Source organism: Pigmentiphaga litoralis (assembly GCF_013408655.1).
Lineage (GTDB): Bacteria > Pseudomonadota > Gammaproteobacteria > Burkholderiales > Burkholderiaceae_B > Pigmentiphaga > Pigmentiphaga litoralis_A.
In genome coordinates this window covers 1,830,103-1,943,469 of sequence record NZ_JACCBP010000001.1, presented here as the reverse complement: position 1 = coordinate 1,943,469, position 113,367 = coordinate 1,830,103, and the positions used below count along the sequence as shown (strand labels likewise).

Here is a 113,367-nt window from a genome sequence, read left to right as displayed (position 1 = left end):
CAGCCACGCGGCGTGGGTGCGCAGGCCCTGCGCCATCGCGCGCAGGGCGGCGGCCTTGGCGGCGCCGTCGGCACGGGCCAGGGCGCGCGCGGCACGGCGAGCCTGCTCGCCGACGCGCTGAAGGGTGTCGTTCAAATCATTCGATTGCATGGTGAAAAAAAACGCCGGGTAGGGTGTTACGCAGCCACGCGCAGGGCCAGCCGCGTGACTTCGTGCCAGGGGTCGGACAGCCGTCCGGGAACCCGCAGGCCCTTGATGATCTTGTCCACATCGTGCGCGTGGCGCACCGCCGCCGGCCAGGCCTGCGCCGGCACGCGCCGCAGCGCCTGGTTGGCCAGCTGTTCGTGGGTGCCGTAAAAGCGCAACGTGCGCATCAGCGCCGGCACGCTCTGGCCTTGCTGCCCCGCCTGGGCCAGCCGCGCCAGCAAGCGGATTTCTTCGCCCACGGCCCACAGCACCAGCGGCAGGGCTTCGCCTTCGGCCCGCAGGCCTTCCAGCATGCGCACCACGCGGCGCGCGTCGCCGGCCAGCATGGCGTCGCGCAGCTTGAAGACATCGTAGCGGGCCACGTTCATGACCGCGTCCTGCACGTCGTCCAGGGTCAGATCGCCTTCGGGATACAGCAGGCCGAGCTTCAGGATTTCCTGGTGCGCCGCCAGCAGGTTGCCTTCCACCCGGTCGGCCAGCCATTGCAGCACATCGGGCCGCGCCCGCTGCTTCTGCCGGCCCAGCCGTTCGCCGATCCAGCCGGGCAGAGCAGGGCGCTCGATGGTCGGCACATCGATCACGACACCGTGGGTGGTCAGCGCCGTGAACCAGGCCGAGGCCTTGGTGGTGCGATCCAGCTTGGGCAGCATGACCACGGTGACGCAATCGCCTTTCTGCGACGGCGCCTGCTTGGCCAGCCGCGCGATCACGTCGCCGCCCGTTTTACCGGGCTTGCCAGTCGGAATCTTGAGCTCCAGCAGCCGGCGGTCCCCGAACAGCGAAATCGACTGGCTGGCGCTGAGCAGGGTGTTCCAGTCGCTGCGGGCATCGGCCACGACGGTGTCGCGCTCGGTATAGCCCGCCGTGCGCGACGCCTGGCGCAGCAGGTCGCCGGCTTCGATCACCAGCAACGGTTCGTCACCCGTGACGGTGTACAGCGCTTCGAGCGACTGGCCGGCCCGTTCAAGATGCGCGGGCAGCTGCTCGGGCCGCAAGCTCATGCCCATGGCGAGGCCTCCGCGCAGGCAAGCCTGGAGGCGCCCTGACGCTGGCCGACGACCCGATGCTGCAGCATCTGCACGCTCAGACGGGCTCCACCGCGGCCATGCGGCGCAGCAGCTGCTGGATGACTTCCATCTGCATGTCGCGATACAGCAGGTTCGCTTCCGACTCTTTGGCGAGCGTGGCCGCGTCGTTGAAGGTCAGGTCGCGCTTGAGCATGATGGTGGTGGGCTGGATGAATTCGTAGCCCTTGCCATTGTGCAGACGGAACGTGAACAGATACCGCAGTTCGAATTCGCGGACACGGCCCGACGCGTCGAGCGACAGCACGCTGCGTTCGCGCGTGTCGGACAGCACCTGCAACTGCGCTTCGGCCGCCTTGGGGTCTTCAACGATCTGCGTGCTGGTGGTGGTGCGCACGTAGCGGCGCAACTGCGCGCCGAGTTCGGACGTGTCTTCAAGGTTGACGTACAGCGTCTTGAACGGCAGGTCGGCCGTGCCACGCAGCGCGAAGCCGCAGCCGCCCAGCAACGCCATCACGCCCACGGCGCCCAGCGCCTGCAGCGCGCGCCGCCGGCCCGGGGCAATGCCTGCGGTCAAAAAGCCGGAGTCCTGCAAGGTCGAGCGACTGTCCATCATCCCACCACGTTCACGAGTTTGCCCGGCACGACGATAACCCGCTTTGGCGCGCGGCCTTCAAGGAATCGGGTCACCGCTTCATGGGTGACGGCCAGCGCTTCGATCGCGGCCTTGTCAGCGGCGCTTGGCACGCTCAAGGAACCGCGCAACTTGCCATTGACCTGCAGCATCAGTTCGACTTCGTCGGTCACCAGCGCCGCTTCGTCCACCTGCGGCCAGGCCGCGTCGAGCAGGTCGCCGCGGGTGTCGGCAAATCCCAGGTCGCGCCAGGCGTGCCAGGTCAGGTGCGGCACGATGGGGTAGAGCACCGACAGCAGGATCTGCAGGCCTTCGGCCAGCGCCGCGTCGCCATACTTGCCGTCCACCTTGGCGTCGTCCAGGGTGTTCAGCAGCTTCATGCCGGCCGACACCACGGTGTTGTACTGAATGCGCTGGTAGTCGTAGTCGGCCTGCTTGAGCAGCGCGTGCACGTCGCGGCGCAGCGACTTGACGGCGTTGTCGGCAGGCGACCAATCGCTGATGGCGCCGGCGGCCTGCGCGGCGGCCACTCGGCCCGCGTTGGCATGGCAGAACGACCACAGGCGCTTCAGGAAACGGTGCGAACCATCCACCCCCGCGCCCGACCATTCCAGGGTCTGCTCGGGCGGGCTGGCGAACATCACGAACAGGCGCGCGGTGTCGGCGCCCTGGGTGTCGATCAGCGATTGCGGATCGACACCGTTGTTCTTGGACTTGGACATCGTGCCCACGCCGCCGTATTCCACGGCCGACCCGTCTTTTTTCAGCGTTGCGCCGACGATCGCACCCTTGGCGTCGTACACGTTCTCGACCTCTTCGGGCCAGAAGTATTCGATGCCGCCGGTCGCGCCCTTGCGCGAGTAGATGTGGTTCAGCACCATGCCCTGCGTCAGCAATTTGACGAAGGGCTCGTCGAACTTGACCAGGCCTAGGTCACGCATGACTTTGGTCCAGAAACGCGCGTACAGCAGATGCAGCACGGCGTGTTCGATGCCGCCGATGTACTGGTCCATCGGCATCCAGTAATCGTTGCGTTCGTCCACCATCGCGCTGTCGTTGCCCGGCGACGTATAACGCATGAAATACCACGACGAGTCCACGAAGGTGTCCATCGTGTCGGTTTCACGGCGCGCCGGCTTGCCGCAGGTGGGGCAGTCGACGTTCAGGAATTCTTCGCACTTGGCCAGCGGGTTGCCGCTGCCGTCGGGAATCAGGTGCTCGGGCAGGATCACCGGCAAGTCCTTTTCGGGCACCGGCACGGTGCCGCAGGTCTCGCAGTGGATGATCGGGATCGGCGTGCCCCAGTAACGCTGGCGCGACACGCCCCAGTCCCGCAAGCGGAAGGTGGTGCGCTTTTCGCCCAGGCCCTTGGCCGACAGGTCGGCGGCCACGGCGTCGACCGCGTGCACGTAGTCCAGCCCGTTGTACTTGCCCGAGTTGATGGTGCGGATGACGTTTTTATCGCCATACCATTCCTGCCATGCGTCGGTCGAATAGTCCTTGCCTTCAGCCGCCACCACCTGCGCGATCGGCAGGTTGTATTTCTTGGCAAACAGGAAGTCGCGTTCGTCGTGTGCGGGCACGCCCATCACGGCGCCGTCGCCATAGCTCATGAGCACATAGTTGCCGACCCACACGTCGATCGGCTGGCCGGTCAGGGGGTGGTTGACGGTCAGGCCGGTGGGCAGGCCTTCTTTTTCGCGCGTGGCCATTTCGGCTTCGGTCACGCCGCCCTGGCGGCAGGCTTCGATAAAGGCCTGCAGTTCCGGGTTGTTGCGCGCGGCGTGCGTGGCCAGCGGATGTTCGGGCGCCACGGCGCAGAAGGTCACGCCCATGATCGTGTCGGCGCGTGTCGTGAACACGTACAGGCGGCCGTCCTGGATCAGCTGTCCGGATTCGTCGCGGATGTCGTGCGTAAACGCAAAGCGGGTGCCTTCGCTCTTGCCGATCCAGTGTTCCTGCATCAGGCGGACGCGCTCGGGCCAGCCGGTCAGGTTGTCACGCACCTGGGACAACAGTTCCTCGGCGTAGTCGGTAATGCGCAGGTAGTAGCCCGGGATCTCGCGCTTTTCGACCAGCGCGCCCGACCGCCAGCCGCGGCCATCGATCACCTGTTCGTTGGCCAGCACCGTCTGGTCCACCGGATCCCAGTTGACCGTTTGCGTCTTGCGGTAGGCAATGCCCTTTTCCAGCATCTTCAGGAACAGCCACTGGTTCCACTTGTAGTACTTGGGGTCGCAGGCCGCCATTTCGCGCGACCAGTCGATGCCCAGCCCCATCGCCTTCATCTGCTTCTTCATGTAGGCGATGTTGTCGTAGGTCCATTGGGCCGGCGGCACGCGCGACTTCATGGCGGCATTTTCGGCGGGCATGCCAAACGCGTCCCAGCCCATGGGCATGAGGACGTTGTAGCCCTTCATGCGCAGCTGCCGGTACATGGCGTCGTTGATGGTGTAGTTGCGCACATGGCCCATGTGCAGCTTGCCGCTGGGGTAGGGCAGCATCGAGCAGGCGTAGAACTTGGGCTTTTCCGTCCCGTCGGGCAGCGTCGCGTGTTCGATGGCCAGGTAGGCGTTGGTCGCTTCCCAGTGGCGTTGAGCGGCGGTTTCGACTTCGGTAGGGGCGTAGCGTTCCTGCATGGTGTCCGGGGGCCTGAAAAGAGGGGCGCTGAAATAGCGGCGACCGACGCGGCGGTGATCGCTCGCGTCTGGCTCAACCCGGCATTATAGAAGGTAGGACGCCGTCGCGGACAAATTGACGGCGTGGAGCCCCCCGGCGGTCAACAGGACCGGCGCAGCGTCTCGGAAGGCGACTCGCCAAAGCGCTGCTGGTAGGCCTGCGCAAAGCGGCCCAGATGCAGGAATCCGCAGTCCAGCGCAATGGCCGACACGCTGCTGCCGGCCGGGGCGCGGCGCAGCAGGTCGCGGGCCTGGCCCAGGCGCACGTCGCGCAGGTACTGCATCGGCGTGATGTCGCGAAAGCGCCGAAAGCCCGCCAGCAGGGTGCGCACGGGCACGTCGGCCGCCGCGGCGATGTCTTCCAGGCGGATGGCGTCGCTCGCGCGTTCTTCAATGAAGGATTCGGCCTTGCGCACGCAGCGCGGCGCAATGGTGGGGGTGACAAGATCGGCTTCGTCGGACCAGCGCTGTCCCGTGGTCAGCAGGCAGATCAGCAGGCGTTCGAGTTCGACCGCGATCTTGGGATTCTGCATGGCGCACTGGAGCAGTTCCGGCGACGTCGCCATGGCGCGCAGCTGGGCCAGCCAGGGCTGGAGCGCGGCGCTGTCCAGATCCAGTTCGCGGTCGAACACCAGGCGGTTTGCGCCGGTGTGCGCGGCCACGGTGGCGCGGTCGATGCGCAGCATGAACTGCTCGCAATCGGCCGACAGCATGGCCGCAAAGGGGCGCTCGGGCGAACAGATCATGCCGCGCGCCTGGTTGACCGCCACGGCCTGGCCGTCGACGTGGGCGTCGGCATGGCCGGTCAGACAGAACATCAACAGGTAGTAGTCGTCCAGGTGGCCCGTATCCACCTGCATGGCGGCGCCGAAATTGAGCGCCCCCATGCCGATCCCGCCCACGCGAACGAAGTCCATATGCGACCGGACGCTGCCGCTGGCGCCGGGCACCAGGCGATGCGGCTGCATGACGCGCGATACCTGGTCGCGGGTCCGGTCCAGGTCGTCGGACTCGAACAGTCGGGCCTGACGCAGGGCAATCGGTTCGAAACGCTTGGCAGAAATCATACGGTGTCCATCGGCAGCAGGCGTTAAAGCAGGGGAGCTGAACACAAAGCAAGAATTGCGCCATTTGGCACAACCGTTGCTTGCGTCGGATACGTGGAAACCTGCGAGAAATGGCTAGGGGTGAGGCCATACTGCCAGAAACGGCTAGAGCCGCAATAGGTAGCTGCCCACAATGACCTCAATACGGTTTTTTGATATTCGCGGAGGTTCATATGGACGCAGTACAGGAAACAGGCCAATCGGCCGCTACCGAACACCCCATGCTGCGCTTTCCGCACGCTGATGGTGCGGCAGTGCCCTATAAGGTGTTCAGTTCTCAGGAAGTCTACGAACAGGAACAGGAAAAGATCTTTCGCGGTCCGACCTGGAGCTTCCTGGCGCTCGAAGCCGAAATCCCGAATCCCAACGACTTCAAGAGCACCTTCATTGGCGATACGCCGGTGGTGGTGACCCGTACCGCCGAAGGCGAGCTGGCCGCCTGGGTCAACCGCTGCGCGCACCGCGGCGCGATCGTCTGCCGCAAGTCGCGGGGCAATGCGTCCAGCCATTCCTGTGTCTATCACCAGTGGAGCTACGACACCAAGGGCAACCTGGAAGGCGTGCCGTTCCGCCGCGGACAGAAGGGTGGCAGCCCCGGCATGCCGGCTGACTTCAACCCGAAAGACCACGCGATGCGCCAGCTGCGCGTCGAGAGCTACAAGGGCTTGGTGTTTGCCACGTTCAGCCCGATCGTCGAGCCGCTGGCCGACTACATCGGTCCGGAAATGCGCCCATTCGTGGACCGCGTGTTCCACAAGCCGGTCGAATACCTGGGCTGCACGCGCCAGTATTCCAAGTCGAACTGGAAGCTGTACCTGGAAAACGTGAAGGATCCCTATCACGCCAGCCTGCTGCACCTGTTCCACACCACCTTCAACATCTTCCGCGTGGGGATGAAGGCGCGCACGATCCCCGACGCCAAGTCCGGGCTGCACAGCGTGATCACCGCGACCAAGACCGAAGACGACACGTCGTCGGCCTACAAGACGCAGGCCATCCGTTCGTTCGATGAAGGTTTCGCGCTGGAAGACGACTCGGTGCTGGGCATGATCTCGGAATTTGACGAGGACATGACCAACCACATCCAGCCGATCTTTCCGCAACTGGTGATCCAGCAGATCCACAACACGCTGGTCGCCCGCCAGCTGCTGCCCAAGGGGCCGGACAACTTCGAGCTGATCTTCCACTTCTTTGGCTACACCGACGACACGCCGGAAATGCGCGCGCTGCGGATCAAGCAGGCCAACCTGGTGGGCCCGGCCGGCTACATCTCGATGGAAGACACCGAAGCCACTGAGCTGGTCCAGCGCGGCACCGTGCGTGATGGCGACGCCACGTCGCTGATCGCCATGGCGCGCGACAAGCCGGAGCTGCAGGACACCATGGTGACCGAAAGCCTGATCCGCCGTTTCTGGGTGGGTTACCAGAAGCTGATGGGCTATTGATTAAAGACAGGTGAGAACGATGGAAAAAATGCTGTTGTGGTTCGAGATGCACAGTCTGCAGGAACGGTACGTGAGCGTGCTCGATAACGACCAGTTGGAAGAGTGGCCCACGCTGTTCGTGGAAGACTGCTTCTACGAAATCATTCCGAAAGAAAACGCCGACATGGGACTGAAGATCGGCGTGATCTATTGCGACAGCCAGCGCATGCTGCGCGACCGCGTGCTGTCGCTGCGCCACGCCAACATCTACGAAGAACACACCTACCGCCACATGACGTCGGGCATGCAGATCACGCAGATCGATGCCGACACGGTCGAGACGACATCGAACTATGTCGTGGTGCAGACGCGCGGCAATGGCGAGTCCTTCGTGTATCAGGCTGGCGTCTACAAGGACGTCGTGGTGCGCACCGGCGAAGGCTGGAAATACAAGCGCAAGAGCGCGGTGTTCGACACGTCGCGCGTGCAGACCCTGCTCGCCACGCCCATCTGATCGTTGACGGAATCCACCATGTCTGAAGAGCTTTCCCAAGACGCGCCCGAATGGTTCGACATTGGCGCGCCCGCCGATTTCGATGATGGCGAGGTCGCCCCGGTCGTTGCCGACGGCATCGAGATCGCCGTGTTCCGTATCGGAGAGGACCTGTTTGCCTTGCGCGACAAGTGCACGCACGGCCGCACCAAGCTGTCCGACGGCTTCATTGAAGATGACTGTATCGAGTGCCCCTTGCACCAGGGCAAGTTTGCGATCCGCACCGGCGAGCCCATGAGCGAACCGGTGACCAAGGCTGTCAAGGTATTCCCTGTCCGGGTGGTCGACGGCCGGGTGCAGGTCAGTACGGCAGCCTGATTTCGTCCTTTTTTGCAGTCCCCATCCTTTCGGAGCACCCGCAATGTTCGAACACGCACTAGTCATGAAGCGTCTGGCCCTTGCTTGCGCGACCCTCGGCCTGGTCACGGCTGCCGCTGCCGCTTCGGCCGCGCCGATCAAGGTCGGCCTGGCGATCGACATCTCCGGCCCGTTCGCCGCCGCGGGCGCCGATCAGCGCGACGGCTTCAACCTGGCGATTGAAATGCTGGGCAACAAGCTCGGCGGCCAGCCTGCCGAGTTCCTGCAGACCGACATGGCAGGCAACCCCGACCAGGCCCGCCAGTTGGTGGAACGCTGGATCCAGCGCGACAAGATCGACCTGTTCAGCGGCCCGACCGGATCGAACGTGGCGCTGGCCGTCGGCCCTGCGCTGTTTGCTGCCAAGGTGCCCTACATTTCTAGCAACCCCGGCCCCAGCCAATATGCCGGCGCGCAGTGCAACGCCTACTTCTTCGGCACCTACCAGAACGACACCGTGCACGAATCCGCGGGCAAGTTCGCGTCCGACAAGAACTACAAGAAGACCGTGCTGATCGCGCCGAACTACCCGGCCGGCAAGGACGGCCTGACCGGTTTCAAGCGCCGCTACACGGGTAACGTAGCCGACGAGATCTACACCAAGCTGGGCCAGCTGGATTATTCGGCCGAACTGGCGCAACTGCGTTCGGCCAAGCCCGACTCGCTGTACTTCTTCCTGCCGGGCGCGATGGGCATCAACTTCATCAAGCAATTCGTGGCGGCCGGCCTGTCGAAAGACATCACGCTGATCGCGCCGGCGTTTTCGGGTGACGAAGACATCATCCAGGCCGTGGGCGAGCCGATGCTGGGCCTGTTCAACACCGCGATCTGGTCGCATGACCTGGATATCCCGGCGAGCAAGACCTTCGTGGCCAAGTTCCGCGAAAAGTACAAGCGCTATCCGTCGCTGTACGCCGCGCAGGCCTTTGACGTGATCATGGGCATGGACGGCGCGGTGCGTGACGTGGGCGGCAAGGTGGCGGATCGTCCGGCCCTGGTCAAGGCGATCAAGGCGGCCAACTACTCGTCGATCCGGGGCAAGTACACCTACGGCAACAACCACTATCCGATCCAGGACTATTACGTCCGCCTGATCGGCAAGGATGCGCAAGGCGTCATCACCAACAAGACGCTGGGCAAGGTCCTTGAGAAGTATCAGGACTCGTATCACGACGCCTGCAAGATGATGTAAAGGTCGTTCCGACGAGGGGTGTTGCCTGGGGCGCTGCGGCGCCCGCGGCGGCATCCTTCTTCGTTCGTAGGGCTGCTTCAATCCGGGATACAGAACAATATGGATTCGATATTTGTCATTGAGCAATTGCTCAACGGCCTGGGGTACGGCTTCATGCTGTTCCTGCTCGCGGCCGGCCTGACGCTGGTGTTCGGCATCATGGACACCATGAACCTGGCGCACGGCTCGCTGTTCATGGCGGGCGGCTATGTGGCCGCCACGGTCCACACCCAGACCAACAGTTTCATTGCCGCGGTGCTGGCCGCCGTGGCCGTCACCATGCTGGTCGCGCTGCTGCTCGAACTGTTCCTGGTGCGCCGCCTGTATGGCCGCGACCACCTGGCGCAAGTCATGGCGACCTTTGGCGTGATCCTGATTGCCGACGACGTGGTCAAGGCCATCTGGGGTCCATCGCCCCTCATGGCGCCGACACCCGCCGGCCTGACCAATCCGGTGCAGATCCTGCCCGACCTGCCGTATCCGTCCTACCGCCTGGTGATCCTGGGCGCGGGCCTGGCCATTGCGCTGGGCCTGTACCTGCTGGTCAACCACACCCGTGTCGGCATGCTGGTGCGCGCCGGCGCATCGAACCGCAAGATGGCGGAATTGATGGGCGTGCGGGTGCGCGGCATCTTTACCTGGGTGTTCCTGCTGGGCGCGGCGCTGGCCGCCGTGGCCGGTGCGCTGATGGGGCCGATTTCGGCGGTCGAGATCGGCATGGGTGAAGCCATCCTAATTCCCGCCCTGGTGGTGATCGTGATCGGCGGCATCGGGTCGATCCGCGGCGTGTTCATCGCGAGCATGCTGGTGGGCCTGGTCGACATTGCCGGCCGTGCCTTCCTGCCGCCCATGCTGCGCGCCACCCTGCCACCCAGCATCGCCGCCGACCTGGCGCCCGCGCTGACCGGCATCGCGATCTACGCGCTGATGGCAGGCGTGCTGGCGTTCAAGCCGGCCGGCCTCTTTCCTGCCCGAGCCTGAGGAGCATCATGTCTACTGTCATTCCTCCCGTGGGCACGCCCGCGGCGGCCACACCGGCTGCCACGCCGCGCGCCGCCCATGCGGCGCCCCGCGACACCCGTCCGGTCATGTCGCGCCTGCTCAAGATCGGTCCATGGCTGCTGCTGGCCCTGCTGATCGCCTTGCCCTGGATCGCCCCGGCGCTGGGCCAGGACTATTACGTCGGCTTCGTGCGCCGCGCGTTGATCTTCATGCTGGCCGTGGCGGGCCTGAACTTCATTCTTGGCTATGGCGGCATGGTCGCGCTGGGCCAGGCCGGGTTCATCGGCGTGGGTGCCTACACCCTGGTCGCCATGTCCGATGCCGGATTCACGTCGGCGTGGGCCATGTGGGGCGCGGCCGCGGTGGTGGCCGGCCTGGTGTCGGCGGTGGTCGGACTGGTGTCGCTGCGCACGCGCGGCGCCTACTTCATCATGATCACGCTCGCCTTCGCGCAGATGATCTATTACGTGTCGGTCTCGGTCAACGCCTACGGCGGCGATGACGGCTACAACCTGCCGCAACGGCCGGCCCTGGGTTTCGGACTGGACAGTGCCAACGATGCCACGCTGTACTGGGTGGTGCTGGCGATCGTCGCCATCCTGTTCGTGGGACTGAACCGGATGACACGGTCGCGCTTCGGCCATGCCCTGGTCGGCACGCGCGACAACGAAACGCGCATGCTGGCCCTGGGCTACCCGGTGTTCGCGATCCAGCTGGTGGCCTTCGTGATTGCCGGCGCACTGGCGGGTCTGGCCGGCGCGCTGCTGGTCACGCACAACAGCTTCGTCAGCCCATCGGTGATCAACTGGACGCAATCGGCCACCATGATCGTGATGGTGCTGCTGGGTGGCGTCGGCCGCCGCTGGGGCGGTCCGATCGGCGCGGGCGTGTGGATCGCGCTGGAAGAGCTGTTCCGCGGCTATACCGAATACTGGCACTGGCCGCTGGGCGCCTTGCTGATCTTCCTGGTGTTCTTCGCGCCGCGCGGCATTGCCGCCCTGGCCGACGTGCGGGCCAAACGGTCGTTCACACGCGACACGCCGGTTTCCCCTGCGGCTTCTTCCGCGGCTTCTTCCGCGGCTTCCCCCAAGGTGACGTCATGAGCCTTTTCCAAGCACAGGGCCTGGTCAAACGGTTTGGCGGTCTGACGGCTACCGATCACGTCGATCTCGACGTCGGCCTGAACGAAGTCCACGCGCTTATCGGTCCGAACGGCGCCGGCAAGTCGACGCTGGTCAACCTGATCTCAGGCCTGCTGCCGGTCGATGCGGGCCGCCTGGAGCTGGACGGCGTGGATCTGACGCGCCTGCGTTCCAATCAGCGCGTCAAGGCTGGCCTGTCGCGCTGCTTTCAGGTCACCAGCATTTTCCGGGATGCCTCGGTGCGCGACAACCTGCTGCTGGCCGCGCAGGCGCATAGCGGCACCAGCTTCCGCTTCATGGGCAACCGGGAGCACGACCACCAACTGCTCGACACCGCCATGGCCCTGGCCGAACGGGTCGGCCTGCAGCACGAGTTCGACCACATTGCCGGCGCCTTGCCGCACGGCGGGCAGCGCAAGCTGGATGTCGCGCTGGCCCTGGCCGCACGGCCCAAACTGCTGCTGCTGGATGAGCCCATGGCCGGCATGGGGCAAGACGAATCCGCCCGCATGATCGAACTGATCCGCAGCCTGCGTACCGACATGGCCATCTTGCTGATCGAACACGACATGGATGCCGTGTTCCAGCTGGCCGACCGCGTCACGGTGCTGGTCTACGGCAAGGTGCTGACGTCGGGCACGGCCGCCGCCATCAAATCCAATCCCGAAGTCCAACGGGTCTACCTGGGCACGGAGACACACGCATGAGCGCCCCCGCATTGTTGTCCTGCCGCGGCCTGGAAGCCGGCTACGGCGCCAGCCAGGTGCTGTTCGGCATCGATTTCGATATCCGCGAAGGCGAGGTCGTGACCCTGCTCGGCCGCAACGGCATGGGCAAGAGCACCACGATCAAGACCCTGGTCGGCTCGCTGGCCCCGCAGGGCGGCGATATCCACTTCACCGGCAAATCCACGCTGGGCATGCGCCCCGACGCCATCGCGCGCCTGGGCATGGCCATCGTGCCCGAAGGCCGCCAGTGCTTCCCGAACCTGAGCGTGCGCGAACACCTGGTGGCCTTTGCCGACAACCGCAACGGCCGCAAGGACGAATGGACGCTGGACCGCATCTACGGCCTGTTTCCGCGGCTGAAGGAACGCGCCCAGAACCTGGGCAACCAGCTGTCGGGTGGCGAGCAGCAGATGCTGGCGATCGGCCGGGCGCTGTCCACCAATCCGCGCCTGCTGATCCTGGATGAGGCGACCGAAGGCCTGGCGCCGGTCATCCGCGATGAAATCTGGCGTTGCCTGACCCAATTGAAGGCCGCTGGCCAGACGACGCTGATCGTCGACAAGTACGTGGAACGGCTGGTGGAGTTTGCCGACCGCCATGTGATCCTGGAACGCGGCAACGTGGTGTGGACCGGGTCGTCACCCGACCTGGCCGCCGACCGCAGCCTGTGGACGCGCTACATGGGGGTCTGAGCCCCTGGGCTGAGGACATGGGTGGCCTGCCCGGGGGTTGTCGCGGCGGAGCAGGGGTGGGGTAAGTGCTAGACTGCCTGCCGCTATTCCGTTTTGTGAAAGACCGCCAATGTCCTTGCTCGACAACCTCAATCCCCCCCAGCTTGCCGCCGTTACCCTTGAGCCTCGCCACGCCCTGGTGCTGGCCGGGGCAGGCAGCGGCAAGACGCGTGTATTGACGACGCGCATGGCCTGGCTCATCCAGACGGGGCAGGTAAGCCCGCACGGCCTGATGGCGGTCACCTTCACCAACAAGGCGGCCCGCGAGATGCTGACGCGGATGACGTCCATGCTGCCCATCAACACGCGCGGCATGTGGATCGGCACCTTCCACGGGCTGTGCAACCGCATGCTGCGGGCGCATCACCGCGATGCCGGCCTGCCGCAAACCTTCCAGATCCTGGATACCGCCGACCAGCTGTCGTCGATCAAGCGGATGTTGAAGGGCGCCGGCATCGATGACGAAAAATTCCCGCCGCGCCAGGTGCAGCAGTTCATCAACGGGTCCAAGGAAGAGGGCCTGCGCCACACCGACGTCGAAGCCAACGACAACTTTAACCGCCAGCTGGTCGAGCTGTATGGCATGTACGACGCCCAGTGCCAGCGCGAAGGGGTGGTCGACTTTTCGGAATTGCTGCTGCGCAGCTATGAATTGCTGTCGCGCAACGCGCCGATCCGCGAGCACTACCAGCACCGTTTCCGCCACATCCTGGTCGACGAGTTCCAGGATACGAACCGCCTGCAGTACCGCTGGCTGAAATTGCTGGCGGGCGGGGGCGGCGCCGTCTTTGCCGTGGGCGACGACGACCAGTCCATCTATGCCTTCCGCGGCGCGAACGTCGGCAATATGGCCGAGTTCGAACGCGACTTCGCGGCTGACCAGGTGATCCGTCTGGAACAGAACTACCGTTCCTACGGCCACATCCTGGACGCGGCCAACATGCTGATCCGGAACAATTCCGGCCGGCTCGGCAAGAACCTGTGGACCGATCGCGGCCATGGCGAGCCGATCCGCGTGTATGAAGCCATGTCGGACCAGCAGGAAGCGCAATGGGTGGTCGAAGAAATCCGCTCGCTGGTCAACGATGGGCGCCTGCGTAGCCAGATCGCCATCCTGTACCGCAGCAACGCCCAGTCGCGCGTGCTGGAACATGCGCTGTTCTCGGCGCAGGTGCCCTACAAGGTGTACGGCGGCCTGCGATTCTTTGAACGCCAGGAAATCAAGCACGCGCTGGCCTATCTGCGCCTGATGGAAAATCCGCACGAAGACACGGCCTGGATGCGCGTCGTGAATTTCCCGACGCGCGGCATTGGCGCGCGCACGCTGGAACAGCAGGCCGACATCGCCCGCACTCACGCCATCAGCCTGTATTCGGCCGTGGGACACGTGGCAGGGCGGGGCGGCAACAACCTGGCCCAGTTTGCGTCGCTGGTCGATCGCATGCGCTTTGAAACCCAAAATCTGCCGCTGCACGAAATCGTCGAACACGTGATCGAGGCCAGCGGCCTGATCGCGCACTACCAGACCGAAAAGGAAGGCACCGAGCGCATCGAGAACTTGCGCGAACTGGTGAACGCGGCGGCGGCGTTTGCGTCCGAAGACGGCTATGCCGCCGATGACGCGGGCGCCCTGGCGACGACCCTGCCCGAGACCGGACAGGTGCTGCCATCACCGCTGGCCGCCTTCCTGTCGCACGCCGCACTTGAAGCCGGCGACAACCAGGCCAGCCTGGGCCAGGACGCCGTGCAGCTGATGACCGTGCATGCCGCCAAGGGGCTTGAGTTTGAGGCGGTCTTCATTTCGGGCATGGAAGAAGGCCTGTTCCCGCACGAGAACAGCATCCTCGAGCCCGCCGGACTGGAAGAGGAACGCCGCCTGATGTATGTGGCGATCACGCGCGCACGCGAACGGCTGTACATGAGCTTTTCGCAGACCCGCATGCTGCATGGCCAGACGCGCTACCACATGCGGTCGCGCTTCCTGACCGAAGTGCCGGAAGAATCCCTGAAGTGGCTCACGCCCAAGATGGGGCTGGCCAAGGGCATGGATACGGCGCCGGCCTGGGGAAGGTCGTCGGCCTGGATCGATAGTGAATCGGCCGATGGCGTCAGCATGGGCCGCAGCCGGGGCAAGGACGTGCACGGCTATGTCGGCGCGGCCGAGACGTATTCCAGCCGACGCACGGCGCAGGCAGGCGTCGAGGTCAACGGAAAGACGTTCATGGTGGGACAAAGCGTGGCGCATCCCCGCTTTGGGGAAGGGGTGATCGTTCATCTGCAAGGCGCCGGGCAGGACGCCCAGGTGCAGATCAACTTCAGTGGGTCGGGCACCAAGACCCTGGCGCTCGGCGTGGCCAAGCTGGATCCGATCTGATGGCCGGGTGAACCCAGCGCGGCGGCCGTCGCGGCGGTTGGCGTGCCGGGAACAGCATCCCGGTGTCGGCCAACGCGCGTCTGGCTGCGCACGCTAACGATTCAGCAACTGCGGTCGGGCACGTGTTGACAACAAAACAGCACGGCACGACAGGGACTCAGGCAGGCGAACCTGCCCCGCACGCTTAACGGCGCGGAGGACGTGGCGTGCTCGGGGGACCCGAACGCTCGTCTTTGTGGCGGAAGCTGATGCGTCCCTTGGTCAGGTCGTAGGGCGACAATTCCATCGTCACCTTGTCGCCGGCCAGGATACGGATCCGGTGCTTGCGCATCTTGCCCGACGCGTAGGCCGCGACTTCCATGCCGTTTTCCAGGGTGACCCGGAAGCTGGTGGACGGAAGCACTTCGGCGACGACGCCTTCCATTTCAATAAGGTCTTCTTTAGCCATATGTGATTCTCCGATGCATCGCCAGGATGCAAGAAATTACGCGTGAGCTCCACGATAGGAACCCGACACGATCGACGCTATCCGACGCCATCGGCACCCAACAAGAGGCGAAGCATGGGGAGCGCGAGCGGTATGCTCTAAGAGTACTGCGGAAGCTTTGTCGCGGAAACGACAAATGGGGCAACAAAGTTGCCCCATCGCCAAAAAACCCCGGTAGGGGCTTTCTGCAATAGAAATTACAGAGGCTGGATATTGGAAGCCTGACGACCCTTCGGGCCGGTGGTCACTTGAAAGCTGACCTTCTGGTTTTCTTGGAGGGACTTGAAGCCTTCCGTGCGGATTTCCGAGAAGTGTGCAAACAGATCGTCGCCGCCTGCATCAGCCGTGATAAAACCAAAGCCCTTGGCGTCGTTAAACCATTTGACGGTACCGGTTTCCATTATTTCTAATCCTTAATACATTGTGGGGTTACTGCTCTTGAATGCAAGACCATCAAGGGTAGAGACAATGGACAACCTAAGCATTACCTGAGGCCAGTAGCGGGGGAATGAACACAAGGGAATGATCACCGGGTTCAATCAGCCAGCCACTGCAGGCTCACCAATTTGTACAGCAACTCGTAACTTGAAAATCGTGCGCTATCTTTATACGGGTTATTTGGACTCAGGTCAAATCATTTGCTGCGCTTCAGGCGTATCCGGCTCGCCGAACACGCTTTCGTAGGCCGGGTAGAAGCTGCAGTACAGCACCGCCGCCGCAAAGAAGTTCAGCGGCATCTGCACCAGCCCCGCCACGCCTTCCGGCAGGCCGATGCCTTCGAGCAGGCTGCCCAGCAGTTCCAGGCCCGCCACCGCGCCGAACCAGACCAGTCCATAAACGATGAACGCGCCCTTGTTGCGCCAGCAGGCCACGGCCGAAAAGAACAGTGCCTTGCGCAGGCTCAGGTTATGCCAGGCGACCAGCACTGGCGCATGCCAGAACATGGCGGCCACGCTCACATAGAAGATGGCGAACAGGATGATCGGCGTGCGCATGGCGACCAGGACTGGCGACAGGTCGTCGTCGGTCACGCCCTGCAACGCGTCTCGCAGGGTGTCCATGAAGGGCAGGAAGGCGACCATGCCCGCCAGCATCACGATCACCACATACACGGCGCCCATGCCGAACAGGCGCTTGGCCAGGCCCGGTGTTTTCAGGATCAGGAACAGGCGCAGCGGCATGACCGCCTTGCCGGCCAGGATCTGGCGGCAGGCCACCAGCGTCATCACGGTCACCACCGGCATCAGCGTCACGAAGAGCAGCGGACCGATCGGCGGGATCATGGTGGCCACCAGAACCAGGAAACCGATGGTCAGGGCCCACGTGAACATGGCGATGGGCTGGCGCTTGAACAGGCCGAATCCGTCACGGACCCAGTGCCAGCCGGCGCTCATGGGCAAGGAAGCGGCTTGCATCACGCGTCCCCTTTCGTGCGGGAAGGCATGGCGGCAAAAACGAATGTCATCAAGGCAGGACCAGGGGAGTGTGCGCGCGGCGCAGCCGCAGGACGCGCTCGAAATGGGTGGGATCGTGCGGCGTCAGGGTCTGGGCCGGACGGGGCAGATAGAAGTCGAACAGCCGGGACATCCAGAAGCGCAGCGCCGCGGCGCGCAGCATCAGGGGCCAGGCGGCGCGTTCGGCGTCGGTAAAGGGGCGTTCGGCGGCATAGGCGGTCAGGAAGGCGTCGGCCAGGTCGGCGCGGATCTCGCCGGTGGCGTGGTCGATCGACCAGTCGTTGATGCAGACCGCCACGTCGAACAGCCAGGTGTCGCAGCCGGCAAAGTAGAAGTCGATGAAGCCGCCCAGTTCGGGCGCATCGGGCGTGCCGGCAAACAGGACGTTGTCGCGGAACAGGTCGCAGTGGGCCGGGCCGGAGGGCAGGGCACGCTGCGCGTCGGTCGCCGCTGCGGCGACCTGCGCGGCCACTTCGTCGCGCAGCATGTCGGCCGCGTCGGCCGGAAGGTGGGGCGCCACGACCGGCGCCGTCTTTGCCCACCATTCCACGCCCAGCAGGTTGGGCTGGTTGACCGCGAAATCCTGGCCGGCCAGGTGCATGCGCGCCAGGGTGCCGCCCACCAGGGCGTTATGCACGGCGCCCGGCTGCATCTGGCACTGTCCCGGCAGCCGCGTCACGATCGCGCTGGGCTTGCCGTGCAGTTCGGTGATGCGCGCGCCGTCGTGCGTCGCTTGCGGGTGGGGCACCGGCACCTGATGTTCGGCCAGGTGGCTCATCAGGTCGATGTAGAAGGGCAGCTGCGCGTGGGTCAGCCGCTCGAACAGCGTCAGGACGTATTCGCCCGTGGTCGTCGACAGGAAATAGTTGGTATTTTCGATGCCGGAAGAGATGCCGCGCAGGGAACGAAGCTCGCCAAGCGAAAAGCGCTGGAGCAACGAACGGGCGTCAGCCTCATCGACGGGGGTGAAGACGGCCATGGATAACTTGTGAAGGAGGTCGGAATGCGGTGCTTGGCAGCATTCTAGCCGCAACCCTTCGGGCGACATGTGGCGGGCGCGCCGCGACGCACTAATAAAGGGAGCGGGAGCACGCGGATCGTGCGGTCGCGGGCGGCGGTGGTGCGCGCTGGCGTGGCCCGGATGCGTGGCGCCAGGACACGCGAAATTTGGCATGGATCGTGCTCGATGCATCTTGCCGCGGGCAGCCCTCGACGCAGGGCTGGCGGGGGATCAGGCCGTTCGGCCGACTCGCGGCGCATCTTCAAGGACTTCCATGACTGTGAGCATCAAGCTGCGGCCGCTGGGCGTGTTTGCCAGCAGCACGATCGTGTGCGCCATTCTTGCCTCGTGCGGCGGCAGTGACCAGGACACCGTGATCCGGCTCAATCCGAACCGTGCCCCGTTCCCGCTGGTCGAGGCGACCATCGCCGGCATGCATGCCGCCATGAAGCAGGGGCAGCTGTCGTGCCGCGACGTGGTGCAGGGCTACATAGCCCGCATCAACGCCTATGACAAGGAACCCAGCGCCGCCTTTCCGGCCAGCCCCGCGCTGCGCAGCGTGATCGCGATCAATCCGAACGCGCTGGCCGAGGCCGACAAGCTCGACGCCGCCTTCTTTGGCACGCAGAACTTTACCGGGCCGATGCATTGCGTCCCGGTGCTGGCGAAAGACAACTTCGACACGTTTGACATGAAGACGACGGCCGGTTCGCTGGCCCTGGCCAACAATCAGCCGCCCGACGACGCCTACACGATCCGCAAGATCCGTGCGGCCGGCGCCATCATCCTGGGCAAGGCCAACCTGGACGAATACGCCTTTGGTTTTGTCGGCCGGTCAGCCGTCGGCGGGCAGGCCAAGAATGCGTACGACCCGACCAAGGGTCCGGGCGGATCGTCCTCGGGCACGGGCACGTCAATCGCCGCCAACTTTGCCATGGTCGGGCTGGGTACCGACACTGGCGGATCGGTGCGGGTGCCGTCGGCACTCGAAGCCCTGGTCGGCATCCGCCCCAGCCTGCGCCTGGTCAGCCAGGATGGCATCGTGCCCCTGGCGCACGCGCAGGACACGGCCGGCCCCATGTGCCGGACGGTGGAAGACTGCGCCGTGCTGCTCGACGCCATGGTGGGGTTCGATCCTTCCACTGGCAGCGGCCAGCGCGCCGCCAAGATCTATAACGCGCCGCTGTTCCCGAATGCCGGCGCCTATGCGGCCGCCACCAAGGTGCCGACCACCTACACCACGTCCTTGCGGGCCGACGGCCTGCGCGGCGCGCGGATCGGCGTGGTGCGCAGCATGTTCCCGGCCGCCACCGCGGCCAATCAGCCGTTCCTGGATGCGCTGAACACGGCCCTGACCGAAATGGCAGCGGCCGGCGCGGTGCTGCAGGACATCGATATCGACGACCGCACCACGGTGCTGGGCTACCCCAGCCTGTCGGGCTATGAGTTCAGGGACAATCTGACCGAGTACCTGCTGTCGTGGCCCTCGACAGGGGACGGGCACCCGCGTTCGTATGACGAGGTCTCGACCCTCTTGTCGACGCTGGAACCGACGTTCGTCAACAGCTTCGAAGGCTATCGCGCCAATGGCACCAACAAGGAAAGCAAGCCGGCCTACCTGACCTACACCAGTGGCGAGCGCGACAACGTCGTCATCACCCGGGTGACCAAGGCGCTGGGCAACAACGGCGGCACGCCCTTCGATGTGCTGGTGTATCCGGTGCTGCAGGGGCTGAACACTGCCGTGGGCAGCTCGCCCAACTCGGGCAGCAACAACCGGCTGAGCCCGTACAGCGGCTTTCCGGCCATGACCATCGTGGCGGGTTTTGCCACGCCCGTGGGCGCGACCACCCCGGCCCAGCCGGTCGGCCTGGAAATGCTGGCGCGGGAATTCGACGAGCCCACCCTGTTCAAGATCGGCTACGGCTGGCAGCAGACGGCCAAGAAGCGCCGTCCGCCCACCACCGCGCCGGAACTGATGGCGGCGCCGCAGGGCTGAGCGCGGGCGTTTTGAAAGCCGGGGCTTACAGGTTGAGCAGTCGTTCGCGTTCGCCGGGCGACTGCGTGAAGCCTTCGGCCTGGTAGAAATCGAAAATGGCATCGACGATCTCTTGCGGATCGTCGATGACCTGCAGCAGATCCGGATCCCCCACCGACACCAGCTTTTGCGCCAGCGGCTGCGCGCGGATCCAGTCCAGCAGGCCGGCCCAGAATTCGCTGCCCACCAGAATGATGGGCATGCGGCGGCTTTGCGTGGTCTGCACCAGGGTCAGCGCTTCAAACAGCTCGTCCAGCGTGCCAAATCCCCCCGGCAACACCACATAGGCCGACGCGTACTTCACGAACGCCACCTTGCGCGGGAAGAAGTGCCGGAACGACAGGCTGATGTTCTGCCAGGGGTTGTGGTTCTGTTCGAAGGGCAGTTCGATATTCAGGCCGACGCTGGGGCTGGCGCCTTCGTACGCGCCCTTGTTGGCCGCTTCCATGATGCCGGGGCCGCCACCCGAAATGACGGAAAAGCCGGCATCGGACAACAGCCGCGCGATCTTCTCGGTCTTTTCGTACAGCGGGGAATCGCTCTTGATCCGGGCACTGCCGAAGATGCTCACCGCGGGGCGGATCTGGGCCAGTCGTTCAGACGCCTCGAAGAACTCTGACATAATCCCCAGCAGATGCCACGACTCCCGCGCCTTGGTTGCCGTGGCGCGTTCAGCGTTCACGACATCGCGCAACCCCGGTATCCGCCGTGTGTTCTTTGCCTCGACCCGCGGGTCTTTGGTGTCTGGACTTTCTTCGCTAGTTTGAATTTCTGTGTGTTTGATCATGATCAAGACGTTGCTGTTGGTCGACGGTTCGAGTTACTTGTACCGCGCGTTTCATGCCCTTCCCGACTTGCGCAACGCGCAGGGCGAGCCGACCGGCGCCCTGTATGGCGTGCTCAATATGTTGCGTCGAGCGTTGAACGATCATAAGGCAGACTATATCGCCTGCATTTTCGACGCCAAGGGCAAAACCTTCCGCGACGATATGTATCCGGAGTACAAGGCGACGCGCGCGTCCATGCCCGACGACCTTGCCAAGCAGGTCGAACCCATCGTGCTGTCCGTGCGCGCCATGGGCTGGCCGGTCATCTCGATCGAAGGCGTCGAAGCCGACGACGTGATCGGCACCCTGACCACGATGGCGGCCAAGCAGGGCGTCAAGTCCATCGTGTCCACCGGCGACAAGGACATGGCCCAGCTGGTGAACGACCACGTCACCCTGGTCAACACCATGAGCGCCGAAACGCTGGACATCAACGGCGTGATCGCCAAGTTCGGCGTGCCGCCCGAACGCATCGTGGACTACCTGATGCTGATCGGCGATACGGTCGACAACGTACCCGGCGTGGAAAAGGTCGGCCCCAAGACCGCCGCCAAGTGGATCACGCAGTACGGATCGCTGGATGAACTGATCCGCCAGGCCGACACCGTGAAGGGCGTGGCCGGCAACAATCTGCGCGCGGCCATCCCGAACTTCGAACTGACCCGCAAGCTGATTACGATCCGCACCGACTGCGATCTGGCCAAGGAAATTCCGGATCTCGAATCGCTGCGTCCGCGCCCGATCGAACGCGACACGCTCGAAACCCTGTACGAACGCTACGGTTTCCGCACCTGGGTGCGCGAGATCACGGGTGACGCGCAGCGGGTGCCGGAAGGCGACTCGCGCGTGCAGACCGATCTGCCGGCCGCGCCCGAGACGGTCGAGTACGACACCGTCATGGACTGGCCGACCTTCGACAAATGGCTGGCGCGTATCGAGGCGGCCGAGCTGGTCGCCCTGGACACCGAAACCAATTCGCTGGTGGAAATGCAGGCGCGGCTGGTCGGCATTTCGATCGCCACGGCGCCGGGCCTGGCCTGCTACATCCCGGTTGCGCACCGTTACGGCGGCGTGCCCGACCAGTTGCCACTGGACGAGGTGCTGGCGCGGCTCAAGCCCTGGCTGGAAAATGCCGACGCGCCCAAACTTCTGCACAACGCCAAGTACGACACCCACGTGTTCGCCAACGCGGGCGTGAGCCTGCGCGGCGTCAAGCACGACACCATGCTGCAGGCCTATGTACTGGAATCGCACCGCGGGGTTGGCCTGGCCGACCTGGCGCAGCGCTGGCTGGGCCGCAGCGGGGTGCAATATGAAGAGCTGTGTGGCAAGGGCGCCAAGCAGATCTGCTTTGACGAAGTGGCGATCGACGCAGCCTCGCACTATGCGGCCGAAGATGCCGACTTCACCCTGCAGCTTCATAACGTCCTGTTCCCCAAGATCGAGGCCGACGACAAGCTCAAGACGGTGTACGCGATCGAAATGCCCGTGTCGCGCGTGCTGACCGTGATCGAGCGCAACGGCGTCAGCATCGACAGCGACGAGCTGGCGCGGCAAAGCCATGTGATCGGCCAGGAATTGATGACGCTGGAACAGCGCGCCTATGAACTGGCGGGCCAACCGTTCAACCTGAACTCACCGAAACAATTGGGTGAGATCCTGTTCGACAAGCTGAAGCTGCCGGTGGTGAAAAAGACGGCAAGCGGCGCGCCGTCGACCGACGAAGACGTGCTGTCCAAGCTGGCCGAAGACTTTCCGCTGCCCAAGGCGCTGCTGACCTATCGCAGCCTGTCCAAGCTCAAGGGCACCTATACCGACAAGCTGCCCAAGATGGTCAACCCGTCCACGCGCCGGGTGCACACCCGCTACGCGCAGGCCGCGGTCGTGACCGGGCGTCTGGCGTCCAGCGACCCCAATCTGCAGAACATTCCGGTGCGCACGGTAGAAGGGCGCCGGGTGCGCGAGGCGTTTGTGGCGGACGAGGGCAACGTGATCGTGTCGGCCGACTATTCGCAGATCGAGCTGCGCATCATGGCGCACATTTCGGGCGACGAAAGCCTGCTCAAGGCGTTCGCGGCCGGTGAGGATATTCACCGCGCGACGGCGTCCGAGATTTTTTCCGCCAAGCTGGACGAGGTCAGTTCCGAGCAGCGGCGCTACGCCAAGGTGATCAACTTCGGCCTGATCTACGGCATGAGTGCGTTCGGTCTGGCGGCCAACCTGGGCATCGAACGCGACGCGGCCAAGCACTACATTGACCGCTACTTCACCCGCTATCCGGGCGTGGCGCGGTATATGGAAGAAACCCGCGCGCGGGCGCATGAACGGGGTTATGTCGAAACCGTGTTCGGCCGGCGCCTGTGGCTGCCCGAGATCAATGGCGGCAGCGGCCCACGCCGCCAGGCCGCCGAACGCGCGGCCATCAACGCGCCGATGCAGGGCACGGCGGCGGATCTGATCAAGCTGGCCATGGTGGCGGTGCAGGACTGGCTGGACGAAGCGGGCATGCGATCGCGCATCGTCATGCAGGTGCACGACGAATTGGTTGTCGAAGTGCCCGAGACCGAAGTCGATGTGATGCGTGAGCGGCTGCCAGCCCTGATGTGCGGCGTGGCCGAACTGAAGGTGCCGCTGCTGGCCGAAACCGGTGTCGGAAAGAACTGGGAGCAGGCGCACTGATCGTGCGCCGGTCCTGAGGCATCAGGCGGCGCGGCACGGTCTGCGTCGCGCCTGCGCTACCTTCAGCTGTTACGCTTCTTAAGCCTCGATGGGCAGCACGTGAATGCGCACGTCGCCCAATTCGACGATCTGATCCGCCCGGATCTTGCAGGTCTTGCGCAGCTCGACCTGTCCGTCGACCTTGACCAGACCATCGGCCACCATCGCCTTGCCCATCCCTCCGGAATCGGCCACGCCCGTGGCTTTGAGCAGATCACAGAGGGGAATGAACTCCCGGGTCAGGGTGAATTGAAGCTGTTGCATGGTCGGGATCTTAGGTTGGACACAAGGCGCCATTATGAGGCCAGTGGCCGCACCGCTGTTGCGGCGGTGGCGGTCGACGGCCCTCACGTGGCGCGATGCCGCGTCACCGCTTGTTGCGATCGCTCTCCCTTTGCATTGAGCGCAATCACCGCGTGCGTGCTGGCGACTGATAGATTGAGGACGTGTCGGGAGACACCTTCATCTATCAGTTGAACAGGAGGGATGCCGGATGGCCTACCAACGCAACGATGCAAAAAAATTACTGACTGCGCCCGAGCTGGCGCTGTTTGACGCCGGCCGCAGCGGCGAGATCAAGAACCACAGCAAATCCGCGCTGCGCGGTCACCTCGAACGCGCCCGCAAACTGCGCGACAAGTACCGCGATCTGTACCGCCGCCAGCGTGTGGCGCTGCGCGGATCGACCGGGGCGAAGTCCGGCGCGCAGGGCGAGGGCAACGAGCGCACGCGTATGAAGGAAGAGATGCTTGCCGAGGCCGTGACGCGTTTCGAAGCGCGCCTGACGCAGATCGAGGCCGCGGAAGATCGCGAGCACGCCGCAGCCGAGAGGGCAGCGAGCAAGTCGGCGGCCAAGTCGTCCAGCCGGACGGCAGTCGCGAAAAAGGCGGCTGGGAAGTCGGCTGCGAAGAAGTCGGCGGGTACGAAGACGGCAGGCAAGACCGCGGGCAAGACTGCAGGTACGAAGACGGCAGTCAAGACCGCGGGCAAGACCGCCGGCACGAAGACTGCAGGTACGAAGACGGCAGGTACGAAGACGGCAGGCACCAAGTCCGCTGGCAAGAAATCCGCAGGCAAGACCGCGGCCAAGAAGTCTTCCGCTGCAACGTCGGCGGCGGACGCACCGGCGAGCCGCACGGCCGCCAGGAAGAGCAGCAAGACCGCTGCCAAAAAATCTTCGGTATCCAAGTCGTCTTCGGCAGCATCGACGACCGGGTCGTCTGCATCCGCTGCGAAGAAATCTTCGGCTAAGAAGTCTTCGGCCAACAAGTCTTCCGCCACGAAGTCTTCCGCCAAGACGTCGTCGGCCAACAAGTCTGCATCCAAGTCCGCCGGCAAGCCTGCAACCAAGTCTGCATCCAAGTCCGCCGGCGAGACTGCGACCAAGTCCGCATCCAAGTCCGCCGGCAAGACTGCGACCAAGTCCTCAAGCAAGTCCGCCAGCAAGTCCGCGTCCACCGGCGCGGCTGGCAAGACGGCCAGCGCACGCAAGGGCGGCAACCGGTCTTCCAAGACGTCCCGCAGCCCGACCGATGAAGCCGCAGCCAATCTGCCGGACCTGCCCGACATCCTGAAATCCAGCCTGCAAGGGGGGCAGGATTCAGCAGGTACGACCGGCGCCGCCGCCAAGACGGCGCCAGCCAAACGCAGCAGCGCAAGAAAAGCCCCGGCCAAAAAGCGGGGGTCGGCGGCGGCAGGGGGCGCGGCTGGCGGGACCTCGAACGCATCGCCAGCGGCTGACGGTGGCAACCCGGCAGGCGATGCATCGCCGGCCGGGGGTGGCGACACTGGCGGCAGCAGCAGTGGCAATGGCGGCAACGGCGCCACAGGTCCGGACACCCTGACGGGCGCGCCCAGCCAGAACCTCCTGGCCTGAGGCACTCCGAAGGAAGCAGGCGTCAGGGCCTGATGCTCTGCTTCCTTCGGTCCAGCTCCCAGGTAGCGGTAAACTCGCTGTCTGTCCTACAGCCGCCGCCTGCCCCTGATAATGAGAACCCGCATTCTGACCGGCGTCACCACGACCGGCATTCCTCACCTTGGCAACTATGTGGGCGCGATCCGCCCGGCGATCGAGGCCAGCAGGGCGCCCGACGCCGATGCCTTCCTGTTTCTTGCCGACTATCACGCGCTGATCAAGTGCGGCGAACCCGAACGCTTGCAGTCTTCGCGCCTGGCCATTGCCGCCACGTGGCTGGCGGCGGGGCTGGATCCCGAGCGCGTCACGTTCTATCGCCAGTCCGACATTCCCGAGATTTCGGAACTGTGCTGGCTGCTGACCTGCGTCACAGCCAAGGGCCTGATGAACCGGGCGCATGCCTACAAGGCGTCGGTGGACCAGAACGTGGCCGACAATCTGGAGCCGGATGCAGGCATCACCATGGGGCTGTTTTCCTACCCCGTGCTGATGGCGGCGGACATTCTGATGTTCAACGCGCACAAGGTGCCGGTGGGCCGCGACCAGATCCAGCACATTGAAATGGCGCGCGACATCGCCCAGCGTTTCAGCCATCTGTATGGCAATGGCCGCGAACTGTTCACGTTGCCCGAAGCGCTGATCGAAGATTCGGTGGCGACGCTGCCGGGCCTGGACGGCCGCAAAATGTCCAAGAGCTATAACAACACCATTCCCTTGTTTGAAGGCGGCCGCAAGCTGCTCAAGGACACGATCGGCAAGGTGGTGACCGACTCGCGTCTGCCGGGCGAGCCCAAGGATGCAGAGACCAGCCAGCTTTACACGATCTACCGCGCGTTTGCGTCCGACGACGAAGCGGCGGCGTTTCGCCAGCAACTGGAAGGCGGCATGGGCTGGGGCGACGCCAAGGCCGCGCTGTTCGAACGGCTGGAACGCGACATTGCGCCGATGCGCGAGCGTTACGAGTCGCTGATCGCGCGTCCGGACGATATCGACGACATCCTGTTGGCGGGCGCTCGCAAGGCGCGTGAGCTGGCGCGTCCGACCATGGCCCTGCTGCGCGACGCCGTCGGGCTCGGCTCGATGCGTGCCGGCGGCGGCGCTGCCGCCAAGGCCGGCAAGAAAAAGGCCGCCAAGCAGGCCCGGTTCGTCAGCTTCCGCGAAACGGATGGCACTTTCCGCTTCCGTTTCGTGGCTGCGGATGGCGAGGCGCTGCTGCTGTCGGACACCTATGCCGACGCGCAAACGGCGGGTGCCGCGATCAAGCATCTGCAGGCCCAACCCGACCTGGCCGAAAACTTGCTGCTGGATGAACTGGGCTACACGGTCAGCCTGGACGGCCATGTGGTCGCCCGCGGCGGTCCGTTCGCCACCGCGCAAGTCCGTGACGCCTCGCGCGACAAGCTGCTGGCGGAACTGCGGGGCCTGGCCGCGTCAGCCTGACGCCTGCGGGTTAGCCGGCGGGTTCGCCTGCGGGTTCGCTTGTTGCAGCGGCTGAACCCGCCGACGGCATGGCGCTGGCGAACCCCAGTCCTGCTTTAACGTTTCGACCCCCGACGCCGGGATGTCTTCCGGCGCCGATCGTCTCATCTTTTTTGCCCAGGAAAGCCTCATGGCGCAGTTCTTTACCGTCCACCCCCAGAATCCGCAGGCCCGACTGCTCAAGCAGGCTGCCGCGCTCATCAGCAGCGGCGGGCTGGTCGCCATCCCGACCGACTCCAGCTACGCCGTCGTGGCCCACCTGGATGACAAGAATGCCGCCGACGGCCTGCGCCGCCTGCGCGGGGTCGACGATCGCCATCACCTGACGCTGCTGTGCCGCGACCTGGCCGAGATCGGCCACATGGCGCATGTCGACAATCGCCAGTACCGCCTGCTGAAGACCGGAACGCCCGGTCCGTTCACGTTCATTCTGGAAGCGACCAAGGAAGTGCCGCGACGTCTGTCCCACCCGTCGCGCAAGACCATTGGCATCCGCATTCCCGACAACGCTATCACCCTGGCGCTGCTGGAAGAGGTGGGGGCGCCGCTGATTTCGACCACGCTGATCCCGGATGGCGAGACCGAACCGCTGAATGACGCCGAGCAGATCCGCGAACGGTACGAGCGCCAGCTGGCCGCCGTGATCGACGGGGGCGCCTGTCCCCACCAGGCCACCACCGTGATCGACCTGACCGACGACCAGCCGGTCGTGGTGCGGATCGGGCGGGGCGATCCGGCGTCGCTGGGCATCCGGGTCGACGCATCCTGACCGATCCGTACTGATCCACCCGGCGGAGGCGCGCGGCCGCGCCGCCGCATACAATGCCGCATGGAATCTGTCATTCAAACGATCGCGATCTACGCGATCCCGCTGATTTTCGCGATCACCCTGCACGAAGCAGCCCATGGTTACGTTGCCCGCATGTTCGGCGACAACACGGCCTATGCCGCCGGACGGGTCACCCTCAATCCCATCAAGCACATCGATCCGATCGGCACTCTGCTGGTGCCGGCGGTGATCCTGCTGACCAGCAAACTGTTCGGATTCGGCGGCCTGCTGTTCGGCTGGGCCAAGCCCGTGCCGGTTGACTTTGGCCGGCTGCGCCGCCCGAAGCGCGACATGCTGTGGGTGGCGGCGGCCGGACCGGGGATCAACCTTGTCATGGCCATTATCTGGGCGGTCAGCCTGAAGCTGATGATCGCGACCAGCATGACCGAAGAATTCTTCATGGCCATGGCCGTGGCGGGGATCCAGGTCAACCTGATGCTGATGGCGCTGAACCTGCTGCCGATTCCGCCGCTGGACGGCGGGCGGATCGTGTTCAGCCTGCTGCCCGACAAGCTGGCCTATCAATATTCCCGGATCGAGCCCTACGGCATGGTGATCCTGGTGGTGCTGCTGGTCACGAACCTGCTGACCTTCCTGGTGTCTCCCATCCTTGGCGTGGGTGACGCAATCATCAAGCTGTTCCTGTGAAACCTGTCCAGTGAACTTTTCCGTACCTGGATTGCCTGATAGGCCAGCGGTCGCGCCAGGCCGCTAATCCGGTACACTTGAACGATTTTCCGTCTTCCGCCAACTGGCCGACCCCACCACGTATGTCACCCAATTCTTCGGCATCTTCCGCGCGCGCCACGGCGCCCCGCGCTCCAGTCCAAGGTCAGATCGAAGGCAGCATTGTTGCCATCGTCACGCCCATGTCGCCCGATGGCGCGCTCGACATCGCCGCGTACAAAGCCTTGATCGACTGGCACCTGGCCGAAGGCACGAACGGCTTCGTGGTCGTCGGCACCACGGGCGAATCGCCCACCATTTCGGTTGACGAGCACGCCGAAATGATCCGGCTGTCGGTGGAACACGTCGCGGGGCGCGCCCCCGTCATCGCCGGGGCCGGCGCCAATTCCACCGCCGAAGCCATCGAACTGACGCGTTACGCCGCCGAAGTGGGCGCCGACGCCAGCCTGTCCGTCGTGCCTTACTACAACCGGCCGACGCAGGAAGGGCTGTACCAGCATTTCAAGACCATCGCCGAAGCAGTCGACCTGCCCATGATCCTGTATAACGTCCCCGGTCGCACCGGCGCGGACCTGGGTCATGACGCCACGCTGCGCCTGGCGCAGGTGCCGGGCATCATCGGCCTGAAAGACGCGACCGGCGACATCGGCCGCGGCGCGCTGCTGCTGAGCCAGCTGCCCGACTCCTTTGCCGTGTACAGCGGAGACGACCCGACTGCCGCCGCCCTGATCCTGATGGGCGCCAAGGGCAATATTTCCGTCACGGCGAACGTTGCGCCGCGACTGATGCAGGAACTGTGTGCCGCAGCGCTGGCAGGCGACGCCGCCCGCGCGCGCGAGATCAACAAGCGCCTGGCGCTGTTGAACAAGAACCTGTTCCTGGAACCCAATCCCATCCCCGTCAAATGGGCGCTCGCCCAGATGGGACGTTCCGCACTCGGCTACCGCCTGCCGCTGGTCGAGTTCAGTTCGCAGTACCATGCCGCTGTCCGTGAGGCGCTGTTGGCGGCGGACATCCGTATCTAAAGTGCCCGCCTCCCGCGCCAGCGCCTGTGCGCGCGAGCGCCGACCTCTTTTACCGGATGACCCGCCACGCCTCTGACAGGCCGGCGGTTTCAGGAGTTACGATCCAAATGAATGCTGTTCGACCCCATCTGCCACGCCTGGCAGTGTTGCCCATGCTGCTCACCCTTTGTGTCCTGGTCACCGGATGCAATACGGTCAACCAGCTGCTGGGCAAAGAAGAATCGATCGACTACAAGAGCGCGTCGCAGCCCAACAAGAACGCCAAGCTCGAAGTACCGCCCGACCTGACGCAATTGCCGCAGGACACGCGCTACCAGTTGCCGGCCGGCCCGGCCAGCACCACGTTCTCGAGCTATTCCACGACCAAGCCGGCACCGTCTGCGCCTGCAGCGACCGCCGTGCTGCCGTCGCGGTCCGACATGCGCGTGGAACGCGCTGGCGCCCAGCGCTGGCTGGTGGTTGAAAACCGTCCGCCGGAACAGCTGTACCCGATCGTTCGCCAGTTCTGGCAGGACAACGGCTTCCTGATCCGTGAAGACATGCCGCAAGCCGGCGTGATGGAAACGGACTGGGCCGAAAACCGCGCCAAGATCCCGCAGGACTTCATCCGCCGCACGGTGGGCAAGGTGTTTGACGGTCTGTGGTCCACGGGCGAGCGCGACATGTATCGCACGCGTCTGGAACGCTCGGGCAGCGGCACCGAGATCTACATCAGCCATCGCGGCGCGGTGGAAGAGCTGACCGGCAGCGAAAAGACCCAGACCATCTGGACCGCGCGTCCGAATGATCCCGGCCTGGAAGCCGAATTCCTGAGCCGCCTGATGGTCCGTCTGGGCAGCGACACTGATCGCGCCAAGACTGCCGTGGCGCTGGCCACCCCGGTCAATGATCCGGCCCAAGCACCGCGCCTGTTGACGGTCACGCCGAGCGGCGCGCTGCAGGTCAATGAATCGTTCGACCGTGCATGGCGCCGGGTGGGCCTCGCGCTCGACCGCGGTGGCTTTACCGTGGAAGACCGCAACCGCGCCGAAGGCACGTACTTTGTGCGTTATGTGGACACCGACGCCGTCAACACGACCGAAAAGCCGGGCTTCTTCAGCCGCCTCTTCAAGCGTGACACGACCGAAACGCGTCCGCAGTTCCGGGTGAAGCTGGCTTCGGCCGGCGAGCAGACCCAGGTCACCGTGTTGAACAGCCAGGGCGCGCCTGAAAACAGCGCCACCGGCCGTCGCATCCTGACCGTGCTGGGTGATCAACTGAAGTGATGGACAGGCAGTCCGCAACGGGCCGCCAGGAGCTGGACGGGGTCTGATGCGATACACCAGTCTGGGCAGCGGCAGCGAGGGCAATGCCCTCGTTGTCGAAGCCACCGAAGGCGCGAGCACCACGCGCATCATGATCGACTGCGGCTTTGGCCTGCGTGAAATCGAGCGGCGCCTGCTGGCTCGAGGCCTGGAGCCCGGCAGCCTGAGCGGCATTCTTGTCACGCACGAACACGGCGACCACATCGGCGGCGTGTTCAAGCTGGCCCGCAAGCACAACGTTCCTGTCTTCCTGACCACCGGCACGCATGCCGCGGTCGCGCACAAGATCCCCGACGGCATGTGGGTGGTCCGGTGCGACAGCCACATCCCGTTCGGGATCGGGGCCTTGCAGATCCTGCCTTTTCCTGTCCCGCACGATGCCCGCGAACCGGTGCAATTCGTGATGACGGACGGCGCGCGCCGGCTGGGCGTGCTGACCGACCTGGGCGAGGGGACACCCCATGTGCACCGCATGCTGTCGGGCTGCGATGCGCTGGTGCTGGAATGCAATCACTGTCCGGATTTGCTGGCCGAGAGCGCCTATCCGTATTCGCTCAAGATGCGGATTTCGGGCCGGCTGGGGCATCTGTCCAACTCCGCCGCGGCAGCCGTGCTCAAGGCCGTGGACCGGAGCCGGCTCAAGCGCGTTCATGCCGCGCATCTGAGCAAGCAGAACAACGCGCCCATCCTGGCGCAGATGGCCCTGGCGCCTATCCTGGGCTGGCTGCCGGAAGAGGTGGGCATTGCGGACCAGTCCGAAGGGTTCGACTGGGAAGTGATCGGCGGGTAGCCGCAGGGGTGCAGACGACAAAAAGCCAGCTCGAAAGCTGGCTTTTTTTCATGCCCCGCTTGCGCGCGGCATGTATCCCAGTGGTCTGACCCAGGCGCGGCGGGGGTTCGCCTGCGATGGGGGGATATCCGATCGGATAAACGCCCGGGTGTTCGACCCGTGCTACTTAGGAAGCGGTAGCAGGAGCAGCCGGATCAGCAGGCGTCATCGGGGCTGCAGGAGCGGCCGGGTCAACTGCTGGCGGGGTGGTGGGTTCCATAGGAACCGGTGCCGGCGTGGTCACAGCTGGCGGGGTCGTGTCAGCAGGAACAGCAGCTTCTTCTTTCTTGCCGCAAGCCGACAGAGCGATTGCAAGCATCGATGCCAAGAGCAGAGTCTTTTTCATAGTAGATCCTTAGAATTTATAGTAGTGATCGGAGATCAAAAACGAACTAGAAATAGCGCTATTTCCGGTAGATGTCCGGGCCTTCGGCGCAGCGAGCAAGTGGTTCTGCTCATATCTACAACCGCGATCTGGACAAGTGTAAATTTTAGCAGCCCGGTCAGATTTTTGCCACGATGAGGGCAAAAAGTAAGTCTCACGTAAGCAATTTGTGTATCAGTTCGGTCAAGAATGTGCGAAAGCGTTTCGAGTCCGTGGCTTTATCACGTCTTGCTTACGCCGGGCCGACAAATCCCGCGCTATCGCCTGGCGGATTTCCTGGCCGGTGCCGCGGGCTGGTCGGCAAAATGCAGCCAGCCATCGTCCAGCCAGTCTGTCAGCATGCTGCGTTCCGCGTCGGTCAACTTGCGGCAGACCGGATCGGCGCAATCCAGCGTGCGGGCGTCGGCCAAGTGCCGCAGGGCGGCGCTGGCCGGATGGTCGATCATTTCCCCATTGATGAACGCGGTGCGTTCCCGGTAGATCATCAGGGTCCGGCGGTCCAGCGTCAGCACGCCCGCGGCAGGCCAGTCTTCGGCCAGGTCGGGCAGGGTGTCCATGTCGACGGCATCGAACACCACATCCGGCTTGGGTTCGGTCAGCCAGCAGCCCAGGAATCGGCTGGCCAGGGTACGGTCCAGCGGCACGGCCGCTGCGGCGGCCAGGGCGGCGTCGACCAGGGTCTCGGGCAACGCGGCGGGTTGGTCGATCGCAGGCTGGTCAGGATCACGATAGTGGCCCTTCAGCGGCGTCGGTGTCCGATCCGACAGCTGGTCGGCCGCCGCCTCCAGCATGCCGCGCGCCAGTTCCACCAGCGAAGGCGACCGGAAGCCGATCGAAATCGTCATGCATTCGCCTTCGGCAATGCCGTCGTGCGCGTACGCAGGCGGCAGGTACAGCATGTCGCCCGGGTTCAACACGAATTCTTCGGTCGGCGTGAAGTTCGCCAGGATCTTGAGCAGCGCGTTGGGGTCCAGGCTCAGGTCCTTCTGTTTGCCGATCCGCCAGCGCCGCTGTCCGACTGCCTGCAGCAGGAAGACGTCGTAGCTGTCGAAGTGCGGGCCCACGCCGCCGCCGTCCGTGGCAATGCTGATCATCAGGTCGTCCAGCCGGGCGTCGGGCACGAAGCGGAAGCGATGCATGAGCGCGGCCGCCGCGTCGTCGTGCAGGTTCACGCCCTGCACCAGCAGCGACCATTCCGGTTCCTTGGCGGGCGGCAGGCGGGCGAACGGGCCCGATTCCATCTGCCACTGGCCGTCTTCGCGCCAGACCAGCCGGGACTCGACCTCGTCCTGGCGCGACAATCGTTTGACGTCGGCAATCGACAGCGGTGGCCGGAAGTCGGGGATGGCGCCGCGGATCAGCAGGGGCTTCTTCTGCCAATGGCGTTGCATGAATTGGGCCGGGGTCAGGCCGGCAAGCAGGGCGGTGGATTCGTTAGCATTCATGGCCGCGATCATAACAAGCTGGTAACAAGCCCGGACAGGCACCATCCCCGCGTCAGACTGTAAACTGCCGGATTACCAGTACAGATTACGGATGTCCCTAAAATGGCCGATTCCAAACTTGATTCCGCACTGACAGTCGGCGAAAACACGGTCGTCACCGTGGAATTCTGGATCACCGATACCGATGGCGAGGCCCTGGACGACAGCGGCGGCCCGGTCAGCTTCCTGCATCGCGGGCTGGACAGCCTGCTGCCGCGCCTGGATGACGCCATCGAAGGCAAACAGGTCGGCTTCGAAGACACGTTCCATCTCGAACCCAGCGACGCATTTGGCGACTACGACGCCGACCTGCTGCGGGTCGAGCCGCGCTCGCGTTTTCCGGAGCCGCTTGAAGTCGGCATGCAGTTCGAAGGCGTGCCGGGTCCCGAAGGCGACGAAGGCGATGGCCCCACCGTGACCGAAGCCGATGACGATGACGAACTGTCCGAAGACTCGCTGATCTTTGTCGTGACGGACCTGTCCGAAGACAAAGTGGTCCTGGATGCGAATCATCCCTATGCCGGCATGGCGCTGCGGGTACGCATCAAGCTGCTGGGCGTACGCCCGGCGGATGCCGAAGAGATCGAGCAAGGCCACGCCGAAGGCGCGGACGAAGAAGACGATGAAGACGTGCTGGATGCGTTGATCGAATCGCGCCGCAATCCGGGCGTGCTGCACTGATCGCTTGCGCCGTGCCTTGATAGGGCGGCCCGCTAGGGACCGCCTGCACCGCCTGCCGACTGCACGGGCCAGGCGCGCTGCTGCCTGCTACGGGCGCGGGGGTTCCGCCACCGCGTTCCGGTTTTCGACCCGGATCTGCCCCTTGCGGCCAGGTTCCACTTCGACCTTGACCCAGAACGCGGCGCTTCCGACGCCATAGGCGCGGATGCGCATGACGTTTTCCAACGGCTTGCCGTTCACCTTGAGCGGATGGTCGGGCTTGGGCGGGGTGCCGACACCGGGCGCCGCGCCATGCACGATCAGAACTTCGCCCGGAAATTTGGCGGCCAGGCGGGCCAGGGTGAGTTTGAACTCGGCAAAGGGATCGCGGCCATCGCTGGCCGTCAGGTTCTGCTGCCCGTCAAAATGCGGGTCGGCATCGAAGGCAATGACGATGGCCTTGCGTTTGTCGCGGGTGGCGTTCGAAAAGGCCTGGCGCAGCCAGAAGGCATTGGCCAGGATACGTTCTTCGTACTCGCCATTGCGCCCGGCGCCGCTGCGATAGTTGTTGTGGGTGCCCGGCATGTTCAGGGTCACGAACAGCACGTCGCCGTATTCCCATCGCGCGTTTTCGGGATAGCTGCGGTAGCGGGCGGTATCGCTCAGGCGCTGCAGGCCCAGCGTGATCGTCCCCATCGTTTCCGACGACTCAAAAAACAATTCCCGCAGCCGATTCAGGCGTTCCACCGGGCCGAACTGGCCGGCCAGGTCGCGATCGCAGGTCGCCCAGTCGTTGCTGCCCGGTGCAAGCACGAACGGGACCGGGCTGGCGTTGAACAGGTCGCGCCGGCGCTGGTAGGTGGCGTCGTCGCAGCGTTCCGTCTCGTGCTTCAGATTGCCGACATGCACGATCAGATCGGCTTCGCGGCCAATCTGCGCCAGCACGTTCACCACCGTGGCTTCGTCGCGCGACCCGGCTGGCGTGTCCCCGATCACCGCAAAATTGAATCCACGGCGGGCGGCGTAGGACGATTCCGTCACGGCGCTGGCCGGCGCGGCCCAGCTGCCACAGGCGATCGCGCAGGCGGCGGCCAGCAGTCCACGCCGGGCAGGGGTAAACGGCAGGCGCCAGCAAGCGCGTAGGGAACGGATCATGACGCCGATTGTAGAAGGCTCTTCAGCCGGTACAGGGCATCCAGGGCTTCGCGTGGACTCAACACATCAGGATCGATGGCGGTCAATGCGTCCTTGACGGCGTCGGCCGCAGCCGCATCGGCCGCCGCCTCGTCATTGGCCGCCGTATCGGGCGGCGGGCTGAACAGCGGCAACTGCGGCACCTGGGCGCCCTGCGTTTCCAGCTTTTCCAGTTCACGGCGGGCCATGCGGACCACGGCCGACGGAATGCCGGCGCGCTGCGCCACCTGGATCCCGTAGCTGCGGCTGGCCGGACCGTCGCGCACTTCATGCAAAAAGATGATGCCCTTGTGCGATTCGGCAGCGGCCAGGTGCACGTTGGCGGCTTCGGGCTGCACGGACGGCAAGCGGGTCAATTCGAAGTAGTGGGTCGCGAACAGCGTCAGCGCGCGGTTGTGCGTGACCAGCTGATGCGCGATGGCCCAAGCCAGCGACAGGCCGTCATAGGTCGAGGTGCCCCGGCCGATTTCATCCATCAGCACCAGGCTGTCGGCCGTGCTGGCGGACAGAATGGCCGCGGCTTCGATCATCTCCATCATGAACGTGGACCGGCCACCGGCCAGGTCATCCGCCGCGCCAATCCGCGTAAAGATCCGGTCGATGCGGCCGATACTGGCGGATCGCGCCGGCACGAAACTGCCGATGCGGGCCAGCAGGACGATCAGCGCCGTCTGCCGCATGTAGGTCGATTTGCCGCCCATGTTGGGGCCGGTGATCAGCAGCATGCGGCGGGTGCGGCCCAGGCGGCAGTCGTTCGGCGTGAAGCGTTCGATGACGCGTTCCACGACCGGATGGCGTCCCTGTTCGATCACGATGTCCGCCGTATCCAGCAATTGCGGCGGCACCCAGTCATGGTCGCGCGCATGCACCGCGAGCGACGCCAGCACATCGATTTCGGCCAGTGCCGCGGCCACCTGCGTCAGGGACCGCACGTGCGGCGCCATCTGGTCCAGCAGCTGTTCGAACAGCCATTTTTCGCGGGCCAGCGCCCGGTCCTGGGCAGACAGGATCTTGTCTTCCCAGGTCTTCAATTCGGGGGTGATGTAGCGTTCGGCGTTCTTGAGTGTCTGCCGGCGGCGGTAGTCGTCGGGCACCTTGTCGGTCTGCCCGCGCGTGACTTCGATGAAAAAGCCGTGCACCCGGTTGAATTCCACCCGCAGATTGGCAATGCCCGTCCGCTCGCGTTCGCGCGCTTCCAGCTGCACCAGGAAGTCACCGGTATGCGATTCCAGGGTCCGCAACTCGTCCAGGTCGGCATCGAAGCCCGTGGCGATGACTCCGCCGTCGCGCACGTTCACGCTCGGCTCGGGCGCAATGGCGCGCGACAGCAGCGTGCCGATCTCGGGATCGATCACGATCTGCGCGGCCAGTTCGGCCAGCTTCGACACCCCGTCCGTCAGTTGTCCGCCTGACGATACAAAGTCGGTCAGCGTGGCATGCAGGGCCGGCGTCAGCGCGACGGCGTCACGCAAGCTGGCCAGTTCGCGCGGGCGCACGGATCGCAGCGCGACCCGCGCGGCAATCCGCTCCACGTCGGGCAGCGGCGCCAGGGCCGTCTGCAGGCTGCGCGGATCGCCGCCGGCCAGCAGCATGCCGATCGCTTCCTGCCGCGCGGCCACGGTGGCGTTGTCGCGCAGGGGATGGTGCAGCCAGCGGCGCAGCAGGCGGCTGCCCATCGGGGTCTTGTTGTGGTCCAGCGCCGAAAACAGCGTGGGCGATTCTTCGCCGCGCAAGGTCTCGGTCAGTTCCAGATTGCGCCGCGTCACCGGGTCCAGCAGCACGTATTGGCTGGCGCGGTCGGCGCTCAGTTGCTGCACGTGGGCCAGCGCCTGCGACTGCGTGTGCGACACGTAGCGGAGCAGGGCGCCTGCCGCGCAGACCGCCTCCGGCATGTCATCCACGTCAAAGCCGGCCAGCGAATCGACCTTGAAATGGTTGAGCAGTTGCTGGCGCGCGCCACTGCTTTCAAAGTGCCAGTCAGGCACCGGGCTGATGGACGCCACATAGTCCACGGCCAGCGGCTGGCCTTCGATCAGCACGACTTCGGCGGGTGCGATGCGATGCAGTTCGCTTGCCAGCTGGCCCAGCACGCATTCGGTCAGGCGGAATTCGCCGCTGGCGAGGTTCAGCCAGGCAACGCCGCAGCGGCCCGTGGCGCCCTTGCTCTTGCTGGTCCCGATACACACGGCGGCAATGGCGCGGTCGGCCTTGGCCGGCAGCAGCGCGTCGTCGGTCAACGTGCCGGGCGTCACGATCCGCACGATGCGACGTTCGACCGGACCCTTCGAAGTGGCCGGATCCCCGATCTGCTCGCAGATCGCCACCGACTCGCCCAGCTTGACCAGCCGCGCCAGGTACTGTTCGACCGAATGATGCGGCATGCCGCACATCTTGATGGGCACGCCGTTCGATGCGCCACGCGTGGTCAGCGTCAGGTTCAGCATGCGCGATGCCTTCACGGCATCGTCATAGAACAGTTCGTAGAAGTCGCCCATGCGGTAGAGCAGCAGCATCGATCCGGCCTCGGCCTTGAGTCGAAGGTACTGCTGCATCATGGGGGTGTGCCCAGCGGTGTCGGGAAGTGTCATTCAGGGAATATCGGTCGCGGGTCAGGCCAAAGGGGTATTTGACCATGTTTGCCGCTTGCGACCGGACGGCACCCTCCCACTGGCCAACGTCGTCGTCTATTGCACGATCATTTCGTTGGCCAGGCCGTTCGTCTTACCGTCCGGGCAGCCCCTGGCCGCGGGGGTAAACGCGGTAGACACCTGGCTTGGATGACTGGGAACCCGCCGTAGGTGCCTGACGGTCTTCAGGAAAGCAGCCGTCACCCGTGGCGTTGTTCTGGGCTGGGGCGGCGCTATCACCGACTCCCGTGCCACCGTCGACCCGTGCTGAGCCCATGTCAGTGCCCAGGCCGGCCGTGGCGCTCATTGCGCCCATCGCGCGGCCGCCGGTAGCCGAGTCGGCAGACACGTCCGACTGGCCGGGACCCGCGGTATGTCCGGGCGCCATATTCTGGCTTGCACCCTGCGTACGTTCACCGAGATGACCGCTGGTCGTGCTGACCGTGGATGCGTCCGAAGCGCCGGCACGGTCGGGCGTGTAGCCGCTGCTCTGCCATTGCGCCGCACGCTCATCGATGTCGACCGCGCCTGCATCGTCCAGCACGCGCTTCACGATGTCGAATTCGTTGTCGTTTTCAACTTCTACAGACACCAGAGCGCCCCCGCGGCGAATGGCTTCGTGGTAATGGGTGAATTCGGCGGGCCGTTCATTTTCTCCAACCAGGTTGGAAAAGAAATGCTCGATGCGCTCAAAAAATCCGGCGTGCACGGTGTGGTTGTGATCGCCAGAGACGTGGGTTGTGCCTTCTTCTTGGGGCGTCGTGCCGGTTTCCTGCGAGTGAAGCTGGACGGCAGCTTGCGAGATGCCGGCGTCGACCAGGTCGCGCACGGCGTCGTCGGCGTCGGTCGTGGAATCAAATGTGCCAATGACGGTCTGGTTCATGAGTTCACCTTCTTCTGTTGTGTGGGCCATGGCGGCGGTGTTCCGGCGTACTGCCGCAATGGGCGTTCCCGCGTTGCCGGCGGTCCCTAGCGCGTGTCCTGCGCCATCAGCTCTTGTCCGACCGCCTGGATCACGGCCGACTTTGACGCGTCGCGCCAGCGGACCAGGGCAATCTGCCGCGCCTCGGTCGTCGCGGTGATCGGCAGCACGCGCAGGCGGGGGTCCTGGTGCCAGGCGCTGGCGCGGGGCAGGGGCAGGATCGACACGCCCAGCGACGACCGCACCAGGTCGGCAATCGCCTCCAGTGAATTGAGTTCCAGGAATTCGCTGGGGCGGATGCGCAGTCGGCGCAGCGTGCGTTCGACCAGTTGCCCCGTCTGTTCCTGGCGGTCGAAACGGATGAAGGGATAACGTTCCAGCAACACCCTGATATCGGTTTCGCGCGAGTCGGGCGGGGCGACCAGCGCCATCGGCTCGGCATACAAGGATTGCCACACCAGGGTCGGCCGGTTTTCACCGGGGTCGCGCACCAGCACGGCGCAGTCGAGCTTGCCGGCGTCGACCTGCGCAACCAGTTCCACCGATTTGGCCGCCGACACATGCAGGTCCAGACCCGGATGCCGCTGCTTCAAGGACAGGGTCGCCCGCAGCAGCCGCGGCAGCGCCGACACGATGGCCCCCAGGTGCACGGTGCCGCTCATGGGTTCGGGCGCGTCGGGGTGTTCAAGCATCTGGCCGTACAGGCTGATCATCTGGCGCGCGAGCGGCAGGAGGGCGCGGCCATGATCGTTGAGGACGACAACTTTCCCGTTGCGCGTGAACAGCTTGCGCTTCAGGTCGTCTTCCAGCGTGCGCATCTGCAGTCCGACGGCGGCCTGGGTCAGCGCGACCCGATTGGCGGCGCCGGTAAAGGATCCCTCGGCGGCAACGGCCAGGAAGGTTCTGAAAAGACGGAGACTGGACATGGGACTTCCTTGCTCGAGATGCACCAAAACGGAAAGCTCTTGAAAGTTTTCCTTTCGTTACTCTAAAGCAATATTCGCTTTCCTTTGGTGAAGACGGCTCGCACAATCCTTTTCATGACGTCGGAAGGCACCTGGGACTGCGGTCCCGCCGTCCGCCAGCCAACCTGCCATCGAGCGACGAATCGCCAAGGAACATCATCATGTCGACCCTGTCTCCCCTGTCTTTTACCCGCCGCTCGCTGCTGGGCCTGGCGGTCCTTGCCACCACCGCCTGGGGCGCCCAGGCCATTGCGGCCGACGCCTATCCGTCGCAGCCCCTGAAGATGGTGGTCGGCTTCGCAGCCGGCGGCGGCAACGATGTGATCGCGCGCATCATCGCCAAGGAAATGCAGCAGAGCATGGGCCAGACCATCGTGGTGGAAAACCGCGCCGGTGCGGGTGGCCTGATCGCCGCCGACGTGGTGGCCAAGGCCCCGCCCAATGGCTACACGCTGCTGCTGGGCTCGACCGGCAGCAACACCGTCGCGCCCCTGCTGGCCAGCAAGCTGAGCTTCGATCCGCGCAAGGACCTGGCGCCCGTGTCGCTGGTGGCTGAGTCGGGCAATGTGCTGCTGGTCAATGCCGGGGTGCCCGCCAACAGCGTGAAGGAACTGGTCGCGCTGGCCCGCAAGGATCCGGGTACGCTGAATTACGCGTCGTCCGGCAATGGTTCGACGCTGCACCTGGCCGGCGCGCTGTTCGCCAAGCAGGCCAATGTCAACATCGTGCACGTGCCGTATCGCGGCAACTCGCAGGCCCTGACCGACGTCAGCGGCGGCCAGGTGCAGATGACGTTCTCGGGCATTCCGCCGGCGCTGCAGTCCGCCAAGACCGGGCAGACCAAGATCCTGGCCGTGACCACCAAGGAACGCGTGAAGTCGTTGCCGAACATTCCGACCATCGCCGAAGCGGGCGTGCCGGGCTATGAATTTTCGACCTGGTATGCCGTGTTCACGACCGGTGGCACCGATCCCGCGATCGTCGAGCGCCTGGCTGCCGAAGTCAAGAAGGCCGTCGCCAAGCCTGAGGTACAGGCCATGCTGGCCGCGCAGGGCGTCGAGCCATCGACCAACACGCCGGCACAGATGCGCCAGAAGATCGACACCGAACTGACCCAGTGGGGTCGTGACCTGAAGGCCTTCGGCATCACTGCGCAATAAAAGGAAAGCCCACCATGCAATTCAACTTTTCGAATCCCTATCCTTCGGCGCGCATTCCGGTGTTCGCCCGTAACGTGGTCTCGACGTCGCACCCGATGGCGTCGCAGGCGGGCCTGCGCATGCTGGCTGCCGGCGGTAACGCGGTCGACGCCGCCATTGCCACTGCCGCCTGCATGACGCTGCTGGAGCCGGTCAGCAACGGCCTGGGGTCGGATGCGTTCTGCATCCTGTGGGACGGAAAGGAGTTGCATGGCCTGAACGCATCGGGCCGTTCGCCCCAGGCGTGGACCCCCGACTACTTCTCGAAAAAGTATGGCGATGGCCAGACGACGCCGCCCAAGCGCGGCATCGATTCGGTCACGGTGCCGGGCGCGGTCAGCGCGTGGATGGCGCTGAGCGAACGGTTCGGCAAGCTGCCTTTTGCGGATCTGATGGCGCCCGCCATCGAGATCGCCGAACGGGGCTATCTGGTGCCGCCGGTGGTGCGCCAGAAGTGGGCCGCCGGCGCCGCCGAGCTGAAAAGCCTGCCGGGTTTTGCCCAGGCCTTCATGCCCTGGGGCCGCGCGCCCGATATCGGCGAACTGTTCCAGTTCAAGGCGGCGGCGCGCGCGCTGCGGTCGATCGCGTCAAGCAAGGGCAAGTCCTTTTACGAAGGCGAGATCGCCGATGCGCTGGTGGCCTTTTCGAAGGAACTGGGCGGCTCGTTGACCAAGCAGGATCTGGCCAATCACCGCGCCGACTGGGTCACGCCGATTTCGCGTGATTACCGCGGCTACACGCTGCACGAAATTCCGCCAAGCGGGCAGGGCATCGCCGCGCTGATCGCACTCGGCATTCTTGATCAGTTCGATGTCGCGGAACACGGCGTGGATTCGCCCGAGACGCAGCACCTGATGATCGAAGCCATGAAGCTGGCCTTTGCCGACGTGTATGAATTCGTGGCCGATCCGGACCACATGCGCGTGACGGCGGCGCATCTGCTGGACGATGCCTATCTGGCCTCGCGCGCCAAGCTGATCGACCGCAACAAGGCGCAGGACTTCGGCTTTGGCAACCCGGTCAAGGGCGGCACCATCTACCTGACCGCCGCCGACGAAAACGGCATGATGGTGAGCTTCATCCAGAGCAATTTCCAGGGCTTCGGATCGGGGGTGGTCGAACCGGAATTCGGCATCAGCCTGCAGAACCGCGGCTTCGGCTTCACCCTGGATCCGGCCAGCGCGAATGTGGTTGCGCCGGGCAAGCGGCCGTTCCACACCATCATTCCGGCCTTCCTGACGCAAGACGGGCAGCCGGTCATGAGCTTTGGCGTGATGGGGGGCAACATGCAGCCGCAAGGCCACATGCAGACCCTGGTCCGCATGCTGGACTTCAAGCAGAATCCGCAAGCCGCGTGCGATGCACCGCGCTGGCGCTACAACGCCGGGCTGGAGATCAACCTGGAAAGCGCGGTGCCGGCCGACGTGGTGGCCGGACTGGCGGCGCGCGGCCATCGCACGGCGATCATCAACGATTCGTACCAGGACTTTGGCGCCGGGCAGTTCATCTGGAAGATGGGCGATCCGGGCACGCAAGGGTACGTGGCCGCCAGCGATCCGCGCCGCGATGGCGCGGCCGCCGGCTTCTGATTCACACGGCCAGCGTTCAGAAGGTCCGGGTCAGGCTGATCAGGACCATGCCCTTTCCAAGGTAGCGGCCGCGCGTGTTCGTGTACACGCTGCGGTCCGCGTTGGTGTCGAGCCACGCGGCCGCCAACACCGTGCTCGCGCCCAGGTCTTTCGACAATCCCACCCGCCAGTCCGAATACGACGCCGCCGACAGGTTGTGCACCCATTGGTGCCCGACATGGGCGGTCGCGGTCATGCCCCACACCCCGGTATTCATCGTGCCCGTCAGGTCCGCATAGCCACTGTTTTTCGTGTCGGCAAAACCGAACAGGTTGGTGAGCGCATGCGAGTACTTGAACACCACCGGCCCCGCGCCCGCGCTGGCGTACACCTCGGTCGTGTCGGGTGATGTGAAGCCGTCTGGCCGGCTGCCCGGGTAGGCGTATTGCAGCACGCCCACGTCCCACGCGACGGGTCCGGTCGTGGCCTTGTAGCCACCATAGAAATCCATCTCCAGTGACGACGATACGCCAGGGTTCGAGTCCGACAGCCAGCTGATGTTGCTGTTCCAGTTGCCGACATAAAAGCCACTGGCGTGCACCAGGTCGAAGCCGCCCTGCAGTGCCGGGCGGCCGTTGGTCTGGCCGATACCGCGATAGCGATATTCGTTGGCCAGCGCCACATTTGCCGTCACCGTGACGTCGTTGGCAAAGGTGGCAGCTTTCGGGAAAAAACCGGTGTCCGGGGTCTGCGCGGCGGCGGTCGCGCCCAGGCTGCACAGCAGACACGCGAGCAATGCGGGTCGGGTCATCATTGAAAACATCCTTGTGGTCAGCGCCGGGAACGCATGCCCGGCGTGCCGACACAGTAGGGACTCGCCTGCAAAAAAGCTGTCAAGACAGGGCGTCTTTACGCTTTCTTGATACCCCGTGCCGAGCTTTCTACACCGATTTGACGGGCATCTCCCTACGCTGGAGGCCTCGTCAAGATATCGGTATGAGGCATGTATGGATCTGATTTTTCTCGCCCTGACCGCAGGCCTGTTCGGCCTCACGCTGGGCCTGGTCGCGCTGTGCGACCGGCTGGGCGCCACCCCGGGAGCCCGCACGTGAACGCGATCATGATCGTGAGCGGCGTGCTGGCCGCCGGCCTGTTCATCTACCTGCTGGTGGCCCTGTTCCGCGCGGAGGACTTCTGATGAACGCCGCAGGCAATTCGTTGACAAACGCAACGACCGACGCGCTGATCACCGGCCAGTCCTGGATGCTGCTGGCCGTCTTCCTGGTAGTTCTGTTCTTGGCGGCATGGCCCTTGGGCCTGTGGCTGACCCGGGTGGCCGACGGCCGCTTTCCGGCGCCGCTGTCCCGCGGCGCGCAGATGGAACGCGGCCTGTTCCGTCTGGCCGGTGTGGACGCCGCGCAGGGCATGGGATGGAAGTCCTACGCCCTGTCGCTGCTGGTCTTCAACCTGATCGGTGTGCTCGCGGTGTATGCCCTGCAACGGTTCCAGCTGTCCTTGCCACTCAATCCGCAAGGCCTGCCGGCGATCAGCGCGGACTCGGCCTTCAACACCGCGATCAGCTTCGCCAGCAACACCAACTGGCAAGGCTATGCCGGCGAAGCCACGATGAGCTATCTGACCCAGATGCTGGCGTTGACCGTGCAGAACTTCCTGTCGGCCGCCACTGGCATCGCGGTCGTGTTCGCATTGATTCGCGGCATGGCCGCGCGGTCCAGCGCGTCGCTGGGCAACGCCTGGGTGGACCTGACCCGCGTCACGCTGTACGTGCTGCTGCCCCTGGCCATCCTGTTTGCTCTGTTCCTGATCAGCCAGGGCGTGGTGCAGAACCTGGATGCGTATCTGTCGGTCACCACGCTGCAAGGCGGGGCCGATGCCACCCAGGCGATCGCGATGGGTCCCGTGGCGTCGCAGGAAGCCATCAAGATGCTGGGCACCAATGGCGGCGGCTTCTTCAATGCCAATTCGGCGCACCCCTTCGAAAACCCCACCGCGCTGACCAACCTGCTGCAAATGCTGTCCATCTTCCTGATCCCGACCGCGCTGTGCGTCATGTTCGGCAAGCTGGTGGGCGACCTGCGCCAGGCTTGGGCGGTCCTTGCGGCCATGACGCTGATCTTCGTGGTCGTGGCCACCGGCACCATCGCTGCCGAACAGCAGGGCAACCCGTTGATCGCCGCGTTGGGCGTCGACCAGTCCTATGGCATGAGCCAGGCGGGCGGCAACATGGAAGGCAAGGAAACGCGCTTCGGCATCGGGGCATCGGCACTGTTTGCGACCGTGACCACGGCCGCATCGTGTGGCGCGGTCAATGCCATGCACGACTCGTTCACGCCCCTGGGCGGCATGGGACCGATGGTGTTGATGCAGCTGGGTGAAGTGGTGTTCGGCGGCGTCGGCACGGGCCTGTACGGCATGCTCGTGGTGGCGCTGGTCGCCGTGTTCCTGGCGGGCCTGATGATCGGCCGCACACCCGAATACCTGGGCAAGAAGATCGAGCCCTTCGAGATGAAGATGGCCGCGATCGCTCTCCTGGCTGCGCCCATCCTGACGCTGGTCGGCACCGCGCTGGCCGGGGTGCATCCGGATGGCCTGGCGGGTCTGGCCAACCCCGGACCGCATGGCTTTTCCGAAATGCTGTATGCGCTGACCTCGGGCGCGAACAACAACGGCAGCGCCTTTGCCGGCCTGTCGGCCAACACGCCCTTCTACAACACGCTGCAAGGCGTGGCCATGTGGTTCGGCCGCTTTGCCGTCATCGTGGCCGTGCTTGCGCTGGCCGGATCATTGGCTGCCAAGAAGCGCGTGCCTGTCACCGCGGGCACCTTGCCGACGCACGGCCCCCTGTTCGTGACCCTGCTGGTGGGCACCGTGGTGCTGATCGGCCTGCTCAATTTCGTTCCGGCGCTCGCCCTCGGGCCGATCGTCGAACACCTCATGCTGTATCCCGGCCACTGAGGAACCCGAGACTTCCATGACACGACATTCTTTTTCCCTTTGGGATCCGGTGCTGGCCGCCGGCGCGGTCAAGGCCGCGTTCATCAAGCTCGACCCCCGCGTGCAGTGGCGCAATCCGGTCATGTTCGTGGTCTATGTCGGCAGCATGCTGACGACCGCGTTATGGCTGCAGGCGCTGTTCGGTGAAGGCGAGGCGCCGGCGGGTTTCATCCTCGCCATTACCGCCTGGCTGTGGTTCACCGTCCTGTTCGCCAACTTTGCCGAAGCCATGGCCGAAGGCCGCAGCAAGGCCCAGGCCGCCTCGCTGCGCGGGCTCAAGCAAAGCACGACCGCCAGGAAACTGGCCCGTCCGGACCGGGCGGGCGGATGGCGCGAGGTGCCGTCCACCGACCTGCGCAAGGGCGACCTGGTGCTGGTGCAGGCCGGCGATCTGGTGCCGGTGGATGGCGAGGTGCTCGACGGCGTGGCGTCGGTGGACGAGAGCGCGATCACCGGCGAATCGGCGCCGGTCATCCGCGAATCGGGCGGCGATTTTTCGGCCGTGACGGGCGGCACCCGCGTGCTGTCGGACTGGCTTATCGTGCGGGTCGCGGTCAATCCGGGGGAAGCCTTCCTGGACCGCATGATCGCGATGGTGGAAAACGCCAAGCGCCAGAAGACGCCGAACGAGATCGCGCTGACGATCCTGCTGGTGGCGCTGACCCTGGTGTTCCTGGTCGTCACGGTCACCTTGATGCCGTTTTCGTATTACGCGGTCACGTCATCCGGTGCGGGGTCGGTCGTCTCGATCACCGTGCTGGTGTCGCTGCTCGTATGCTTGATTCCGACAACCATCGGCGGGCTGCTGTCCGCCATCGGCGTGGCCGGCATGAGCCGCATGATGCAGGCGAATGTGATCGCGACGTCCGGCCGCGCGGTGGAAGCCGCCGGCGATGTGGACGTCCTGCTGCTCGACAAGACGGGCACCATCACGCTGGGCAATCGCCAGGCGTCGGCCTTCGTGCCGGCCGGGGGCGTCACCGAACAGGCGCTGGCCGACCTGGCGCAACTGGCGTCGCTGGCGGATGAAACGCCCGAAGGCCGCAGCATCGCCGTGCTGGCCAAGCAGCGCTTCAATGTCCGGGAGCGCGACATGGCCAGCCTGTCGGCGACCTTCGTTCCCTTCACGGCGCAGACCCGCATGAGCGGGATCAACCTGGCAGGCGAGGGCGGTCCGCGGCAGATCCGCAAGGGCTCGTCGCAGGCCGTGCGCCAGCATATCGAGGCCCTGGGCGGGACCTTCCCGGCCGACGTGCAGGCAGCGGTGGACGCGGCCGCGCGCAACGGCAGCACGCCGCTGGTGGTGGCGGATGGCCGTGAGGTCAAGGGCATGGTCGAACTCAAGGACATCGTGAAGGGCGGCATCAAGGAACGCTTTGCCGAACTGCGCCGCATGGGCATCAAGACCGTGATGATCACGGGCGACAACCGGTTGACGGCCGCGGCCATTGCCGCTGAAGCCGGCGTTGATGACTTCCTGGCCGAAGCCACGCCCGAAGCCAAGCTCAAGCTGATCCGCGATTACCAGTCCGAAGGCCGCCTGGTGGCCATGACGGGCGATGGCACCAACGATGCGCCCGCGCTGGCGCAGGCCGACGTGGCGGTCGCCATGAACACCGGTACGCAAGCCGCGAAAGAGGCGGGCAATATGGTCGACCTGGATTCGAATCCGACCAAGCTGCTGGAAATCGTTGAAACCGGCAAGCAGTTGCTCATGACCCGGGGTGCGCTGACGACCTTTTCCACCGCCAATGACGTGGCCAAATTCTTTGCCATCATCCCGGCCGCTTTCGTGGCCACCTATCCGCAATTGAGCGCGCTCAATGTCATGGGGCTGGCCAGTCCATCGTCCGCCATCCTGTCCGCTGTCATCTTCAACGCGGTCATCATCGTCGCGCTGATTCCGCTGGCCTTGCGCGGCGTCGCGTATCGCGCCGTGGGCGCCAATGCGCTGCTGCGCCGCAATCTGCTGGTGTACGGCCTGGGTGGCCTGATTGCCCCGTTCGTCGGCATCAAGCTGATCGACATGGCGCTCGTCGCCCTTCATCTCGTCTAAGGAATCGTCATGCGCCAATTACTGCGTCCCGCCCTGACCCTGTTCGTATTGCTGTCGGTGGTCACCGGCCTTGTCTACCCCTGGCTTCTGACACGTGCCGGTGGCGCGCTGTTTCCCGACCAGGCGCAGGGGAGCCTGGTGCGGCACGACGGCAAGATCATCGGCTCGTCGCTGATCGGTCAGTCCTTCACCGATCCCGGCCTGTTCTGGGGCCGCCCGTCGGCCACCGCGCCCACGCCGTACAACGCAGCGGCGTCGTCCGGCTCCAACCTGGGACCGACCAACCCTGCGCTGGTCACGGCCATCCAGGGCCGGATCGATGCCCTGAAGGCTGCCGACCCGGCCAACACGCTGCCGGTCCCGGTGGACCTGGTGACGGCATCGGCCAGCGGGCTCGACCCGCACATCAGCCTGGCCGGCGCCTACTACCAGGTCGGCCGTGTGGCGGCTGCGCGCGGGCTGTCGGCCGATGCGGTGCGTGCGCTGGTGGAAACGCACAAGGAAGCGCGACAATGGGGTTTCCTGGGTGAGCCGCGCGTCAATGTGCTGGCCTTGAACCTGGCCCTGCTGGCGTCCCTGCCCGGGGCCTCGACCCCCATCGCTTCGACCGACAAGGCGAAATGAGCGCTGCCCGTCCCGATCCCGATCAGTTGCTTGACCGCCTGCGCAGCGACGAACTGCGCGCGGGACGGGGCCGGTTGCGGATCTACATCGGCGCGTCGGCCGGCGCCGGCAAGACCTACGCCATGCTGACCGCCGCGCACGAGGCCGTGGCCAAAGGCGTGGATGTGGTGATCGGCGTGGTCGAGACCCACGGCCGCGCCGACACCGCCGCCCGTGTCGAAGGCCTGGCGCGGCTGCCGCTGCGCACCGTGCCGCATCGCGGCCGCGACCTGGCCGAGTTCGACCTGGACGCGGCGCTGGCCCGCCGGCCCGGCCTGCTGCTGGTGGACGAGCTGGCGCATTCGAATGCGCCAGGCTCCCGGCACCCCAAACGGTGGCAGGACATGGAAGACGTGCTGGCCGCCGGGATCGACGTGCTGAGCACGCTCAATATCCAACATCTGGAAAGTCTGAACGACGTGGTTGCGGGCATCGTCGGCATCCGGGTGCAGGAAACCTTGCCCGATTCGGTGTTCGACACTGCCGACGAAGTGGTGATGGTGGACGTGCCGGCCGACGAACTGCTCGCGCGGCTCAAAGCCGGCAAGGTCTATGTCGCGCCGCAGGCCGAACGGGCGGCGCAGCACTTTTTTCGCAAGGGCAACCTGATCGCGCTGCGTGAACTGGCGCTGCGCCGCATGGCCGACCGCATGCAGGGCGATGTGCTGGACTACCGCGATGCCCAATCGATCCGCGACGTGTGGCGCACCCAGGAAGCCTTGCTGGCTTGCGTGGGGCCGGGGCCGGAAGGCGAGCAGGTCGTGCGCAGCACGGCGCGCCTGGCCGGCCGGCTCAACATCGCCTGGCATGCCGTGTACGTCGAAACCCCCGCCTTGCAGCGCGCGCCGCGCACCGAGCGCATGCGGGTGCTGGCCACGCTGCACCTGGCCGAAACGCTGTCCGCCACCACCGCCGTGCTGACCGGCGCCAACGTTGCGCAGGCCCTGGTGGAGCATGCCCGCGAACACAATCTGTCGACCCTGGTGATGGGGCCGGCGCGGCCGAAAGCGGGGGCCTTATGGCCACACCCCTGGCACAGGCAGCCCGCGGACGAGGTCGCGCGTTGCGGCGCCGACCTGGACGTGATCCGGATCGGCGCGCCGCGCAGCGACACGCCGTCACCGTCCGGCACGGCCGGGCGCGACGCCCGATCGATGGCATCGCGCGCCGCCGAGCCGGCCTCGGGCCGCAGCCGCTGGACTGCCTACCTGTGGCCGGTGCTGGGCGCGGTGATCACGACCGCGTGCCTGCAACCCCTGTCCGATCTGCTGGAACCGACCAATATCGCCATGCTGTTCCTGCTGGGCGTGGTCGGGATCGCGGTGCGCCAGGGGCGGGGGCCGGCGGCGCTGGCCGCCTTGCTGAACGTCGCGGCCTTTGACCTGTTCTTCATCCCGCCCATCCTGTCGTTCACGGTCAATGATGCCCAATACGTGCTGACCTTTGGCGTCATGCTTGCGGTTGGCCTGGTCGTCGGGCAACTGACGGCGGGCCTGCGCTTCCAGGCGCGCATCGCCGCGCACCGCGAAACGCGCGCCCGCAAGCTGTTTGAATTCGCCCGCGATCTGTCGGGCGCCTTGCAGCGAGACCAGGTGGTCGAGTCGACCGGCAGCACCTTGTCGTCGGCCTTTGGCAGCCAGGTGGTGTTGCTGCTGCCCGGCGACGACGATGCCCTGGTCATGCCGCACCCTGCGCCCGATGGCCTGGACCTGGGCATTGCGCAGTGGGCGTGCGACCAGGATCGGCAGGCGGGCCTGAGCACCGACACCTTGCCCGCCAGTCCCTTTCGCTACGTGCCGCTGCGCGCGCCCATGCGCATTCGCGGGGTGCTTGCCATCCGCCCGCAAGACCCCCGCTGGCTGTTGATTCCCGAGCAGCAACGCCAGCTCGACACCTTTGCCAGCCTGATCGCGATCGCGCTGGAGCGGGTGCACTATGCCGACGTCGCGCGCCAGACCCTGGTGGGCATGGAGGCCGAACGCCTGCGCAATTCCTTGCTGTCGGCCATGTCGCACGACATCCGCACGCCATTGACCGTGCTGGCGGGGCTGGCCGAATCGCTGGCCACCGTCCCGCCGGCCTTATCGCCCGATCAATTGGACCAGGTGCATGCGATCCGCGACGAGGTCATGCACATGAGCACGCTGGTCGCCAACCTGCTGGACATGGCGCGCATACAAAGCGGCGCGATCACCTTGCGGCGCGAATGGCAGTCGCTGGAAGAAATCATCGGGACGGCGATCCAGTCCGTGCGCCGACAGCTGGGGCCCCGAGCGGTCACGGTCACGCTGCCGCCCGATCTGCCGCTGGTCGAATTCGATGCCGTCCTGATCGAACGGGTGCTGGCCAACCTGCTGGAAAACGCCGCGAAGTACACGCCGCCCACCACGCGCATCACCCTGTCCGCCGCCTGCGTCGGCAAGGACCTGCGCGTGACCGTGGCCGATGACGGTCCGGGCCTGCCGCCCGGCCGGGCCGACCGCCTGTTCGACAAGTTCACGCGCGGGGACACCGAGTCGGCCACGCCCGGCGTGGGGCTGGGCCTGGCCATTTGCCGCGCCATCGTCGATGCGCATGGCGGCCACATCTCGGCCGGCGCGTCGGCGCAGGGCGGCGCGGCCCTGACATTTACCTTGCCTTTGGGCACGCCACCGGTCATCGATGCCGATGCCGAGCTGCCCGTCCTACCGGAAACCGCCTGATGTCCGACCCGTTGCCCACCGCGATCCTGATCGAAGACGAACCGCAGATCCGCCGCTTCGTGCGCGCGGCGCTGGAAGGTGAGGGCTGGAGCGTGTTTGAAGCCGATACCGTCAAACGCGGCCTGATCGACATCGGCACGCGACGGCCGGACCTGGTGATCGTGGATCTGGGCCTGCCCGACGGCGACGGCGCCGAATTGATCCGCGATGTGCGCAACTGGTCGTCCGTGCCGGTGATCGTGCTGTCGGCCCGCGCCGACGAAACCGACAAGGTCAAGGCGCTAGACGCCGGCGCCGACGACTACTTGGTCAAACCGTTTGGCGTGGCCGAACTGATGGCGCGGGTGCGCGCAAACCTGCGGCGATCGCGCAGCGACAAGACCGCGTCGCCCGTGTTCACGTTCGGCAATGTCGAAGTCGACCAGAGCGCGCGCATTGTGCGCAAGGCCGGCGCCGAAGTGCACCTGACGCCGATCGAATACCGGCTGCTCGGCGTGCTGATTGCCAATGTCGGCCGGGTGATGACGCATCAACAATTGCTGCGCGCGGTGTGGGGACCGGGCCGGTCCGACAGCAGCCACTACCTGCGCGTGTACATGGGCCACCTGCGGCAAAAACTGGAAGACGATGCCGCGCAGCCGCGGCACATTCTTACCGAGACCGCGGTGGGCTATCGGCTGGTGGAAGACGCGCCCGGTCACTGACGGTTGCATCACTGCCTGGCTCACCCGGGCAACTCGTGGCACCCTTGGTAATTCACATCACCGGCCACCTGACCGGAGCCCCCCATGAAACCTGTCTTGCTGTCTCTTTTCATCCTGGCCCTGTGTACCGCGTGCCAGTCCTATCCCCGCACGCCCAACGAGACGTCCAGCCGCAGCGGCATCGAAGTCTATGGCCTGGTGGATGTCGGCGTCACGTCGACACGTTGAGGGACTGTCCCTCCTGATCCTTCTTGGTCGATCAGATGCGCGCACCATTGGATGGCCTACTCCGCTTTCAGGTGCAGGTCAGCCATAGGAATGGTTTTTGCTGATGCGCTGGTGAATTCTCTCTTCTCATTCACCACCGGCCGCGCCGGCAAATAGGCAGCGCATGTTCAAACGTTTTTTCGTCCTCGCCAAGAAATCGGTCAATGCATGGGTGGACGACTATGCACCCAGCATGGGCGCCGCCATTTCGTACTACACCGTGTTTTCAATGGCGCCCCTGCTCATCATTGTGCTGTCGGTCGCGGGCTTCATCTGGGGCCGTGAAGCGGTCGAAGGCCAGCTGTATGGCCAGCTGACGTCCATGATCGGGACGGAGGGCGCGGCGGGCGTGCAGAGCCTGATCGCGAGTGCCGACAAGCCCGCCGCAGGCATCGTTGCCACCATCATCAGCGTGGCCGTGTTGATCTTTGGTGCGACCACCGTGTTTGCCGAGTTGCAGAGCGCGCTCGACCGCATCTGGCAGGTGCCCGAAGACCAGAAGCAGAGCGGCATCCTGTCGACCATCCGTGCCCGTTTGCTGTCGTTCGGACTGGTGCTCTGTCTGGCCTTCCTGCTGATGGTGTCGCTGGTGCTCAGCGCCGGCCTGGCCGCAGTCGGCAGCTATGCGACGGACCTCTTCCCGGGGTGGGAAGTCTTGATGCGGCTGTTGAACATGGCGGTGTCGCTGGCGGTCACGACCGTGTTGTTCGCCCTGATTTTCAAGATGATGCCGCAGGCCAAGATCGCCTGGCGCGATGTGTGGGTCGGCGCCTTCGTGACGGCCGTGCTGTTCGAAGTTGGCAAGCTGCTGATCGGCCTTTACATCGGCAAGAGTTCCGTCACGTCATCATTCGCCGCCGCGGGATCGCTCGTGATCGTGCTGCTGTGGGTGTATTACGCCGCGCAAGTGTTCCTGCTTGGCGCGGAATTTACCTGGGTCTATGCCAACGAGCACGGATCGCGCGCGAATGAAGGCGTGGATACCGATACGGGTAAACAGAGCAACCTGCCGCCAAGCAAGTCGGACGATCCGGCGGACAACGCCACGGGCACTACGGCTGGCAATGCCGGCAGTGCCGGCGCCAAGCCGGCCTCGATCCCGGCCGTGCAGCCGCTGATGCCGCGCCTGGCGTCGCGCAAGCAGATGCCTTACCGCCGCAGCGCTACCTGAACGCGGCCGGGCCGCCCAAGCCCCCCGGGCCGGCGGTTGGTATCATGGCCGCCCGCCCGCACGGCGCTTGCCGCGGGCGGGACTGCCATTTCAGGACACCATGACGATCAAGATCAACGACGAACTGCGTGCGTACATCGACCCGCTGACCCCCGACGAATACGATGCGCTGGAGCGCAGTCTGCTGGCCGAAGGCTGCCGCGACGCGCTGGTGCTGTGGGGTGACCTGCTGGTGGATGGCCATAACCGCTACGCCATCTGCACCAAGCACAACCTGCCGTACAAGACCATTCAGAACGAACGCTTCACCAGCATCGACGATGTCCACCTGTGGATGATCGATAACCATCTGGGGCGGCGGAGTGTGTCCGACTTCCAGCGCGGCATCCTTGCCTTGCGCAAGAAAGACATCGTGCTGGCGCGCGCCCGGGCCCTGGAAGACGCTGCCGCGGCGGCCCAGGCCAATCAGGACGCTGACGCCGCAGACGCAGCCGCCGCTGACGCGGAGCGTTCCGCGCCGCCCCCCGTGCTGGCCACACGCGAATCGATCGCCAAGGCTGCGCGGGTCAGCAGCGCGACCATCGGGCAGATCGAAAAGATCCAGCGCGAGGCCGCGCCGGAACTGGTGCAGGCCGTGAAAGCCGGGGAGATCTCGATCAACGCCGCGGCTGCCGTGGCCACGTTGCCGGTCGATGCCCAGCAGGCCGCCGTGGCGGGTGGGCGCAAGGAACTGCGCGAAGCCGCCCGCCTGGTACGCGAGCAGAAAGCGGCCGCTCGTCCGCCCAAGGCGCCGAAGGAGGAGGGCGGTGACAGCGACAGCAAGGCGGCGGTTCCGGCCACCGACAGCGAGCACGCGCGCCTGCTGGAAAAGATCGCAACGCTGGAAGACGAAAACGCGAAGTTGCGGCGCCAGGTGGTGGGCCTGACGACCGCATTGGAAGCCGCGCGCCGCGAGGCCAGCGAAGGCTGATACGGGGCACGCGCTGCCCGGAGGCGGCCCGCTGACGGCTTGTTGGGCAGCGCCGTGCGGCCAGCGACGGCCGGAACAGCGACGGCGGAACAGCGCGCCGCCAGTTCATTCCACGCTGTATACAGCGTCGCCGGCATGGCACTTCACTCCGCATGCTGCCCTCTGCAAAGCCAAGCCTTAATCCCAAATAATGAGCCAATCGGTCGGCAAGCTAGGGGATTTCCCTTGATCCGGCTGCGTTTCGTTGCCCACCCCCGACCCGCTGTATACACTGTGTATTCATGTGCAACGCCCAGGCTTTCTTGCGGCGTTGACGTCCCCGCAGCGACTCCGGCCATGCACGACGACACCATCAGCTCCCTTGACAGCAAGACCCCCGCCACTGCCCAGGCCGCCGCCTCGCAGACCGTGCGTGCCCTGCTGGGCCTGCGCGAACTGATATTGGGCGGGGAACTGGCTGCCGGTGCGCGCATCTCTGAATTGTGGGTGGTCGAACGCCTGGGGGTGTCCCGCACGCCGGTACGCGCCGCGTTGATCCGGCTGCAGGAAGAAGGCCTGCTGGACGTGATCCCGTCGGGCGGCTACGCCGTCCGCCTGTTCTCGGAAGGCGAGATCCGCGACGCCATCGAATTGCGCGGCACGTTGGAAGGCCTGGCCGCGCGGCTGGCCGCCGAACGCGGCGTGTCCGAAAACTGGCTGCGCCACATGCAGGACTGCGTCGACCAGATCGACGAGATCCTGGCCGGCGAACTGACCGAAGCCAAGTTCTCGACCTACGTCGAGGTCAACGAACGATTCCATCGCCTGCTGGCCGCGGCGTCCAGCAGCAGCGTGATCGAACGCCAGCTGGAAAAAGTCATGTCGCTGCCGTTTGCATCGGCCAGCGCGTTCGTCATGGTGCAGGCGATCGACCCAGGCGGCCGCGATGTGCTGGTGCTGGCTCAGGCGCAGCACCGGTCGCTGCTGCAGGCGATCCGCCAGCGCGAAGGTGCGCGGGCCGAAGCCCTGATGCGGGAACATGCCCGCATCGCGCATCACAATCTTCAAAGCGCCTTCGACAACCAGAAGGCGATGACCCGTTTGTTGGGCGGCAACCTGATCCGCCGCCCGGCGGCGTAGCCTGCGCTGCGCCGTCCCGCCATAACCAGAAGTCGTGGCCGCGCCCGGGTGCGCGGACTGCACCGGTAACCCCTGCCGACCGGCCGCCGCCGGAGGCGCTACGGAGATAGACATGTTCCTGAAAAATACCTGGTACGTTGCCTGCACCCCTGACGAGATCGACGGCAAGCCGCTCGGCCGGCAGGTGTGCGGTGAAAAGATCGTGTTCTTTCGCGGACCCGACGGCAAGGTCGCGGCGACCGAAGATTTCTGTCCGCACCGCGGCGCCCCGCTGTCGCTCGGTTTCATGCGCGAAGGCCGCCTGGTCTGTGGCTATCATGGCCTGGAAATGGGCACTGACGGCAAGTGTGCCGGCATGCCCGGCCAGCGCGTCGGCGGATTTCCGGGACTGCGCACCTTTCCGGTCATCGAACGCTACGGCTTCATCTGGGTATGGACGGGCGAAGCCGAACTGGCGGACCCGGCCAAGCTGCACCCGCTGGAATGGGCCGAGAGTTCGGACTGGGCCTATGGCGGCGGCCTGTACCACATCAATTGCGATTACCGGTTGATGATCGACAACCTCATGGACCTGACCCATGAGACCTATGTGCACGCAAGCAGCATCGGCCAGACCGAGATCGAAGAGTCTGCACCGTCCACCAAGATCGAAGGCGAGTCCGTGGTGACCAGCCGCTTCATGGAAAACGTGATGCCGCCGCCCTTCTGGGCGTCTGCCTTGCGAGGCAACAATCTGGATGGCGATGTGCCGTGCGACCGCTGGCAGATCTGCCGCTTTACCCCGCCCAGCCATGTGCTGATCGAAGTGGGCGTGGCGCATGCGGGCAAGGGCGGCTATCACGCCGACCCCGCGCACAAGGTGTCGAGCATCGTGGTCGACTTCATCACGCCCGAAACCGAAACCTCGATCTGGTACTTCTGGGGCATGGCGCGCAACTTCCGTCCGCAAGACGAAGCGCTGACCGCCATGATCCGCGAAGGGCAGGGCAAGATTTTTGGCGAAGACCTGGAAATGCTGGAAGCGCAGCAGCGCAACCTGCTGGCCAATCCGACGCGCCGCATTCTCAAGCTCAACATCGATGCCGGTGGCGTGAAGTCGCGCGAAATGATCGACCGTTTGCTGGAACAAGAAAAGCGCCCGGAAGCAGCGTGATCGACCGGTATTGACGCGGAAGAAAAAATCCATGCAGATGCATGGATTTTTTTTGGCGCATGCGTTGATGACAGCAGCGCCAGCCGCCCCGGCTTGGTGCGGAAATCGCCAATCGCTGGATATTTGCGCCTGTCCGCCCTGCGCCGCACTATATAAATTATGCGCGATCGCATAAAATCAGGGGTCTGCGCGGCAAGACCTTCCTGGTCCGGCGCGGTTTTTCTGGCCCACGCACCATGTCATCGCATCTGCCGACTCAAGATTTCCCGCCCACACGCACGCTTTCGGAGCGCGCGTACCGGCTGCTGCGTGACGACATCCTGGCGGGGCGTCTGGAACCCGGTTCCAAGCTCAAGTTGCAGGCGCTGCAAAAGCGCTATGGACTCGGCATCAGCCCCATCCGCGAAGCCCTGATGATGCTGTCCAACGAACGCCTGGCCGCCAACGAAGGCCAGCGCGGTTTCAGCGTGGCCGAGGTGTCGGCGGAAGACCTGGCCGACATCGTCAAGGCCCGCCGCCACATCGAAGGCATCCTGCTCAAGGAAGCCATCGAAAACGGCGACGACGAGTGGGGCGCCGCCATTGCCGCGGCCTACTACAAGCTGGCGCGCACGCCGCTGCCCAGCGACACCAGCGACGACGAAGCCATTGAACGTTTCGAGCGCGCTCACCGCAACTTCCATCTGGCCATGTTGAGCGGCGCGCGGTCTCCGTGGCTGCTGCGCATCGACGAACAACTGGTCGCGCATTCGGAACGGTATCGCCGCATCCGCCTGCTGCATGTCGAAGGCGTGCAGTCGTCGTCTGCGTACGAAACCCGTGAAGAAGACAATGTGGTGGCCGAACACGAACGGCTCATGCAGGCGGTGCTGGACAAGAACCTGCCTGCCGCGTTGGCGTTGCTCGACCAGCACATTGGCGACACCGGACGGCTGGTGGCGGACTACCTGGGCTATGACGGCAAGGGCGCGCCCGCCACTGCAAAACCTTCATCGCGTGCGCCTGCCCGCCGGCCGGCGGCGTCGTCATCGCCTGACACCGCGCCCGTGCCTGCGCGAGAGCGCAAGCCGCGCAACCGCAACGCGGCCAGTCCCGCCTGATAAAAAAAGCCACGCAGTGCGTGGCTTTTTTACGTCTTTCCCAAATTTCCTGGCCAGTCCGTGCGTCACCTGCTGTCCCTAGCAAACAGGTGACGCACGCTGCCGTGGCGCGCGCGGACGACGCGCGCCCACGCTCATTGCGCGGCCGGTGCGCCGAACGCCACGAGTTCGATTTTCATGCCAGGCACCACAAGTTGCACCGCGGCGCTCGACCGGCTGGGGTAGGGCGCGGTGAAGAACTCGCGGTAGATGCCGTCGATGACTTTCATGTCCTTGACGTCGGTCATGTAGATCAGGACCTGGGCCACATCGGCCAGCGTGCCGCCACCGGCTTCCATGGCCTTTTGCAGATTCTGAAAGGTCAGGCGTGCCTGGTCTTCGATCGGCCCGGTGTCGATGCTTCCGTCATCCCGCACCGGCCCGGCCGACGTGAAGATCACGCCATTGGCGCGCACGGCCCACGAAAAGGGTTGGCCCACATCGGGCAGATTGACGTCGAGGACTTCTTTCATGAGTCGGTGTTCCGTACGAGTTGATCGAGGTCAGCGTACCACTGGTCCGCGGGGTCCCGCAGGGTCAGGTGCGTGTCGAAATGGGTCATGCCGGCGCGCATGGTCAGCGTCGTTGAGGCAGGCTGCGCCGCCAGCAGGCGCGCCGTGCGGCGGTTCGACAGGATCACGCGCGCGCTGTCGTTTTCGCCGTAGCTCAGGCGCATCGGCACCCGGTTGCCGCGCGTCCAGCTGATCGGGCTCATCATTGCGTCGTCATACCGGTCGGACAGCACCGCCGTGTATACGCGATCATCCAGGCTGCCGGGTTCGGGCGACGTGTGATGCAGGTCCAGGATGCCGCTGATCGGCAGGCAGCCGCGGATCGATGCCGCAGGCACGCCCACCTGTTCCAGCGCGTCGGGCTGCAACGCCGTCATCATGGCCAGATGGCCACCGGCCGAATGGCCGCTCAGGTACATGCGCGTGGCGTCGATGCCATGCGATGCGCCGTGCGCCACCAGATGGGCCAGCATCGCGCGGCAGTCGTCGATCGGCGCCGGCATGGGGTAGTCCGGCGCCAGGCGATAGGTGGGTGCGACCAGCACCATGTTCAGCCGAGCCACCTGCGACGCCATGAAACCGGTGAATTCCTTGTAACCATTGGTCCACCCGCCACCGTGCCAGAACACCAGCACAGGCAGGCCTTGGGCGTCCATCGGGGCAAACACGTCGTACCGGTGCGCGGCGTCCGGACCATAGGCCAGGTCACGCGTGATGACGAGGTCATCGGGTACCTCGGCTGACCACGCAAGTGCTTGATCTGCATAGTCTTCCGCGGCTTTGAACGGAAGGGGAGGTTGCGGGGCCAGGGTGAAAGCGATGCGCCGGGTCAAGGAAGTCATCCAGTCGAAAAGACGCCATATGGTGATTCAAAAATATGGCTAGCGCAATAATTTATATTTTCTTCATAAACTTATATTGACACTGTCGTTACAGAAAACAGAGAATAAAGATCAGCAAGCCGGCACTCACTCTTCGCGCTGGCCACCCCTTCCTGTCTCTTGCATTGTTCCTCTGGAGTCTGTCGATGAGTCGCCACACGTTGTCCCTGCTGTGCAAGCGCACACTCGCAATGGGTCTGGTCGCCACTGCCGCGGCGGCACTGGCTGCGCCTGCCGCGTATGCGCAACAGCTCGTCCGCATCTCGGCGGCGTCGATTGACACGGACGCGCTCAGCAAGTCGCTGGTGACCTTCAAGGACACGCTGGAAAAGTCGGCGCCCGGGCGTTTCGACATCAAGGTCTACCCGGCCAGCACGCTGTTCAAGCAAGGCACCGAAGTGCCCGCCATGCAGCGCGGCAACCTCGAAATGAGCACGATGACCACGTTCGAGGTCGAACAGCAGATTCCCGAATTTTCCGTGTTCAGCACCGGCTATCTGTTCCGTGACTACGGCCACATGAAAGCCGTATTCGCCAGTCCGATCGGGGCCGAGTACGCCAAGAAGGTGGAAGAGGTCATGGGGATCAAGATCCTGCAACCCTTCTACCTGGGCACCCGGCAGGTCAACCTGCGCAAGGCGCGCGACGTGAAGGGACCGGACGACCTGAAAGGCGTGAAGCTGCGCGTGCCGGGTGGACCGGGCTGGCTCGCCCTGGCGCGTGGCCTGGGGGTCAGCCCGACGCCGATGGCCATGCCCGAGGTCTATCTGGCGCTGAGCACCGGCACCATCGACGGCCAGGAAAATCCCTTGTCGATCATGCGCGCCAACAAGCTGGAAGAAGTCACGCAGCAGATCGTGCTGACGTCGCATCTGGTGCAGCCCGTCTTTTTGGCGATGGCCCTGCCGATCTGGAACAAGCTGTCGGCCGACGACCAGGCCAAGGCCATGGCCGCCGCCAAGGTCGCGGCCGACGCCAACGACAAGGCCCGCATCGCCGAAGAAAAAAGCATTGTCGACGAACTGCAGGCCAAGGGCCTGAAGATCGCGCGGCCGGATACCGCCCTGTTCCGCAAGGCCGTGATGGCGCAATACGAATCGTCGGGCCTGAAAGCCAAATGGCCCGCCGGCATGTATGAACGCATCGAACAGGTGAAGTAATGGAAGACGTCGAACGCACGCCGCCGGGTGCGATCGAACGCGCGGGGCTGGGTGTGCGCCGGGTGTTCGAGGTGCTTGGTGTCGCGCTGCTCGCTCTCGTCCAGCTGACCTTCATGTACGGCGTCATCAGCCGCTACGTGTTCCACCGTCCGGTGGAATGGGCAGACGAGATCGTGATCGTGACCTACCTGTGGTCGATGTTCCTGGCCGCTGCGTTCACGGTCACGCTCAAGGAAAACGTGGCGTTCGACATGATCTATACGGCGCTGCCGGCCAAGGGCCAGCGCGTCATGCTGCTGGCCGGCTCGGCGCTGGTTGCGCTGTTGCTCGCCTGGGCGACCCCGGCGGTGTATGCCTATGTGGCGTTCCTGACCCGTGAACGGACGCCCGTCCTTGAGTGGCCCCTGAACGTGGTCTATAGCTGCGTCGTCGTGTTCTTCGTCGTGACCGTGGTCCGCGAGCTCTGGCGCTGCGCGGTGTTGATGACGCCCAAGTGGCGCGAGCACCTGTGACCGCCTTGCCTTCCTACGCCGAGAGCCGCGAATGAGCCATTCTTTCCTGTTGATGATCGTGGTGTTCTTCGTGCTCGCGCTGGTGCGCGTGCCGTTGTCGCTCGCGATGATAGGCAGCAGCGTCGTGTACTTCATCGTGACGGGCCAGGACCTGGGCCTGATCGCCGACCAGATGATGAACTCGCTCATGAGCAGCTATGTGATGCTGGCCGTGCCGATGTTCATCCTGGCCGCCAACATCATGAACGCGGCCACCATCAGCGACCGTCTGTGGGCCGCGGCCAATGCCATCGTCGGCCGCGCGCAGGGCGGGCTGGCGTACGTGTCCGTCCTGCTGCTGATCGTGTCGTCCAGCATGACGGGCAGCGCGATCGCCGATGCGTCGGGCGCCGGCATGATGTCCGTGCGGATGATGAAAAAAGTCGGCGGGTATCCCCGGGGCTTTGCGGCTGCCGTGGTGGCCGCCGGGTCGACCGCCGCATCCGCGATTCCGCCTGCGATCCCGCTGGTGATCTATGCGCTGATCTCGGGCGCGTCGGTGGGCGCGCTGTTCCTGGGCGGCCTGCTGCCCGGCATCCTGATGGGTGCGGCGCTGATGGCCGTCATCTACTTCCTGGCGCCGCGGATGAACCTGCCGCGTGGCGAGGCCGTGCCGCGGCGGGACCTGCCCAAGGTGTTCGCGCAGGCGATCATTCCCATGACCCTGCCGGTAGTGCTGCTGGGCGGGATCTGGGCCGGCATCTTTACGCCGACCGAAGCCGCTGCCGTGGCGGGCGGCTATGCGCTGCTGCTGGGCCTGTTCGTGTATCGCGCGCTCAATCCCAAGGTGCTGTTCGCGGTGTTTGCGGAATCGTCGCGCGCGTCCGCCGTGGTCATGCTGCTGATCGCCGGCGCCTACGTCACCAACTATGTGGTGACGGCCGAAGGCCTGGATCGCATGTTCCTGACGTGGGTCCAGAGCCTGGGCCTGGGCCCGGTCGGATTCTTCCTGACGGTGAACGTGCTGCTGCTGGCCATGGGCATGCTGTTCGATACCGGCGTGCTGCTGCTGGTGGTCATTCCGATCCTGATGCCGACGGTCAAGGCGCTGGGTATCGACCTCGTGCATTTCGGCGTCGTGATCGTTATCAATCTAATGATCGGCTTGTCAATGCCGCCGCACGGCATGTTGCTGTTCGTCCTCAGCGCGCATTCGAAAACGCCTGTGGGTGAGATTTTCAAGGCAATCTTGCCCTTCATTGCCGCATTGTTGGCAGTATTGCTGTTGATGACACTGGTGCCGCAAACCGTGCTCTGGTTGCCGCAGCTGTTTGGTTATTGAGCTTGTGAAATCGTGCCTGTGCGGCAGGTCGGGGGGCCTGCCGCACTCCCGGAAATAACGATGTTTCCTTGGTACAGAGGCGGTTCGAACCGCTCGCCCCTATCGGATTATTTCTTGGTCCTTGCAGTTCCTGGCACGATTGGCGGGCATCCGGTCCGCCCATCGTCGACTTGTCCTTATCAGTTCACGATCGGAGAAATCGAGTGAAAAAGCTCACGCTTCCCTTGGCCGTCCTGGCCGCCTTGTCTGGCAACGCCGCGTTCGCACAAAGCAACGTCACCCTGTACGGCCTGATTTCGGAAGGCTACGTCTACACCAACAACGTCGGCGGCAAGAGCATGTCCGAGCTGAAGGGCAACCTGCAGCAGGGCTCGCGCTGGGGGATCCGCGGCAGCGAAGATCTGGGCAACGGGAACAGCGCCATCTTCACGCTGGAAAGCGGCTTTTCGCCAGACACCGGCACGTCGGCCCAGGGCAACCGCCTGTTCGGCCGCGCCGCCGTCGTCGGCCTGTCGAACAAGACCTGGGGTACCGTGACGGTCGGCCGCCAGGCTGATGCCATGTCGCAGACTTTGCAGGGCTACGAGTCGGCCATCCAGATCGCCGCCACCGGCACCCACATCGGTGACAACGACAACTTGTTCCCGACCTTCCGTATCAACAACTCGGTGCAGTATTCGGGTCAGTTCGGCGGCCTGGGTTTCAAGACCGTGTACGGTTCGTCGGACCGCGCCGGCGCCCCCAGCGACAACCGCAGCTTCAGTGCTGGCGCCACCTGGGCGCAAGGCCCCTGGGCGGTCAGCGCCGCCGTGCACGACATCCGTCGTCCGAGCAGCGCGACCAACGCGGCCGGCGCCGTCACGCTGGACTACGGTGCGTTCTCGCCGTTCATCACCAGCCCGGTGTCGGGTGCAGGCGTGGCACGCCAGACCGCCAGCGGTGCAGGCGGCTCGTACGCCCTGACCGCGGGCACCAAGGTGTCGTTGCTGTATACGCACACCGAATTCAAGTACATCGACAACACGGGCTTGAAGCTGTCGAACTATGAAGCGTCGATCACCAGCTTCGTGACGACCAACACCCAGCTGGGCGCAGGCTATGTGTTCACCAATGGCAAGTACGACAGCAACGGCAACAAGCCGAAGTGGCATCAGCTGAACCTGGCCGCCGACTACTTCTTCTCGAAGCGCACCGACGTGTACCTGGTCGGTCTGTATCAGAAGGCTGCCGGCGACGCGCAATACGCGCAGTTGTTCACGACCGGGCCGTCGGACTCCAAGTCGCAGGCCCAGTTGATCGCAGGCATCCGCCACAAGTTCTGATCGGATTGTCCGCTGTGCTTTCTGCTTGAACAAATGCCGGCGATGCCGGCATTTGTACTGGTAAATCGGTAACAAAACAGCCTACGCACTCACCGTAGCTCCGAGAACGCCGTCATACACTACGCGGCAAGCTTTTTTCTCTTCTCGGATGCACGAATGCCTCAGTTGCCCTGGTACGTCTACGTACTCTTGGCCATCATTGCCGTCTTGGGATGCTGGCTGCTGCTGCCGGCACGCAAACCGAATCCCCGCGATCGCGAACCCTTCCGCCGCAGTTCACCTGCCACGGCGGCGACGGGCGAACGCGCGCGTCAACTGCTTCCCGGATTGATCCACGCCGTCGACTTCGGCGCCACCGTCGACAGCCTGAGCACGGGCGTGAAGCGCGCCCGGGTGGCCAGTGCCTTGAACGACTGGTGGAACATCGGCAGCACCGAGCAGGCGCAGTCCACATTGGGCTGGCTGCTGCAGGAAGGGCACCGCGCGGTCTGGCCGCATGTGTGGCGCATCGCCACGTCCGAGCCGGTCGAAAACTGGACGGCGTCGGTCTATGCGATCCGCCAGAAAGTGGATCGCGACCAGATCCAGGAATATCTGAACCACCTGGCTGAGACCCTGCCGGGCTTGCAGGAGCAGGGTGTCGTCCAATCCAGCGACGACCTGGCGCGCGGCATCGTGGCGTGGGACATGAGCCGGGCGATCATGGTGGCGCGCATGTGCTACGACTGCAAGCTGATCACCGAGCCGCAGGCCTGGGAAGTGATCGCCTATGCGTCGGCAGCCGTCTCGCACAGCCTGTCGTCGTGGGAAGACGTGGCCAAGAGCACGGTGATCGGCCGGGCGATGTGGACCGGGCAGGGCGCCCCGCTGACGGAGCTGACCGCCATTGCGGCCCAGTGCCGGAATGACCCGGCCAGCCCGTGGACCACGACGCCATTCAAGGCGACGCCAACGGAAGTGTGAATCTGGAAGCTGGCGCGCCGGCCGGCCTGCCTGGTGCAGGGCCTTGCTGCCTGGGGCCGCCGCTGTCCGGGGTGACCCCCACCGACCACCGGATGCATCAACAAAAAGGCCGTTCCACTGGAACGGCCTTTTGTTTGCAGCGAGGGGTTGGTCTGTGGCGTTATTCGCCGACCGTGCTCGAAAAGTCGCGCACGACGTGCACGACCCGCTGCGCGCCCAGACGCATCTGCTCGATCGCGGCGCCGGCTTCGTGCGCCAGGACCACGCCCTGTTCGACTTCGTCCAGGCTGCTGTTCATGCTGGTGACGGCGGCGCGTGTGTCGACCTGCACGCGGTCCACCGTACCGGCGATTTCGGTCGTGGAATTGCGGGTGCGTTCAGCCAGCTTGCGCACTTCGTCGGCCACCACGGCAAAGCCGCGGCCGGCTTCGCCAGCCCGTGCCGCTTCGATGGCGGCATTCAGTGCCAGCAGGTTGGTGCGATCGGCGATTTCCTTGATCGTGGCGACGATGGCGCCGATCCGTTCCGAATGCGCGCCCAGGTTCGACACCTGGCCCGATGCGTCTTTGACCATGGACGAGATGGCGCGCATCTTGTCGACGGTCTGCTGGATGACCTGTTCGCCATTGTTGGACAGGGCTTCCGTTTCCAGGGAGATGCGGTAGGCGCTGGCAGCGCTGTCCTTCTCGGCCTGCAGGCGCTTGATGCGTTCGGTCACGTCGGTCGCGAACTTGACGACCTTGATCGGGCGGCCGTCGGGGTCCAGCACCGGGTTGTAGGTTGCTTCGAGCCACACGGTTTCGCCGCGCTGGTTGACGCGTTCGCACTGGCCCGAGAAAAAGGCGCCGGAATTGAGACGTTCCCACAGCTGCGCGTATTCGCGGCTGGCGGTGTATTCCGGTGTGCACAGCATGTTGTGGTGTTTGCCACGCACGCCGTCCAGCGTGTACCCCATGGCTGACAGAAAATTGTCATTTGCCGTCAGGATCGTGCCGTCCATCCCGAATTCAATCACCGCCATCGACCGGCCCAGGGCTTCGGTCACGCTGCGCAACATGCCGGATTCGCGCACGCGCTCGGTAATGTCGGACGCGACCTTGACGATCTTGACCGTGCGGCCGGCGTCGTCCAGCACGGGGGAATAGGTGGCTTCGAGCCAGATCGGCGCGCCGGACTTGTTCATGCGCGAGAAGCGGCCCTGCATCGGTTCGCCCTTGCGCAGGCGATTCCAGAAGTCGGCGTAGTCGGCGCTGGCCGCGTATTCGGGGTGGCACAGCGTGCGGTGATGGCGGCCCTGCAGTTCTTCCACGCGATAGCCCACGCTGGAGGCGAAGCGGGCGTTGCACCGGAGGATGACCCCGTCGGTGCCAAATTCCACCATCGCCATCGACGCGTCCAGCGCGTCGTGCAGGGCGGTGAAATGCTGGAGTTCGTTCTGTGTTTGCGCGAGTTGCGCTTTGGTCTTGTTATTGAACATGGTGCGTGGCTTTTTCTACAGTTCTGATTCGGTGGGAGCGCTTCGGCTGAGGATCTTGACCTGGGTGATGCACATGTAGCCGACGCCATACACGTTGCGCAGCTGCAGTTCGGGCGTGCCATGGCCTTTCAGTTTCAGGCGCAGGCGGTGGATCATGGTGTCGAGCCGGTGCGGATCGTAGGCGTCGGGCGATTCGCCCAAGGCAATGATCAACGCGTTGCGGCTGACGGGCATATGGCTGCTGTTCACGAGGGCCGACAGCAGGCGGCTTTCGCCTTCGGTGACGTCGATCATGCGGCCTGCCGGCGAACAGAGCCGGCGCGCGGGCGGGTCGTAGCTCCAGCCGGCGATGTCTTCGGGCGGGGCCGCTTCGACCAGGCGCAGGCGGCGCGACAGAGCCGACAGCGTGGCCACCAGTTCGGCCAGCTTGACCGGCTTGGTCAGGTAGTGGTCGGCGCCCGCGCTGAGGCCATGCACGCGGTCCTGGCTGCGCAGGCGGCCGGTCAGCATCATGATGCCCATCTGCGGCGCGGCGGCCCGCAGGCGCGCGACATGGTTCAGGCCATTGCCGTCGGGCAGGTTGGCGTCGAGGATCAGGATGTCGGGCGCGCCGGCCTGCATCAGGGTGTCGAGCTCGGCAAGCGTGCTCATGTCCTTGACCTCGTAGCCCAGCTGGGAAAGATGATCGGCGACAGTATTGCGCCAGTCATCCTGATCTTCGACGATTACGACGCGCATGATGAGGACTCCGACGTGCGTGGCGCGGAAAGCGTGAGCGATGAAATGTGCACGGCCAAAACGACTCCATTAGGGGCGATCGAATCTCGTTGGAAGGGCCCGGAAAGACCATGCTGCCAGAGACGTGGAAACTATATAGCTCATCCATTTTGGTGAATGTTCACGAATATTCACCCAGCATGAAGGCCCCGGAAATGCTGCTGCAGCAGGCGTATGGCGTTGCCTACGGCGTGGCAGGATGTGCTCCTGAGGATTAACGACCCGACTTTGCACTCGCACAGTTGTAAGAATACTTACCCATTCACGCATCTGCCGTTGTTGCCGCGCTGCACTCCCGATCCGCCGCGGTGCAGGTTATTGAGCGCCCACCTCGCGGCAGGCGAGCCGTTGACGAGGCTGTCGGGCGGCCAGACAGTAACAGTGCGTGGGAATCGCTAAATATCATCGGCGCCTTGCCGTTATACGTGTGACTGGCGATCTTGCTTCGCTGCGACTCACCCCGGGCAGGCAGCTCGTCGTGAGCCTTCCTGCCGCCCTGTAGCTTATGCATTCTCATCTGCAAGACGTCCTTTCCCCGCCGCTCGCCGCTCTGGAGCAGGCGATCGATTTCCTTGCGCGTATCGACGCGCGAGGGCGCTTTACCTATGTGTCCGAGCCGGGGCTGGCGTTTATCGGGTATCACCGCGAATACCTCAAGATCGTCACGCTGGCCGACCTGGTGCCGGCCAACGAACAGGCGATCCTGAACGCCACGCTGGAACGGGTGCGGCTGACGCGGGAAATGCAGCGCTGCACCCTGCACCTGGTCAAGACGCTGACCTACCCGCAGCTGGTCGAACTGCGGATCCTGCCCGACGTGTCGCAGCCGGGCGAATGGCTGGTGGTCGCGCAGGACATGTCGACGTGGGCGGCCAAGGAAGAACGCCTGACCTACGAAATGCACCACGATGCGCTGACCGGGCTCGACAATCTGGCGTCGGCGCGCCGCGAGATCGAACGCGCCAAGCACGAAGCCAACGCCACCGAATCCCAGTTCGCGCTGCTGCTGATCGACGTCGACGAGTACTACCGCGTGAACCAGGCCTTTGGCTACGAAGCGGGCGACCTGGTGCTGGCCGAAATTGCCATGCGCCTGAAGTCCGCGGTGCATGCGCGCGAGTTCGTGGCGCGGTGCGACAGCGATTCCTTCCTGGTGCTGTTGCGGAACATTCCGGGCCGGGCCTACGTGCAGGAAGTCGCGCGCCGCATCTCCGACGCGATCCTGCAGCCCTACACGCATCACGGCCAGAACCTCCAGCTGTCCATCAAGATCGGCGCGGTGGTGTTTCCCGACGCCGCGAACGACAACGGGCAACTGCTGCGCCTGGCCGACGAAGCCATCGTGCAGGCGCGCAAGGAAGGCGGCAGCTCGTTCGCGTTCTATGCGCCGTACAGCCTGCCGGCGCGCACCGATACGCTCAAGCTCGAATCCGACATGCACAACGGCATCCGGAACGGCGAATTTTCACTGCACTACCAGCCGATCTACGATCCGTTCGACGAACGTGTGGTCGGCATCGAAGCGCTGATGCGCTGGCAGCATCCGGTGCATGGCGCGGTTCCGCCCGGCGTGTTCATTCCGCTGGCCGAATCCGCCGGGCTGATCGGTTTTCTGGGCGACTGGGCGCTGCGCAATGCCTGCATGCAGCTGATGCAGTGGGATCGCCTGGGCATCTACCTGGAATACGCCAGCGTGAACGTGTCGGCGCAGCAGTTTCGCGACACGCGCTTTCCGTCGGTCGTGCGCGACGCCGTGACGCTGACCGGCATTTCGCCGCGGCGCATCGTGCTGGAAATTACCGAAAGCGTGCTGATGCATGATCCGCTGCATGCCAAGGGCCTGCTCGAAGACCTGACCGCGCTCGGCATCCGCTTTGCGGTGGACGACTTTGGCACCGGCTACTCCAGCCTGGCGTACCTGCAGAGTTTTCCGCTGGCCACGCTCAAGATCGACCGCCGTTTCATTACCGACCTGCCCACGTCGCGCAACGATCAGGCCATCGTCGACGCCGTCGTGGGCCTGGCCAGGACGCTCGAATTGCAACTTGTCGCCGAAGGGGTGGAAACACAGGAACAACTTGGTATGCTCACGGCCCGCGGATGTCACCTCATACAAGGGTGGCTTATTTGCAAAGCGCTGCCCAGTGCCGAGTTGACGGAAAAATTCCAGCAAGGCATGCTCCGTACGCAGAAACAATGACATGCAGATGTCCATCTAATTGCAGTCCCTTATGCCGGATCCCCAAGACAAGAACGCAGTGATCAGGAAGTTGTGGCTGCGCATCAATGAGCGCGGCGACTTCCCGCTGTTGTCGAATTCCCTGCGGACGACCATCTCCGCGATGCAGGGTAACGACTACGATTTCACTGCCCTTGTCCAGGTCGTGCTGTCCGACTTCACCCTGACGCAACGCGTCATCCGCCTGGCCAACTCCGCCATGTACATGGCGTTTGGCGGCAACATCACGACGGTGTCCCGTGCGCTGATGGTGCTGGGCATGGAAGCGGTCGGGCACGTGGTGCTGGGCCTGAAGCTGGTCGATCACTTCCAGCAGACCGGCACCCGCCGCATCGAAGCCAAGATGGAACTGAACCGCACCATGCTGGCGAGTCACGTCGCCCGCAAGGTGAGCGAATCGCGCGATGTGCTGGCCAGCGAAGAAGCGGTGGTCTGCACGCTGATGCGCCAGCTGGGCAAGCTGCTGTGCCTGTTCTACCTTGAAAACGAGTGGAACCAGATCCGCGATCACGCGACGCGTGAAAACTGCGACGAAGAACTGGCCTGCGTGGCCGTGCTGGGCATCTGCTTCGAAGAGCTGGGCGAAGAAGTGGCCGAACGCTGGGGCCTGCCGCCGATCATCCGCGAAGGCATGAAGATGTTCGAAGCCGACCCGGATGCGGACCCGGACGTGCCGATTTCGGGCGCGACGTGGCTGCAGGCGATCGCCAGCTTCTCGACCCAGGTGTCGCACGACATGACGCTGCCCAGCGCCGATTCGATGGCGCGGGCGCAAAGCCTGAAACGCACGGCCCTGGAATACGGCAAGCTGCTGTCGGTGCCGCCTTCGGTGCTGATGGACATCGTCACGGGCATGGAGCGCGAGCAGGAAAGCCAGCAGTTCATCAAGGAAATCGACGACCTGCGGATGCAATCGGCGCTGGCCGAAGGCGACGCCGAACAGAACATTCGGTATGGGCTGGGTGACCTGCGGTCGCTGCCTTCCGAAAACGCGCTGGCGCCGGTGCTGAGCATGGCGTCGGAAACGGTTCTGGCCAGCTTGCGGCTGTCGCGCACGATCGTGTTCGTGCGAGATGCGCGCAGCAATGTGTTCGAAGCCAAGATGGGCCTGGGTCCACATACGAACGACCTGCTGCCCGACCTGCGTTTTGACGAGTCCTTTTCGGTGGACGTGTTCCACCTGGCCATCACGAATTCGATCGGCATCTTCATCGAAAACGCGCGTGACCCCAAGTTCAGCGCGCACATTCCGGCGTGGTTCAAACGCCTTCTGCCTGACGCCGAAGCCTTTGTGCTGTTGCCGGTCGTGGCCGACAACCACCCGGTGGCGCTAATCTACGGCGACTGGAACAAGGTGGACCAAGTCCGCAAGATCCTGCCGCACGAAATGAAGGCGCTGAATGAACTGGCCAACGAGCTGGGCCGGTTCTTCCGGCACGCCACGACAGGGGTTGCTGCCCCGCTGTGATGACGTCACGGTTGCAGTGAATTCATCCCTGCAGTGACCTGATCCCTGCAATGACTTCACCCGTGCAGTGACTTCACCCGTGCAGTGACTTCACCCCTGCAGCGCTACACAGCCCCACTATCCGCCTGCTCCGGCTCCGGCCATTGCCGCATCACATTCCGCACGTCGTCCAGGCAGCCAATGAACAGGTCGACCAGCGCCGGGTCGAAGTGCCTGCCGCGCTGGTCCACCAGATACGCCACTGCATCCGCTTCGCTCCAGGCCGCCTTGTAGGGCCGCACGGTAGTCAGCGCATCGAACACATCGGCAATCGCCGCAATGCGGCCTTCCAGCGGAATGGCCTCGCCCTGCAAGCCGGCCGGATAGCCGCTGCCGTCCCACTTTTCATGATGCGTCAGCGCGATGCGCGCGGCCGTCGCCAGCAATCCATCGGCATGGTCGCCAATGATCTGGCCGCCGATGCGCACGTGGTCACGCATCACTTTCAGTTCGTCGGGATTCAGCGGGCCGGGCTTTTGCAGGATCGCGTCCGGAATGCCGATCTTGCCGACGTCATGCATCGGCGCGGCATGCAGAATGTCGTCGGCCTGCTGCGGCGTCATTCCGGCGGCCAGCGCCAGCAGGCGCGAATAATGGCTCATGCGGATCACGTGCATGCCGGTTTCGTTGTCTTTGTATTCGGCGGCCAGGCCCAGACGCTGCACGATCTGCAGGCGTGTGTCCTTCAGTTGCTGGACCTGCACCAGGGACAGATGCGTGCGCACGCGGGCTTTCAGGATCGGCGCGCTGACCGGCTTGGTGATGTAGTCGACCGCGCCCGCATCGAAGCCTTCCAGTTCGTCGTCGGCATCGGCCAGCGCGGTCACGAAAATGACAGGCACGTCTTTCAGCGCGGGCAGGGCCTTGAGCTGGCGGCACACGGCATAGCCGGTCACGCCGGGCATCATCACGTCGAGCAGGATCAGGTCCGGTCGCTGCTGCTGCGCCAGTTCCAGTGCGCGCACGCCGTCTTTGGCGAACACCAGCCGGTAGTCGGCCTGCAGGATCTGCCGCAGCAGATGCAGATTGGTGGCTTCGTCGTCGACCGCCAGGATCAGCGGGGCATGGCTTGCGGGGGCGGGCATCAGGAAGCGTCCTCGTGCGGAGCCGACAGGCGTTCAAGCAGCGCGTCCAGTTCCGCGGCCGCCGACGCAAAGTCGAAGTTGTCGGTCAAGTATTGCAGCCGCGCCAGCGCCGGACGGTCCACGTGCCCCGCCATCAAGGTCATCAGGCCATCCAGGTGGGCGGCGTCGAGCTGGCCGCGCCGCATGCCGGCCGACAGGGTCTTGACCAGCCCCGTCACGCGCGGCAGGTCGAGCGGCGTCGCGGGCTGGGCGGGCGCGGCAGGCGGGGTGCGGTCGGCGTCGCCCAGCGCGTCCTGAATGGCCTGCAGGGCGGCATCCAGCTGCGCAGGCAGGTCGGCCAGCAAGGCGCTGGCGCGCGCTTCGTCGCCGTCGGCGATCGCCTCGTCAACGCCTTGCAGCAACGCCGCCAGCCGGTCCAGCCCCAGGTTGGCCGCCAGGCCCCGTATGCGGTGCGCCAGCGCGCGCAGGCCGGGGCGGTCGCGCCGCTGATGCAGGTCTGTCAGGGTAGCCGCGAGGCCGTGCTGTTCATGGCCGAAGCGGCGCAGCGTGCGGCGGTAGAACGCTTCCTGGCCGGTCCAGCGCGCAATGCCGCCGGCCGTGTCGAGCACGGCGGGGTCGGGCAGGCGCGCGGGCAGGGCAGTCGCCCGTGCCGGATACAGGCGCAGCAGCCGGGCAATCTCCATCGACAGTGCATGGAAATCGACAGGCTTGGAGGCGAAGCCGTCCATGCCCGCCTTGCGCGCGGCGTCGCGGTCCGCGTCCATGACGCTGGCCGTCAGGGCAATGACCGGGGTGGCCGGCTCGCTTGCCAGGGCCTGTTCGATGCGCAGGCGGCGCGTGGCTTCCAGGCCATCCATGCCCGGCATCTGGACGTCCATCAGGATCACGTCAAAGCGTTCGCGGGTGGCGAGCCGGACGGCTTCCAGGCCGTCGCTGGCGGTGCCGACGGTATGGCCCTGGTCTTCCAGCAGCAAGGCCAGCAGTTCCAGATTCTGGGGCACGTCGTCGGCCAGCAGAATGCGCAGGGGCGGCAGCGGAACGGCGCGGCGGGGCGCATCGCAGGCAGCGGGCGCCTCGTCCACCGCCGCCAGCGGCAGCCACACATGGAAGGTGCTGCCGACATCCACCGTGCTGTCGACCGAGATGCGGCCGCCCATCAGCTCGACCAGCTGCTTGCTGATCGTCGTGCCCAGCCCCGTGCCGCCAAAGCGCCGGCTCATCGATGCATCGGCTTGTGTGAAGGGATCGAAAATGGCGGCCAGGCGATGCGTGGGAATGCCGATGCCGGTGTCCGCGACCTGAAAGTGCAGCAGGTCGCCTTCGGCTTCCACCGACAGCGTGACGCTGCCCTTGGCCGTGAACTTGATTGCGTTGCCCAGCAGATTGGTCAGCACCTGCCGCACGCGAAGTTCATCGCCCAGGAAGACGCCAGGCAGGCCGTCGTCATACCGGATGTGCAGCGACAGGCCCTTGTCGCGCGCCGACGCGCCCATGGTCGACGACAGCTCGTCGATCAGGCTGAGCAGATTGAATTCGTTCGTTTCCAGATCCACCAGGCCGCGGTCGAGTTTGGCCGTATCCAGGATCTCGTTCAGCAGCCGCAGCAGCGACCGCGCCGAACTGCGCACCGTGTCCAGGTGGCGCCGCTGTTCGTCGTCCAGGCGGCCCTGCAGCAGCACGTCGGTAAAGCCCAGCACCGCGTTCATGGGGGTGCGGATCTCGTGGCTCATATTGGCCAGGAAGGCGGTGCGCGCCGCGGCGGCCAGTTCGGCGTGTTCCTTCGCGTCGCGCAGGGCGGCTTCCATGCGTTTGCGCTCGCTGATGTCGCGCGAGATCTGGGAAGCGCCGATGACGCGATTGCGCTCGTCCAGAATCGGCGAGATGGTGGCCGACACGTCGATCAGGTCGCCGTCCTTGGTGCGGCGCACCGTCTCGAAATGGTGGACCCGTTCACCGCGCGCAAGGCGGGCCAGGATCAGGGGCTCTTCATCCAGCCGGTCGGGCGGAAACAGGATCTGCATCGACTGGCCGATGACTTCGTCGGCCCTGAATCCGAACAGCAATTGCGCGCCGCGGTTCCAGGTGGTGATGACACCGTTCAGGTCCTTGCTGATGATGGCGTCTTCGGACGACGCCACGATCGCACGGAAGCGGTGCACGTCGATATCGGCCGCCTTGCGCGCCGTGATGTCGAGAATGACGCCATCGAGCCGCCGCGGCGCGCCCGGGCCGTCGTCTGGCACGGCGCTGCCGTTTTCCCACATCCAGCGCCATTCGCCATTGCGGTGCCGCAGGCGGTATTCGACCTGGAAGGGCTGCCCGTCGACCAGGGCGCGCGTGACTTCGGCATCGACATGCGCCGTGTCGTCGGGGTGGATCAGGTCGCCGAACAGCACGCGCGGCGGGGTCGCCAGGAAATCGGCCGCGGCGTAGCCCGTCAACCGTTCCACGCTTTCGCTGATGAACACCATCGGGTAGCCGGGGGTGACCAGGCTGCGATAGGCAATACCAGGAAGATTGCCGATCAGGGACCGGAATTGCTGTTCGCTGGACCGCAGCGCGCGTTCGATGTCCTTGCGGGCGGAAATGTCCGTCACGAACGCCACGAACAGATCACGGCCGCCGACATGGGTGTGGCCGATGGCCAGCCGGATCGGCAGGCGCGATCCGTCCTTGCGCTCGGCCATGACTTCGCGGCCATTGACGCCATCGGTCGTGCGCCCGCGCAGCGTGCGCGCCAGGTAGTCGGCCAATTTGGCGCGGTAGGGTCCGGCGATCAGGCGTTCGGCGGGCTGGCCCAGGATCTCGTCGCGCGTCCACAGGAACAGCCGTTCGGCCGACGGGTTGAACGCACTGATCGTGCCGTCGGCCGCAATCGTGATGACGCCGTCGATGGCGGTATCGAGAAGGGCGCGCTGGCGGGCTTCGTTGTCGCGCAGTTCGGTGAACAGTTCGCGATAGCGCAGAAAGCCGTTGATGGCGATGACCAGCGACGTGAACGCCAGGGTGGCCAGCGCGACCGCCACCGCCAGGAAGGCGGCGTTGGACGGGCCGTCGGCAACGCTGGCGTGCGCCGGCATATCCATGCGTGCGGCCGCCATGCCCAGGTAATGGGTGGCCGACACCGCGAGCCCCATGGCGACGGCGCTGGCCAGGCGGGGCAGGCCGGTCGGAATCCGGCCCGCCCGCCGCAGCCGGCAGGGGATCCCCAGGGCCAGCGTCGCGAGCAACACCGCGACCCCGATCGACAGCGCCACCATGCCTGCGTGATAGTGCACCTTGCCCGCGACCTGCATGGCCGACATGCCGGTGTAGTGCATGCCCGCGATGCCCAGCCCGAAGACGGCGCCGCCCAGCAACAGCCGGAACGTGCCGGGAGCCTGGGTGTGGACGATGGCCATGGCCGCGCTGGCGGCCACCAGGCCGGGCAGCAGGGAAGCGACCGTCACCGACGCGGAATACGTGGCGCCGCTGCCGGCGTGCGAGGCCAGCATGCCCACGAAATGCATGGCCCAGATGCCGCCGCCCAGTGCGATGCTGCCGCCAGCGAAACCCAGTGCGCGGGTGCCCGCCTCGCGCGAACGTTCGATCGACCCGGCATTGAGCAGCGCGGTCCACGCCGCGAAAATCGCCAGCAGCACCGACAGGGCAACCAGCGCGGGGTCGTAGTGGCCCAGGGAAATGGACAGGGGGGCGGAAGAAGGCATGGCAGTGTGCACAGGCGACAAGGCGTGGGCCGTCGGAAAAGGGTGAGTGAGCACACAGTGCCGTGTTCGCGCCGATTCTATCAGCGCCTGCCTGGCGAGAGCCCGCAATTTACCCGGGACGGCGGCAGGCGTGCCGATGGCGTGGCACGAGCGCCACGCCGGGGTGTCCGACCGGGCGCTTCCAGCCCCCGATGTGACCGTGTTGGTGGTGGCGGGTCCGGACAGCCGCTAGAATATGCGGCCAGGCTGACGCCCCACGCATGGGCGGATTGCGCAGGTGACACCAAGACACCTGGCAACGACAAGCCGATGCCTACAAGGACAACAGAGCATGAATCCAATTTTCAACAAGTCGCTCGTGGCGCTGGCCGCCCTGGGTGTGGTGTCGTTTGCCCACGCGGCCGAAGTCAAGATCGGTGTCGCGGCGGCCCTGTCGGGCGGCGCCGGCCAGTATGGCAATGCCATCCGCAACGGCTTCCAGCTTGCCGCTGAAGAAGTCAACGCCAAGGGCGGCGTGAACGGCAACACCATCAAGCTGGTGATCGAAGACGAACAGGGCAAGAAAGAAGAAGCCATCAACGTCTTCAAGAAACTGATTTTCCAGGACAAGGTCCTGATGGTCTTTGGCCCGACCCTGTCGAACTCGGCGCAGGCCGCCGACCCGATCGCCCAGGGCGCCAAGACGCCGGTGTTCGGCACGTCCAACACGGCCGACGGCATCACCTCCATCGGTGACTACGTGTTCCGCAATTCCGTGACCGAAGCCGACGTGCTGCCGGAAACCATCAAGGTGGCCGCGCGCCACGCCAACATCAAGAAGGTCGCCGTGTTGTATGGCAACGACGACGTCTTCACGAAAAGCGGCTACGACAATTTCAAGAAGGCCCTGGAAGACCTGAAGATCCCGGTCACCACGACCGAAACGTTCGCCAAGGGCGACGTGGACTTCAAGGCCCAGCTGACCAAGATCAAGGCTTCCAACCCCGACGCGATCGTGCTGTCGGCGCTGATCGCCGAAGGCGGCCCGATCATGGTCGCCGCGCGCCAGCTCGGCATCAACGTGCCCTTCATTGGCGGCAACGGCATGAACTCGGTCCGGATCTTTGATCTGGCCAAGGAAAAGTCGGATGGCCTGTGGGTGGGCAGCCCGTGGTCGATCGAAAACCAGACCGCCGAAAACACGCGCTTCATTGCTGCGTACAAGGCCAAGTACAATGCGGCGCCCGACCAGTTCGCCGCCCAGGCCTACGATGCGTTCTATATCGTGACCCAGGCACTCGGCAAGGTGTCGTTGACCGGCAAGCTCGAAGCCGACCGCAAGGCGCTGCACGACGCGCTGCCTGCCGTGAAGTGGAGCGGCGCAACCGGTTCCTTCAGCTTCCGCCAGGCGGCGGGCAAGGGCGGCAAGCCGGCTGGCTATGACGCCGTGCAGACCCCCATCGTGATGAGCACGAAGGCCGGCAAGTACGTGATCGAGAAGTAAGCACTACACGCTGTCGCGGCGCTGCCGCGGTATTCCCAGGGGCGTGGAGCCTGGCTCCGCGCCCCTGACGTTTTCTGACGGCACGTTGTGTCGCCGTCCCTTTCAGGCTGGAAATTTGTCATGCTGGAACAGCAACTCGTCAACGCGCTTTCGCTTGGCTGCGTTTACGCCCTGTTCGCGCTCGGCTTCACCCTGGTGTTCGGGGTGCTGGGCGTCATCAACCTGTCGCACGGCGCGGTCTTCATGGCCGGCGCCTATATCGCGCTGCAACTGGTGCTCAAGTTCGACGCACCCCTGTGGCTCGCGGTCGTGGCATCCGCCGTGGGCAGCGGGATCCTGGGCATGCTGATCGATGTGCTGGTGCTCAAGCGCCTGCGCAAGCGCAATGCGCCCCACCTGATTCCCATGATCGCCACCATCGGCGTGGCGATCGTCCTGAACAACGGCATGCAGGGCGTGTTCGGCGCCGAAACGATCCGCTTCCCGGCCGGCATCACGCCCGACGACGCGCTCGAAATCGGCGGCATGCACGTCACCGTCATGGAACTGACGATCATCTTCGTGTCCTTCGCGCTCATGGCGGCGCTGATGTACACGATGAAAAAGACGCAGCTGGGCCGGGCCTTGCGCGCGATCGCCGAGTCGCCCAAGGCGGCATCCTTGCTGGGCATCAATGTGGAAGGGCTGTTCCTGCTGACGTCGTTCGTGGCGGCCGCGCTGGGCGGCATCGCCGGCGTGCTGATCGGCCTGTATTCCAACGCGGTGTTCCCGCTGATGGGCCAGCCGATGCTGCACAAGGGCATCGCAGTCATCATCCTGGGCGGCATGGGCGACATTCGCGGTGCGATGATCGGCGGCCTGTTCCTGGGTTTTGCCGAAGTGCTGTCGGTGGCGTACGTGGGATCCACCATGCGCGACGCCGTAGCGTTCGGTCTGTTGTTCCTGATCCTGCTCGTCCGTCCGCAAGGCCTGTTCGGCAAAGTGCTGGAACGCAAGGCGTAAAAGGGTAGAGAAGACATCATGGAATGGTTTGACAATTTCTGGTCGGTGTACAGCAATCTGGTGCTGAGTCTTGGCACCAATGCCTTGCTGGCGCTGTCCATCTGGCTGACGCTGGCCTGCGGCATGCTGGCCATGGCCAACGCGGCCTTCATGGGGATCGGCGCCTACACGGCCGCGATCCTGACAACGAACTACGAAGTGTCCTTCCCGGTCGCGCTGCTGGGCGGCATGGCGGCGCCGATGCTGGTGGCCTTCATCATCGGCAAGCCCACCCTGCGGCTGTCTGGCGTGTATCTGGCCATGGCCACGCTGGGCTTCGGTGAAGTCGTCCGCGTGTTCATCCTGAACACCGAATCCTGGACCGGCGGCGCGCTGGGCCTGAACGGCATTCCGCAGCAGACCGAATGGTGGCACGTCGGCTTGGCCGTGCTGCTGACCCTGGTGCTGCTGTATCGCCTGCGCCGCTCCAAGATCGGCCGCGCGTTCGAAGCCATCAAGGAAGACGAGACGGCGGCGGGCCTGATGGGCGTCGACGTCAACAACACCAAGCTGCTGGCCTTCGTGCTGGGCGCCTTGCTGGCCGGTCTGGCCGGCGCACTCAATGCGCACCTGACCTTCTTTATCGGTCCCAACGAATACGGCTTTGACCGCGGCGTGGAAATCCTGACGATGACCATCCTGGGTGGCATCGGCAGCATCGCCGGCCCGGTCGTCGGCGCCGTGATCCTGACCTTGCTGCCGGAAATGCTTCGCGCCTTCAACGACTTCCGCCTCGTCATCAACGGCCTGATCCTGATCCTGATCGTGCTGTTCCTGCCCAAGGGCATCTGGGACCCGTCGCGCATGCGCCGCTGGTTCGGACGCAACCGGCAGACGGGGGGCCACTGACATGCTGCAACTCTCTTCCATCTCGAAAAGCTTCGGCGGACTGCACGTGCTGCAGGACGTCAACATCACCGTCCCGCAGGGCACGATTTTCGGGCTGATCGGCCCGAACGGCGCCGGCAAGACGACCGTGTTCAACCTGATCACCGGCCTGTTGCCGCCCACCGGCGGCAGCCTGACGTTCAACAATGAAAGCCTGGTGGGCATCAAGCCGCATCAGATCACCCGCCGCGGCATTGCGCGCACGTTCCAGAACATCCGCATCTTCAAGGAGATGACGCTGCTGGAAAACGTGGTGGTCGGCATGCACCGCCATCTGGACTACGGTCCTGCCGGATTGATCCTGAGCCTGCCCGGTTTTCGCGCGCAGGAAAAACGCGCGCGGGAACGGGCGCATGAACTGCTGTCGTGGGTCAAGCTCGACCACAAGGCCAACGACACTGCCGACAACCTGTCGTATGGCGATCAGCGCAAGCTGGAACTGGCGCGCGCGCTGGCCACCGAACCCAAGCTGCTGCTGCTGGACGAGCCCGTGGCGGGCATGAACACGGGTGAAAAAGTCGACCTCATGAGCGAGATCGAAAACATCAAGGCGCGCGGCTACACGATCTTCATGATCGAACACGACATGCGTTTCGTGATGGGCTTGTGCGATCGCATCGCGGTGCTCAACTTCGGCCGCATCATTGCCGAAGGCGAACCCGACGCCATCCGCCGCAACCCCATGGTGATCGAAGCCTATCTCGGCACCGACGATGACGAGACCCCCGCCAACGAAGAGGTGCTTCCATGAGTACGCTGATGAAGGTGTCGGGCCTGAAGGTTGCCTATGGACACATCGAGGCAGTCAAGGGCATCGACTTCGAACTGCGCGAAGGCGAGATCACCACGCTGGTCGGATCCAACGGCGCGGGCAAGTCGACCACGCTGCTTGCGCTGTCGGGCCTCGTCAAGAAGAACGGCGGCAGCATCGTGTTCGATGGCGAAGACCTCGGCAAGCTGTCGCCCCACAAGATCGTGCAGCGCGGCGTCGTGCAGGTCGCCGAAGGCCGCGCCATTCTCACCACCATGACGGTGCGCGAGAACCTGGAACTGGGCGCCTACACACGCAAGGATCGCAGCGCGGTCGGCGCCGATCTCGAGCATGTCTTCCATCTGTTCCCGCGACTGAAGGAACGGCTCGACGGCATGGCCGGCAACCTGTCCGGCGGCGAACAGCAGATGCTTGCGATCGGTCGTGCACTCATGGCCAAGCCGCGTCTGTTGTTGCTCGATGAACCGTCGATGGGCCTGGCGCCGATCATCGTGCAAGAGATCTTCCGCATCCTTCGCGAGATCAATCGTGAAGGTCTCACCATCTTCCTCGTCGAGCAGAACGTGCGTCAGGCACTGAAGATCGCGCAGCGCGCGTATGTGCTCGAAAACGGCAGCATCGCCCTCAGCGGCAGCGGCCAGGAATTGCTCAAGGACGATCGTCTCGTCGAGGCTTACCTCGGCGGTTGAGCCGGCACGGCCGGGCCTCGCGGGGCCGGCTGTTGTCGAAGCGATCGCATCAAGGTGACACGCTTCACGCATCGCCAGATTCGTTCCAGCAATGTGCTGTTGCGATGTCGCTTCTTTTTTATTGACATAAGGGTTGACAGAGTAGCGTGTCGCATTAACACTGCGCGCTCGACTCTCTAGAGAAAGACATGGTCAAAAAATTGCAAACCGGTAAAGCATCCGCCAAACCAGCGGTTAAGAAAGTGACGACTGCAAAGGTCGCCCCGACAAAATCGGTAGCCAAGAAAGCAGCGCCTGCGAAGTCCGCCGGCTCGAACGTTCTGATGAAGCTCGAAGCCACGGCAACCCGCCTGGGTGACGCCGCCAAGAAAGCCATCGCACGCGCCGATGCCGCTCGCAAGGATGCATCGCAGCGTCTGAGCCTGGCCGAAAAAGCCATGAAGGCCGCGATGAAGGAAGCGAAGGCCGTCGTCGCCGCCGACAAGAAGTCGGCGTCGACGAAGCCCGCCGCTGCGGCTCAACCTGCTGCTGCCAAGCCAGCCGCAAAGAAAGCTGTCGCCAAGAAGGCGCCTGCCAAGTCGGTCAAGACGGCTGCTGCCAAGCCTGCCGACGCCGCAAAGCCAGCAACGAAGGCCGTGCGCGCTTCGAAGGCATCCAAGAAGTCGGCTGCCAAGCCTGCGGCTGACGCTGCCAAGCCTGCCGCTCCGGCCAAGGCTGCGAAGTCGGCCAAGTCGACCAAGACCGCTGCCGCCAAGCCAGCTGCCAAGTCGGCCGACGCTGCACCTGCAAAGAAAGCCGCCGCCAAGAAGCCAGCCGCCAAGCGCGCGCCGGCCAAGAAGGCCGCTGCTCCTGCAGCCGCTCCGGCACCTGCCGCTGCCACGCCGGCATCGACCGACGTGCTGGCTGCTGACGCAACGCCAACCAGCGCCGCGTAAGTACCCGCTGTAATCGCCCCGCCGGCGTGCCGGTCGGGACGAAAAAAGCCCCGCTCTCTGCAAAGAGGCGGGGCTTTTTGTTTGTGCGACGTGCGTTTACGCGCCGCTTCCCTGATGCGCCTTGATCGCTGCGACCAGCGCATGCACGCAGCCGGGCAGGCCTTCCAGATCGCGGATCAGAATGCTGCGTTCGCGCACGGCCCAGGGTTCGTCAAGAGCGATGATCTTGATGCCCATCGTCTGCCGATGGCGCAGCGCGGACGATTCAGGAATGACGCCGATGCCGACGTCGGCTTCGACCATGCGGCACACCGCTTCGAAGCTCGACACCTGAATGCGCAGCAGCAATGACACTCCGTGCTGTTCGACCTGTTCTCGCAGAAAGGCAAGCATGGTGCTGCCTTCGTGCAGGGCGATGTGCTGGTACTGCAGGATCTCTTCCAGCTTGATCGTGTCGCGGGCGGCCAGCGCATGATCGCTGGCCACGACCAGCACGAGGCGGTCGGTGCTGAAATGAATCATCTGCAATTCGGGGGCGACGATGGGGCCGGCGGTAATGCCGAGATCCGTGGAACCGTCGACCACGCCGCGCACGATGTCGCGCGTCAGGCGTTCCTGCAGATCGATCGTGACGCCCGGCCGGGTCGATAGAAAGCCTGCCAGAATTTCGGGCAGGAATTCGGTCGTTGCCGTGGTGTTGGCAAAGATGCGGATGTGGCCGGCGCCATCGCCGCCGTAGTCCGTGAATTCATTCTTCAGATAATCGACCTGGCGCATGACCAGCCGCGCATGCTGCAGCAGGCGCTGGCCGGCGGGCGTCAATTCCACGCCGCGGCTGTCCCGATACAGCAGTCGGGTGTTGAGCTGGCCTTCCAGCGCTTTGATGCGCGCGCTGGCCGCGGCCAGCGACAGGCTGGCGCGGCGCGCGCCCTGGGTCAGGCTGGGGCCCTGCGCTACCTGGATGAAAAGCCGAAGGTCGGCCAGATCGAAATGCATGGAATCCTGGGGAGCGGGCTGGCTCGGCGTTCGTGGCAGGCGAACGCCGGGTAAGAAAAATGTGAATTTACAGAAGGGTACCCCTTTCCGCATCCTTACGCTCCAGATAGACGACAGGAATGCAGCGACATGGGTGCAGCGACCACGAACGATCCCGCCGACGCGGCCAAGGGCCTGGACACCAACCCCTGGCTTGGGCGCACCGAAACCTGCACCGATCAGATCAGCCATAACCTGGCCGTCCGTATTGCCGCCACCCTGGGCGAGCCCACGCCGGCCCCCGGCAGTGCCTTGCCGCTGCTGTGGCATTGGGCCTATTTCCAGCAACCCGTGCAGCCTGATGGCATCGGCCAGGACGGTCACCCGGCGCGTGGCGGTTTCCTGCCGCCTGCCGAAGGCCGCAACCGCATGTGGGCGGGCAGCCGGCTCGAATTTCACGCACCGCTGCGCGTCGGTGTCGATGCGCACCGCGTGTCGACCATCACGCGGATCGAAGAAAAGCACGGCCGCACCGGATCGCTCCTGTTCGTGACCGTGCGCCACGAAATCTCGCAGCAGGGGCAACTGGCCCTGCGCGACGACCACGACATCGTGTATCGCGAAGCCACGCCGCCCAAGTTGAAGGACGACACGCCGGTTGACGCCCCGCAATGGCGTGAAGACGTGACGCCGACGCCGACGCTGCTGTTCCGGTATTCGGCAGTGACCTTCAACGGACACCGCATCCATTACGACTTTCCGTACGTGACCGAGGTGGAAGGCTACGCGGGACTGGTGGTGCACGGTCCGCTGATCGCGACGCTTGCGCTCCGATCCTTTATGCGCGCCAATCCCGAAGCCCGGGTCAAGACTTTTGCTTTTCGCGGCGTCCGTCCGCTGACCGTACCCGACGCGTTCTACGTCGGCGGTCGTATCACCGAACCGGGCCATGCACAGGTGTGGGCCGCCAACCAACAGGGCGCCGCTCAGCGCGCCGACATCGAATTCGACTGACGAGGACTGTATGCCGTTGCAAACCACCGAAGATTTCCAGGACATCCGTGAAGGCGTGCGCGCCTTGTGTGCGTCCTATGACGCGGCCTACTGGCGCGAAGTGGACGAACGCCGCGGGTTTCCCGAGACCTTCGTGAACGCGCTGACCGAAGCCGGCTGGCTGGCCGCCATGATCCCGTCGGAATACGGCGGGTCAGGCCTGGGCCTGTCCGAAGCGTCGGTGATCCTGGAAGAAATCAACCGCTGCGGCGGCAACTCCGGCAGTGTCCATGGCCAGATGTACAACATGTTCACGCTGGTGCGTCACGGTTCCGAAGCGCAAAAGCGCGACCTGCTCCCGCGCCTGGCATCGGGCCAGACCCGCCTGCAGGCCATGGGCGTGACCGAGCCGACGACCGGCACCGACACGACCAAGCTCAAGACCACCGCCGTCAAGAAGGGCGACAAGTACGTCATCAATGGCCAGAAGGTGTGGATCTCGCGCGTGCAGCACTCGGACTACATGATCCTGCTGGCCCGCACGACCCCGCTGTCCGAGGTCAAGAAGAAGTCCGAAGGCCTGTCGATCTTCCTGGTCGACCTGGAAAAGGCGATCGGCAACGGCATGAGCGTCCGGCCGATCCTGAACATGGTCAATCACGAGACCAACGAACTGTTCTTCGACAACCTGGAACTGCCGCTGGACAGCCTGATCGGGGAAGAAGGCAAGGGCTTCAAGTACATCCTGGATGGCCTGAATGCCGAACGCACGCTGATCGCCGCCGAATGTATCGGCGACGGCCGCTGGTTCGTCGAAAAGGCGCGCAACTATGCCAACGAACGGATCGTGTTCGATCGCCCGATCGGCAAGAACCAGGGCGTGCAGTTCCCGATCGCCGAAGCGCATATCGAAGTGGAAGCGGCCGACCTGATGCGGTGGCGCGCCTGCCAGCAATACGACGCGGGCGAACCTGCCGGCGCGAGCGCGAACATGGCCAAGTACCTGGCCGCCAAGGCGTCGTGGGAAGCCGCGAATGCCTGCCTGCAGACGCATGGCGGTTTCGGCTTTGCGTGCGAATACGATGTCGAACGCAAGTTCCGCGAGACCCGCCTGTATCAGGTCGCGCCGATCTCGACCAACCTGATCCTGGCTTACGTGGCCGAGCACCTGCTGGACCTTCCGCGTTCCTACTGAGTATCGAGGCAGCCCATGACCGATCCCCGTTCCGACCTGAGCCCGCAGGCCAGCCATCCGACCGCCGAGTTGTGTGCATTCCTGAGCACGCTCGAATTTTCCGACCTGCCCGACGAAGTGGTCGCCCGGACCGAGGAACTGTTCCTTGACTGGGTAGCCTCGGCCCTGGCCGCGAAGGGCGCGCATCCGATTCCGGTGTTCGAGCGGTATGCAAGCAAGATGGGGCCGTCCGACGGGCCGTGCACGGTGCTGGTCAACCGTACGCGTACCTCGCCGTACTTCGCGGCTTTCGTGAACGGCGCGTCGTCGCATCTGGTGGAACAGGACGACCTGCACAACAGCTCGGTGCTGCATCCGGCCACGGTCGTGTTCCCGGCCGTGTTTGCCGCGGCGCAGGACCTGGGCAAGTCGGGCGCCGACCTGCTGCTGGCGTCGGCAGCGGGATACGAGGCGGGCGTGCGGATCGGCGAATTCATGGGCCGCTCGCACTACAAGGTGTTCCATACCACCGGCACCGTCGGCACGTTGGCGGCGGCGGTGGGCGTGGCCAAGCTGCTGGGCCTGGATGCCGACACCATGCTGCATGCAGTGGGTTCGGCCGGCACGCAGGCATCGGGCCTGTGGGAATTCTTGCGGGATGCCGCCGATTCCAAACAGCTGCACACGGCCAAGGCGGCCGCCGACGGCTTGCTGGCGGCCTACATGGCAGCCGACGGCCTGACGGGCGCACGCCGCATCCTGGACGGCGAGAAGGGCATGGCGGCCGGCATGTCGACCGACGCCGATCCCGCTTTCCTGACAGACCGTCTGGGTACGCGCTGGGCGCTGCTCGAAACGTCCTTCAAATTCCACGCGTCATGCCGCCACACGCACCCGGCGGCCGATGCGCTTCACGTGCTGATGCAGCGCGAAGGGCTCCGCCACGAAGACATCGGCGCGATCACCGCAAAAGTGCATCAGGCTGCGATCGACGTGCTGGGTGGCGTGACCACGCCCACCACGGTGCACCAGGCCAAGTTTTCGATGGGTACCGTGCTGGGCCTGATCGCGGTGCATGGCGACGCCAGCATTGCGGGGGTGGAAGCCCATGCGCTGACCGATCCGAGGGTGTCCGCGCTGCGCGAGAAGGTGCAGATGGTGCTGGACCCCGAAGTCGATGCCGCCTATCCGAAACGCTGGTTGGGCCGCATCGAACTGGACACGCAGGATGGCCGCCATTTCAGCTGCGCCGTGGATGCCCCCAAGGGCGATCCCGATAACACACTGACCCGTCCGGAACTTGAAGACAAGTTCCGTCGCCTGACGCAGTTTTCGAAGGCGACCGACGACACCGAAGCCACCGAACTGATCTCGCGCGTGTGGTCGCTGCGGGACCGGGCGTCCGTGACCGGTCTGTTCGACAAGGTGGCGCGATGAGCGCCGCGCATCCCATCGGCAAGGCCGCGTCGGGCGCACCGCGGCCGCTGGATGGCATCACCGTCGTCAGTCTGGAACATGCGATCGCCGCGCCGTTCTGCACCCGCCAGCTGGCGGACCAGGGCGCCCGCGTCATCAAGATCGAACGGCCCGGCTCGGGCGACTTTGCCCGCGGCTACGACAGCCGGGTCAAGGGCATGTCGTCCCACTTCGTGTGGACCAACCGATCCAAGGAAAGCCTGGCGCTGGACGTCAAGGCGCCCGAATCGGCCGAGGTGCTGGACCGCCTCCTGTCCCGCACCGACGTGCTGGTGCAGAACCTGGCGCCCGGCGCGGCGGCCCGGCTGGGACTGTCGTTTGACGCCCTGCACGAAAAGTATCCGCGCCTGATCGTGTGCGACATTTCAGGCTATGGCATGGGCGGTCCGTTCCAGGACAAGAAAGCCTACGACCTGTTGATCCAGAGTGAAAGCGGCTTTCTGTCGGTCACCGGCACGCCCGACGAACCGTCCAAGGCGGGGGCGTCGATCGCCGATATTTCGGCAGGCATGTACGCGTACTCGAGCATCCTGTCGGCGCTGCTGCTGCGCGCGACGACAGGGAAGGGCAGCCGCATCGATGTGTCCATGCTGGAAAGCATGGTCGAGTGGATGGGGTACCCGATGTACTACGCGTTCGACGGCGCGACGCCGCCAGCGCGTTCAGGCGCGGCCCACGCCACGATCTATCCTTACGGCCCATTCCCGTCGGGCGACGGCGGCACGGTCATGCTGGGCCTGCAGAACGATCGTGAATGGACGGTGTTCTGCGACAAGGTCCTGGGCCGGCCGGAGCTTGCACAAGACGAACGCTTTTCCAGCAACGGCGCGCGCACCGCGCATCGCACGGAATTGCGCGCCCTGATCGTCGAGATCTTTGGCGGCCTGACCCGCGATCGCATCATCGACCTGCTGGAAAGCGCGCAGATCGCCAATGCCAGCGTGAACGACATGCAGGGCGTGTGGAACCACGCGCAGCTGCAGGCCCGCGCCCGGTGGACCGAAGTGGACAGCCCGGTGGGACGCCTGCCCGCGCTGCTGCCACCCGGATCGAACGAAGCCTATACGGCGCGGATGGATGCGATTCCGGCGGTGGGGCAGCATACGGACGCGATCCTGGCGGAACTGGGGCTGGGGGAACTGGGGCTGGGGGAACCGGGGCTGGCGGATTCCGGGCGGTCCGCGTCGGCGTCCCCTGCGTCGGCCGTGCACGGCGGCAAGGATTGAGCCATGAATAATGCATCCACGACGCGCGGCGGCTCGCTGAATCACCCGAATGCGGTGGGCAACGCCCACGCGATGGAACCCGCCGCCACGTCCCTGGACCTGGCCCGTTCCGCTTTATTCGTGCCAGCATCCCGGCCGGACCGTTTCGACAAGGCGCTCGCCACCGGTGCGGACGCCGTCATCATCGATCTGGAAGACGCGGTCCTGCCCGATGACAAGGCCACCGCGCGCGAGGCCCTGTCCGCATGGCTCGCCGCGTCGCCTGGCCACCAGGTGGTGGTGCGCGTGAATGCCGTCGACACCGACTGGGCCGAGGCGGACCTGGCCATGTGCCGGCGGCATGCCAACGTGGCGGCCGTGCTGCTGCCCAAGGCCGACAGCGCCGAGATCGTGGCGCACGCGGCGGGCTTCGGCAAGCCGCTGTGGCCGATCATTGAAAGCGCGGCGGCGCTGGTGAACCTGGCCGCCGTGGCGGCGTCGCCCGGCGTGCGCCGCCTGGCGTTTGGCAGCCTGGATCTGGGGCTGGACCTGGATCTGGACCCCGACAGCGCCGCGGCGGCCACGATCCTGGATCAAGGCCGGTACGCGGTGCTGTTGCACGGCCGCGTGGCCGGTCTGGCCGCGCCGCTGGATGGCGTCCACCCGGCGATCCGCGACCTGGAAGGTCTGGCGGTATCGGCGGGGCGCGCGCGCGATATGGGATTTGGGGGCGCGCTGTGCATCCATCCGACCCACGTGCGGGTATTGAACGACAGCTTCCTGCCGACGCCCGCGCAGCGTGAGTGGGCCCGTCGGGTGCTGGAGCGCGCCGCGTCGGAAAGCGGCGCTTTCCAGCTGGACGGCAAGATGGTTGACGCGCCTGTGATCAAGCGGGCGCAACGACTGGCGCAGCGCGGCGCTCAGGCGAATGCGAACTGATTTGGCGACCTGACTTTGCGCCCCTTACCTGAAATTTCCGGCTTCATCTCGTTCTTTTGCGGTACCGGTCTGTCAGTGCTTCGCCCAATGGCGGGACTGCGCAAGGCCGCACACCATGATCTGTTCTACCGCCCGGCAACAACAAGAAGGCCAGAGCCTGACCGGTGCGTTCCTGTCCACCTTGAGGAGACTTACTCATGCTGCATCGCCTGATCCTGGCCACCGTCCTGAGCGCCGCGTCGCTGAGCGCCTTTGCCCAGAACTATCCCGCCCGTCCCATCCAGCTGATCATCCCGTTCGCCGCGGGCGGCCCGACCGACGTGGTCGCGCGGCGCCTGGCCGAAGCCATGGGGCAGAACCTGGGCGTCACGGTCGTTGCCGAAAACAAGACCGGCGCGGGCGGCACCATCGCTGCGGATACCGTGGCCCGCGCTGCACCCGACGGCTATACTGCGCTGATCCATCACACCGGCATGTCGACCGCGCCGGCGCTGTACAAAAAGCTGCGCTTCAATCCGCTGACCGACTTCGAATACGTCGGCCAGGTCGTTGATGTGCCCATGACGCTGGTGGGCCGCAAGGACCTGCCGCCGAACAACTACAAAGAGCTGTACGCCTACCTGCAGGCCAATCGCGGCAAGGTGAACCTGGCCAATGCCGGTATGGGCGCCGTGTCGCAACTGTGCGGCGTGCTGTTCCTGAGCCGCATCAACATGATGGACGTGACCACGATTCCGTACAGCGGTACGGGTCCGGCCATGACCGACCTGCAGGGCGGCCAGGTAGACCTGCTGTGCGACCAGACCACACAAACCACGCAGTTGATCCAGTCGGGCCGTGTGAAAGCCTACGGCGCGACCACCAAGCAGCGCCTGGCCGTGTTGCCGGATCTGCCCACCCTGGCCGAGCAGGGCCTGGACAACTTCGAGATGGTGGTCTGGCACGGCATCTACCTGCCCAAGGGCACCCCCAAGCCGGTGGTCGACCGCCTGAACGCCGCGCTGCTGGCTGGCCTGGCGGATCCGAAGTTCAAGGACGCCATGGCCAAGCTCGGCGCCATCATCGCCACGCCTGAAAAGGCATCGACCGAAGGGCTGCGTACGCACCTGAAGGCCGAGGTCGAAAAGTGGGGCCCGGTCATGAAGGCTGCCGGCGTCAATCCGGAGTAAGCCAAGGCGCCATAGCGTGGCCGTGTTGAATGCCATGCCAGACGTCCAATGTGTGACGTCTGGCCTTGGACTTCGGCCGCCGGCGTACAGCAGCCGGCATGCCGCAGCCTGCAAACAACAGCCGGCATGCCGCAGCCGCCGTCCGGTCACCCCGGGCGCCGACACCGGCCGGGCAGGGTGGCTCAGGGTATTTCCCTGTATGCCCGAACCGTAACAATCCGCCTGTTCTGGTTGACATTGTGCGGCGGATCCGGAAAATGCATTCCAGCAGCGGAAATCGCTGCCCCTCCAAAGGGGAGTAGTTCGAGAGCGCAAGCTCTTTTGTACGATCGTCAATACGTAGGGGCTCGCCTCCTTCCGGTCGTACAGGTCACTCACGGTGACTGGACAAGACCTTTGCAGCCTGGTGTCAAGGTATGCATAGGATTCCCACCCTTCCTTTGTCGTTCCTGCGCCAGCTGAGGTCACTCAACCTTGTCTGGAGATCCGTTCATGGAATGGCTCAGTGCGCTTGCCGCCGAAACTTTCACCATGCAGTTCCTTATGGCCCTCGGCGCGATCATCGTGATCGACATCGTGCTGGCCGGCGACAACGCGATCGTCATCGCGCTTGCAGCACGCAATCTACCGAAACACCTGCAGAAAAAAGCCGTCGTCTGGGGCACGGTGGGCGCCATCGTCGTCCGTACCCTGATGACCCTGGTCGTCGTCTGGCTGCTCAAGATCCCGGGCCTGCTGCTGGTGGGTGGACTCGCGCTGCTGTGGATTGCCTACCGCCTGCTGACGGCGGGTGAGGGCGGTCACGACGAACATGGCGGCACCGTCACGTTCGCTGCTGCGCTCAAGACCATCATCATTGCCGACGCCGTCATGGGCGTGGACAACGTGCTGGCAGTGGCCGGCGCCGCGCACGGCAACTTCCTGCTCGTGATCCTGGGCCTGCTGATCAGCGTGCCGATCATGGTCTGGGGTAGCCGCCTGATCCTGGCGCTGCTCGGCAAGTATCCGCAAATCATGTACATCGGCGCCGGCGTGCTCGTCATTACCTCGGTCAAGATGGTGTCGGGTGAACCTCTGGTTGCCCCGTATGTGGCGGCCAACCCCTGGATCGTCTGGGTGGCCTATCCCCTTGCGCTGATTGGCGTGCTGGGCGGCGCCCGCATGGTGAACCAGGCGCGTACCGCCAAACCGCTTTCGCATTCGCCTTCCGAGGCGGTCTGAACGGCCGGCGCCGCGCCCGGACGGGCGGCGCCGACCGGTAGGGCCGGGTCATCTCCTCCTGCGGGAGCAACGCAGCATCAAGTCTGCGCGATGATCCGGCTCCCGAATGTGCCTTCTGGTGGCGCGGCGGATTCCCCGCCCGACCACCTCCCCGCAGCTGGCACGCTCGGGATCGTCTGGCGAACCTGCATCGGGTCCGCTGCCCCGTTCGACTCCCCCTCCGGCTCACGCCGGCTGTCGAACCGGGCAACGGACCCGATTTTTATTTCCCTCAATCCCCCTACGGATCGATGCACCTTTCAGGTGCGTACCTGGCCTTTCAGGTATTGTGGCGCCTCGCTCACAATGACACGCGGCGCCGACGCGCCGGCTTCCTCCTTTCCCAGGCCCAGCCTGCGGACCCCGGACGTGGCCGGTCCTGCCGATCGGACGCTGCCCGCTTCTCGCAATGGCTTCTGAACACGAATCTTCTTCGCTGCTGGAACTGATGACCGGCCGCAACGGACTGCGCTCGCTCGCGCTGGCCGGTGGGGTGGCGCTCCACGCCATCAATGTCTATGTCGTGACGACCGTCATGCCGTCGATCGTGAAGGACATTGGCGGGCTGGAAGTCTACGCGTGGAGCACGACGCTGTTCGTGATTGCCTCCATCCTGGGCTCGGCGCTGTCGTCCCGGCTGATTGGCCGGCTGGGCCCGCGCAAGGCCTATCTGTCGGCGCTGGTGGTGTTCTGTCTGGGCACGGTGGTGTGCGCCATCGCCCCGGCCATGGCGGTGTTGCTGGCGGGCCGTACGCTGCAGGGCCTGGCGGGCGGGCTGCTGCTGGCGTTGTCCTACGCATTGATCCGGCTGGTGTATGAATCCCGACTGTGGGCGCGGGCGCTGGCTTTCGTGTCGGCCATGTGGGGCGTGGCGACCTTGTCGGGGCCGGCGATTGGCGGCATGTTTGCCCAGTCCGGCCACTGGCGGCTGGCGTTCTGGGCGCTGCTGCCGGTAGCCGCCTTGCTGGCGGTCATTGTCAGTTCGCTGGTGCCGGCACAAGACGCGCGCGGCCCGACCAAGGTCACGGTCGCCTGGGGCCGGCTGGGCTTGCTGGCCGGATCGGTCCTGGCGTTCTCGGTCGGCAGCCTGTTTGAAGACAATGCGGCTCGCATCGCCTGCGTGGCCCTGGGCGTGGTGATGGGCGGCATGATTGCCTGGCTGGATGGCCGCAGCGCGGTGCGCCTGCTGCCCACCGGCGCGTATTCGGTCCGCACGGTGCTGGGCGCCTGCTACGCGACGATGGCCTTGCTGATGCTGGGCGTGACGACAGAGATTTTTGCGCCCTACTTTTTGCAGGTCATCCACGACCGCAGCCCGCTCGAAGCCGGCTACCTGACGGCGGTGATGGCGGGCGGCTGGACGGTGGCGGCGTTGCTGTTTTCGGGGCGGACCGGGCCGTCTGCCGTGCGTCTGGTGGGCCTGGGGCCGATCGTGATGACGGCGGCGCTGCTGGCGCTGGCCGTGTTGCTGCCGCAGCCGACCTGGGTCGATACCCTGGCCGGCTTCGTGGTGCTATGCATCGCGCTGGGTGGGGTGGGCTTTGGGGTTGGCCTGTGCTGGCCGCACCTGGTGACGCGGGTGTTCCGGTCGGCGCGGCCGGAAGAGGCCAACCTGGCCTCGTCCGCCGTCACGACCGTGCAGCTGTACGCGATGGCGATTGGTGCGGCGCTGGCCGGGTGGGTGGCGAACGCGGCCGGGCTGACGACGCCGGGCGGGGTCGACGGCGCGAAACATGCCGCGATTGCGCTTTTTGCGCTGTTTGCGGTGTTCCCGGCGCTGGGGATCATGACGGCGCGCGCCGCGATGCGGCCGCGCCAGGGATAACGGCGGTCGCGATCCCTTTCCCGATGGTCAGTGATGCGGTCCGTTGCGTGGCGGACGGCAGTCCGGTCAGTCCTTCTTTTCGCCGCCCAGCGCTTCGACCACGTCGGCCAGCAGCTTGCCGATTTCGCCGGTCATCATCGTGAAGTCGCTGTCGAAACGTTCGTCGTCATTCACGCCGGTCGAGTCGGTGTTTTCCTTGATGACGTCCAGCGGTGCAACGCGCTTGATCGCCAGGGATTCCGTCAACACGAACGACACGCGGTCGGTCCAGGTCATGGCCAGGCGGGTGACCTGCTTGCCAGCTTCGATGTGGCGGCGCACGTCGTCGGCTTCGATCGACTGGCGCACATAGCGCACGGTGGCACGGCCTTCGCCGGACGAGCGCAGTTCGGTATCCTGGTCGATCGTGAAGTTGACGGGCGCTTCGTCACGGGACAGCCAGTCAGTCATTGCGGCGGCGGGCGACATCTCGACATGCAGATTGGCCATCGGCATGCGTTCCACCGACTTGTTCAGCAACTGCAGGAATTCGTCGGCCTTGGTGGGCGACGACGCGTCCAGCACCAGCCAGCCGTTCTTGGTGTCGATCCAGGCGCGGGTGTCGCGCTGGATGCTGAAGGCGCGCGGCATCAAGGTTTCCGTCACGTTTTCCTTGATTTCCTTCATCTGCTTGCGGCCGGGCTTGAAGCCCTGCTGCTCTTCGATTTCTTGCGCCTTGGCCTTGGCGACCTGGTTCACGACGCTGGCAGGCAGCAGTTTCTTTTCGGTGCGCAGGTTCAGCAGCAGGTTGTTGCCGAGGCCATACACCAGGCCGCCGTTTTCACGGGGCGGCGCCCAGCCCTGGGTTTGCATTTCCTGGCTCGAGCCCGACGTAAAGGCTTGTTCGGCCAGCAGTTCCTCGAGTTGTTCGGACGTCATGGCCCAGGGGGCGGGAAGGCGGTAAATCAGCAGGTTCTTGAACCACATGGCGTCTTGGTCGCAGGCAAAGGATCGATTTTACCCGACCATGCCGCCGGATGCGTCGGGCAGGCTGGACGCCTTTGTCCATGCGGCCTGGCGGCGTTCCGGCAAGTCGCTGCAGGCTCCGGCACGATGGGGTCCGGCAGCCACGCCACCCGCCACCCTTCAGGCCACGTCGATCTCGACTTCCTTGCGTTTCGTGGGCGTCACGTCGGGCGATAGCTGCCAGAAGATCCATGCCGACGCCGCGGTGATCAGGCCGACGCACAAGAAGGTCGCGTGAAAGGCGGCCAGCGTGTCGCCGGGGTTGCCATGGTCGGTGGCGCGGGTGAAGGCGCTCAGCACGGCGCCCGCCGTCGTCACGGCCAGGCTCATCGACAGCATCTGGATCATGGAAAACAGGCTGTTGCCCGAACTGGCGTTGTGCGGTTGCAGGTCCTTGATGCAAAGCGTGTTCATGGCGGTGAACTGCAGCGAATTGACGGCGCCGAATACGGCGAGCAGCAGCAGGTGGACGCCGATGGGCTGCGTGGGCCCGATCAGCGCGAACACGGCCATCAAGGAGCCGACCAGCAGGGTGTTCCAGACCAGCACGCTGCGGTAGCCCAGCCGGGTGATCAAGGGGGTGGCGATCCGCTTGCTGAGCATGCCGGCCGCCGCCACGGGCAGCATCATCATCCCCGCGTGGGACGGCGAATAGCCCAGGCTGACCTGCAGCAACAGCGGCAGCAGAAAGGGCATGGCGCCGGCGCCGATTCGCGCGAACAGACTGCCCAGCATGCCCACGGTAAAGGTATGGATGGCAAACAGGTCGGGTGGAAAGATGGGGTCGGGCTTGCGGTGCGCGTGCAGCCAGTAGGCCACCACCGCCACGATGCCGAAGATCAGCAGCACGAAGGCGGGCGCATGCCGCATGCCGGAACCCGACAGGCCGTCCAGCGCCAGCGAAATCGCGGCCATGCCGAACGCCAGCATCAGGTAGCCGCCCAGGTCGAAGCGGTGGGGGTGGTCTTCGCGGCTGTCGGCCAGGTGCAGCCAGGTGGCGATGCCACCGACTATGCCGACCGGGATGTTGATCAGGAACACCCAGTGCCACGACGCCCATTCGGACAGCCAGCCGCCCACGGTCGGCCCCACCAGCGGACCGACCAGGCCGGGAATGGCGACGAAGCTCATGGCGGGCAGCAACCGTTCACGCGGAAAGGTGCGCAGGATCGCCAGCCTGCCCACCGGCAGCAGCATGGCGCCGCCGGCGCCCTGCAGCACGCGCCACGCCACCAGCTGGTTGAGCGACTGGGCGCTGGCGCACAGTGCCGATCCGGCCGTGAACAGCACGATGGCCGAAAAAAACACGATGCGGGTGCCGAAGCGGTCGGCCATCCAGCCCGACGCCGGGATCAGCACGGCCATGGTCAACGTGTAGGCAATCACGACCGACTGCATGCGCAGCGGGCTTTCGCCCAGGCTGGCGGCCATGGCGGGCAGGGCGGTGTTGACGACCGTCGTGTCCAGCGTCTGCATGAAGAACCCGATGGCCACCAGCCACAGGGTCAGCTTGAGGGATCGTTCGGACGTCGGGGTCGCGGCCATGTCAGAAGAGGGGGTGGGCAGGCGTGGCCAGGGTGGCGCCCAGCAGGGCGAGGCCCATCATACAGATCGCCGCCCCGCCGAGCACCCCGACGCCCGACAGCGCCATATTGGCCCAGGCCGCGCGGGCCGTGCCGCCGATGAGCCGCAGCGCGACGCGGCGCGCCAGGACCGACACCGCGGCCAGGACCGAGACGGTCAGCGCGGTGCCTACCGACATGGCGACGACCGCCGCGATGCCCGCCCACCGCAGGTCCAGCGCATGCGCGACCAGCAGCACCAGCACCGCGCCCGAGCAGGGCCGCAGGCCGATGGCCAGCACGACGCCGATCAGGTGCCGGGCCGTGAGGGGTTGCCGCAGGTGATCCGCGCTGGGCGCATGGAAGGATCCGCAGTCGTCGCACACCGCTTTCCACTGGCCGCCCGAAGCGAACAAGGAAGGCGGCGTCAGGGAGGTGGGCGGGGTCGAAGCGCCCGCCTGCGAGGCGCCCGCCGTCTTGCTCGCCCGGCGCTGACGCAGGAGGCGGCGGCCGTGCGTCACCATCAGCATCAGGCCCAGCAACACCAGCAGGCCGAAGCTGACGGCTTCGAACTGCACACTGGTGGCCTGGGCGCGGCGCATCGACATGCCCACCACGCCCAGCACGGTTTCGATCAGCACGATGGCGACCGCGCCCTGGAACAAAGACGACACCACCGACAGCACGATGCCTCGGCCCAGATGGGCGTCCTGCGTGGTCAGGTAGGTGGCCATCACCGCCTTGCCATGACCGGGCCCGGCGGCATGGAACACCCCGTACAGCGCGCTCAGCACCACCAGGGGCCACGCCGCCGTGATGCCCGCGCGGGAGACCTCGCGCAAGGCCGATGCCAGGTCACGGTGCAGGTCGCGCTGCATGCCCTGGATGCCGATCAGCCAGTCCTGCAGACGGGTGCCGGTCGTGACGGTCGTCACGCCCGCCGGATCCGACAGCAGGATGGACGCTGCGCACGCCAGCATCAGCAGGCTCACCGCCGCCAGGCCGATGCCTGGACGGGTCCATCGCGCCACCGCTACCGGCATGTCAGCACCACCTTCTGGGCGAACTGCCGGCCCAGGGTGTCGTCGGCCGGCGCGCCGGCGTCCATGGAAAAGGCGCGCGCCAGCACGCTGGGTGACGGCGTCGTCCGTTCAAGGGCGGGTTGGCAGGCGGCGGGCGGGGCGCCTGTCAGGCTGACGGCGCGCAAGTCGGCATGTTCCATGGCGATGTAGTAGGTCGGGTCGTAGACGCTGAAGGCGGTGGACAGCCGCCGGGGGTCGATCGGGGTAGCGAGGGGCACCACAAAGCGCAGCCATAGCCGCTGGCCGCGCATCTCGCTGGCGTATTGCGTGACCCGTGCGGGCTTGACAGGCTTGCCGTCGACGGTCACGTCGACAAAATAACGGAAAGGCTCGAGATTGGCGATCACCTTGGAGGCAAATTGGCCTGCGACTTTGGGCGATGGCTTCTTGCCGCCGCCCATTTCTTCGACGATGTAGGTGGTGTAGAGCTCGTCAAAGGTCCATTGCTGTTCGATCCCGGTGATTCGGCCGTCGTCGGCAAACAGGACGGCGCTGCGCACGTCGATCCAGGAGTGCGGGTGGGCCTGGGCGGCGCTTGGGAGGAGGGCGGCGAGCAGGGCGGCCAGCAGGGCAAGGGCAAACGCGCGGATGACCTGGACGTGTCGGGTCGCGAGTGCAGCGCGCCGCGGCACGGCTGCACGGGCAGAGGCGGCGGGCACGGCAAAAGCAGCGGGCACGGCGGAGGCAGCGGGTACGGCAAAAGCAGCGGGCACCGCAAAAGCAGGGGGCACCGCAAAAGCAGCAGGCACCGCAAAAGCAGCAGGCACCGCAAAAGCAGCAGGCACCGCAAAAGCACGGGGCATCGCAAAAGCAGCGTGGGCAGTGCAGGCGTCCAAGCCAGCTGGGGCATGCGGACCGGGTAGGGCCATCGTTTCTCCTGTCATTCGATTAATGATACTCTGTTGCATTAGCGATTTGAAACCCGGTCATGGCGTCTTTTTCTTCCGGTGCAAGGCAGGGCCGCGGCCAGCCGCGCACCACCTTCCCGTCCACGCGTCCCAGCATGCTCGCATTGTCGGCCACGTCCCGTCTGCTGGCCATCCTGCCTGTCCTGCTGCTGCTATGGGCCGCGGTGGGTTGGGCGATGGCGGACTGATCGCCCATGCTGCGATTGCATGACGTGTCGGTCGAGTACGGGCCGCACCTGGCGTTGGCGCCCGTATCCGGCGCGTTCCTGCCCGGCACGCTGACCGCGATTGTCGGCGCCAACGGCGCGGGCAAAAGTTCGCTGCTCAAGGCGATGGTCGGGCTGGTGCCGTGCGCGTCGGGCCATGTCGACCGGGGCGGGTTGGGCCCGGCCCAGGTCGGCTATCTGCCGCAACAGGCCGCGTTGGACCGCACGTTTCCCCTGTCGGTGGGCGATTTGGTCGGCATGGGGGACTGGGCCCATAGCGGCTGGGCCGGCGCGTTCTTTCCGCGTCTGCGCGGGCGGATCGACGCGGCGCTGGCGTCGGTCGGCATGGCCGGGATGGCGGGGCGGTCGATCGCCGCGTTGTCGGTCGGGCAGTTCCAGCGTGTGCTGTTCGCGCGGGTGTGCCTGCAGGACGCGCCCGTGCTCCTGCTGGACGAGCCCTTTGCCTCGGTGGATGCGTCCACCACACAAGTCCTGCTGGACCTCGTGCTGGCCTGGGGCCGGGACGGCCGGACGGTGATCGCGGTGTTGCACGACCTGGGGATGGTGCGTGCGCACTTTTCGCAGACCCTGCTGTTGGCGGGCGGTCCGGTGGCCTGGGGCGCGACGGCCGACGTGCTGCCGGCTGAGCGCATGCCGATAGCTGCCACGACGCCTGTTACGCCCCGGTCCGCGCCATGACCGCTGCGGAACTGCTCTGGCAGCCATTCAGCGAATTCGCCTTCATGCGGCACGCCCTGGCGGCGTGTCTGGCGTTGGCGATCGGCTGCGCGCCGGTGGGCGTGTTCCTGGTGCTGCGGCGCATGAGCCTGGTCGGCGACGCGCTAAGCCACGCCATCCTGCCCGGCGCGGCGCTGGGCTTCATTCTGTTTGGCCTGTCGCTGACGGCCATGAGCCTGGGCGGGCTGGTGGTGGGGCTGGCCGTGATGATAGGCGCGGGCGCGGTGACGCGCGCCGGGGCCTTGCGGGAAGACGCCAGCTTTGCCGCCTTCTATCTGATTTCCTTGTCGCTGGGCGTGCTGCTGGTGTCCAAATGGGGCAGCAATCTGGACCTGATGCACATCCTGTTCGGATCGGTGCTGGCCGTTGACGACGGGGCCTTGCTGTTCCTGGCCGGCGTCACGAGCCTGACTCTGTTGATGCTGGCCCTGTTCTACCGGATGTGGGTGGTGGACAGTTTCGACCCGGATTATCTGCGCAGCCTGGGCAAGAGCGGCGCGGTGGGCCACGGGGTGTTCCTGGGCCTGGTCGTGCTGAACCTGGTGGCGGGCTTCCAGGCGCTAGGCACCCTGATGGCCGTGGGACTGATGATGTTGCCGGCCGTCAGCGCCCGGCTGTGGGCGCGCAGCCTGCCCGGGCAGATCGGCGCTGCCATGGCGATCGCCGCGGTGTCGGCGTACGTGGGACTGCTGGTGTCGTACCACGGCAATCTGCCGTCGGGTCCGGCAATCGTGCTGACGGCCGGATCGGTGTACCTGCTGTCGCTGCTGGCGTCGATGTTTACAAGGAAAACCTATGTTCAAGAAATGGATGGCGTTGGCCGTCGTAACGATGCTGCCGGTGATGGCATCGGCAAATGACGTGTATGCGCAACCCGCCGCGAAGGCTCCGGACCAAAGCACGCCGCCGGCCCCGCCATCGTCCCGACTTCCCGTGGTCGCCAGCTTCAGCATCCTGGGTGACCTTGTGAATGAAGTGGGGGGCGACCGCGTTGCCGTGACCACCTTGGTAGGCCGCGACAGCGACGCGCACGTGTTCCAGCCGGCTCCCAAGGATGTGAAGACAGTGGCGTCGGCGCGCGTGCTGGTGATCCATGGCCTGGGGTTCGATGGCTGGATGAACCGGCTGGTCAGCACGGGCGGCGCCGCGGCAGGGCGGATTGTTGTCGAGGCGTCGCAGGGCTTGCCGGCCCGGCCGCAGCCGGCACCTAAAGCGGCCAAGGCGCATCCGGGCCACAGTCATGATCCGGACGACGACCACGAGCACGATCACAACCAAGCCCGGGATCGCAATCAAGCCCGTGACCACAACCACGGTCCCATCGATCCCCACGCCTGGCAGGATCCCCGCAACGTCGTCACCTATGTACGAAACATTGCTTCCGGCCTGACCCGCGCCGACCCGGCCGGCGCCGGCTATTACGCGGAGCGAGCCACGGCCTACACGGCGCGGTTGGCGGAGCTGGATGGCTGGATCACGCAGCGCATCGCCCAGGTGCCGGCCGCCCAACGCAAGGTCATTACGTCGCATGACGCGTTCGGGTATTTCGCGGCCCGGTATGGCGTGACGATGGTGGCCGCGGCAGGCGTCAGCACCAACGCGGACGCGGGCGCGCGTGATATGGCGGACATCATCCGGCTGATGCGGCGGGACAAGATCAAGGCATTGTTCCTGGAGAACATTGCCAACCCCCGCCTGGTGGACCAGATTTCTCGCGAAACGGGCGCGCAGGTGGGCGGCAGGTTGTACTCGGATGCCTTGTCAGCCATCGGCGGACCTGCGTCCACCTATCTGGCGATGATGCGACATAACGTCGACATGCTGGTGGCAGGCATGCAGCGCAACTGACTGCGCCTAGCGCACTTCCGCCGACGTCACCACCTGCATCGACCGCGCCCACGCTGTCGTGGGCGTTGCCGACGCACGCACGGCGGTCGCGCGGCCAGGCTTCTGCGCGGGCGGATGGGTTGCTGCGTAGGCCGCTTCGTACAGCTGGTACAGCGCCATCACGTTGCGCACATAGGCCTGCGTTTCGGCAAATGGCGGAATGCCCGCGTACTTGGCAACCGACCCTTCGCCCGCGTTATAGGCGGCCAGCGCCAGGTCCAGCCGGCCGGGATACATGTCGATCAGGCGCTTCAGATGGCGCGCGCCGGCGCCCACATTGGTCGCGGGATCCACCAGAGCCGTTTCGATATTCTTGACGCTGACCAGCGAAATCGCGGTCTGCGGCATCAATTGCATCAGGCCCAGCGCGCCCTTGGGCGAACGAGCGTCTTTCTGGAAGCCGGATTCGATGGCGATCACGGCGCTGATCAGGAAGCGGTCGACCCCGGTGACGCTCGCGGCCTGGCCGATCACGTCTTTCAGGGTATGCAGACCCGGATGATCCTGCAGCCGCGCCACTTTGGGAGCGTCGGTCGTCTTGGCTTCCGCCTTGACCGGTGTGCTGCTGCACGGTGGGCAAGCCGTTGCCGGCACGACCACCGCCACCTTGGGCTTGGCCTCTTCCGGCGGTTTGCGGCCCTGGGCCGAGTAGTAGTACTTGGCCATGCCGGCCGGGACCGTCATGGTCCGCCAGTTACCGTAAGGATCCTGATACTTGTAGGTTTCGGTCGCGGCCGAAGGGCCGGTGGCCAATACGGCCGGGGACCAGAGTGCGAGTGTTACGACAGTGAGAGCGAATCCGGCAACGAGCCGGACTGGCGCAGGTCGCCGCGAAGAGGGTCGCGTAGTCATTGATACGGGCCGCCTTTGAAGGACTGTGACGCTGAGGCCGTATCGTGCGGGGATTTGGATGATCTGGCGATCCGCCGCGAGGACTACATCGTTTACGTGAGAGTGCCCGCAACATCAGCCTAAGTTGCGGCAACTCCCGTCAAGCTGCTGCTTTTTCGACTTTTTTCGGATGAGCCAGGAAGAACCGGATCATCTCGCGTGTGGCATCCGGGCCCAGATCATCGGTATAGGTGCCGCCCGGATCGCCGCCGAACCAGGCATGCCCGCCGCCGTGGACCACCCAGCGTTCGGCCAGCACGCCGCGCCGGCCGTCTCGGTAGACGGTGCGGGTGTAGGCGTGCCCACCGGTGACCTGTCCGGTTTCGCTCACGATGTGGTCGGGCTTGCCCACCGCGGCGGTCACGTCGGACAGCAACCATTCGACATTCTGCGGGTGCACCGTTTCGTCGGCATCCCCCTGAAAGGCGATGATCGGAAGACGGGGTGCCGCAGGCACCGTCGCCACGGGACGCTGCGCATCGCTATGGCCGCGCATGACCGACAGCGCCGAGGACACGCTGTTGGCCGACGCATAGGCCAATCCGGAATGCACGCCGACCGCAGCGTACAGATCGGGATAGGCGTGACCCATGATGGCTGCCATGGCCCCCCCGGCGGACAGCCCGGCAATGAACACGCGTGACGGGTCGATCGCGTGCGATGTCATCACCTCGCGCGTGATGCCGGCAATCAGCGACGGTTCGCCCGACTCGCGTTGCTGGTCTTCCGGGTTGAACCAGTTCCAGCACTTGGACATGTTGGCCACGCGAGGCTGCTCGGGGTAGGCCACGATAAAGCCTTCGCGTTCGGCGGCCGCATTCATCCGGGTACCCATGCCGAAGTCGGACGACAGCTGGGTACAGCCATGCAGCATGACGATCAGCGGCACCGACTGCCCGTGGTAGCTGCTTGGCACATAGAGCAGGTAGCGGCGGCGCCCTGACGTGTTAGCAAACACGTGTTCTTCGGGTGCATGCACCGGGCGCGGCGCAACCGGCGCGGCCGTGGATTTGTTCGCGGACCTGAGGGACGACCTGGTGTCGGCCTTGCCGTCGGCCGATCCCGATGGGACGCGTTTGACAGCTGAAGGGCGGGTGATCTTCGGAACGATGGGCAGGGTCACGTCCTGGACGACGGCCTTCACGCGTTTTCCCGCGTGATCGAGTGTGGTGCGCAGTGCAGCAAAAAGACCTCTGGGCATGGTAGATGGCTCCTGCGGCGTCATGGTGCGCCGCAACATGGGTCCACCTTAACCAATGCCTGGGCCGTGCGTCAACTCAACTGGGCGATGTGCGCAATCGGTTCAGGCGAGTGTCAGACTATCGGTAATTCTTGCGTGAGATAACCCCAAACTGCCGATGTTCGCGACGTTGGCGTGCGTGTTGTCAGCGCCAGGCCTTGCGCTGCGCTGCAGGATGCTGTTGGGCACGACGCTTGCTGTGCTGACCTTACATACAACAATGGAGGTGGTTATGTCAGAGCACGTCTACAAGCAGATCGAACTCGTCGGGTCGTCCACCGAATCCATCGAAGACGCCATCAAGAACGCCATCAATCGCGCTTCGCAGACACTGCGCCACCTGGCCTGGTTCGAAGTGACGGAGACGCGTGGCCACATCGAAGACGGCAAAGTCGCGCACTACCAGGTGAGTCTCAAGGTAGGTATTCGTCTAGAAGGCGATGAATAAACCTGCTTCCGCTGCGCCGGCCCGCACGGCGCTTTGGAAGGCGTCGGACTTTGCAGCACGCGCCGCGAGTCCGATGAACTGGCCCCGAGACGCACCCCGTGCTTACGCACGGCACGATTTTCCAGGATTTGCCATGACAACAAGCTCGGGCCCCGGCGTTGGCACGCCAGAGGCGCTGTCCGGCCTGCGTGTCCTGCTCGTGGATGATTCCGTCGATGCACTCGACGCTTTTTCGGAACTCCTCGAACTCGAAGGCGCTGATGTCGTCACCGCTTCCAGCGGCGACCAGGCATTGGCACAGGTCGAGCGCCAACACTTCGACCTGCTGATTTCAGACATCGCCATGCCGGGCATGGACGGCTATGAGTTGCTGACCCATTTGCGCGATGATCCGCGCACCGCCGATATTCCGGCGATCGCGTTGTCGGGCTACGGCTGGGGCAAGGAAGAGAACCTGCGCGCCGGCGCCAAAGGTTTCGACGCCCATCTGGCCAAGCCGGTGTTGTTCGATCACCTGCTGGATGTCATCGGGAAGCTTCTTCCCGCAGGCTGACAGCCCCCTGAACTGCAAGTACTGATTGCGCCCGCCGCGTCCTGTATGGATCCACGCAACGGGCGCTTTTGTTTGTGGGCGCTCGCTCCAGGCAAACATGGCAAAGGTGATTGAGAATTGTTATCATGACGGCCTTCTGACTCTTACGTGCTTTCCGGCGTTCATGGACACACCGTCTGACCGATTTGCCGGACAACAACGCCGGTCGTTCTGGCTCAAGCATCTGCATCAATGGCACTGGATCAGTTCGGCCATCTGCCTGGTCGCCATGATCGCGTTTTCGGTCACGGGCATCACGCTGAATCATGCCGCGCAGATCGAAGCCCGTCCCAAGGTCACGACCAAAGAAGGGCAGCTGCCCGGTCCCTTGCTGGCCTTGTTGCCGACTGCGCCGTCGCCCGCCAAGGCGCCGTTGCCCGACGCCGTGGCCCAGTGGCTCAGCGGGCAGTTGCCGGCATCCGTCGATGTCCAGGTGGGCGAGTGGACCGATGACGAGGTGTATGTCGCGCTGCCGCGGCCGGGGGGCGACGCCTGGGTCAGCATCGATCGAACCGACGGTGCCTACAGCTTCGAAAAGACCGACCGCGGGTGGGTCTCGTATTTCAATGACCTGCACAAGGGACGCAGTACGGGCGAAGCCTGGAAATGGTTCATCGACATTTTCGCGGTCGCCTGTCTGGTCTTTTGCGTGACCGGACTCTTCCTGCTTCAGCTCCACGCGCGCAATCGCCCCGTCACCTGGCCCATGGTGGCGCTGGGTGTGGCGATACCGGTGGTGCTGGCGATCGTTTTCATCCATTGACGAGGTTTGCATGCGTATTCTGATCCCCGCCGCCGTGACCACACTGCTTGTTGGCCATGCGCAGGCGGCCGATCTGACCGTGAAGGTCGAGATCCCTCGCCTGAATGTGGCCGAATACCACCGCCCCTATGTGGCCGTGTGGATCGAAGGTCCGGACCAGACCGTCGCAAGCAATCTGGCGGTCTGGTACGACATGAAGTTGAAAGAGAACGAAGGCACCAAGTGGCTCAAGGATATGCGCCAGTGGTGGCGCCGCACCGGCCGGGAACTGACGATGCCGGTCGACGGCGTCAGTGGCGCTACCCGGGCTGCTGGCGAACATCGGCTGACATTCACGGAAGGCAAGGCGCCGATGGCCAGGTTGCCGGCGGGGCAGTACCAGCTGGTGGTGGAAGCCGCGCGCGAAGTCGGCGGGCGTGAATTGCTGCGGCTGCCTTTCCAGTGGCCGCCCAAGTCGGCCGAGACGCTTGCCGTCAAGGGCGAGCATGAACTGGGCGCGATCGCGCTCGACCTCAAACCCTGATTTCGACACGCTTGCAACGACCCGTCCCCGTAACCACCTTTGCCGCGTCTTTCCTTAAAGGACTCACGATGATCAAACACTCCGCCAAGACTTCGATGACATGGGCCGCGCTTGCGCTTGCCGTCTGCCTGCCGTTCTCGGCCGCCCAGGCCCACCGCGCGTGGATGCTGCCCTCGGCCACCGTGCTGTCGGGCCAGGACCCGTGGGTGACGGTCGACGCCGCCATCTCGAATGACCTGTTCTACTTCGAACACTTTCCGATGCAGCTGACGAATCTGTCGGTGACCGGTCCGGACGGCTCGCCCGTCAAGGCCGAGAACCCGTCGACCGGCCGTTATCGCAGCACCTTCGACGTGCACCTGACCCAGCCCGGCACCTACAAGCTGGCCGTGGCCAACAACGGCATGTTCGCCAGCTACAAGGAAGACGGCAAGCAGAAGCGGTGGCGCGGCACGCCCGAAGCGTTCGCCAAGGAAGTGCCGGCCAACGCCGAGGGCCTGGTCGTGACGCAGACGTCGGGCCGCACCGAAGTCTTCGTGACGGCAGGCAAACCGTCCGACAAGGCGCTTGCCATCACGGGCAAGGGCCTGGAACTGGCGCCGATCACGCATCCGAACGACCTGGTGTCGGGCGACACCGCCAACTTCCGCTTCATGCTGGATGGCAAGCCGGCGTCCAATCTGGAAGTCGAGATTGTTCCGGGCGGCGTGCGCTATCGCGACCAGCTCAAGGACACCAAGACGACCACGGATGCTGAAGGCAAGTTCTCGATCAAGTGGCCGGGCCCGGGCATGTACTGGATCGAAGCGTCGGTCAAGGATGACAAGGCCGCCCCCCCGGCCAAGGAACGCCGCGCGACCTATGCCGCGACGTTCGAAGTGCTGCCCGAGTGATCGGCCTGTAAATCCTGATTCATCTGCCGGTAGGAAAACCGACGCCCGCTGCCCCGTTCCTGCGGCAGCGGGCGTCGTCGTATCAATGACGCGAATTCTGATTCCCCTGGCCATTTCCCCCGCCGATCTGCCCCCGCCGGCGGCCGATGCCGCGCCGGTGGTGCTGTCGGGCGACACCATGGGGACCACCTGGTCGGTCACCGTCGTGCTGCCGCTGGCTGACGCGCTGCCCGGCGCCCGGGCCGTTCTGTGGGGAGCCATCCAGGCCGCCCTGGACGAGGTGGTCCTGCAAATGAGCACCTGGGACCCGGAGTCCGACCTGAGCCGCTTCAACGCGGCACCGGCCGGCACCTGGCACACCCTGCCCGAACCGTTCTATACGGTGCTGGACTACGCCCTGACCGTGGCGCGCAACAGTGGCGGCGCGTTCGACCCGACCGTGGGGCCGCTGGTGGACCTGTGGGGCTTCGGCCCGCTGGGCGCCGTGTCGGCGCCGCCGGCCAACGTGGCGATCGACGCGGCGCGGCGCCAGCAGGGCTGGGCCGCGATCAAGCTGGACCCCGCCACGCGGCGCGCCTGGCAGCCCGGTGGGGTAAGCGTGGACCTGTCCGGCGTGGCGAAAGGGTATGGCGTGGACCATCTGGTCAAGCTGCTGCGGCGGCTGGGACATGCGCATGCGCTGGTTGAAGTCGGCGGCGAACTGCGCGGCGTGGGCGCCAAGCCCAGCGGCGAACCCTGGTGGGTGGAACTGGAAGCGCCCGCCGACGACGGAGGCTCAGGTGCCGAGGTGGGCTTGGGGATGCTGAATGCAGGGGTGGGCTTGGTGACGCTGAATGCAGGGGCGGGTGCCGGGGTGGGTGCCGGGGTGGGTGCGGACGGCTCTGCTGGCGCAGCGGATTCCTTGGAGCAGAGAGTGGATCCCGAGGATGACAGCGGCCTGGTGCTCGATGCCCGTGGCGGCGTATCGGCTCATCTGCCCCGGACACTGGTGGCGCTGCACGGCCTGGCCGTGGCCACGTCCGGCGACTATCGGCGCTACTTCGAAGTGAACGGCGAACGCTTCAGCCACACCATTGACCCGCGCACTGGCTACCCCGTGGCGTCGCGCGTGGCATCGGTCACTGTCCTGCACCCGGAATGTATGGTGGCCGACGCGCTGGCCACGGCGCTGACTGTGCTGGGCGAGCAGGATGGCCCTGCCTGGGCCGGACGCAACGGACTGGCCGCGCGGTTCGTGGTGCGCGAGGGCAAGGGATGGCGCGAAGTGCTGACGCCGGCGTTCCTGGCGATGGCGTCATGACGCGCCTTGCTTATGGAGTGCTTGCGGTATTGATCGCGGGGGCGTGGGGCGTGGCGGCGGGGATGGCGCCGCTGGCCGACCCGGCGCGGCGTTGGGTGGCGGCGGTTCTGGTCGTGCTGGCCTACGTGGCCTTTTGCGGCGTGGTGGCGCTGCGCCGCCGCGCGGCCGCGCAGGCGCATGGGCGGGTGGGAATCGCGAGGCAAGGGCGGGCCGGGCAGGCTTTGCCTGGCAAGGGACAGGATGGGCGGCGTCGGTCGCCCGCTGCCTCGGGCGGCCGGATGCAAGGCCCGCAGAATTTTCAGAACCCAGCAGATTCACAGGACGCACAGGGCCCCGCGGATTTACAGGACCCCGCGGATTCACAGCATCCAGCGGATTCACGGGACCAAATCGCCGGTTCGCCCTTGCTGATCGCGTACGCCAGCCAGACCGGCTTTGCGGAACAGCTTGCCTGGCAGACCGCCGACACGCTGCACTCCGCCGGTATGGCGGTGACGGTGCTGCCCCTGTCTGCGCTGGATGCGGCGCAGCTGTCGGCCACGAAGCGGGCCTTGTTCGTCGTCAGCACGACGGGCGAGGGCGATGCCCCGGACACCGCCGTGGGCTTTGCTCGCCGCGTGATGCGGGGCGCCGTGGACCTGCACGGCTTGTCGTATGGCGTGCTGTCGTTGGGCGATCGCAGCTATGCGCATTACTGCGCCTTTGGCAGCGCGCTGGATGGGTGGCTGCATCGGCACGGCGCGCAGCCGCTGTTCGACACCGTCCAGGTGGACAACGGTAGCGCAGACGACTTGCGCCATTGGCAGCAGTACCTGGGCGTGTTGAGCGGCAATGCCGAGATGGCCGACTGGACGACGCCTGTCTACGCGCCCTGGCGGCTGTTGGCGCGCGAACATCTGAACCCGGGCAGTCCGGGCGGCCCGGCGTTCCTGGTCAGCCTGGTGGCGACTGAAGGCATGCCGTCCTGGCAGGCCGGGGACATTGCCGAAATCGGTCCGCGGCAGTCCGACGCGGAAGTGCAGCGGGTGATGGCGGCGCTGGGGTGGGCTCCGGAAGCGCGCGCGGGCTCGGACAAGGGCGGAGCGATCACCTTTGCCATGCCTTCGGCGCCCGAAGCTTCCTTGCAGATGGACGCGGCCACGCCCGTGCCGAAGGCGCCGGCCACGCCCTTGCCGACGGCGCCAGTCGCGTCCCTGCCGACGGCGCCAGTCCCGTCCTTGCCGACGGCCACCGCCTTGCCCGTGTCCACTCCCTCTGGCGAGCGAATCGCCGACATCCTGGCTGGGCGCCTGCTGCCTCACGACGACGAGGCCGTGGCCGCGCTGGCCCTAAGACTGCGTAGCGACGCCAGCGCCGCCCGTGCCCCAAACGCCGCCGCCGCAGCCGCAGCCGCCCACGCCCACGCCCACGCCCCCATCACCCCCATCACCCCCATCACCCCCATCACCCTGCAAACCCTGCAAACCCTGCTCGACCACTTGCCCCCGCTGCCGCATCGCGAATATTCCATCGCCTCGTTGCCTGACGACGGCGTGCTGCAATTGCTGGTGCGCCAGACGCGATATCCCGACGGCCGCCTGGGCCTGGGATCCGGCTGGTTGACCCAACACGCCCCCGTCGGCGCCACGGTCGCACTGCGCATCCGAGAGAATCGCGGCTTCCATCCGCCCGCCGACGACGGCCCGATGATCCTGATCGGCAACGGCACGGGGCTGGCCGGCCTGCGCGCCCACCTGAAGGCCCGCGCGCGCGCCGGGCAGCATCGCAACTGGCTGCTGTTCGGCGAACGCACCGCTGCCCACGACCAGTTCTTTGCCGAGGAAATCGCCGCGTGGCAACAGGCAGGGGTGCTGACGCGCCTGGACCTCGTGTTCTCCAGAGACGGCGGCAGCAATGCCCGCGCACGGTATGTTCAGGACCGCCTGGCCGAAGTCGCGGACGACATCCGCCAGTGGGTCGACGACGGTGCTGCAATCTATGTGTGCGGCAGTCTGCAGGGCATGGCAAGCGGCGTTGCCGAGGTCCTCACTCGCACACTGGGAGAAGATCGGCTCGACACGCTGACCGAAGCGGGCCGCTACCGGCGCGACGTGTATTGATCAGGAGGCTGGGCGGCGCTTGAGCCGCGTCAACGCTTCCGCATACAGATGGATCGGGTCATCCGACGCGGCCACGGGGGTCGAGTCCGACATGATGATCAGCATCCCATTCAGCAGTTCGGACGTCTGCAGCGGCTGCAGGTCCTGTTCCGGCACCCCTGCCTGTCGGGCGATGATTCTGAACGCGTCGTTCAGCGTCTGTCGCTGCTCGGTGGCGTAGCGCGGCGTGAAGGTGGCGCAGTGCTGCCGCACGTCGGCTTTCAATTGCTCGATGCTGGGTTCATACGCCTGCTCCAGGCCATACAGCAACAGGCTGTACATGCCCCGATCGTCTTGCGTGACGTCGACGAGATCATGGGGAAGGCCTGTGCACAGGTCGGAAAGCAAGTGGTGGATTTCCGCGGCGGCGGCTTTCAGGTCGGCCGCGGGCGTGCCGGTCTGGACGGACATCGTGAGTGCTCCACGCAAAGAGTGAGATGAACGTGAGATCAACCTGCAAGGGGTAGTCCGAGCATAGGCCAACCCGGCGGATGCCACGTTACGCTTTGCATCTCAGGCCGGGTGTTCCCGCCGCGCCGCGTACAGGCGGTGCAGGGTGATCTTGCGCACTTCGGCCGCGCTGGCGGCAATGTGGGTCCCCATCAATGCCCGGGCTTCTTCCGGCTTGCGTTTCAGGATCGCCCGCAGCACCTGGGCATGTTCGTCGTAGGTCTTCTCGACTCGCAAGGGCTGCGTGAAATCCAGTTGCCGCACGATCCGGATGCGCTCGGTCACTTCCAGATGCACCCGCGCCATTTCCGGATTGCCAGCGGCCAGCACAAGCTCACGATGAAACGCTTCGTCCAGTTCGGCCAGCCGCTTGCCATCGCTCAGCCTGGCGGATTTGTTCACCAGCCAGATATCCTTGAGCGCGAGCAGGGCAGGGCTGTCCAACCGGCCTTGCGGCAAATCCTTGTTGCATAGCCGGTCGATGGCCGCGCCTTCCAGCACGGTCCGCAGGTCATACAGGTAGTCGAACAGTTCGAAGTCGAACGGCCGGACCGACCACCCGCTGCGAAAGTGCACGTCCAGATAGCCTTCGTGCTGAAGCCGGAACAGCGCTTCGCGCACCGGAGTGCGGCTGACCCCCAGGCGCTCGGCCACTTCGGTTTCCGAAAACCGGTCGCCCGGGATCAGCCGGAAGTCGAACAGCTCTTCTTTCAGGCGGGCGTAGACGCCGTCCGCCAGCGTGGCGGGCGACGCCTTGCGGCGGCCGGCGGCGACTGCGCGCACCGGGATCACACGTCCCGCACGGCAGAAATACCCGCGAGTTCCAGGGTCCGCGCCGCCGCCAGGGCATCCGCTTCACGCCAGGCGCCCGAGATCAGCTGCACGCCCAGCGGCAGGTGCGGGTCCTCGCCGATGCCGGGCCACAGCGGCGCGGTGCAGACGGGCAGGCCGATGCACGAAATCGGCTGCGTCAGCAGGCCCATGCTGGCGCGGCACGGCAGCTTCTGGCCATTGATCGTCACCCATTCGGCGCCGATGGTGGTGGCGGCCACGGGCGTTGCGGGGGCGATCAGGACGTCGTAGTCCTGCAGCAGGCGGCTGGCTTCTTCATAGAACTTCTGGCGGATGCGCTGGGCCTGGACCACCCAGTTGGCCGGGATCAGCGTGCCGGCGACCAGGCGGTCGCGCGACGCGGGTTCGTAGTCGGCGTAATGGGTCAGCAGGCGCTGGCGATGCAGCGCGCCGCCTTCGGCCCCGGTAATGATGAAGGCCGCGGCGCGGGCCTGTTCGGCGCCGGGCAGTTCCACCACGGTGGTGGCGCCCAAGGCTTCGGCGGCCAGTCGGACGGCTTCGCGTGCGGGCGCGTTGGCCCAGTCATGGAAGTAGCCGCCCAGCACCGCCACCCGGGCGCCGGCCTTCAGTCCATTCGCCACTGTGGCGGACACGGCTTCAGCCGGGCGCTGCGCGCAGGCGTGATCGGCAGGATCGGGACCCTGCATGGCGTCGTAGGCAGCGGCCAGGTCGGCCACGTTGCCGGCAAAGCAGCCCAGGTGATCCAGGCTGCCCACGAAGGGGAAGCTGCCCCGGCGCGACAGGCGGCCAAAGGTCGGCTTGAGACCGAACACGCCGCACAAGGATGCCGGCACCCGGATCGACCCGTTGGTGTCGGACCCCAGCGTGATCGGCACCAGGCCGCCCGCCACCGCCGCGCCGCTGCCACCCGACGATCCGCCGGCGATCCGGGTCAGGTCGTGCGGGTTATGCGCCGCGCCGTAATGCGTGTTTTCGGTAGTAAAGCCGTAGGCGTGTTCGTCCATGTTCAGGGCGCCCAGCAGCACGGCGCCGGCGTCTTTCAGGCGCGCCACCAGCACGGCGTCGGCGTCGGCAGGCGGGTTGCCCTGGTTGACCTTGGCGCCCGCCGTGGTCACGACCTGGTCGATGTCGAACAGATTCTTGACGGCAAACGGTACGCCGGCCAGCGGCGGCAAGGTCTCGCCCCGCGCACGCCGGGCGTCAATGTCGGCAGCGTCGCGCCGGGCGCGGGCCAAGGTCAGTTCGGTAAAGGCGTTGAAGTCGCCATCGCGCGCTTCGATGCGGGCAATGGTTTCTTCAAGAAAGGAAGCGGCCGTGCGGGATCCGTCACGGACCTGGGCGGCGATGGCAAGTGCGGACATCGTCATGGGCGGAACACCGCCGCGGATTCGAGCGACACGGGCAGTTCCTTGTCGATGAAGGTAGACGCGATCGCCTGGATACGCGAAAACTGCAACGCGATTTCGTCGGTGGTCGCGGCGTCGAGTCGGAACCCCTGAAGGGCCAGACCCGCGTCGACATACGCCTTGAGGGCATCATCCATGCACGTACTCCGAGAGAGATAAAGGAACCATCTTGTATACCGCTACGTTCAAGCAGTAAGCGTGCCAAAACACCGCGCCCCCGGCAAGCCTGGGGTTGGCCCTGGCCTGAAGCGTCCGACTTGGTGCAACCGGCACCACGGCAGAGGCAGATGCCCCGCCGCGGAGCGCGTCGGAACCATCACCCGATACGCACGGAAAGCACCCGGGAACGATTAATGCTGAGCAACAGGCAGCTGTACCCACACGCCACTGCCGCTTCCGTCCCACACGGGGCGGCGCCCAAGGAGAACAAAAATGCTCGGCACCATCCTTCTGGTCATCCTCGTACTGTTGTTGATCGGCGCCATTCCCAGCTGGGGCCATAGCCGTAGCTGGGGCTACGGCCCGAGCGGTGGTATTGGTCTGGTCCTGGTGATCGTTCTGATCCTGGTGCTCATGGGTCGCATATGACCCCGAACGGCTGACGGAACACCCGCCGTCAGCGGTTGCTGAAGCACTGAATGACAATGCCCGGTTTCTCACCGGGCATTGTCATTTTGTAATTCGTGCAGGCATTGTCATGCCTCAGCAGTTTTTACCGGTATTCAGTGGGACGTCGTGTTCAGCATGTCGGTCCGCGCGAACATGCGCGCCGTCTCCAGTGCCGACGGATGCCCGAACGTCGGGTCCGCGCCCGCGTCCAACAGCACGCGCACCACGTCGGCGGCATTCTTGAACACGGCGCCGGCCAGGGGGCTCTGGCCCCGGTCGTTGATCCGGTTCGGATCGCCACCGTGATCCAGCAAGGCCTTTACCGTGCTGGCATGGCCGTGATACGCGGCCAGCATGACCAGGCTGTCGCCCTTGTCATTGGTCAGGTCGGCCGGCGCGCCAGCGTCCAGGTAGGCGGTCAGGGTGGCGGTGTCGCCCTGGCGAGCCAGGTCGAACAATTTCGAGGCAAGCGCCAGAAGCGCGTCGCTGGGCTGATGGCTGGAAGACGTCATGGAAACACTCATTCAGGCGGTGCGCGGCACAAAGCCGCGCCATGTCGATTCGGACCGCGCCAGGGGCGCGGCGTCTTTGCGCCAATGTACCCGAAGGTCCGCGCCGACGCCTTGCGCGGCCAGGGTGCGGCGTCGCACAAAAACCGCGGATTCGGGCCGGGATGTGTCGCAAGGCCTAATTCTGTTAGGGCTGTGACATAAGGTGAGCGTTTCGGGGTGCTGGACCGTTGCAGCGCGTAAAGTAGGTGGTCAGAAGGCCTCTGGCCCTCGCCGCCATCCCATCGAGCCCCGTATGTCCGCCACCCCTCCCGTCTCCGACAGTGCACCCCGGATGCTGATTCCCGACCGCAATTGCTGGCGCGTGGAAGAGGCCGACCGCTTCCGCCTGCTCGTTGACGGCGATGCCTTTTTTCATGCAGTGCGGGAAGCGATCATCAATGCGCGCCACTCCCTGTTCATCATTGGCTGGGATATCGACAGCGAGCTGCGGTTGCGGCCGGGCGGGGCAGGGGACGGGTATCCGGAATCGCTGAATGCGCTGCTGCACGCGGCGGCGAACCAGAATCCGCAGCTGCATATCTATGTGCTGAGCTGGGACTTTTCCATGCTCTATGCCATGGAGCGGGAATGGCGGCCGGTATTCAAGCTGGGCTGGAAGGCGCATCGCCGGATCATCTTCGGCATGGATGGACGTCATCCGCTGGGCGGCGCGCATCACCAGAAAATCATTGTGGTCGATGACGCGCTGGCATTTGTAGGCGGCATGGACCTGACGCGCGGCCGGTGGGATACGTCCGACCATATTCCGGAATCCCCGCTGCGCCAGGATTCGCACGGTACCCAGTACGCCCCGCTGCACGACGTGCAGGCCATGTTTGATGGCAAGGCCGCGCGCGCGATGGGCGAACTGGTGCGCGAACGGTGGCGACGGGCGACCGGCCGTACCATCAGCCGGCGCCGCGCGTCGCCGCGCCAGCCGCTGGACCCCTGGCCCGATTCGTACCCGCCGGATATCGAAAAGGTCCACGTGGGCATCGCGCGGACGGAACCGGCCCACGCCGGGCGGCCGGGCGTGCAGGAATTGCTGCAGTTCCACCTGGATGCGATTGCCGCGGCGCGGCGGTCGATCTATATCGAAAGCCAATACTTCACATCCAATATGGTGGGGCAGGCGCTGATCGACCGGCTGGGCGCGGGTGACGCGCCCCAGACCGTGGTCGTGTCGCGCAAGGCGGGCAGCGGCTGGCTGGAAGAGGCCAACGTGTCGGTGCTGCGGGCCCGGCTGCACCACCGCATGATGGCGGCCGACCGCGGCGGGCATTACCGGCTGTTCAGCGCCGAGCTGCCTGGCGCGAATGGCCAGAGCC

102 protein-coding genes (2 of these 102 cut by a window edge) are annotated in these 113,367 nt (G+C 65.2%); 67 read left to right on the top strand and 35 right to left on the bottom strand.

Annotated features, from left to right (window positions below):
- From HD883_RS08620 to andR, 5 genes are all read right to left on the bottom strand, one after another.
- Window positions 1-150, bottom strand: the 5' portion of a protein-coding gene (locus HD883_RS08620; RefSeq protein ID WP_179586423.1) for a glutamate-5-semialdehyde dehydrogenase. The gene continues 1,122 nt to the left of window position 1, outside the view; 150 of the gene's 1,272 nt are visible here — the first part of the coding sequence; the start codon lies at window positions 148-150; its stop codon lies off the left edge, out of view.
- A gap of 26 nt (window positions 151-176) precedes the next feature.
- Complete coding sequence (holA, locus tag HD883_RS08615) at window positions 177-1,214, bottom strand: DNA polymerase III subunit delta (RefSeq protein WP_179586425.1); 1,038 nt, start codon at window positions 1,212-1,214, stop codon at window positions 177-179.
- Window positions 1,215-1,290: 76 nt separating this feature from the next.
- The gene (locus HD883_RS08610) at window positions 1,291-1,845 is read right to left on the bottom strand and encodes an LPS-assembly lipoprotein LptE (RefSeq protein ID WP_179586427.1); all 555 of its coding nucleotides are present in this window, start codon (window positions 1,843-1,845) and stop codon (window positions 1,291-1,293) included.
- Window positions 1,845-4,505 carry a leucine--tRNA ligase gene (leuS, locus tag HD883_RS08605; RefSeq protein ID WP_179586430.1) on the bottom strand — a complete coding sequence of 887 codons (2,661 nt, stop codon included), beginning with the start codon at window positions 4,503-4,505 and terminating at the stop codon, window positions 1,845-1,847. The genes HD883_RS08610 and leuS overlap by 1 nt, the downstream gene beginning before the upstream one ends.
- Before the next feature lie 140 nt (window positions 4,506-4,645).
- Entirely contained in the window at window positions 4,646-5,608 is a 963-nt protein-coding gene (gene andR / locus HD883_RS08600) for an anthranilate 1,2-dioxygenase regulatory protein AndR (RefSeq protein WP_179588662.1), read from the bottom strand.
- A gap of 215 nt (window positions 5,609-5,823) precedes the next feature.
- On the opposite strand from andR, the gene andAc reads away from it, so the two are divergent.
- The 9 genes from andAc to HD883_RS08555 all read left to right on the top strand — a co-directional run bounded on the left by andAc (window position 5,824) and on the right by HD883_RS08555 (window position 15,192).
- On the top strand, window positions 5,824-7,095 hold the full coding sequence (gene andAc, locus HD883_RS08595) for an anthranilate 1,2-dioxygenase large subunit AndAc (RefSeq protein WP_179586432.1): 1,272 nt from the start codon (window positions 5,824-5,826) through the stop codon (window positions 7,093-7,095).
- A 19-nt stretch (window positions 7,096-7,114) separates the two neighbouring features.
- On the top strand, window positions 7,115-7,588 hold the full coding sequence (gene andAd, locus HD883_RS08590; protein WP_179586434.1) for an anthranilate 1,2-dioxygenase small subunit AndAd: 474 nt from the start codon (window positions 7,115-7,117) through the stop codon (window positions 7,586-7,588).
- An 18-nt stretch (window positions 7,589-7,606) separates the two neighbouring features.
- Window positions 7,607-7,945 carry a non-heme iron oxygenase ferredoxin subunit gene (locus HD883_RS08585; protein ID WP_179586436.1) on the top strand — a complete coding sequence of 113 codons (339 nt, stop codon included), beginning with the start codon at window positions 7,607-7,609 and terminating at the stop codon, window positions 7,943-7,945.
- A gap of 64 nt (window positions 7,946-8,009) precedes the next feature.
- A complete protein-coding gene (locus tag HD883_RS08580; protein ID WP_179588663.1) occupies window positions 8,010-9,176 on the top strand; it encodes an ABC transporter substrate-binding protein in 1,167 nt (388 codons plus the stop codon).
- Window positions 9,177-9,275: 99 nt separating this feature from the next.
- Window positions 9,276-10,196, top strand: a complete 921-nt coding sequence (locus tag HD883_RS08575; protein ID WP_179586438.1) for a branched-chain amino acid ABC transporter permease — start codon at window positions 9,276-9,278, stop codon at window positions 10,194-10,196.
- Window positions 10,197-10,303: 107 nt separating this feature from the next.
- The gene (locus tag HD883_RS08570; RefSeq protein WP_179588664.1) at window positions 10,304-11,320 is read left to right on the top strand and encodes a branched-chain amino acid ABC transporter permease; all 1,017 of its coding nucleotides are present in this window, start codon (window positions 10,304-10,306) and stop codon (window positions 11,318-11,320) included.
- Window positions 11,317-12,066: an ABC transporter ATP-binding protein gene (locus HD883_RS08565; RefSeq protein WP_179586440.1), complete on the top strand. Its 750-nt coding sequence runs from the start codon at window positions 11,317-11,319 to the stop codon at window positions 12,064-12,066. The genes HD883_RS08570 and HD883_RS08565 overlap by 4 nt, the downstream gene beginning before the upstream one ends.
- A complete protein-coding gene (locus HD883_RS08560; RefSeq protein WP_179586442.1) occupies window positions 12,063-12,779 on the top strand; it encodes an ABC transporter ATP-binding protein in 717 nt (238 codons plus the stop codon). Before HD883_RS08565 ends, HD883_RS08560 begins: the two co-directional genes overlap by 4 nt.
- 109 nt (window positions 12,780-12,888) lie before the next feature.
- Window positions 12,889-15,192, top strand: coding sequence for a UvrD-helicase domain-containing protein (locus HD883_RS08555; protein ID WP_179586444.1), 2,304 nt, complete (start codon window positions 12,889-12,891; stop codon window positions 15,190-15,192).
- Between the two features lie 184 nt (window positions 15,193-15,376).
- On the opposite strand, the gene infA is transcribed toward HD883_RS08555, so the two are convergent.
- The 4 genes from infA to HD883_RS08535 form a co-directional block, all read right to left on the bottom strand.
- On the bottom strand, window positions 15,377-15,640 hold the full coding sequence (gene infA, locus HD883_RS08550) for a translation initiation factor IF-1 (protein WP_179586446.1): 264 nt from the start codon (window positions 15,638-15,640) through the stop codon (window positions 15,377-15,379).
- A 236-nt stretch (window positions 15,641-15,876) separates the two neighbouring features.
- Window positions 15,877-16,080, bottom strand: coding sequence for a cold-shock protein (locus tag HD883_RS08545; protein ID WP_179586448.1), 204 nt, complete (start codon window positions 16,078-16,080; stop codon window positions 15,877-15,879).
- Between the two features lie 228 nt (window positions 16,081-16,308).
- Entirely contained in the window at window positions 16,309-17,094 is a 786-nt protein-coding gene (locus HD883_RS08540) for a BPSS1780 family membrane protein (RefSeq protein WP_179586450.1), read from the bottom strand.
- 49 nt (window positions 17,095-17,143) lie between these two features.
- Window positions 17,144-18,112: a homoserine kinase gene (locus tag HD883_RS08535; protein WP_179586452.1), complete on the bottom strand. Its 969-nt coding sequence runs from the start codon at window positions 18,110-18,112 to the stop codon at window positions 17,144-17,146.
- Between the two features lie 295 nt (window positions 18,113-18,407).
- Between HD883_RS08535 and HD883_RS08530 the strand changes: the two genes are divergently transcribed.
- Window positions 18,408-20,132 carry an amidase family protein gene (locus HD883_RS08530; RefSeq protein ID WP_179586454.1) on the top strand — a complete coding sequence of 575 codons (1,725 nt, stop codon included), beginning with the start codon at window positions 18,408-18,410 and terminating at the stop codon, window positions 20,130-20,132.
- A 25-nt stretch (window positions 20,133-20,157) separates the two neighbouring features.
- Here the strand turns inward: HD883_RS08530 and HD883_RS08525 are convergent, their stop codons facing one another.
- Window positions 20,158-20,853: an LOG family protein gene (locus HD883_RS08525; protein WP_373563329.1), complete on the bottom strand. Its 696-nt coding sequence runs from the start codon at window positions 20,851-20,853 to the stop codon at window positions 20,158-20,160.
- A 103-nt stretch (window positions 20,854-20,956) separates the two neighbouring features.
- Here HD883_RS08525 and polA point away from each other — a divergent pair, with 103 nt between their 5' ends.
- A complete protein-coding gene (gene polA, locus HD883_RS08520) occupies window positions 20,957-23,677 on the top strand; it encodes a DNA polymerase I (RefSeq protein ID WP_179586459.1) in 2,721 nt (906 codons plus the stop codon).
- 78 nt (window positions 23,678-23,755) lie between these two features.
- Here polA and HD883_RS08515 read toward each other — a convergent pair whose 3' ends face one another.
- Window positions 23,756-23,980 (bottom strand): RNA-binding S4 domain-containing protein, encoded by a 225-nt coding sequence (locus tag HD883_RS08515; RefSeq protein ID WP_179586461.1) that lies wholly within the window; start codon window positions 23,978-23,980, stop codon window positions 23,756-23,758.
- 229 nt (window positions 23,981-24,209) lie between these two features.
- Here HD883_RS08515 and HD883_RS08510 point away from each other — a divergent pair, with 229 nt between their 5' ends.
- The 7 genes from HD883_RS08510 to HD883_RS08480 all read left to right on the top strand — a co-directional run bounded on the left by HD883_RS08510 (window position 24,210) and on the right by HD883_RS08480 (window position 31,745).
- Window positions 24,210-25,592: a hypothetical protein gene (locus HD883_RS08510; protein WP_179586463.1), complete on the top strand. Its 1,383-nt coding sequence runs from the start codon at window positions 24,210-24,212 to the stop codon at window positions 25,590-25,592.
- Between the two features lie 111 nt (window positions 25,593-25,703).
- Entirely contained in the window at window positions 25,704-27,071 is a 1,368-nt protein-coding gene (locus tag HD883_RS08505; RefSeq protein ID WP_179586465.1) for a tryptophan--tRNA ligase, read from the top strand.
- A gap of 169 nt (window positions 27,072-27,240) precedes the next feature.
- Entirely contained in the window at window positions 27,241-27,879 is a 639-nt protein-coding gene (locus HD883_RS08500; protein ID WP_179586467.1) for an L-threonylcarbamoyladenylate synthase, read from the top strand.
- Window positions 27,880-27,939: 60 nt separating this feature from the next.
- A complete protein-coding gene (locus tag HD883_RS08495; protein WP_179586469.1) occupies window positions 27,940-28,587 on the top strand; it encodes a site-2 protease family protein in 648 nt (215 codons plus the stop codon).
- Between the two features lie 122 nt (window positions 28,588-28,709).
- Entirely contained in the window at window positions 28,710-29,651 is a 942-nt protein-coding gene (gene dapA, locus HD883_RS08490) for a 4-hydroxy-tetrahydrodipicolinate synthase (protein ID WP_179586471.1), read from the top strand.
- Between the two features lie 107 nt (window positions 29,652-29,758).
- The gene (gene bamC / locus HD883_RS08485) at window positions 29,759-30,916 is read left to right on the top strand and encodes an outer membrane protein assembly factor BamC (RefSeq protein ID WP_373563328.1); all 1,158 of its coding nucleotides are present in this window, start codon (window positions 29,759-29,761) and stop codon (window positions 30,914-30,916) included.
- Between the two features lie 46 nt (window positions 30,917-30,962).
- Window positions 30,963-31,745, top strand: a complete 783-nt coding sequence (locus tag HD883_RS08480) for an MBL fold metallo-hydrolase (RefSeq protein ID WP_179586473.1) — start codon at window positions 30,963-30,965, stop codon at window positions 31,743-31,745.
- 681 nt (window positions 31,746-32,426) lie between these two features.
- Here HD883_RS08480 and HD883_RS08475 read toward each other — a convergent pair.
- Window positions 32,427-33,614: a ribosomal protein uL16 3-hydroxylase gene (locus tag HD883_RS08475; protein WP_179586475.1), complete on the bottom strand. Its 1,188-nt coding sequence runs from the start codon at window positions 33,612-33,614 to the stop codon at window positions 32,427-32,429.
- A 102-nt stretch (window positions 33,615-33,716) separates the two neighbouring features.
- Here HD883_RS08475 and HD883_RS08470 point away from each other — a divergent pair, with 102 nt between their 5' ends.
- Window positions 33,717-34,334 carry an FKBP-type peptidyl-prolyl cis-trans isomerase gene (locus HD883_RS08470; RefSeq protein WP_179586477.1) on the top strand — a complete coding sequence of 206 codons (618 nt, stop codon included), beginning with the start codon at window positions 33,717-33,719 and terminating at the stop codon, window positions 34,332-34,334.
- Window positions 34,335-34,421: 87 nt separating this feature from the next.
- Here the strand turns inward: HD883_RS08470 and HD883_RS08465 are convergent, their stop codons facing one another.
- The 4 genes from HD883_RS08465 to HD883_RS08450 all read right to left on the bottom strand — a co-directional run bounded on the left by HD883_RS08465 (window position 34,422) and on the right by HD883_RS08450 (window position 39,982).
- Complete coding sequence (locus HD883_RS08465) at window positions 34,422-35,468, bottom strand: metallophosphoesterase (RefSeq protein WP_179586479.1); 1,047 nt, start codon at window positions 35,466-35,468, stop codon at window positions 34,422-34,424.
- Window positions 35,465-38,095, bottom strand: coding sequence for a DNA mismatch repair protein MutS (mutS, locus tag HD883_RS08460; RefSeq protein WP_444964352.1), 2,631 nt, complete (start codon window positions 38,093-38,095; stop codon window positions 35,465-35,467). The genes HD883_RS08465 and mutS overlap by 4 nt, the downstream gene beginning before the upstream one ends.
- Window positions 38,096-38,228: 133 nt before the next feature.
- Complete coding sequence (locus tag HD883_RS08455; protein ID WP_179586481.1) at window positions 38,229-39,047, bottom strand: hypothetical protein; 819 nt, start codon at window positions 39,045-39,047, stop codon at window positions 38,229-38,231.
- A gap of 56 nt (window positions 39,048-39,103) precedes the next feature.
- Entirely contained in the window at window positions 39,104-39,982 is an 879-nt protein-coding gene (locus HD883_RS08450; RefSeq protein WP_179586483.1) for a LysR family transcriptional regulator, read from the bottom strand.
- 200 nt (window positions 39,983-40,182) lie between these two features.
- Here HD883_RS08450 and HD883_RS08445 point away from each other — a divergent pair, with 200 nt between their 5' ends.
- On the top strand, window positions 40,183-41,181 hold the full coding sequence (locus HD883_RS08445) for a Bug family tripartite tricarboxylate transporter substrate binding protein (RefSeq protein ID WP_179586485.1): 999 nt from the start codon (window positions 40,183-40,185) through the stop codon (window positions 41,179-41,181).
- 14 nt (window positions 41,182-41,195) lie between these two features.
- Window positions 41,196-42,809: a gamma-glutamyltransferase family protein gene (locus HD883_RS08440; protein ID WP_218863195.1), complete on the top strand. Its 1,614-nt coding sequence runs from the start codon at window positions 41,196-41,198 to the stop codon at window positions 42,807-42,809.
- A gap of 16 nt (window positions 42,810-42,825) precedes the next feature.
- Here HD883_RS08440 and HD883_RS08435 read toward each other — a convergent pair whose 3' ends face one another.
- Window positions 42,826-43,599 carry a TorF family putative porin gene (locus HD883_RS08435; protein ID WP_179588668.1) on the bottom strand — a complete coding sequence of 258 codons (774 nt, stop codon included), beginning with the start codon at window positions 43,597-43,599 and terminating at the stop codon, window positions 42,826-42,828.
- A 297-nt stretch (window positions 43,600-43,896) separates the two neighbouring features.
- Here HD883_RS08435 and kdpF point away from each other — a divergent pair, with 297 nt between their 5' ends.
- The 12 genes from kdpF to HD883_RS08375 all read left to right on the top strand — a co-directional run bounded on the left by kdpF (window position 43,897) and on the right by HD883_RS08375 (window position 57,708).
- Window positions 43,897-43,986, top strand: a complete 90-nt coding sequence (kdpF, locus tag HD883_RS08430; protein WP_179586487.1) for a K(+)-transporting ATPase subunit F — start codon at window positions 43,897-43,899, stop codon at window positions 43,984-43,986.
- Complete coding sequence (gene kdpA, locus HD883_RS08425) at window positions 43,986-45,764, top strand: potassium-transporting ATPase subunit KdpA (protein ID WP_218863197.1); 1,779 nt, start codon at window positions 43,986-43,988, stop codon at window positions 45,762-45,764. Before kdpF ends, kdpA begins: the two co-directional genes overlap by 1 nt.
- A 16-nt stretch (window positions 45,765-45,780) precedes the next feature.
- On the top strand, window positions 45,781-47,859 hold the full coding sequence (gene kdpB, locus HD883_RS08420) for a potassium-transporting ATPase subunit KdpB (RefSeq protein WP_179586489.1): 2,079 nt from the start codon (window positions 45,781-45,783) through the stop codon (window positions 47,857-47,859).
- 9 nt (window positions 47,860-47,868) lie between these two features.
- Window positions 47,869-48,483 carry a potassium-transporting ATPase subunit KdpC gene (gene kdpC, locus HD883_RS08415; RefSeq protein WP_179586491.1) on the top strand — a complete coding sequence of 205 codons (615 nt, stop codon included), beginning with the start codon at window positions 47,869-47,871 and terminating at the stop codon, window positions 48,481-48,483.
- Window positions 48,480-51,224 (top strand): DUF4118 domain-containing protein, encoded by a 2,745-nt coding sequence (locus HD883_RS08410; protein WP_179586493.1) that lies wholly within the window; start codon window positions 48,480-48,482, stop codon window positions 51,222-51,224. The genes kdpC and HD883_RS08410 overlap by 4 nt, the downstream gene beginning before the upstream one ends.
- Complete coding sequence (gene kdpE / locus HD883_RS08405) at window positions 51,224-51,928, top strand: two-component system response regulator KdpE (protein ID WP_179586495.1); 705 nt, start codon at window positions 51,224-51,226, stop codon at window positions 51,926-51,928. Before HD883_RS08410 ends, kdpE begins: the two co-directional genes overlap by 1 nt.
- An 84-nt stretch (window positions 51,929-52,012) precedes the next feature.
- A complete protein-coding gene (locus HD883_RS08400) occupies window positions 52,013-52,156 on the top strand; it encodes a hypothetical protein (protein ID WP_179586497.1) in 144 nt (47 codons plus the stop codon).
- Window positions 52,157-52,319: 163 nt separating this feature from the next.
- The gene (locus tag HD883_RS08395; RefSeq protein ID WP_179586499.1) at window positions 52,320-53,366 is read left to right on the top strand and encodes a YihY/virulence factor BrkB family protein; all 1,047 of its coding nucleotides are present in this window, start codon (window positions 52,320-52,322) and stop codon (window positions 53,364-53,366) included.
- 100 nt (window positions 53,367-53,466) lie between these two features.
- A complete protein-coding gene (locus HD883_RS08390) occupies window positions 53,467-54,336 on the top strand; it encodes a hypothetical protein (protein WP_179586501.1) in 870 nt (289 codons plus the stop codon).
- 336 nt (window positions 54,337-54,672) lie between these two features.
- Window positions 54,673-55,455 carry a GntR family transcriptional regulator gene (locus tag HD883_RS08385; RefSeq protein ID WP_218863199.1) on the top strand — a complete coding sequence of 261 codons (783 nt, stop codon included), beginning with the start codon at window positions 54,673-54,675 and terminating at the stop codon, window positions 55,453-55,455.
- A 112-nt stretch (window positions 55,456-55,567) separates the two neighbouring features.
- Window positions 55,568-56,608 carry an aromatic ring-hydroxylating oxygenase subunit alpha gene (locus HD883_RS08380; protein ID WP_179586503.1) on the top strand — a complete coding sequence of 347 codons (1,041 nt, stop codon included), beginning with the start codon at window positions 55,568-55,570 and terminating at the stop codon, window positions 56,606-56,608.
- A gap of 236 nt (window positions 56,609-56,844) precedes the next feature.
- Window positions 56,845-57,708 (top strand): GntR family transcriptional regulator, encoded by an 864-nt coding sequence (locus HD883_RS08375; RefSeq protein WP_179586505.1) that lies wholly within the window; start codon window positions 56,845-56,847, stop codon window positions 57,706-57,708.
- A gap of 134 nt (window positions 57,709-57,842) precedes the next feature.
- Here HD883_RS08375 and HD883_RS08370 read toward each other — a convergent pair whose 3' ends face one another.
- Both HD883_RS08370 and HD883_RS08365 read right to left on the bottom strand, forming a co-directional pair.
- Window positions 57,843-58,220, bottom strand: coding sequence for a RidA family protein (locus tag HD883_RS08370; protein WP_179586508.1), 378 nt, complete (start codon window positions 58,218-58,220; stop codon window positions 57,843-57,845).
- A complete protein-coding gene (locus HD883_RS08365) occupies window positions 58,217-59,101 on the bottom strand; it encodes an alpha/beta hydrolase (RefSeq protein WP_179586510.1) in 885 nt (294 codons plus the stop codon). Before HD883_RS08365 ends, HD883_RS08370 begins: the two co-directional genes overlap by 4 nt.
- A 185-nt stretch (window positions 59,102-59,286) precedes the next feature.
- Here HD883_RS08365 and HD883_RS08360 point away from each other — a divergent pair, with 185 nt between their 5' ends.
- The 5 genes from HD883_RS08360 (at window position 59,287) to HD883_RS08340 (ending at window position 64,418) form a co-directional block, all read left to right on the top strand.
- Window positions 59,287-60,300, top strand: coding sequence for a DctP family TRAP transporter solute-binding subunit (locus HD883_RS08360; RefSeq protein ID WP_179586512.1), 1,014 nt, complete (start codon window positions 59,287-59,289; stop codon window positions 60,298-60,300).
- The gene (locus HD883_RS08355) at window positions 60,300-60,812 is read left to right on the top strand and encodes a TRAP transporter small permease (RefSeq protein ID WP_179586513.1); all 513 of its coding nucleotides are present in this window, start codon (window positions 60,300-60,302) and stop codon (window positions 60,810-60,812) included. The genes HD883_RS08360 and HD883_RS08355 overlap by 1 nt, the downstream gene beginning before the upstream one ends.
- Window positions 60,813-60,843: 31 nt before the next feature.
- Window positions 60,844-62,133 carry a TRAP transporter large permease gene (locus tag HD883_RS08350; RefSeq protein ID WP_179586515.1) on the top strand — a complete coding sequence of 430 codons (1,290 nt, stop codon included), beginning with the start codon at window positions 60,844-60,846 and terminating at the stop codon, window positions 62,131-62,133.
- Window positions 62,134-62,336: 203 nt separating this feature from the next.
- Entirely contained in the window at window positions 62,337-63,455 is a 1,119-nt protein-coding gene (locus HD883_RS08345; protein ID WP_373563327.1) for a porin, read from the top strand.
- Between the two features lie 156 nt (window positions 63,456-63,611).
- Entirely contained in the window at window positions 63,612-64,418 is an 807-nt protein-coding gene (locus HD883_RS08340; protein WP_179586517.1) for a DUF1266 domain-containing protein, read from the top strand.
- 160 nt (window positions 64,419-64,578) lie between these two features.
- Here HD883_RS08340 and HD883_RS27925 read toward each other — a convergent pair whose 3' ends face one another.
- Both HD883_RS27925 and HD883_RS08330 read right to left on the bottom strand, forming a co-directional pair.
- Entirely contained in the window at window positions 64,579-65,895 is a 1,317-nt protein-coding gene (locus tag HD883_RS27925) for a methyl-accepting chemotaxis protein (protein WP_179586519.1), read from the bottom strand.
- A 15-nt stretch (window positions 65,896-65,910) separates the two neighbouring features.
- The gene (locus HD883_RS08330) at window positions 65,911-66,633 is read right to left on the bottom strand and encodes a response regulator transcription factor (RefSeq protein ID WP_179586521.1); all 723 of its coding nucleotides are present in this window, start codon (window positions 66,631-66,633) and stop codon (window positions 65,911-65,913) included.
- A gap of 544 nt (window positions 66,634-67,177) precedes the next feature.
- Between HD883_RS08330 and HD883_RS08325 the strand changes: the two genes are divergently transcribed.
- Window positions 67,178-68,872 (top strand): putative bifunctional diguanylate cyclase/phosphodiesterase, encoded by a 1,695-nt coding sequence (locus tag HD883_RS08325; protein ID WP_179586523.1) that lies wholly within the window; start codon window positions 67,178-67,180, stop codon window positions 68,870-68,872.
- A 31-nt stretch (window positions 68,873-68,903) separates the two neighbouring features.
- Complete coding sequence (locus HD883_RS08320; protein WP_179586525.1) at window positions 68,904-70,379, top strand: HDOD domain-containing protein; 1,476 nt, start codon at window positions 68,904-68,906, stop codon at window positions 70,377-70,379.
- Between the two features lie 104 nt (window positions 70,380-70,483).
- Here HD883_RS08320 and HD883_RS08315 read toward each other — a convergent pair whose 3' ends face one another.
- Together HD883_RS08315 and HD883_RS08310 are read right to left on the bottom strand one after the other, a co-directional pair.
- Entirely contained in the window at window positions 70,484-71,503 is a 1,020-nt protein-coding gene (locus HD883_RS08315; protein ID WP_179586527.1) for an HD-GYP domain-containing protein, read from the bottom strand.
- Window positions 71,503-75,210, bottom strand: a complete 3,708-nt coding sequence (locus HD883_RS08310) for a PAS domain S-box protein (RefSeq protein ID WP_179586529.1) — start codon at window positions 75,208-75,210, stop codon at window positions 71,503-71,505. The genes HD883_RS08315 and HD883_RS08310 overlap by 1 nt, the downstream gene beginning before the upstream one ends.
- A 331-nt stretch (window positions 75,211-75,541) precedes the next feature.
- Here HD883_RS08310 and HD883_RS08305 point away from each other — a divergent pair, with 331 nt between their 5' ends.
- From HD883_RS08305 to HD883_RS08280, 6 genes are all read left to right on the top strand, one after another.
- Window positions 75,542-76,693 carry an ABC transporter substrate-binding protein gene (locus tag HD883_RS08305; protein WP_179586531.1) on the top strand — a complete coding sequence of 384 codons (1,152 nt, stop codon included), beginning with the start codon at window positions 75,542-75,544 and terminating at the stop codon, window positions 76,691-76,693.
- A 120-nt stretch (window positions 76,694-76,813) separates the two neighbouring features.
- A complete protein-coding gene (locus HD883_RS08300) occupies window positions 76,814-77,695 on the top strand; it encodes a branched-chain amino acid ABC transporter permease (RefSeq protein ID WP_179586533.1) in 882 nt (293 codons plus the stop codon).
- Between the two features lie 18 nt (window positions 77,696-77,713).
- Window positions 77,714-78,583 (top strand): branched-chain amino acid ABC transporter permease, encoded by an 870-nt coding sequence (locus HD883_RS08295; protein WP_179586535.1) that lies wholly within the window; start codon window positions 77,714-77,716, stop codon window positions 78,581-78,583.
- A gap of 1 nt (window position 78,584) precedes the next feature.
- Window positions 78,585-79,373 (top strand): ABC transporter ATP-binding protein, encoded by a 789-nt coding sequence (locus HD883_RS08290; protein ID WP_179586537.1) that lies wholly within the window; start codon window positions 78,585-78,587, stop codon window positions 79,371-79,373.
- Complete coding sequence (locus HD883_RS08285; protein ID WP_179586539.1) at window positions 79,370-80,083, top strand: ABC transporter ATP-binding protein; 714 nt, start codon at window positions 79,370-79,372, stop codon at window positions 80,081-80,083. Before HD883_RS08290 ends, HD883_RS08285 begins: the two co-directional genes overlap by 4 nt.
- Window positions 80,084-80,406: 323 nt before the next feature.
- Window positions 80,407-81,018 (top strand): hypothetical protein, encoded by a 612-nt coding sequence (locus HD883_RS08280; RefSeq protein ID WP_179586541.1) that lies wholly within the window; start codon window positions 80,407-80,409, stop codon window positions 81,016-81,018.
- A gap of 96 nt (window positions 81,019-81,114) precedes the next feature.
- Here HD883_RS08280 and HD883_RS08275 read toward each other — a convergent pair whose 3' ends face one another.
- Window positions 81,115-82,014, bottom strand: coding sequence for a LysR substrate-binding domain-containing protein (locus HD883_RS08275; protein WP_179586543.1), 900 nt, complete (start codon window positions 82,012-82,014; stop codon window positions 81,115-81,117).
- Window positions 82,015-82,143: 129 nt separating this feature from the next.
- Here HD883_RS08275 and HD883_RS08270 point away from each other — a divergent pair, with 129 nt between their 5' ends.
- From HD883_RS08270 to HD883_RS08235, 8 genes are all read left to right on the top strand, one after another.
- Entirely contained in the window at window positions 82,144-83,007 is an 864-nt protein-coding gene (locus HD883_RS08270) for an FAS1-like dehydratase domain-containing protein (protein ID WP_179586545.1), read from the top strand.
- Between the two features lie 10 nt (window positions 83,008-83,017).
- Window positions 83,018-84,181 carry an acyl-CoA dehydrogenase family protein gene (locus HD883_RS08265; RefSeq protein WP_179586547.1) on the top strand — a complete coding sequence of 388 codons (1,164 nt, stop codon included), beginning with the start codon at window positions 83,018-83,020 and terminating at the stop codon, window positions 84,179-84,181.
- 15 nt (window positions 84,182-84,196) lie between these two features.
- On the top strand, window positions 84,197-85,597 hold the full coding sequence (locus HD883_RS08260) for an MmgE/PrpD family protein (RefSeq protein WP_179586549.1): 1,401 nt from the start codon (window positions 84,197-84,199) through the stop codon (window positions 85,595-85,597).
- A complete protein-coding gene (locus HD883_RS08255; RefSeq protein ID WP_179586551.1) occupies window positions 85,594-86,862 on the top strand; it encodes a CaiB/BaiF CoA transferase family protein in 1,269 nt (422 codons plus the stop codon). Before HD883_RS08260 ends, HD883_RS08255 begins: the two co-directional genes overlap by 4 nt.
- 72 nt (window positions 86,863-86,934) lie before the next feature.
- Complete coding sequence (locus HD883_RS08250) at window positions 86,935-87,780, top strand: HpcH/HpaI aldolase/citrate lyase family protein (protein ID WP_179588672.1); 846 nt, start codon at window positions 86,935-86,937, stop codon at window positions 87,778-87,780.
- Between the two features lie 197 nt (window positions 87,781-87,977).
- A complete protein-coding gene (locus HD883_RS08245) occupies window positions 87,978-88,949 on the top strand; it encodes a tripartite tricarboxylate transporter substrate-binding protein (RefSeq protein WP_179586553.1) in 972 nt (323 codons plus the stop codon).
- 492 nt (window positions 88,950-89,441) lie between these two features.
- Window positions 89,442-90,170: a TerC family protein gene (locus HD883_RS08240; RefSeq protein WP_179586555.1), complete on the top strand. Its 729-nt coding sequence runs from the start codon at window positions 89,442-89,444 to the stop codon at window positions 90,168-90,170.
- Between the two features lie 448 nt (window positions 90,171-90,618).
- The gene (locus tag HD883_RS08235) at window positions 90,619-92,034 is read left to right on the top strand and encodes an MFS transporter (RefSeq protein WP_179586557.1); all 1,416 of its coding nucleotides are present in this window, start codon (window positions 90,619-90,621) and stop codon (window positions 92,032-92,034) included.
- A gap of 66 nt (window positions 92,035-92,100) precedes the next feature.
- Here HD883_RS08235 and HD883_RS08230 read toward each other — a convergent pair whose 3' ends face one another.
- From HD883_RS08230 to HD883_RS08215, 4 genes are all read right to left on the bottom strand, one after another.
- Window positions 92,101-93,000 (bottom strand): recombination-associated protein RdgC, encoded by a 900-nt coding sequence (locus HD883_RS08230; protein WP_179586559.1) that lies wholly within the window; start codon window positions 92,998-93,000, stop codon window positions 92,101-92,103.
- 159 nt (window positions 93,001-93,159) lie between these two features.
- Window positions 93,160-94,584, bottom strand: coding sequence for a multidrug transporter subunit MdtD (gene mdtD / locus HD883_RS08225; RefSeq protein ID WP_179586561.1), 1,425 nt, complete (start codon window positions 94,582-94,584; stop codon window positions 93,160-93,162).
- 1 nt (window position 94,585) lies between these two features.
- On the bottom strand, window positions 94,586-95,644 hold the full coding sequence (locus HD883_RS08220; RefSeq protein WP_179586563.1) for a nickel/cobalt transporter: 1,059 nt from the start codon (window positions 95,642-95,644) through the stop codon (window positions 94,586-94,588).
- A complete protein-coding gene (locus HD883_RS08215; RefSeq protein ID WP_179586565.1) occupies window positions 95,635-96,360 on the bottom strand; it encodes a DUF1007 family protein in 726 nt (241 codons plus the stop codon). The genes HD883_RS08220 and HD883_RS08215 overlap by 10 nt, the downstream gene beginning before the upstream one ends.
- A 251-nt stretch (window positions 96,361-96,611) precedes the next feature.
- Between HD883_RS08215 and HD883_RS08210 the strand changes: the two genes are divergently transcribed.
- From HD883_RS08210 to HD883_RS08195, 4 genes are read left to right on the top strand one after another with little or no spacing between them, the layout of a single operon-like run.
- Window positions 96,612-96,779 carry a hypothetical protein gene (locus HD883_RS08210; protein ID WP_179582107.1) on the top strand — a complete coding sequence of 56 codons (168 nt, stop codon included), beginning with the start codon at window positions 96,612-96,614 and terminating at the stop codon, window positions 96,777-96,779.
- 6 nt (window positions 96,780-96,785) lie between these two features.
- A complete protein-coding gene (locus HD883_RS08205) occupies window positions 96,786-97,496 on the top strand; it encodes a metal ABC transporter ATP-binding protein (protein ID WP_179586567.1) in 711 nt (236 codons plus the stop codon).
- Window positions 97,493-98,395, top strand: coding sequence for a metal ABC transporter permease (locus HD883_RS08200; RefSeq protein WP_179586569.1), 903 nt, complete (start codon window positions 97,493-97,495; stop codon window positions 98,393-98,395). The genes HD883_RS08205 and HD883_RS08200 overlap by 4 nt, the downstream gene beginning before the upstream one ends.
- A complete protein-coding gene (locus tag HD883_RS08195; protein ID WP_257022070.1) occupies window positions 98,331-99,383 on the top strand; it encodes a metal ABC transporter solute-binding protein, Zn/Mn family in 1,053 nt (350 codons plus the stop codon). Before HD883_RS08200 ends, HD883_RS08195 begins: the two co-directional genes overlap by 65 nt.
- A gap of 6 nt (window positions 99,384-99,389) precedes the next feature.
- On the opposite strand, the gene HD883_RS08190 is transcribed toward HD883_RS08195, so the two are convergent.
- Both HD883_RS08190 and HD883_RS08185 read right to left on the bottom strand, forming a co-directional pair.
- Window positions 99,390-100,106 carry a lytic transglycosylase domain-containing protein gene (locus HD883_RS08190; protein ID WP_257022069.1) on the bottom strand — a complete coding sequence of 239 codons (717 nt, stop codon included), beginning with the start codon at window positions 100,104-100,106 and terminating at the stop codon, window positions 99,390-99,392.
- A 307-nt stretch (window positions 100,107-100,413) separates the two neighbouring features.
- A complete protein-coding gene (locus HD883_RS08185; RefSeq protein ID WP_179586573.1) occupies window positions 100,414-101,514 on the bottom strand; it encodes an extracellular catalytic domain type 1 short-chain-length polyhydroxyalkanoate depolymerase in 1,101 nt (366 codons plus the stop codon).
- A gap of 271 nt (window positions 101,515-101,785) precedes the next feature.
- On the opposite strand from HD883_RS08185, the gene HD883_RS08180 reads away from it, so the two are divergent.
- The 7 genes from HD883_RS08180 to HD883_RS27645 all read left to right on the top strand — a co-directional run bounded on the left by HD883_RS08180 (window position 101,786) and on the right by HD883_RS27645 (window position 108,171).
- A complete protein-coding gene (locus HD883_RS08180) occupies window positions 101,786-102,001 on the top strand; it encodes a dodecin (protein WP_179586575.1) in 216 nt (71 codons plus the stop codon).
- 133 nt (window positions 102,002-102,134) lie between these two features.
- A complete protein-coding gene (locus tag HD883_RS08175) occupies window positions 102,135-102,554 on the top strand; it encodes a response regulator (protein WP_179586577.1) in 420 nt (139 codons plus the stop codon).
- Window positions 102,555-102,717: 163 nt separating this feature from the next.
- Complete coding sequence (locus tag HD883_RS08170; RefSeq protein ID WP_179586579.1) at window positions 102,718-103,356, top strand: PepSY-associated TM helix domain-containing protein; 639 nt, start codon at window positions 102,718-102,720, stop codon at window positions 103,354-103,356.
- Between the two features lie 10 nt (window positions 103,357-103,366).
- Window positions 103,367-103,879 carry a DUF2271 domain-containing protein gene (locus HD883_RS08165; RefSeq protein ID WP_179586581.1) on the top strand — a complete coding sequence of 171 codons (513 nt, stop codon included), beginning with the start codon at window positions 103,367-103,369 and terminating at the stop codon, window positions 103,877-103,879.
- Window positions 103,880-103,947: 68 nt separating this feature from the next.
- On the top strand, window positions 103,948-104,772 hold the full coding sequence (locus HD883_RS08160) for a DUF4198 domain-containing protein (protein ID WP_179586583.1): 825 nt from the start codon (window positions 103,948-103,950) through the stop codon (window positions 104,770-104,772).
- Window positions 104,773-104,857: 85 nt separating this feature from the next.
- Window positions 104,858-106,072 (top strand): FAD:protein FMN transferase, encoded by a 1,215-nt coding sequence (locus HD883_RS08155; protein ID WP_179586584.1) that lies wholly within the window; start codon window positions 104,858-104,860, stop codon window positions 106,070-106,072.
- Window positions 106,069-108,171, top strand: a complete 2,103-nt coding sequence (locus HD883_RS27645) for a sulfite reductase flavoprotein subunit alpha (protein WP_257022067.1) — start codon at window positions 106,069-106,071, stop codon at window positions 108,169-108,171. The genes HD883_RS08155 and HD883_RS27645 overlap by 4 nt, the downstream gene beginning before the upstream one ends.
- On the opposite strand, the gene HD883_RS08140 is transcribed toward HD883_RS27645, so the two are convergent.
- The 4 genes from HD883_RS08140 to HD883_RS08125 all read right to left on the bottom strand — a co-directional run bounded on the left by HD883_RS08140 (window position 108,172) and on the right by HD883_RS08125 (window position 111,016).
- Window positions 108,172-108,621, bottom strand: a complete 450-nt coding sequence (locus HD883_RS08140; protein WP_179586586.1) for a hypothetical protein — start codon at window positions 108,619-108,621, stop codon at window positions 108,172-108,174. It lies immediately after the preceding gene.
- A 102-nt stretch (window positions 108,622-108,723) separates the two neighbouring features.
- Window positions 108,724-109,443: a GntR family transcriptional regulator gene (locus tag HD883_RS08135; RefSeq protein ID WP_179586588.1), complete on the bottom strand. Its 720-nt coding sequence runs from the start codon at window positions 109,441-109,443 to the stop codon at window positions 108,724-108,726.
- A gap of 5 nt (window positions 109,444-109,448) precedes the next feature.
- Window positions 109,449-110,840: an AtzE family amidohydrolase gene (locus HD883_RS08130; protein WP_179586590.1), complete on the bottom strand. Its 1,392-nt coding sequence runs from the start codon at window positions 110,838-110,840 to the stop codon at window positions 109,449-109,451.
- Window positions 110,837-111,016, bottom strand: a complete 180-nt coding sequence (locus tag HD883_RS08125) for a DUF4089 domain-containing protein (RefSeq protein ID WP_179586592.1) — start codon at window positions 111,014-111,016, stop codon at window positions 110,837-110,839. The genes HD883_RS08130 and HD883_RS08125 overlap by 4 nt, the downstream gene beginning before the upstream one ends.
- Window positions 111,017-111,311: 295 nt before the next feature.
- Between HD883_RS08125 and HD883_RS08120 the strand changes: the two genes are divergently transcribed.
- Entirely contained in the window at window positions 111,312-111,467 is a 156-nt protein-coding gene (locus HD883_RS08120; RefSeq protein ID WP_179586594.1) for a DUF3309 family protein, read from the top strand.
- Between the two features lie 134 nt (window positions 111,468-111,601).
- Here the strand turns inward: HD883_RS08120 and HD883_RS08115 are convergent, their stop codons facing one another.
- Window positions 111,602-112,000, bottom strand: a complete 399-nt coding sequence (locus tag HD883_RS08115; protein WP_179586596.1) for an ankyrin repeat domain-containing protein — start codon at window positions 111,998-112,000, stop codon at window positions 111,602-111,604.
- A gap of 292 nt (window positions 112,001-112,292) precedes the next feature.
- Between HD883_RS08115 and HD883_RS08110 the strand changes: the two genes are divergently transcribed.
- Window positions 112,293-113,367 carry the 5' end (the start) of a VTT domain-containing protein gene (locus HD883_RS08110; RefSeq protein WP_179586597.1) on the top strand. 1,097 nt of this gene lie beyond the right edge of the window, so only the first 1,075 of its 2,172 coding nucleotides appear in the window; it begins with the start codon at window positions 112,293-112,295; the stop codon falls past the right edge of the window.

What these genes read in the sequence shown, in the direction of transcription:
- holA (WP_179586425.1), bottom strand. Translation starts at nt 1,214, where the DNA reads ATGGGCATGAGCTTGCGGCCCGAGCAGCTGCCCGCGCATCTTGAACGG.
- HD883_RS08610 (WP_179586427.1), bottom strand. Translation starts at nt 1,845, where the DNA reads ATGGACAGTCGCTCGACCTTGCAGGACTCCGGCTTTTTGACCGCAGGC.
- leuS (WP_179586430.1), bottom strand. Translation starts at nt 4,505, where the DNA reads ATGCAGGAACGCTACGCCCCTACCGAAGTCGAAACCGCCGCTCAACGC.
- andAc (WP_179586432.1), top strand. Translation starts at nt 5,824, where the DNA reads ATGGACGCAGTACAGGAAACAGGCCAATCGGCCGCTACCGAACACCCC.
- andAd (WP_179586434.1), top strand. Translation starts at nt 7,115, where the DNA reads ATGGAAAAAATGCTGTTGTGGTTCGAGATGCACAGTCTGCAGGAACGG.
- HD883_RS08585 (WP_179586436.1), top strand. Translation starts at nt 7,607, where the DNA reads ATGTCTGAAGAGCTTTCCCAAGACGCGCCCGAATGGTTCGACATTGGC.
- HD883_RS08580 (WP_179588663.1), top strand. Translation starts at nt 8,010, where the DNA reads ATGAAGCGTCTGGCCCTTGCTTGCGCGACCCTCGGCCTGGTCACGGCT.
- HD883_RS08575 (WP_179586438.1), top strand. Translation starts at nt 9,276, where the DNA reads ATGGATTCGATATTTGTCATTGAGCAATTGCTCAACGGCCTGGGGTAC.
- HD883_RS08570 (WP_179588664.1), top strand. Translation starts at nt 10,304, where the DNA reads ATGTCGCGCCTGCTCAAGATCGGTCCATGGCTGCTGCTGGCCCTGCTG.
- HD883_RS08565 (WP_179586440.1), top strand. Translation starts at nt 11,317, where the DNA reads ATGAGCCTTTTCCAAGCACAGGGCCTGGTCAAACGGTTTGGCGGTCTG.
- HD883_RS08560 (WP_179586442.1), top strand. Translation starts at nt 12,063, where the DNA reads ATGAGCGCCCCCGCATTGTTGTCCTGCCGCGGCCTGGAAGCCGGCTAC.
- HD883_RS08555 (WP_179586444.1), top strand. Translation starts at nt 12,889, where the DNA reads ATGTCCTTGCTCGACAACCTCAATCCCCCCCAGCTTGCCGCCGTTACC.
- infA (WP_179586446.1), bottom strand. Translation starts at nt 15,640, where the DNA reads ATGGCTAAAGAAGACCTTATTGAAATGGAAGGCGTCGTCGCCGAAGTG.
- HD883_RS08545 (WP_179586448.1), bottom strand. Translation starts at nt 16,080, where the DNA reads ATGGAAACCGGTACCGTCAAATGGTTTAACGACGCCAAGGGCTTTGGT.
- HD883_RS08540 (WP_179586450.1), bottom strand. Translation starts at nt 17,094, where the DNA reads ATGCAAGCCGCTTCCTTGCCCATGAGCGCCGGCTGGCACTGGGTCCGT.
- HD883_RS08535 (WP_179586452.1), bottom strand. Translation starts at nt 18,112, where the DNA reads ATGGCCGTCTTCACCCCCGTCGATGAGGCTGACGCCCGTTCGTTGCTC.
- HD883_RS08530 (WP_179586454.1), top strand. Translation starts at nt 18,408, where the DNA reads ATGACTGTGAGCATCAAGCTGCGGCCGCTGGGCGTGTTTGCCAGCAGC.
- polA (WP_179586459.1), top strand. Translation starts at nt 20,957, where the DNA reads ATGATCAAGACGTTGCTGTTGGTCGACGGTTCGAGTTACTTGTACCGC.
- HD883_RS08515 (WP_179586461.1), bottom strand. Translation starts at nt 23,980, where the DNA reads ATGCAACAGCTTCAATTCACCCTGACCCGGGAGTTCATTCCCCTCTGT.
- HD883_RS08510 (WP_179586463.1), top strand. Translation starts at nt 24,210, where the DNA reads ATGGCCTACCAACGCAACGATGCAAAAAAATTACTGACTGCGCCCGAG.
- HD883_RS08505 (WP_179586465.1), top strand. Translation starts at nt 25,704, where the DNA reads ATGAGAACCCGCATTCTGACCGGCGTCACCACGACCGGCATTCCTCAC.
- HD883_RS08500 (WP_179586467.1), top strand. Translation starts at nt 27,241, where the DNA reads ATGGCGCAGTTCTTTACCGTCCACCCCCAGAATCCGCAGGCCCGACTG.
- HD883_RS08495 (WP_179586469.1), top strand. Translation starts at nt 27,940, where the DNA reads ATGGAATCTGTCATTCAAACGATCGCGATCTACGCGATCCCGCTGATT.
- dapA (WP_179586471.1), top strand. Translation starts at nt 28,710, where the DNA reads ATGTCACCCAATTCTTCGGCATCTTCCGCGCGCGCCACGGCGCCCCGC.
- bamC (WP_373563328.1), top strand. Translation starts at nt 29,759, where the DNA reads ATGAATGCTGTTCGACCCCATCTGCCACGCCTGGCAGTGTTGCCCATG.
- HD883_RS08480 (WP_179586473.1), top strand. Translation starts at nt 30,963, where the DNA reads ATGCGATACACCAGTCTGGGCAGCGGCAGCGAGGGCAATGCCCTCGTT.
- HD883_RS08475 (WP_179586475.1), bottom strand. Translation starts at nt 33,614, where the DNA reads ATGAATGCTAACGAATCCACCGCCCTGCTTGCCGGCCTGACCCCGGCC.
- HD883_RS08470 (WP_179586477.1), top strand. Translation starts at nt 33,717, where the DNA reads ATGGCCGATTCCAAACTTGATTCCGCACTGACAGTCGGCGAAAACACG.
- HD883_RS08465 (WP_179586479.1), bottom strand. Translation starts at nt 35,468, where the DNA reads ATGATCCGTTCCCTACGCGCTTGCTGGCGCCTGCCGTTTACCCCTGCC.
- mutS (WP_444964352.1), bottom strand. Translation starts at nt 38,095, where the DNA reads ATGACACTTCCCGACACCGCTGGGCACACCCCCATGATGCAGCAGTAC.
- HD883_RS08455 (WP_179586481.1), bottom strand. Translation starts at nt 39,047, where the DNA reads ATGGCCCACACAACAGAAGAAGGTGAACTCATGAACCAGACCGTCATT.
- HD883_RS08450 (WP_179586483.1), bottom strand. Translation starts at nt 39,982, where the DNA reads ATGTCCAGTCTCCGTCTTTTCAGAACCTTCCTGGCCGTTGCCGCCGAG.
- HD883_RS08445 (WP_179586485.1), top strand. Translation starts at nt 40,183, where the DNA reads ATGTCGACCCTGTCTCCCCTGTCTTTTACCCGCCGCTCGCTGCTGGGC.
- HD883_RS08440 (WP_218863195.1), top strand. Translation starts at nt 41,196, where the DNA reads ATGCAATTCAACTTTTCGAATCCCTATCCTTCGGCGCGCATTCCGGTG.
- HD883_RS08435 (WP_179588668.1), bottom strand. Translation starts at nt 43,599, where the DNA reads ATGACCCGACCCGCATTGCTCGCGTGTCTGCTGTGCAGCCTGGGCGCG.
- kdpA (WP_218863197.1), top strand. Translation starts at nt 43,986, where the DNA reads ATGAACGCCGCAGGCAATTCGTTGACAAACGCAACGACCGACGCGCTG.
- kdpB (WP_179586489.1), top strand. Translation starts at nt 45,781, where the DNA reads ATGACACGACATTCTTTTTCCCTTTGGGATCCGGTGCTGGCCGCCGGC.
- kdpC (WP_179586491.1), top strand. Translation starts at nt 47,869, where the DNA reads ATGCGCCAATTACTGCGTCCCGCCCTGACCCTGTTCGTATTGCTGTCG.
- HD883_RS08410 (WP_179586493.1), top strand. Translation starts at nt 48,480, where the DNA reads ATGAGCGCTGCCCGTCCCGATCCCGATCAGTTGCTTGACCGCCTGCGC.
- kdpE (WP_179586495.1), top strand. Translation starts at nt 51,224, where the DNA reads ATGTCCGACCCGTTGCCCACCGCGATCCTGATCGAAGACGAACCGCAG.
- HD883_RS08400 (WP_179586497.1), top strand. Translation starts at nt 52,013, where the DNA reads ATGAAACCTGTCTTGCTGTCTCTTTTCATCCTGGCCCTGTGTACCGCG.
- HD883_RS08395 (WP_179586499.1), top strand. Translation starts at nt 52,320, where the DNA reads ATGTTCAAACGTTTTTTCGTCCTCGCCAAGAAATCGGTCAATGCATGG.
- HD883_RS08390 (WP_179586501.1), top strand. Translation starts at nt 53,467, where the DNA reads ATGACGATCAAGATCAACGACGAACTGCGTGCGTACATCGACCCGCTG.
- HD883_RS08385 (WP_218863199.1), top strand. Translation starts at nt 54,673, where the DNA reads ATGCACGACGACACCATCAGCTCCCTTGACAGCAAGACCCCCGCCACT.
- HD883_RS08380 (WP_179586503.1), top strand. Translation starts at nt 55,568, where the DNA reads ATGTTCCTGAAAAATACCTGGTACGTTGCCTGCACCCCTGACGAGATC.
- HD883_RS08375 (WP_179586505.1), top strand. Translation starts at nt 56,845, where the DNA reads ATGTCATCGCATCTGCCGACTCAAGATTTCCCGCCCACACGCACGCTT.
- HD883_RS08370 (WP_179586508.1), bottom strand. Translation starts at nt 58,220, where the DNA reads ATGAAAGAAGTCCTCGACGTCAATCTGCCCGATGTGGGCCAACCCTTT.
- HD883_RS08365 (WP_179586510.1), bottom strand. Translation starts at nt 59,101, where the DNA reads ATGACTTCCTTGACCCGGCGCATCGCTTTCACCCTGGCCCCGCAACCT.
- HD883_RS08360 (WP_179586512.1), top strand. Translation starts at nt 59,287, where the DNA reads ATGAGTCGCCACACGTTGTCCCTGCTGTGCAAGCGCACACTCGCAATG.
- HD883_RS08355 (WP_179586513.1), top strand. Translation starts at nt 60,300, where the DNA reads ATGGAAGACGTCGAACGCACGCCGCCGGGTGCGATCGAACGCGCGGGG.
- HD883_RS08350 (WP_179586515.1), top strand. Translation starts at nt 60,844, where the DNA reads ATGAGCCATTCTTTCCTGTTGATGATCGTGGTGTTCTTCGTGCTCGCG.
- HD883_RS08340 (WP_179586517.1), top strand. Translation starts at nt 63,612, where the DNA reads ATGCCTCAGTTGCCCTGGTACGTCTACGTACTCTTGGCCATCATTGCC.
- HD883_RS27925 (WP_179586519.1), bottom strand. Translation starts at nt 65,895, where the DNA reads ATGTTCAATAACAAGACCAAAGCGCAACTCGCGCAAACACAGAACGAA.
- HD883_RS08330 (WP_179586521.1), bottom strand. Translation starts at nt 66,633, where the DNA reads ATGCGCGTCGTAATCGTCGAAGATCAGGATGACTGGCGCAATACTGTC.
- HD883_RS08325 (WP_179586523.1), top strand. Translation starts at nt 67,178, where the DNA reads ATGCATTCTCATCTGCAAGACGTCCTTTCCCCGCCGCTCGCCGCTCTG.
- HD883_RS08320 (WP_179586525.1), top strand. Translation starts at nt 68,904, where the DNA reads ATGCCGGATCCCCAAGACAAGAACGCAGTGATCAGGAAGTTGTGGCTG.
- HD883_RS08315 (WP_179586527.1), bottom strand. Translation starts at nt 71,503, where the DNA reads ATGCCCGCCCCCGCAAGCCATGCCCCGCTGATCCTGGCGGTCGACGAC.
- HD883_RS08310 (WP_179586529.1), bottom strand. Translation starts at nt 75,210, where the DNA reads ATGCCTTCTTCCGCCCCCCTGTCCATTTCCCTGGGCCACTACGACCCC.
- HD883_RS08305 (WP_179586531.1), top strand. Translation starts at nt 75,542, where the DNA reads ATGAATCCAATTTTCAACAAGTCGCTCGTGGCGCTGGCCGCCCTGGGT.
- HD883_RS08300 (WP_179586533.1), top strand. Translation starts at nt 76,814, where the DNA reads ATGCTGGAACAGCAACTCGTCAACGCGCTTTCGCTTGGCTGCGTTTAC.
- HD883_RS08295 (WP_179586535.1), top strand. Translation starts at nt 77,714, where the DNA reads ATGGAATGGTTTGACAATTTCTGGTCGGTGTACAGCAATCTGGTGCTG.
- HD883_RS08290 (WP_179586537.1), top strand. Translation starts at nt 78,585, where the DNA reads ATGCTGCAACTCTCTTCCATCTCGAAAAGCTTCGGCGGACTGCACGTG.
- HD883_RS08285 (WP_179586539.1), top strand. Translation starts at nt 79,370, where the DNA reads ATGAGTACGCTGATGAAGGTGTCGGGCCTGAAGGTTGCCTATGGACAC.
- HD883_RS08280 (WP_179586541.1), top strand. Translation starts at nt 80,407, where the DNA reads ATGAAGCTCGAAGCCACGGCAACCCGCCTGGGTGACGCCGCCAAGAAA.
- HD883_RS08275 (WP_179586543.1), bottom strand. Translation starts at nt 82,014, where the DNA reads ATGCATTTCGATCTGGCCGACCTTCGGCTTTTCATCCAGGTAGCGCAG.
- HD883_RS08270 (WP_179586545.1), top strand. Translation starts at nt 82,144, where the DNA reads ATGGGTGCAGCGACCACGAACGATCCCGCCGACGCGGCCAAGGGCCTG.
- HD883_RS08265 (WP_179586547.1), top strand. Translation starts at nt 83,018, where the DNA reads ATGCCGTTGCAAACCACCGAAGATTTCCAGGACATCCGTGAAGGCGTG.
- HD883_RS08260 (WP_179586549.1), top strand. Translation starts at nt 84,197, where the DNA reads ATGACCGATCCCCGTTCCGACCTGAGCCCGCAGGCCAGCCATCCGACC.
- HD883_RS08255 (WP_179586551.1), top strand. Translation starts at nt 85,594, where the DNA reads ATGAGCGCCGCGCATCCCATCGGCAAGGCCGCGTCGGGCGCACCGCGG.
- HD883_RS08250 (WP_179588672.1), top strand. Translation starts at nt 86,935, where the DNA reads ATGGAACCCGCCGCCACGTCCCTGGACCTGGCCCGTTCCGCTTTATTC.
- HD883_RS08245 (WP_179586553.1), top strand. Translation starts at nt 87,978, where the DNA reads ATGCTGCATCGCCTGATCCTGGCCACCGTCCTGAGCGCCGCGTCGCTG.
- HD883_RS08240 (WP_179586555.1), top strand. Translation starts at nt 89,442, where the DNA reads ATGGAATGGCTCAGTGCGCTTGCCGCCGAAACTTTCACCATGCAGTTC.
- HD883_RS08235 (WP_179586557.1), top strand. Translation starts at nt 90,619, where the DNA reads ATGGCTTCTGAACACGAATCTTCTTCGCTGCTGGAACTGATGACCGGC.
- HD883_RS08230 (WP_179586559.1), bottom strand. Translation starts at nt 93,000, where the DNA reads ATGTGGTTCAAGAACCTGCTGATTTACCGCCTTCCCGCCCCCTGGGCC.
- mdtD (WP_179586561.1), bottom strand. Translation starts at nt 94,584, where the DNA reads ATGGCCGCGACCCCGACGTCCGAACGATCCCTCAAGCTGACCCTGTGG.
- HD883_RS08220 (WP_179586563.1), bottom strand. Translation starts at nt 95,644, where the DNA reads ATGCCGGTAGCGGTGGCGCGATGGACCCGTCCAGGCATCGGCCTGGCG.
- HD883_RS08210 (WP_179582107.1), top strand. Translation starts at nt 96,612, where the DNA reads ATGGCGTCTTTTTCTTCCGGTGCAAGGCAGGGCCGCGGCCAGCCGCGC.
- HD883_RS08205 (WP_179586567.1), top strand. Translation starts at nt 96,786, where the DNA reads ATGCTGCGATTGCATGACGTGTCGGTCGAGTACGGGCCGCACCTGGCG.
- HD883_RS08200 (WP_179586569.1), top strand. Translation starts at nt 97,493, where the DNA reads ATGACCGCTGCGGAACTGCTCTGGCAGCCATTCAGCGAATTCGCCTTC.
- HD883_RS08195 (WP_257022070.1), top strand. Translation starts at nt 98,331, where the DNA reads ATGTTCAAGAAATGGATGGCGTTGGCCGTCGTAACGATGCTGCCGGTG.
- HD883_RS08190 (WP_257022069.1), bottom strand. Translation starts at nt 100,106, where the DNA reads ATGACGGTCCCGGCCGGCATGGCCAAGTACTACTACTCGGCCCAGGGC.
- HD883_RS08185 (WP_179586573.1), bottom strand. Translation starts at nt 101,514, where the DNA reads ATGCCCAGAGGTCTTTTTGCTGCACTGCGCACCACACTCGATCACGCG.
- HD883_RS08180 (WP_179586575.1), top strand. Translation starts at nt 101,786, where the DNA reads ATGTCAGAGCACGTCTACAAGCAGATCGAACTCGTCGGGTCGTCCACC.
- HD883_RS08175 (WP_179586577.1), top strand. Translation starts at nt 102,135, where the DNA reads ATGACAACAAGCTCGGGCCCCGGCGTTGGCACGCCAGAGGCGCTGTCC.
- HD883_RS08170 (WP_179586579.1), top strand. Translation starts at nt 102,718, where the DNA reads ATGGACACACCGTCTGACCGATTTGCCGGACAACAACGCCGGTCGTTC.
- HD883_RS08165 (WP_179586581.1), top strand. Translation starts at nt 103,367, where the DNA reads ATGCGTATTCTGATCCCCGCCGCCGTGACCACACTGCTTGTTGGCCAT.
- HD883_RS08160 (WP_179586583.1), top strand. Translation starts at nt 103,948, where the DNA reads ATGATCAAACACTCCGCCAAGACTTCGATGACATGGGCCGCGCTTGCG.
- HD883_RS08155 (WP_179586584.1), top strand. Translation starts at nt 104,858, where the DNA reads ATGACGCGAATTCTGATTCCCCTGGCCATTTCCCCCGCCGATCTGCCC.
- HD883_RS27645 (WP_257022067.1), top strand. Translation starts at nt 106,069, where the DNA reads ATGACGCGCCTTGCTTATGGAGTGCTTGCGGTATTGATCGCGGGGGCG.
- HD883_RS08140 (WP_179586586.1), bottom strand. Translation starts at nt 108,621, where the DNA reads ATGTCCGTCCAGACCGGCACGCCCGCGGCCGACCTGAAAGCCGCCGCC.
- HD883_RS08130 (WP_179586590.1), bottom strand. Translation starts at nt 110,840, where the DNA reads ATGACGATGTCCGCACTTGCCATCGCCGCCCAGGTCCGTGACGGATCC.
- HD883_RS08125 (WP_179586592.1), bottom strand. Translation starts at nt 111,016, where the DNA reads ATGGATGATGCCCTCAAGGCGTATGTCGACGCGGGTCTGGCCCTTCAG.
- HD883_RS08120 (WP_179586594.1), top strand. Translation starts at nt 111,312, where the DNA reads ATGCTCGGCACCATCCTTCTGGTCATCCTCGTACTGTTGTTGATCGGC.
- HD883_RS08115 (WP_179586596.1), bottom strand. Translation starts at nt 112,000, where the DNA reads ATGACGTCTTCCAGCCATCAGCCCAGCGACGCGCTTCTGGCGCTTGCC.